The organism is Thermostichus sp. OS-CIW-32 (assembly GCF_054060415.1).
In genome coordinates, this window is sequence record NZ_JBSSDD010000005.1 from 1 (window position 1) to 112,662 (window position 112,662).

General features: G+C 59.0%; 104 protein-coding genes, 1 tRNA gene and 1 riboswitch. Of the genes, 39 read left to right on the forward strand and 66 right to left on the reverse strand.

What is annotated here, in order from left to right:
* The first annotated feature begins 219 nt into the window (after positions 1 to 219).
* On the forward strand, positions 220 to 1,953 hold the full coding sequence (purH, locus tag ACVWY8_RS07420) for a bifunctional phosphoribosylaminoimidazolecarboxamide formyltransferase/IMP cyclohydrolase (protein WP_414383371.1): 1,734 nt from the start codon (positions 220 to 222) through the stop codon (positions 1,951 to 1,953).
* A 66-nt stretch (positions 1,954 to 2,019) separates the two neighbouring features.
* On the opposite strand, the gene ACVWY8_RS07425 is transcribed toward purH, so the two are convergent.
* The 4 genes from ACVWY8_RS07425 to ACVWY8_RS07440 all read right to left on the reverse strand — a co-directional run bounded on the left by ACVWY8_RS07425 (position 2,020) and on the right by ACVWY8_RS07440 (position 4,882).
* A complete protein-coding gene (locus ACVWY8_RS07425; protein WP_414399948.1) occupies positions 2,020 to 2,751 on the reverse strand; it encodes a transporter substrate-binding domain-containing protein in 732 nt (243 codons plus the stop codon).
* Positions 2,752 to 2,830: 79 nt separating this feature from the next.
* Complete coding sequence (rplT, locus tag ACVWY8_RS07430; RefSeq protein ID WP_011434388.1) at positions 2,831 to 3,187, reverse strand: 50S ribosomal protein L20; 357 nt, start codon at positions 3,185 to 3,187, stop codon at positions 2,831 to 2,833.
* A gap of 133 nt (positions 3,188 to 3,320) precedes the next feature.
* Positions 3,321 to 3,521, reverse strand: coding sequence for a 50S ribosomal protein L35 (rpmI, locus tag ACVWY8_RS07435; RefSeq protein WP_011434387.1), 201 nt, complete (start codon positions 3,519 to 3,521; stop codon positions 3,321 to 3,323).
* Positions 3,522 to 3,649: 128 nt separating this feature from the next.
* Positions 3,650 to 4,882: a class I SAM-dependent methyltransferase gene (locus tag ACVWY8_RS07440; protein ID WP_457394884.1), complete on the reverse strand. Its 1,233-nt coding sequence runs from the start codon at positions 4,880 to 4,882 to the stop codon at positions 3,650 to 3,652.
* A gap of 81 nt (positions 4,883 to 4,963) precedes the next feature.
* On the opposite strand from ACVWY8_RS07440, the gene glcD reads away from it, so the two are divergent.
* Positions 4,964 to 6,475, forward strand: a complete 1,512-nt coding sequence (gene glcD / locus ACVWY8_RS07445; RefSeq protein ID WP_457394887.1) for a glycolate oxidase subunit GlcD — start codon at positions 4,964 to 4,966, stop codon at positions 6,473 to 6,475.
* A 61-nt stretch (positions 6,476 to 6,536) separates the two neighbouring features.
* On the opposite strand, the gene ACVWY8_RS07450 is transcribed toward glcD, so the two are convergent.
* From ACVWY8_RS07450 to ACVWY8_RS07465, 4 genes are all read right to left on the reverse strand, one after another.
* Positions 6,537 to 8,423, reverse strand: a complete 1,887-nt coding sequence (locus tag ACVWY8_RS07450) for an AAA family ATPase (RefSeq protein ID WP_414391104.1) — start codon at positions 8,421 to 8,423, stop codon at positions 6,537 to 6,539.
* Between the two features lie 426 nt (positions 8,424 to 8,849).
* Positions 8,850 to 9,539, reverse strand: coding sequence for a hydrogenase nickel incorporation protein HypB (hypB, locus tag ACVWY8_RS07455; protein ID WP_457396961.1), 690 nt, complete (start codon positions 9,537 to 9,539; stop codon positions 8,850 to 8,852).
* A 35-nt stretch (positions 9,540 to 9,574) separates the two neighbouring features.
* On the reverse strand, positions 9,575 to 10,144 hold the full coding sequence (locus ACVWY8_RS07460) for a phycobiliprotein lyase (RefSeq protein ID WP_011434381.1): 570 nt from the start codon (positions 10,142 to 10,144) through the stop codon (positions 9,575 to 9,577).
* 1,054 nt (positions 10,145 to 11,198) lie between these two features.
* Positions 11,199 to 11,495 (reverse strand): hypothetical protein, encoded by a 297-nt coding sequence (locus ACVWY8_RS07465; RefSeq protein WP_011434379.1) that lies wholly within the window; start codon positions 11,493 to 11,495, stop codon positions 11,199 to 11,201.
* 214 nt (positions 11,496 to 11,709) lie between these two features.
* On the opposite strand from ACVWY8_RS07465, the gene ACVWY8_RS07470 reads away from it, so the two are divergent.
* The 3 genes from ACVWY8_RS07470 (at position 11,710) to ACVWY8_RS07480 (ending at position 13,847) form a co-directional block, all read left to right on the forward strand.
* Positions 11,710 to 11,952 (forward strand): Ycf34 family protein, encoded by a 243-nt coding sequence (locus ACVWY8_RS07470; protein ID WP_011434378.1) that lies wholly within the window; start codon positions 11,710 to 11,712, stop codon positions 11,950 to 11,952.
* Between the two features lie 146 nt (positions 11,953 to 12,098).
* On the forward strand, positions 12,099 to 13,112 hold the full coding sequence (gene hemF, locus ACVWY8_RS07475) for an oxygen-dependent coproporphyrinogen oxidase (protein ID WP_457394963.1): 1,014 nt from the start codon (positions 12,099 to 12,101) through the stop codon (positions 13,110 to 13,112).
* A gap of 39 nt (positions 13,113 to 13,151) precedes the next feature.
* Positions 13,152 to 13,847 (forward strand): alpha/beta hydrolase, encoded by a 696-nt coding sequence (locus tag ACVWY8_RS07480; protein ID WP_457394890.1) that lies wholly within the window; start codon positions 13,152 to 13,154, stop codon positions 13,845 to 13,847.
* 226 nt (positions 13,848 to 14,073) lie between these two features.
* Here ACVWY8_RS07480 and ACVWY8_RS07485 read toward each other — a convergent pair whose 3' ends face one another.
* The 7 genes from ACVWY8_RS07485 to ACVWY8_RS07515 all read right to left on the reverse strand — a co-directional run bounded on the left by ACVWY8_RS07485 (position 14,074) and on the right by ACVWY8_RS07515 (position 18,640).
* On the reverse strand, positions 14,074 to 14,640 hold the full coding sequence (locus ACVWY8_RS07485; RefSeq protein ID WP_457394892.1) for a GDYXXLXY domain-containing protein: 567 nt from the start codon (positions 14,638 to 14,640) through the stop codon (positions 14,074 to 14,076).
* Between the two features lie 26 nt (positions 14,641 to 14,666).
* On the reverse strand, positions 14,667 to 15,533 hold the full coding sequence (gene thiD, locus ACVWY8_RS07490) for a bifunctional hydroxymethylpyrimidine kinase/phosphomethylpyrimidine kinase (protein ID WP_457394894.1): 867 nt from the start codon (positions 15,531 to 15,533) through the stop codon (positions 14,667 to 14,669).
* A gap of 173 nt (positions 15,534 to 15,706) precedes the next feature.
* Positions 15,707 to 15,901 carry a hypothetical protein gene (locus ACVWY8_RS07495; protein WP_414342212.1) on the reverse strand — a complete coding sequence of 65 codons (195 nt, stop codon included), beginning with the start codon at positions 15,899 to 15,901 and terminating at the stop codon, positions 15,707 to 15,709.
* 540 nt (positions 15,902 to 16,441) lie between these two features.
* Positions 16,442 to 16,759 (reverse strand): 2Fe-2S iron-sulfur cluster-binding protein, encoded by a 318-nt coding sequence (locus tag ACVWY8_RS07500; protein ID WP_457394896.1) that lies wholly within the window; start codon positions 16,757 to 16,759, stop codon positions 16,442 to 16,444.
* Positions 16,759 to 17,016, reverse strand: a complete 258-nt coding sequence (locus ACVWY8_RS07505; RefSeq protein ID WP_457394899.1) for a DUF1816 domain-containing protein — start codon at positions 17,014 to 17,016, stop codon at positions 16,759 to 16,761. The genes ACVWY8_RS07500 and ACVWY8_RS07505 overlap by 1 nt, the downstream gene beginning before the upstream one ends.
* 22 nt (positions 17,017 to 17,038) lie before the next feature.
* Positions 17,039 to 18,175, reverse strand: a complete 1,137-nt coding sequence (gene rlmB / locus ACVWY8_RS07510; RefSeq protein WP_457394902.1) for a 23S rRNA (guanosine(2251)-2'-O)-methyltransferase RlmB — start codon at positions 18,173 to 18,175, stop codon at positions 17,039 to 17,041.
* 33 nt (positions 18,176 to 18,208) lie between these two features.
* Positions 18,209 to 18,640, reverse strand: a complete 432-nt coding sequence (locus ACVWY8_RS07515; protein WP_011434368.1) for a ribonuclease III domain-containing protein — start codon at positions 18,638 to 18,640, stop codon at positions 18,209 to 18,211.
* Between the two features lie 208 nt (positions 18,641 to 18,848).
* Between ACVWY8_RS07515 and ACVWY8_RS07520 the strand changes: the two genes are divergently transcribed.
* Entirely contained in the window at positions 18,849 to 19,049 is a 201-nt protein-coding gene (locus tag ACVWY8_RS07520; protein ID WP_041436874.1) for a CsbD family protein, read from the forward strand.
* Positions 19,050 to 19,055: 6 nt separating this feature from the next.
* Here the strand turns inward: ACVWY8_RS07520 and ACVWY8_RS07525 are convergent, their stop codons facing one another.
* From ACVWY8_RS07525 to ACVWY8_RS07535, 3 genes are all read right to left on the reverse strand, one after another.
* A complete protein-coding gene (locus tag ACVWY8_RS07525) occupies positions 19,056 to 19,544 on the reverse strand; it encodes a photosystem I reaction center protein subunit XI (RefSeq protein WP_414332284.1) in 489 nt (162 codons plus the stop codon).
* Between the two features lie 100 nt (positions 19,545 to 19,644).
* Positions 19,645 to 19,764, reverse strand: a complete 120-nt coding sequence (locus tag ACVWY8_RS07530) for a photosystem I reaction center subunit IX (RefSeq protein WP_011434365.1) — start codon at positions 19,762 to 19,764, stop codon at positions 19,645 to 19,647.
* A gap of 52 nt (positions 19,765 to 19,816) precedes the next feature.
* Entirely contained in the window at positions 19,817 to 20,362 is a 546-nt protein-coding gene (locus ACVWY8_RS07535) for a Photosystem I reaction center subunit III (RefSeq protein ID WP_414342216.1), read from the reverse strand.
* Between the two features lie 195 nt (positions 20,363 to 20,557).
* Here ACVWY8_RS07535 and tsaD point away from each other — a divergent pair, with 195 nt between their 5' ends.
* Positions 20,558 to 21,652, forward strand: a complete 1,095-nt coding sequence (gene tsaD / locus ACVWY8_RS07540) for a tRNA (adenosine(37)-N6)-threonylcarbamoyltransferase complex transferase subunit TsaD (protein ID WP_457394905.1) — start codon at positions 20,558 to 20,560, stop codon at positions 21,650 to 21,652.
* Here the strand turns inward: tsaD and mnmG are convergent.
* Positions 21,616 to 23,547 (reverse strand): tRNA uridine-5-carboxymethylaminomethyl(34) synthesis enzyme MnmG, encoded by a 1,932-nt coding sequence (mnmG, locus tag ACVWY8_RS07545; protein WP_457394908.1) that lies wholly within the window; start codon positions 23,545 to 23,547, stop codon positions 21,616 to 21,618. The two genes, tsaD and mnmG, sit on opposite strands and share 37 nt — an antisense overlap.
* Before the next feature lie 497 nt (positions 23,548 to 24,044).
* On the opposite strand from mnmG, the gene thrC reads away from it, so the two are divergent.
* The 6 genes from thrC to ACVWY8_RS07575 all read left to right on the forward strand — a co-directional run bounded on the left by thrC (position 24,045) and on the right by ACVWY8_RS07575 (position 30,548).
* A complete protein-coding gene (gene thrC, locus ACVWY8_RS07550) occupies positions 24,045 to 25,385 on the forward strand; it encodes a threonine synthase (protein WP_457394911.1) in 1,341 nt (446 codons plus the stop codon).
* A gap of 104 nt (positions 25,386 to 25,489) precedes the next feature.
* Positions 25,490 to 26,011 (forward strand): fasciclin domain-containing protein, encoded by a 522-nt coding sequence (locus tag ACVWY8_RS07555; RefSeq protein ID WP_414424157.1) that lies wholly within the window; start codon positions 25,490 to 25,492, stop codon positions 26,009 to 26,011.
* Between the two features lie 36 nt (positions 26,012 to 26,047).
* Positions 26,048 to 26,323 (forward strand): ubiquitin-like small modifier protein 1, encoded by a 276-nt coding sequence (locus ACVWY8_RS07560; protein WP_011434358.1) that lies wholly within the window; start codon positions 26,048 to 26,050, stop codon positions 26,321 to 26,323.
* Between the two features lie 26 nt (positions 26,324 to 26,349).
* Positions 26,350 to 26,928, forward strand: a complete 579-nt coding sequence (locus ACVWY8_RS07565) for a DNA-3-methyladenine glycosylase (protein WP_011434357.1) — start codon at positions 26,350 to 26,352, stop codon at positions 26,926 to 26,928.
* Positions 26,929 to 27,091: 163 nt separating this feature from the next.
* The gene (locus ACVWY8_RS07570; protein WP_457394913.1) at positions 27,092 to 28,276 is read left to right on the forward strand and encodes a peptidase C39 family protein; all 1,185 of its coding nucleotides are present in this window, start codon (positions 27,092 to 27,094) and stop codon (positions 28,274 to 28,276) included.
* A 322-nt stretch (positions 28,277 to 28,598) separates the two neighbouring features.
* The gene (locus ACVWY8_RS07575; RefSeq protein ID WP_457394915.1) at positions 28,599 to 30,548 is read left to right on the forward strand and encodes an NHL repeat-containing protein; all 1,950 of its coding nucleotides are present in this window, start codon (positions 28,599 to 28,601) and stop codon (positions 30,546 to 30,548) included.
* A gap of 45 nt (positions 30,549 to 30,593) precedes the next feature.
* Here the strand turns inward: ACVWY8_RS07575 and ACVWY8_RS07580 are convergent, their stop codons facing one another.
* Positions 30,594 to 31,031, reverse strand: coding sequence for a hypothetical protein (locus tag ACVWY8_RS07580; protein WP_414521882.1), 438 nt, complete (start codon positions 31,029 to 31,031; stop codon positions 30,594 to 30,596).
* A gap of 210 nt (positions 31,032 to 31,241) precedes the next feature.
* Between ACVWY8_RS07580 and ACVWY8_RS07585 the strand changes: the two genes are divergently transcribed.
* Positions 31,242 to 31,769: an adenine phosphoribosyltransferase gene (locus ACVWY8_RS07585; protein ID WP_011434353.1), complete on the forward strand. Its 528-nt coding sequence runs from the start codon at positions 31,242 to 31,244 to the stop codon at positions 31,767 to 31,769.
* A 5-nt stretch (positions 31,770 to 31,774) separates the two neighbouring features.
* On the opposite strand, the gene ACVWY8_RS07590 is transcribed toward ACVWY8_RS07585, so the two are convergent.
* The 3 genes from ACVWY8_RS07590 to glyA all read right to left on the reverse strand — a co-directional run bounded on the left by ACVWY8_RS07590 (position 31,775) and on the right by glyA (position 34,899).
* Complete coding sequence (locus ACVWY8_RS07590) at positions 31,775 to 32,341, reverse strand: hypothetical protein (RefSeq protein WP_148202776.1); 567 nt, start codon at positions 32,339 to 32,341, stop codon at positions 31,775 to 31,777.
* A gap of 98 nt (positions 32,342 to 32,439) precedes the next feature.
* A complete protein-coding gene (locus ACVWY8_RS07595; RefSeq protein ID WP_414406452.1) occupies positions 32,440 to 33,549 on the reverse strand; it encodes a glycosyltransferase family 4 protein in 1,110 nt (369 codons plus the stop codon).
* A 24-nt stretch (positions 33,550 to 33,573) separates the two neighbouring features.
* Complete coding sequence (gene glyA / locus ACVWY8_RS07600) at positions 33,574 to 34,899, reverse strand: serine hydroxymethyltransferase (protein WP_457394966.1); 1,326 nt, start codon at positions 34,897 to 34,899, stop codon at positions 33,574 to 33,576.
* A gap of 371 nt (positions 34,900 to 35,270) precedes the next feature.
* On the opposite strand from glyA, the gene psaM reads away from it, so the two are divergent.
* From psaM to purL, 3 genes are all read left to right on the forward strand, one after another.
* On the forward strand, positions 35,271 to 35,363 hold the full coding sequence (gene psaM, locus ACVWY8_RS07605; RefSeq protein WP_011434349.1) for a photosystem I reaction center subunit XII: 93 nt from the start codon (positions 35,271 to 35,273) through the stop codon (positions 35,361 to 35,363).
* 206 nt (positions 35,364 to 35,569) lie between these two features.
* Positions 35,570 to 38,083 carry an ATP-dependent DNA helicase RecG gene (gene recG / locus ACVWY8_RS07610; protein WP_457394968.1) on the forward strand — a complete coding sequence of 838 codons (2,514 nt, stop codon included), beginning with the start codon at positions 35,570 to 35,572 and terminating at the stop codon, positions 38,081 to 38,083.
* A 21-nt stretch (positions 38,084 to 38,104) separates the two neighbouring features.
* Entirely contained in the window at positions 38,105 to 40,411 is a 2,307-nt protein-coding gene (gene purL / locus ACVWY8_RS07615) for a phosphoribosylformylglycinamidine synthase subunit PurL (protein ID WP_457394919.1), read from the forward strand.
* Positions 40,412 to 40,497: 86 nt separating this feature from the next.
* Here purL and trxB read toward each other — a convergent pair whose 3' ends face one another.
* Complete coding sequence (trxB, locus tag ACVWY8_RS07620) at positions 40,498 to 41,928, reverse strand: thioredoxin-disulfide reductase (protein ID WP_457394923.1); 1,431 nt, start codon at positions 41,926 to 41,928, stop codon at positions 40,498 to 40,500.
* A gap of 467 nt (positions 41,929 to 42,395) precedes the next feature.
* On the opposite strand from trxB, the gene glnA reads away from it, so the two are divergent.
* Positions 42,396 to 43,820 (forward strand): type I glutamate--ammonia ligase, encoded by a 1,425-nt coding sequence (gene glnA, locus ACVWY8_RS07625; protein WP_414342228.1) that lies wholly within the window; start codon positions 42,396 to 42,398, stop codon positions 43,818 to 43,820.
* 248 nt (positions 43,821 to 44,068) lie between these two features.
* Here glnA and ACVWY8_RS07630 read toward each other — a convergent pair whose 3' ends face one another.
* Complete coding sequence (locus ACVWY8_RS07630) at positions 44,069 to 44,521, reverse strand: DUF4278 domain-containing protein (RefSeq protein WP_457394925.1); 453 nt, start codon at positions 44,519 to 44,521, stop codon at positions 44,069 to 44,071.
* Positions 44,522 to 44,601: 80 nt separating this feature from the next.
* A riboswitch (Glutamine riboswitch) is annotated at positions 44,602 to 44,697 on the reverse strand.
* 246 nt (positions 44,698 to 44,943) lie between these two features.
* Here ACVWY8_RS07630 and ACVWY8_RS07635 point away from each other — a divergent pair.
* Positions 44,944 to 46,851, forward strand: a complete 1,908-nt coding sequence (locus ACVWY8_RS07635; RefSeq protein WP_457394927.1) for a cation:proton antiporter — start codon at positions 44,944 to 44,946, stop codon at positions 46,849 to 46,851.
* Positions 46,852 to 47,048: 197 nt separating this feature from the next.
* Positions 47,049 to 48,026, forward strand: coding sequence for a GTP 3',8-cyclase MoaA (moaA, locus tag ACVWY8_RS07640; RefSeq protein WP_414522731.1), 978 nt, complete (start codon positions 47,049 to 47,051; stop codon positions 48,024 to 48,026).
* Here moaA and ACVWY8_RS07645 read toward each other — a convergent pair.
* Complete coding sequence (locus ACVWY8_RS07645; protein WP_457394930.1) at positions 48,023 to 49,387, reverse strand: CRTAC1 family protein; 1,365 nt, start codon at positions 49,385 to 49,387, stop codon at positions 48,023 to 48,025. The genes moaA and ACVWY8_RS07645 overlap by 4 nt on opposite strands.
* Positions 49,388 to 49,474: 87 nt before the next feature.
* On the opposite strand from ACVWY8_RS07645, the gene rpsT reads away from it, so the two are divergent.
* Positions 49,475 to 49,804 carry a 30S ribosomal protein S20 gene (rpsT, locus tag ACVWY8_RS07650; RefSeq protein WP_414331315.1) on the forward strand — a complete coding sequence of 110 codons (330 nt, stop codon included), beginning with the start codon at positions 49,475 to 49,477 and terminating at the stop codon, positions 49,802 to 49,804.
* Positions 49,805 to 49,906: 102 nt separating this feature from the next.
* On the opposite strand, the gene ACVWY8_RS07655 is transcribed toward rpsT, so the two are convergent.
* Positions 49,907 to 50,344, reverse strand: a complete 438-nt coding sequence (locus tag ACVWY8_RS07655) for a hypothetical protein (RefSeq protein ID WP_414329770.1) — start codon at positions 50,342 to 50,344, stop codon at positions 49,907 to 49,909.
* A 210-nt stretch (positions 50,345 to 50,554) separates the two neighbouring features.
* Here ACVWY8_RS07655 and ACVWY8_RS07660 point away from each other — a divergent pair.
* Positions 50,555 to 50,627 (forward strand) — tRNA-Arg (locus tag ACVWY8_RS07660).
* A gap of 13 nt (positions 50,628 to 50,640) precedes the next feature.
* Here the strand turns inward: ACVWY8_RS07660 and ACVWY8_RS07665 are convergent.
* Positions 50,641 to 53,301: a sensor histidine kinase gene (locus ACVWY8_RS07665; RefSeq protein WP_457394933.1), complete on the reverse strand. Its 2,661-nt coding sequence runs from the start codon at positions 53,299 to 53,301 to the stop codon at positions 50,641 to 50,643.
* A gap of 1,233 nt (positions 53,302 to 54,534) precedes the next feature.
* On the opposite strand from ACVWY8_RS07665, the gene ACVWY8_RS07670 reads away from it, so the two are divergent.
* The gene (locus ACVWY8_RS07670) at positions 54,535 to 56,460 is read left to right on the forward strand and encodes a primary-amine oxidase (RefSeq protein ID WP_457396966.1); all 1,926 of its coding nucleotides are present in this window, start codon (positions 54,535 to 54,537) and stop codon (positions 56,458 to 56,460) included.
* Positions 56,461 to 56,641: 181 nt separating this feature from the next.
* Here ACVWY8_RS07670 and ACVWY8_RS07675 read toward each other — a convergent pair whose 3' ends face one another.
* On the reverse strand, positions 56,642 to 56,899 hold the full coding sequence (locus tag ACVWY8_RS07675; RefSeq protein ID WP_414329773.1) for a DUF3146 family protein: 258 nt from the start codon (positions 56,897 to 56,899) through the stop codon (positions 56,642 to 56,644).
* Positions 56,900 to 57,120: 221 nt separating this feature from the next.
* Complete coding sequence (locus tag ACVWY8_RS07680) at positions 57,121 to 57,462, reverse strand: DUF3155 domain-containing protein (protein ID WP_049749658.1); 342 nt, start codon at positions 57,460 to 57,462, stop codon at positions 57,121 to 57,123.
* Positions 57,463 to 58,281: 819 nt separating this feature from the next.
* Here ACVWY8_RS07680 and ACVWY8_RS07685 point away from each other — a divergent pair.
* Positions 58,282 to 58,773 (forward strand): DUF4168 domain-containing protein, encoded by a 492-nt coding sequence (locus ACVWY8_RS07685; protein ID WP_414374908.1) that lies wholly within the window; start codon positions 58,282 to 58,284, stop codon positions 58,771 to 58,773.
* Here ACVWY8_RS07685 and ACVWY8_RS07690 read toward each other — a convergent pair.
* From ACVWY8_RS07690 to ACVWY8_RS07715, 6 genes are all read right to left on the reverse strand, one after another.
* Positions 58,763 to 59,305, reverse strand: coding sequence for a sensor histidine kinase (locus tag ACVWY8_RS07690; protein ID WP_457396967.1), 543 nt, complete (start codon positions 59,303 to 59,305; stop codon positions 58,763 to 58,765). The genes ACVWY8_RS07685 and ACVWY8_RS07690 overlap by 11 nt on opposite strands.
* Positions 59,306 to 59,408: 103 nt before the next feature.
* Positions 59,409 to 60,617: a lipid-A-disaccharide synthase gene (lpxB, locus tag ACVWY8_RS07695; protein ID WP_457394940.1), complete on the reverse strand. Its 1,209-nt coding sequence runs from the start codon at positions 60,615 to 60,617 to the stop codon at positions 59,409 to 59,411.
* A 26-nt stretch (positions 60,618 to 60,643) separates the two neighbouring features.
* Complete coding sequence (gene lpxA / locus ACVWY8_RS07700; RefSeq protein WP_414382304.1) at positions 60,644 to 61,621, reverse strand: acyl-ACP--UDP-N-acetylglucosamine O-acyltransferase; 978 nt, start codon at positions 61,619 to 61,621, stop codon at positions 60,644 to 60,646.
* Between the two features lie 232 nt (positions 61,622 to 61,853).
* Entirely contained in the window at positions 61,854 to 62,354 is a 501-nt protein-coding gene (gene fabZ, locus ACVWY8_RS07705; RefSeq protein WP_011434327.1) for a 3-hydroxyacyl-ACP dehydratase FabZ, read from the reverse strand.
* A 213-nt stretch (positions 62,355 to 62,567) separates the two neighbouring features.
* The gene (gene lpxC, locus ACVWY8_RS07710; RefSeq protein WP_011434326.1) at positions 62,568 to 63,422 is read right to left on the reverse strand and encodes a UDP-3-O-acyl-N-acetylglucosamine deacetylase; all 855 of its coding nucleotides are present in this window, start codon (positions 63,420 to 63,422) and stop codon (positions 62,568 to 62,570) included.
* 14 nt (positions 63,423 to 63,436) lie between these two features.
* Complete coding sequence (locus ACVWY8_RS07715) at positions 63,437 to 64,024, reverse strand: hypothetical protein (protein ID WP_414329482.1); 588 nt, start codon at positions 64,022 to 64,024, stop codon at positions 63,437 to 63,439.
* 67 nt (positions 64,025 to 64,091) lie between these two features.
* Here ACVWY8_RS07715 and ACVWY8_RS07720 point away from each other — a divergent pair, with 67 nt between their 5' ends.
* A complete protein-coding gene (locus ACVWY8_RS07720; RefSeq protein ID WP_414349957.1) occupies positions 64,092 to 64,922 on the forward strand; it encodes an RNA methyltransferase in 831 nt (276 codons plus the stop codon).
* Between the two features lie 140 nt (positions 64,923 to 65,062).
* Here ACVWY8_RS07720 and ACVWY8_RS07725 read toward each other — a convergent pair whose 3' ends face one another.
* From ACVWY8_RS07725 to pstS, 3 genes are all read right to left on the reverse strand, one after another.
* Positions 65,063 to 66,022, reverse strand: coding sequence for a DnaJ C-terminal domain-containing protein (locus ACVWY8_RS07725; protein WP_457394943.1), 960 nt, complete (start codon positions 66,020 to 66,022; stop codon positions 65,063 to 65,065).
* A gap of 208 nt (positions 66,023 to 66,230) precedes the next feature.
* The gene (dnaK, locus tag ACVWY8_RS07730) at positions 66,231 to 68,123 is read right to left on the reverse strand and encodes a molecular chaperone DnaK (protein ID WP_457394946.1); all 1,893 of its coding nucleotides are present in this window, start codon (positions 68,121 to 68,123) and stop codon (positions 66,231 to 66,233) included.
* Positions 68,124 to 68,413: 290 nt separating this feature from the next.
* Entirely contained in the window at positions 68,414 to 69,514 is a 1,101-nt protein-coding gene (gene pstS / locus ACVWY8_RS07735; protein ID WP_457394949.1) for a phosphate ABC transporter substrate-binding protein PstS, read from the reverse strand.
* A gap of 438 nt (positions 69,515 to 69,952) precedes the next feature.
* On the opposite strand from pstS, the gene speA reads away from it, so the two are divergent.
* Positions 69,953 to 71,875, forward strand: a complete 1,923-nt coding sequence (gene speA / locus ACVWY8_RS07740; RefSeq protein ID WP_414349960.1) for a biosynthetic arginine decarboxylase — start codon at positions 69,953 to 69,955, stop codon at positions 71,873 to 71,875.
* 113 nt (positions 71,876 to 71,988) lie between these two features.
* Here speA and ACVWY8_RS07745 read toward each other — a convergent pair whose 3' ends face one another.
* The 5 genes from ACVWY8_RS07745 to ACVWY8_RS07765 all read right to left on the reverse strand — a co-directional run bounded on the left by ACVWY8_RS07745 (position 71,989) and on the right by ACVWY8_RS07765 (position 75,131).
* On the reverse strand, positions 71,989 to 72,228 hold the full coding sequence (locus ACVWY8_RS07745; RefSeq protein ID WP_457394951.1) for a hypothetical protein: 240 nt from the start codon (positions 72,226 to 72,228) through the stop codon (positions 71,989 to 71,991).
* Position 72,229: 1 nt separating this feature from the next.
* Positions 72,230 to 72,604: a hypothetical protein gene (locus tag ACVWY8_RS07750; RefSeq protein WP_414341673.1), complete on the reverse strand. Its 375-nt coding sequence runs from the start codon at positions 72,602 to 72,604 to the stop codon at positions 72,230 to 72,232.
* Between the two features lie 82 nt (positions 72,605 to 72,686).
* On the reverse strand, positions 72,687 to 72,932 hold the full coding sequence (locus ACVWY8_RS07755; protein ID WP_011434318.1) for a GlsB/YeaQ/YmgE family stress response membrane protein: 246 nt from the start codon (positions 72,930 to 72,932) through the stop codon (positions 72,687 to 72,689).
* Positions 72,933 to 73,451: 519 nt separating this feature from the next.
* Positions 73,452 to 74,756 carry a metallophosphoesterase family protein gene (locus ACVWY8_RS07760; protein WP_457394954.1) on the reverse strand — a complete coding sequence of 435 codons (1,305 nt, stop codon included), beginning with the start codon at positions 74,754 to 74,756 and terminating at the stop codon, positions 73,452 to 73,454.
* A gap of 123 nt (positions 74,757 to 74,879) precedes the next feature.
* Positions 74,880 to 75,131, reverse strand: a complete 252-nt coding sequence (locus ACVWY8_RS07765) for an RNA recognition motif domain-containing protein (protein WP_011434316.1) — start codon at positions 75,129 to 75,131, stop codon at positions 74,880 to 74,882.
* Positions 75,132 to 75,508: 377 nt separating this feature from the next.
* On the opposite strand from ACVWY8_RS07765, the gene ACVWY8_RS07770 reads away from it, so the two are divergent.
* From ACVWY8_RS07770 to def, 4 genes are all read left to right on the forward strand, one after another.
* Positions 75,509 to 75,685 (forward strand): NblA/ycf18 family protein, encoded by a 177-nt coding sequence (locus tag ACVWY8_RS07770; protein WP_041437678.1) that lies wholly within the window; start codon positions 75,509 to 75,511, stop codon positions 75,683 to 75,685.
* Positions 75,685 to 76,011 (forward strand): DUF2499 domain-containing protein, encoded by a 327-nt coding sequence (locus ACVWY8_RS07775; RefSeq protein WP_457394957.1) that lies wholly within the window; start codon positions 75,685 to 75,687, stop codon positions 76,009 to 76,011. The genes ACVWY8_RS07770 and ACVWY8_RS07775 overlap by 1 nt, the downstream gene beginning before the upstream one ends.
* A gap of 3 nt (positions 76,012 to 76,014) precedes the next feature.
* The gene (locus ACVWY8_RS07780) at positions 76,015 to 76,329 is read left to right on the forward strand and encodes a DUF3593 domain-containing protein (protein WP_011434312.1); all 315 of its coding nucleotides are present in this window, start codon (positions 76,015 to 76,017) and stop codon (positions 76,327 to 76,329) included.
* 144 nt (positions 76,330 to 76,473) lie between these two features.
* The gene (gene def, locus ACVWY8_RS07785) at positions 76,474 to 77,064 is read left to right on the forward strand and encodes a peptide deformylase (RefSeq protein WP_414416451.1); all 591 of its coding nucleotides are present in this window, start codon (positions 76,474 to 76,476) and stop codon (positions 77,062 to 77,064) included.
* Positions 77,065 to 77,100: 36 nt separating this feature from the next.
* On the opposite strand, the gene ACVWY8_RS07790 is transcribed toward def, so the two are convergent.
* Positions 77,101 to 77,454 carry a hypothetical protein gene (locus tag ACVWY8_RS07790; protein ID WP_414350209.1) on the reverse strand — a complete coding sequence of 118 codons (354 nt, stop codon included), beginning with the start codon at positions 77,452 to 77,454 and terminating at the stop codon, positions 77,101 to 77,103.
* A 199-nt stretch (positions 77,455 to 77,653) separates the two neighbouring features.
* Here ACVWY8_RS07790 and cbiD point away from each other — a divergent pair, with 199 nt between their 5' ends.
* The gene (gene cbiD, locus ACVWY8_RS07795) at positions 77,654 to 78,760 is read left to right on the forward strand and encodes a cobalt-precorrin-5B (C(1))-methyltransferase CbiD (RefSeq protein ID WP_457394960.1); all 1,107 of its coding nucleotides are present in this window, start codon (positions 77,654 to 77,656) and stop codon (positions 78,758 to 78,760) included.
* A 277-nt stretch (positions 78,761 to 79,037) separates the two neighbouring features.
* On the opposite strand, the gene ACVWY8_RS07800 is transcribed toward cbiD, so the two are convergent.
* From ACVWY8_RS07800 to ACVWY8_RS07810, 3 genes are all read right to left on the reverse strand, one after another.
* Complete coding sequence (locus ACVWY8_RS07800) at positions 79,038 to 81,746, reverse strand: ExeM/NucH family extracellular endonuclease (protein ID WP_457396970.1); 2,709 nt, start codon at positions 81,744 to 81,746, stop codon at positions 79,038 to 79,040.
* Between the two features lie 166 nt (positions 81,747 to 81,912).
* Complete coding sequence (locus ACVWY8_RS07805) at positions 81,913 to 83,379, reverse strand: hypothetical protein (protein WP_011434306.1); 1,467 nt, start codon at positions 83,377 to 83,379, stop codon at positions 81,913 to 81,915.
* A 235-nt stretch (positions 83,380 to 83,614) separates the two neighbouring features.
* A complete protein-coding gene (locus tag ACVWY8_RS07810; RefSeq protein ID WP_457394111.1) occupies positions 83,615 to 84,949 on the reverse strand; it encodes a hypothetical protein in 1,335 nt (444 codons plus the stop codon).
* A 169-nt stretch (positions 84,950 to 85,118) separates the two neighbouring features.
* On the opposite strand from ACVWY8_RS07810, the gene ACVWY8_RS07815 reads away from it, so the two are divergent.
* Complete coding sequence (locus tag ACVWY8_RS07815; RefSeq protein ID WP_457394114.1) at positions 85,119 to 86,570, forward strand: BCD family MFS transporter; 1,452 nt, start codon at positions 85,119 to 85,121, stop codon at positions 86,568 to 86,570.
* Here ACVWY8_RS07815 and ACVWY8_RS07820 read toward each other — a convergent pair.
* The 4 genes from ACVWY8_RS07820 to ACVWY8_RS07835 all read right to left on the reverse strand — a co-directional run bounded on the left by ACVWY8_RS07820 (position 86,567) and on the right by ACVWY8_RS07835 (position 89,451).
* A complete protein-coding gene (locus ACVWY8_RS07820; protein ID WP_414349734.1) occupies positions 86,567 to 86,920 on the reverse strand; it encodes a DUF6464 family protein in 354 nt (117 codons plus the stop codon). The genes ACVWY8_RS07815 and ACVWY8_RS07820 overlap by 4 nt on opposite strands.
* A gap of 267 nt (positions 86,921 to 87,187) precedes the next feature.
* A complete protein-coding gene (locus ACVWY8_RS07825) occupies positions 87,188 to 88,690 on the reverse strand; it encodes a DUF697 domain-containing protein (protein WP_457394117.1) in 1,503 nt (500 codons plus the stop codon).
* A 190-nt stretch (positions 88,691 to 88,880) separates the two neighbouring features.
* Entirely contained in the window at positions 88,881 to 89,060 is a 180-nt protein-coding gene (locus ACVWY8_RS07830; protein ID WP_414349732.1) for a hypothetical protein, read from the reverse strand.
* A 121-nt stretch (positions 89,061 to 89,181) separates the two neighbouring features.
* Positions 89,182 to 89,451 carry a fasciclin domain-containing protein gene (locus tag ACVWY8_RS07835; protein ID WP_457394119.1) on the reverse strand — a complete coding sequence of 90 codons (270 nt, stop codon included), beginning with the start codon at positions 89,449 to 89,451 and terminating at the stop codon, positions 89,182 to 89,184.
* Here ACVWY8_RS07835 and ACVWY8_RS07840 point away from each other — a divergent pair.
* Positions 89,422 to 91,197 carry a phospholipase D-like domain-containing protein gene (locus tag ACVWY8_RS07840; protein WP_457394122.1) on the forward strand — a complete coding sequence of 592 codons (1,776 nt, stop codon included), beginning with the start codon at positions 89,422 to 89,424 and terminating at the stop codon, positions 91,195 to 91,197. The genes ACVWY8_RS07835 and ACVWY8_RS07840 overlap by 30 nt on opposite strands.
* Positions 91,198 to 91,492: 295 nt before the next feature.
* Here ACVWY8_RS07840 and ACVWY8_RS07845 read toward each other — a convergent pair whose 3' ends face one another.
* Positions 91,493 to 92,470 (reverse strand): acetyl-CoA carboxylase carboxyltransferase subunit alpha, encoded by a 978-nt coding sequence (locus ACVWY8_RS07845; protein WP_414341981.1) that lies wholly within the window; start codon positions 92,468 to 92,470, stop codon positions 91,493 to 91,495.
* 136 nt (positions 92,471 to 92,606) lie between these two features.
* On the opposite strand from ACVWY8_RS07845, the gene ACVWY8_RS07850 reads away from it, so the two are divergent.
* The gene (locus tag ACVWY8_RS07850) at positions 92,607 to 93,158 is read left to right on the forward strand and encodes a hypothetical protein (RefSeq protein WP_457394124.1); all 552 of its coding nucleotides are present in this window, start codon (positions 92,607 to 92,609) and stop codon (positions 93,156 to 93,158) included.
* Here the strand turns inward: ACVWY8_RS07850 and ACVWY8_RS07855 are convergent.
* From ACVWY8_RS07855 to ACVWY8_RS07915, 13 genes are all read right to left on the reverse strand, one after another.
* Positions 93,134 to 93,616, reverse strand: coding sequence for a hypothetical protein (locus ACVWY8_RS07855; RefSeq protein ID WP_011434295.1), 483 nt, complete (start codon positions 93,614 to 93,616; stop codon positions 93,134 to 93,136). The genes ACVWY8_RS07850 and ACVWY8_RS07855 overlap by 25 nt on opposite strands.
* Before the next feature lie 3 nt (positions 93,617 to 93,619).
* Positions 93,620 to 96,391, reverse strand: coding sequence for a hybrid sensor histidine kinase/response regulator (locus ACVWY8_RS07860; RefSeq protein WP_457394127.1), 2,772 nt, complete (start codon positions 96,389 to 96,391; stop codon positions 93,620 to 93,622).
* Position 96,392: 1 nt separating this feature from the next.
* Positions 96,393 to 98,630, reverse strand: coding sequence for a methyl-accepting chemotaxis protein (locus tag ACVWY8_RS07865; protein WP_414402785.1), 2,238 nt, complete (start codon positions 98,628 to 98,630; stop codon positions 96,393 to 96,395).
* Between the two features lie 48 nt (positions 98,631 to 98,678).
* The gene (locus ACVWY8_RS07870) at positions 98,679 to 99,227 is read right to left on the reverse strand and encodes a chemotaxis protein CheW (protein WP_457396973.1); all 549 of its coding nucleotides are present in this window, start codon (positions 99,225 to 99,227) and stop codon (positions 98,679 to 98,681) included.
* Positions 99,228 to 99,334: 107 nt separating this feature from the next.
* Positions 99,335 to 99,709 (reverse strand): response regulator, encoded by a 375-nt coding sequence (locus ACVWY8_RS07875; protein WP_011434291.1) that lies wholly within the window; start codon positions 99,707 to 99,709, stop codon positions 99,335 to 99,337.
* A gap of 47 nt (positions 99,710 to 99,756) precedes the next feature.
* Complete coding sequence (locus tag ACVWY8_RS07880) at positions 99,757 to 101,001, reverse strand: response regulator (protein ID WP_011434290.1); 1,245 nt, start codon at positions 100,999 to 101,001, stop codon at positions 99,757 to 99,759.
* A 386-nt stretch (positions 101,002 to 101,387) separates the two neighbouring features.
* Entirely contained in the window at positions 101,388 to 101,885 is a 498-nt protein-coding gene (locus ACVWY8_RS07885; RefSeq protein WP_011434289.1) for a bis(5'-nucleosyl)-tetraphosphatase, read from the reverse strand.
* Between the two features lie 7 nt (positions 101,886 to 101,892).
* A complete protein-coding gene (locus ACVWY8_RS07890) occupies positions 101,893 to 103,128 on the reverse strand; it encodes a hypothetical protein (RefSeq protein ID WP_457394130.1) in 1,236 nt (411 codons plus the stop codon).
* Positions 103,129 to 103,257: 129 nt separating this feature from the next.
* Positions 103,258 to 103,446 carry a hypothetical protein gene (locus ACVWY8_RS07895; protein WP_414374286.1) on the reverse strand — a complete coding sequence of 63 codons (189 nt, stop codon included), beginning with the start codon at positions 103,444 to 103,446 and terminating at the stop codon, positions 103,258 to 103,260.
* A gap of 70 nt (positions 103,447 to 103,516) precedes the next feature.
* Positions 103,517 to 105,697 carry an argonaute PAZ domain-containing protein gene (locus ACVWY8_RS07900; RefSeq protein ID WP_457394133.1) on the reverse strand — a complete coding sequence of 727 codons (2,181 nt, stop codon included), beginning with the start codon at positions 105,695 to 105,697 and terminating at the stop codon, positions 103,517 to 103,519.
* 64 nt (positions 105,698 to 105,761) lie between these two features.
* Positions 105,762 to 106,238: a hypothetical protein gene (locus tag ACVWY8_RS07905; RefSeq protein WP_457394135.1), complete on the reverse strand. Its 477-nt coding sequence runs from the start codon at positions 106,236 to 106,238 to the stop codon at positions 105,762 to 105,764.
* A 64-nt stretch (positions 106,239 to 106,302) separates the two neighbouring features.
* Positions 106,303 to 107,352, reverse strand: a complete 1,050-nt coding sequence (locus ACVWY8_RS07910) for a hypothetical protein (protein WP_457394138.1) — start codon at positions 107,350 to 107,352, stop codon at positions 106,303 to 106,305.
* Between the two features lie 238 nt (positions 107,353 to 107,590).
* Entirely contained in the window at positions 107,591 to 108,202 is a 612-nt protein-coding gene (locus ACVWY8_RS07915; RefSeq protein ID WP_457394141.1) for a chromophore lyase CpcT/CpeT, read from the reverse strand.
* Between the two features lie 692 nt (positions 108,203 to 108,894).
* Here ACVWY8_RS07915 and ACVWY8_RS07920 point away from each other — a divergent pair.
* The 5 genes from ACVWY8_RS07920 to ACVWY8_RS07940 all read left to right on the forward strand — a co-directional run bounded on the left by ACVWY8_RS07920 (position 108,895) and on the right by ACVWY8_RS07940 (position 112,639).
* Positions 108,895 to 109,413, forward strand: a complete 519-nt coding sequence (locus ACVWY8_RS07920) for a globin family protein (RefSeq protein ID WP_011434282.1) — start codon at positions 108,895 to 108,897, stop codon at positions 109,411 to 109,413.
* 193 nt (positions 109,414 to 109,606) lie between these two features.
* The gene (locus ACVWY8_RS07925; protein WP_011434281.1) at positions 109,607 to 110,089 is read left to right on the forward strand and encodes a globin family protein; all 483 of its coding nucleotides are present in this window, start codon (positions 109,607 to 109,609) and stop codon (positions 110,087 to 110,089) included.
* 469 nt (positions 110,090 to 110,558) lie between these two features.
* Positions 110,559 to 111,416 (forward strand): phycobilisome rod-core linker polypeptide, encoded by an 858-nt coding sequence (locus ACVWY8_RS07930; protein ID WP_011434279.1) that lies wholly within the window; start codon positions 110,559 to 110,561, stop codon positions 111,414 to 111,416.
* A 33-nt stretch (positions 111,417 to 111,449) separates the two neighbouring features.
* Positions 111,450 to 112,280 carry a HEAT repeat domain-containing protein gene (locus tag ACVWY8_RS07935; protein ID WP_457394144.1) on the forward strand — a complete coding sequence of 277 codons (831 nt, stop codon included), beginning with the start codon at positions 111,450 to 111,452 and terminating at the stop codon, positions 112,278 to 112,280.
* 50 nt (positions 112,281 to 112,330) lie between these two features.
* Complete coding sequence (locus ACVWY8_RS07940) at positions 112,331 to 112,639, forward strand: DUF4278 domain-containing protein (protein WP_457396976.1); 309 nt, start codon at positions 112,331 to 112,333, stop codon at positions 112,637 to 112,639.
* Positions 112,640 to 112,662: the final 23 nt, after the last annotated feature.

Genomic DNA, 112,662 nt, shown 5'->3' on the forward strand with positions numbered 1-112,662 from the left:
TCAGGACTTGGGTCATGGTTCTATCATAACTTCCGCATTCCTCCCGACACTGACCCTACGGGTACAGTGCGGGGCTCCTGCGATTTCTAGCTGAAGATTTGTCTGAACCAGGTGGCTGGACAAGAGGGTCCAGCTTTCGGGGTATGCTGTGAGAGCGCTGGGCTGGGTATCCCGGCCAGCTTTTTCCTCTGGGCCCTTCTCTACTGGATAACGCCTCCAATGCCCCTTGCTACTGCGCAACGCTGTCGCGAACAGGATTCTGTACCGTTGGCTTTGTTGAGTGTATCCGACAAAACCGGACTGATCCCGCTGGCCCAGTCCCTCGTGCAAGAGCATGGCTTTCAACTGCTCAGCAGTGGGGGAACCGCCAAGGCGCTCTCAGAAGCTGGGATCCCGGTCACCCCTGTCTCTGCCCACACTGGCGCGCCGGAAATCTTGGGGGGAAGGGTGAAGACGCTGCACCCCCGCATCCACGGCGGCATTTTGGCCCGCCTGGAATGCAGCGAAGACCGGGCAGACCTAGAGGCGCTGGGGATCCCTCCCATCCAACTGGTGGTGGTCAACTTCTACCCTTTTGAACAGACAGTGGCCCAGGCAGGAGTGTCTCTGGAGGAAGCTTTTGAGCAAATTGATATCGGCGGGCCCACTTTGGCGCGGGCGGCAGCCAAAAATTATCCCTACGTTACGGTGCTGACGGATCCCAGCCAGTACCCCCAGTATTTGCAACTGCTCTCCGGGGCCTATGGGGAAACAGAGCGGCTGGCGTTTCGCTTCCAGTGTGCTCGTCGGGCCTTTGAGCAGGTGCTGGCCTACGACCGCGCCATCGTCACCTACCTGGCTCGCCTGGAGCTAGCAGGTCCCTCCCAGTCCTCCGCAGCTGCCGCTGAAGACAGGTTTCAACTGCAAGGGATCCTGTGGCAACGCCTGCGCTACGGGGAAAATCCCCATCAAGCTGCCACTTGGTATGTGACGGATCCGGCTGCCCCCGGCTGGCACCGGGCTAAGCAGTTGCAGGGGAAGGAGCTGAGCTACAACAACCTGCTGGATCTGGAGGCGGCCCGTGCCCTGGCGGCAGAGTTAACCTTGTTACTCCGCAATGCTGATGCGACGCGGCCCACTGACGGGAAGGGCTCTGTGTCTTCTGGCTCTGCTCGGAGGGAGTTCTTGCAACCTGAACAAGCGGTGGCGGTGGTGGTTAAGCACAACAACCCCTGCGGGGTGGCCATTCGCCCATCGCCGGCTGCCGCCCTCGAGGCTGCCCTGGCTGCTGATCCAGTTTCGGCCTTTGGGGGCATCGTCGCCCTCAACCAACCCTTGGACGCAGAGACCGCCCGACGGCTGGTGGAGCCTTTTTTGGAGTGTGTGGTGGCTCCCGATTGCACTCCAGAAGCGGCTGAGCTACTGTCAGTCAAAAAGAACTTGCGGGTCTTGATCTTGCCGGACTTGTGTGTGGGGCCTGCCCAAACAATCCGCACCCTGGCCGGGGGCTTTCTGGTGCAAGACGCCGATTCACCTGTTGCTCTGCAACGCTGTCGCGACCAGGAACCGACGCAAACCGACAGCCCCCCTTCTTGGCAAGTGGTCACCCAGCGCCAGCCCACACCGGAGGAGTGGGCGGATCTGGAATTTGCCTGGATAGTCTGCAAACATGTGAAATCCAACGCCATTGTCGTCGCCAAGCAGAGGCAGACGCTCGGCGTCGGAGCCGGACAAATGAATCGGGTGGGAGCAGCGGAGATCGCTCTCCAGCAGGCGGGATCCCAAGCAGCAGGAGCTGTTTTGGCCAGCGATGGCTTCTTCCCCTTTGCCGACAGCGTGGAGATGGCTGCCCAAGCAGGGATCCGCGCCATCATCCAGCCGGGGGGGAGCATCCGCGATGCCGATTCCATTGCTGCTGCCAACGCTGCCGGTATTGCCATGGTTTGCACCGGCATACGTCACTTTCTGCACTGAGCCCGCCTTTCTGCTCAAGAGAGAAATCTTCCCAAGAGAGACAAAGAGTAGGGAGTATCCTCAACTTTAGGGCAACCCCCAGGCTCTGGCCCGCTCTGCCAGCCAGCCCTCAGCCCGCAAATTCTCCAGTTCTCGGCGCACCCGCAGCCGCAATTCGGCGTGCTGCAGCCCCTTGGGCATGGCAATGCCCAGCCCCACCGTTGCCAAGGGGGATCCCAGAAATTGAAACTGTGGCTCCGCAGCGCTTTCGCGACGGGGATGCTCTGCTAGCCACCCTGCCAGCACCGAGCGATCTGCTGCCCACCCCTGCACCGCCCCTTTCAGGAGCAGTTCCGCCCCTTCTCGGTAGGAATCGACAGGCACCAACTCCACCCCTGGCAGGTATCGATTCAGCAGGGGAATGGCGCTGGAACCGCGCAAGACTGCAACGCGACCGCCCCGCAAGTCCGACCAGCTTTCCCAGTTGTGGGAACGAGCCACAACCAAGCTGGGGCCATCCTGATAGTAAGCAGAAGTGAACTCCACCTGGCGCGCCCGATCCGGGGTAATGCCGATCTGAGCAATGGCCAAATCCACCTGGCCGTCAGCCAGCACCTGCAGCCGCTCTACATTCGAGACCGGCACCAACTCCACGGCCTCTGCCGAGCCCAACAGCCGGGATCCCAGCTCACAAGCCAGCTCGATCTCAAACCCCTGCAGATCCCCTTGGGGAGTGCGAAACCCCAGCGGCCTCAAGTTGTCTTTTACGGCAACGCGCAGCCGTCCAGAATCCACAATCTCCGGCCAAGGACGAGCCACAGTAGGGATCCCTCTCCCCAGGCAGGCGAGGGCCAGAATGGCTGCCAGGAAGGACTTCTGGATAGCCGTCGGAACCTCCTCAGGAGGCGCGAGACTGGCGCGCTGCCTCCACCACCTGGGTAAAGGCCTCTGGATCCAGGAAAGCCAAGCGGGCCAACATTTTGCGGTTGAGCTGGATATTGGCTTTTTTGAGACCATCGATGAACTCGTGGTAACGCAGGCCCTGGGCACGGGTGGCCGCGTTGATGCGGGTAATCCATAGGCGACGAAAATCCCGCTTCTTGCGGCGGCGATCCCGGTAGGCGCTGCGCAAAGCCTTCATCACCTGCTGGTTGGCGGTGCGGAACAGCTTTGAACCAGCTCCCCGAAAGCCTTTGGCCAGCTTGAGGATCTTTTTGCGGCGCTTGCGGGCGACATTGCCCCGTTTGACTCTCATGGCAGTAACTCAATAGGAACTTGAACAAACTCAAACTGAAGGGTAGAAGCACTCCGTCCTGCTAACGGGATCGGAACTGCTGTCGCCAATGCCAGCCCCTGAAATCTTCTTGCCGGCGCGAGCGGGATCCCGGCTAGTGGGTGTTGGGCAACATCAGGCGCACATTGACCACATCCCGCTTGTCCACCAGGGCCACACCGGCCAATTTGCGTTTGCGCTTGCTGGTTTTGTGCTCCAGCAAGTGGTTGTGCCCGGCCCTGCGACGCATAAACTTGCCGCTGCCGGTCAGGCGGAAGCGCTTGGCTGCTGCCTTGCGGGTTTTGATTTTGGGCATGATGACAACCCCAGAATATGCGGGGCCAGAGCTAAAGGTCACAGCTTTCTAGGATAAGCCATAGAAGAACAAGAGGGCAAATGCCAAGGTTCGTCCCGCTGAGGCAAGGGAAAGGGGTCGAGAAACTCTCAGGAGACTGAGTTTTGAGGCTCCAGCAGCAGCACTTGCCAGCGCAGCAAGCGTTGCAGTTGCTCAAAGCTCAGGGGGCACTCTAGGCCAGCCTGGATCTCTTGGACGGTGCGGATCCCGTCCACCTGTTGGAGAAAGGCGAAGGCTTCTTCGCTCAGGGAGATGGCTTCGTAGGCGTAGTTGAAAATGCTCCGCCCCGGCCACAGGCCCAGACAGGGGCTAAGGTGGGCAATGGCCGATGCTACACTTTCCGGGCTTGTCCATTCCCAGCGGCGGATGGGGGGCTTGCCGAGAAACAGCTCGTAGTGGGCTACCACCGGATCCAGCAGCTCGATCAGGCGATAGCGTTCCGGTTCCGGCAGCTGAGCCGCCCGAGCCAGCAGGGCCTCGTCCTGGCCCAACACCCGTTCCAGCCGCCAAAACTCCGGGTTGGAAAAGCGCAGAAACTGCAGTCCGGAAGCCCGGATTAATTCAAACAGAGTCTCGATGGTGTAGTCCACTTCCTGGGGGTGCAGGTACATATCGGCGAAGCATTCGTCGTCCACGTTCTCGATGGCCCAGCGGGCCCGTTCTTGCTGCTGGATGCGGTTGGTTTCCGGCAAGATCTCGAAAAGGCGGCGGCCCACCTGGAGACCCCTCTGCAATTGCTCCGCCGAGGCAAGGGTCTGGTGTTCAGAACCCGTTACCAGCAGGCGGATGGCCTTTTGCATGAGGCGGATTTCGTGGCGGCCCAGCTCGCCGTATACAAACAGGTGCAGGATCCCGCCGGGAGCCAATTTGCCGGCCAAAGCCTGCAGCCCCGCTAGCGGATCGGGCAGGTGGTGGAGCACGCCCACGCAGTTGATGAAGTCAAACTGCCCCGGCAGCTGGTCGATGTCGTAGACGTTGAGCTGGCGAAACTGCACCGGCGGTGCCTGGGAAGCCCGACAACGGGCCTCGGCAATCTCCAGGGCGCGGCTGCTCAGATCAAAGGCCCAAATTTCTGCGTTGGGGTTTTGGTGGGCAATGTATTCTGTTCCCACTCCCGAGCCACAGCCCGCATCCAGAATGCGCACCTTGCGCCGACCCGGATGGGATCCCGTACAAAAGGCATGGGCCTGGGGCCAACTCCAGCGCCAATTCCACCCTGGCGGGGGAACAGTGCCGATGGGCTGCGGGGGGAAGGGGTAGAGCTCGTAGAGCTGCCGCACTTGGTTGAGGATTTGTTCGGCGCTGGGGGAGTTGGGCTGCATGGACTATCTGTTGGCTGGCTCGGTTACCAGCAAGACTATAGTGACAATATCCCTCCTAAAGCTCCTGCTGGGCCCACTGTCATGAAAGTGCTCCGCACCGCTAGCGCGAACGCTTCTGCTCATCCTCTACAGACCGGCCTCACCTTCGACTGGATCAGGCTGACGGCTGAGCTCAAAAAGATTCTGGATCCCCAGCGGGTGATCAGCAAGCCGGAGGAGCTGCTGGTTTACGAATGCGATGGGCTGGTCAGCTACCGGCAAAGGCCGGCGCTGGTGGTGCTGCCCCGCACAACAGAAGAGGTAGCGCAGGTGGTGAAGCTGTGCAGCCGCTACCAGGTGCCCTTCGTGGCGCGGGGATCCGGTACGGGCCTCTCAGGGGGAGCCCTGCCGGTGGAAAATAGCGTCGTCATTGCCACCACCCTGATGAAGCAGATCCTGGAAATCGACCTGGACAACCGCTGCATGGTGGTGCAGCCGGGGGTTATTAACACTTGGATTACCCAGGCCGTGGCCGCCCAAGGCTACTTTTATGCGCCGGATCCCTCTAGCCAGTCGGTTTGCTCCATCGGCGGCAATGTGGCGGAGAACTCCGGCGGTGTCCACTGCCTCAAATACGGGGTGACGGCCAACCACATTCTCGGCCTGACGGTGGTGCTGCCGGATGGGGAGGTGGTGCGCTGGGGGGGTAAGCTCCCGGAGATGCCCGGCTACGATTGGGTGGGCCTGTTTGTGGGATCCGAGGGCACCCTGGGCATTGCCACCGAGATTACCCTGCGCTTGGTCAAGGCCCCGGCTCAGGTTCAGGTTTTGCTGGCGGATTTTGACAGCGTAGAAGCGGCGGGAGCCACCGTCTCCGACATCATTGCTGCCGGGATCATCCCCGCCGGCCTGGAGATTATGGACAACTTCAGCATCAATGCCGTGGAGGATGTGGTGCAGTTGGGCTACTATCCGCGGGATGCGGCGGCCATTTTGTTGGTGGAGGTGGATGGGCTGGAACTGGAGGTGGAAGAAGCCAGCCAACAGGTGAGGGCGCTGTGCTTCAAAAATGGGGCGCGACAGGTGCAAGTCGCATCCGACCCAGAAGAGCGGGCGCGGGTGTGGAAAGGGCGTAAGGCAGCGTTTGCGGCCATGGGCAAGCTCAGCCCCAACTACTATGTCCAGGATGGGGTGATCCCCCGCAGCCGACTAGCCTTTGTCTTGAAGGAAATCGAGCGCCTCAGCCGCGAGTACGGCTATCCGGTGGCCAATGTGTTTCACGCCGGCGATGGCAATCTGCATCCCCTGATCCTCTACGACGAGTCAGTGCCGGGATCCCTGGAACAGGTGGAGAAACTGGGGGGCGAAATCCTCAAGCTCTGCGTGCGCCTGGGGGGCAGCATCTCCGGCGAACATGGCATCGGGGCAGACAAACGCTGCTACATGCCGGAAATGTTTACGCCTGCGGATCTGGAGAGCATGCAATGGGTGCGGCAGGTGTTCGACCCCCAGCACATCGCCAACCCCGGCAAGATCTTTCCCACCCCCCGCACCTGCGGTGAGTCAGCCCACGCCCACAGCCAACCAGAATGGCAAGGGATCCCAGTCTTTTGATTTTGAAAGTTTGAAGGTGCTCCGAACCGCTGGCGTGATGGGAATAGCCCTCAGGCTGGGATCAGCCGGCTTGGCGTTGCTGCTGCAGCTCGGCAAAGGCTCGACAGAAGTCTTCCTGTCGGATGACCAGGGTTTTGGCATCCACCGTCTCGGAAGTGGCGCGGTGGCGGCGGATGGCGGCAATGGCGGCGCGGTTGCTGAGCAGGGCCAGGTCGGCACCACTCCAACCTTCGGTCTGCTCGGCCCACCCCTGTAAGTCCACATCAGGCCCCAGGGGACGCTTGCGGTTGTGAACGGCCAAAATTTCCCGTCGCCCGCTGCGATCCGGCAGCTCCACGCTCAGGTGCAGCTCCAACCTGCCGGCCCGGGTGAGGGCGGGATCCAAACTGGCTTTGCGGTTGGTGGCGGCCACCACCAACACCCCCTGGCTGGGGCGGATCCCGTCCAGCTCTGCCAGCAGCTGCCCCAGAACGCGGTCACTGACCCCACTATCCCCGGAGTAGCTTCCCCGCGCCGGGGCGAGGGTGTCGATCTCGTCGATGAAGATGACACAGGGGGCGCATTGGCGGGCGCGGGCAAAAAGTTCCCGTACCGCCTGCTCGGAGGATCCCACCCATTTGCTCAAGAGCTCCGGGCCGGAGACGGCAATGAAGTTAGCCTTGGCCTGGGAAGCGATGGCTTTGGCCAACAGGGTTTTGCCAGTGCCAGGGGGGCCGCTGAGGAGGATGCCCTTGGGCGCTTGGGCCTGAGCCTGCTCGTACAACTCAGGGTGCAGCAGGGATCCCTCGATGGCCTCTTGCAAAATCTGCTTGGCGTGCTCCAGGCCGCCAATTTGATCCCAGCTCACCTGCGGGGATTCAATCTCCACCGAGCGCAGCACCGCCGGCTTCACCTGTTGCAGAGCCTGTTGAAAATCCGCTGCGGTTACCGTCAGGGACTCGGGGATGGGGGATCCCAAATCGGGCACCTGCCGCCGCAAAGCCGCATAGGCTGCTGCCTGGCACAGGCCCCGCAGATCTGCCCCCACAAAGCCCAGCGTCTGATCCGCCAGGCTGTCCAGATCCACATCCTCCGCCAAGGGCATGCCGCGGGTGTGGATGGCCAGGATCTCCCGCCGCCCCTCCCGGTCCGGCACCTTGAAGATCACCTCCCGATCAAAGCGCCCCGGTCGCCGCAGAGCCGGATCCAGAGCCTCGGGCCGGTTGGTGGCTGCCAGCACCACGATCCCCTTTTGGGCCACAAACCCGTCCATCAGACCCAGCATCTGGGCCACCAGGCGTTTTTCCACCTCCCCCTCGACAGTGGCGCGGTTGGGCACTAGGGCATCGATTTCGTCAATAAACACCAGACAGGGAGCCGATTTGGCTGCCTTTTCAAACAGTTGCCGCAGGCGCGCCTCCGCCTCGCCGTAGTACTTGCCGATCAGCTCCGGGCCGACAATGGCGATGTAGTTCACCCCCAGGCTCTCGGCCAGGGCGCGGGCCGTCAGGGTTTTGCCGGTGCCGGGGGGGCCTACCAACAACACGCCGCGGGGCGGATCCAACCCCAGCTTGGCCAGCAGATCGGGCCGCTTGAGGGGGATCTCCACCATCTCCCGCAGCGCTTGGAGCTGTTCCCTCAGTCCCCCCACATCCTTGAGGCGTGGCCCAGCCCAAGACTCTGGGCGGTCGGCAGAAGTTGCTGGCGGGTCGGGCACAGCGGCCTTGGACGGTTCCTGGAAGCGAACCGCAGACATCACTTGGGGCTCGCTGCTCCAGGGGGGATCCCCCGTTTGGGCAGGGCTGCGGCGGCGGGGGATGGAGCCGGAAGGGGGAATAGAACTGCCCAGAGGACGGGCCTGGATGCGGACTTCGGTTCGCAGCTCTCCACTTTGCTTTTTCTCGTCCAGCTTCTGAGCCAGCTCGATCAACTGCTCAATGCCCTGTACAAAGTCACTTAAATTGGCCATAGCCGGGATTTTCCATCCACACAAGTTATCTGCAAATTGACCCGCCAGAGGTGCTAACTCATCCCCTGCCTGGCCAGCTCAGGTGAGGAGAGCATGACTCTAGTCAATAATAAGCTCAACTATACTGAAAATAATGTATAATATGTTCGGTACGGATTACTACCAGTTGATCTTTCTGTTTACTTTCGAGTCTGCCAACATGGTAGCCAAAGCAAAGCAGAAAATTGGTAGTAAGACGACACGGAAACTGCGCTTTGGGTATTCTACTCAAAGCTTTGCGGGATACCGCCATTCTGTTTGGACTCCGTCCCGCTAACGCGAATGGAAACAAACAGAATGCTATCGCTGCATAGTTGAACAGTGATGTTCAGCAGTGTTCAGTGTAAATGTATCAGTTCCACGGCTAGATGCTCAGTATGATACCCTTCACTGCGGCTGCCGTCGGTGTTGGGCAAGGAGAATCTGCTCTCGGATCCAGCCCAGCCAGGGCTCCAGCCCGTCACCCGTCTTGGCAGAAAGACAAAAAATCGGCACAGAAGGGTTGATCTCGCGGATATTGGCCTGGATCCGATCCAAATCCACCTCCAACACAGGAACCAGATCCACTTTGGTGATCACCAGACAATCCGCCTCTCGAAACATGATTGGGTACTTGAGAGGCTTGTCTTCCCCTTCTGTGACGCTGAGCAGTGCTACCTTGGCGTGTTCCCCCACCTCAAACTCCGCCGGGCAGACCAAGTTGCCGACATTTTCCACCAGCAGCAAATCCAGTTGTTGGGGATCCAGCAGTGCTTCCAATTGCTGCAAGCCCCCGGCCACCATGGCCGCATCCAAATGACAGGCCCGCCCCGTGTTGATGGCAATCACCGGGATCCCGTAGCGACGCAACCGCTCCGCGTCCAGTTGGGTCGTCATGTCTCCCTCGATCACCGCCAGGCGCAGCGAGCCGGCAAGAGCGACCACGGTTTTCTCCAGCAAAGACGTCTTACCCGCCCCCGGCGCGCTCATGAGGTTCAGACAGGTTACTCCCCAGGCATCAAAATGCTCCCGGTTGTGGTCGGCCTGGTGTTGATTGGCGTGGAGCAGGTTAATCCCCAGATCCAAGACTTGGTGCATGGCACAACCCGTGTTGCGGTTGAGGAGAAAACGCTCTAGCTGCGGAAAGAGCTGGATTCGGCCACCGTAGGGGTGGGAGAAGGGCCGACGGAGAGTTTACGCACCTCGGAGCAGAAAGAAGCCATGCTGAAGCCACCGAACCGCTTGACAGTGCTGGCCCGCAGGCGCAAGTTGGGGCTGGCAAACCAAATGCGCTCTTCCGACTCAGTCATCTCATACTGGGTGTAAAGGGTAAGGGCGCCATCGGATCCCATGACATAGGTACCGGCCACCGGTACTTTCTCAGCGTAGCCCTGATCCCGCAGCAACTGCCCGCGCATGGGATCGGTCTCATCGGGGATAGGTACCAGCACCACGTCTCCCTTGTACTCTTCGTTGTCCCACTCCTGCTCGCCATCCCACCGCACCCGCGCTGCTCCCACAGCTCGTCGGGGATCCACCCTGAACAACTCGCAAACCCGGATGACTGCTGGATCGGTTGCCGCAAGGGTGGCAATTTGTAGCCGCGACCTCCCACCCTCAGAGCGGCGAAAAGCCAAGTGATGGCTGGTGCGTTGGCACATCCACTCCCCAGCACTGAGGGCAAAAAACTCCATTACGGTCATCATGGCCGACGCGGATCCTCATCGATGGAACAGGGTTTGCCGATCTTAGCTTGCAGAGCAACTCAACGATTTAGCTAACGGTGGTGCGGGGGCAATCAGTCCTGCGCTCTACCCGCAGGGTGAGCACCGGGATACAGGGATCCCCGCCATACCCCTGAGCGAAATCTGTAGCAAAACCTACTTATGCTGGTGTAACCTACAAGCACCGGATTGATCCAGATGACTCCCAACAAGCCGCTCGCGTCAGCGGGACGGAGGCCTTGCTGTTGGCGTGGCTGGAGATTGGCCGGGACGTATACAACTACACTTTGCCGGAAATCAACGAGTGGATAGCATCTTGCTCTTGGCCGGTGGACAGGGGTTCCTGGGTGCAGGAGTCCATCCTGTCTGCCGATGCACCGTTCCCTGGGATTAGACTTGTTTTGCGAGCTGGCAGTAGCCAGGGAGGCTGGGGAAGGGAAACTGCCTGTTCAGTCGGTCTGTCGGGGGTTGTAGACCCAGACAAGTGGCGTGGGGCAGGAATGCCCGACCGCGAGGTAAGGACTCCGTCCTGCTGACGGGAAGGGTGGCCCGCGCTCTGTCCACAGGACGAGCGCCGGGAGGATGTCACCATACTCCCCTGCCCAAAGGCAGAGGATTCTGGCTCTTGGTTCCAAGACAGCACTTGCCGTATCGGGTTGCCCCTTTACGACAGCGGTGCCCATCTCCCCAAGCGGGGCAGTTCCCTTCTGCCCTAAGTACCGTTGAAGAGAAAGGGCAAAACCTATTTAGGTTGCTTGCGTAGTCGCCGGACTACCGGGTTTTTTAAGTGGTTGACTACTCTACTACTGGTCTAGAGTACAGCACAAAAGCTGCCGTGAACGGCAGGGCTTTAGACCCAATTCTTTGGTAAAACAATTGCCAATAAAATGCCAATAAAAGGCTACCCGCTTGCTCGCCTTGCAGGGGCCAACTCAAGCGCTAGACCAAGAGAGCCAAGGTTTTTTTAACTCAGCACAGGTGTCTTTGGGGCAAGGGATCCATCCGACAAGCGCCAACCGACTGCCAGTTGTTTCTAGCTGACGGCCACGGGCGACTTAGCGGCAGCAGCAGCGCGATTTTCCTCTTCCTCAGGAGGGACAACGGCAAACTCGATGTGATTGAGCAGGGTGGTCACGAAGGCGAAGAGCAGGAAAGGCAGGGAGATCACCAAAATCAGAGCAATGGTGAGAAAAGCGTAGAGGGGGCTATTCATCAGGGAGAGGGCAGCGGCCAAGCTGGCAAAGATGACAATCAGCCAAACGATGATCTGGCCGTAGATATCTCCAAAGGAGAGGGTGCAGGTGAAGCGGTAGCGGGTGTGGGTGTTCATGGCAGTTCCTCTGGATAGCCTGGATGGTTCGATCCTAAGGACAGATCAAGCCCCATCCTGAGAAATATGTCGAGATTTTAGACGAGAGACGAGGAGATGCCTCTCTTTGCTAAGAAATATCTCAAGAATCGGCTGAGAAAGAGGGGATCCGCCGTCTGGAAGGAGGCAGGATGCTACCCTCAAGATTGGGAACCGTTTCTTGCAGGCAGCAGCCATGTGTATTTGTATTCACTGCTACTACGTGGATCGCTGTACCACCTACCATGCCGTGGAAGCGCAGCATCAGCAACCTCATCTCACACTGACGCCGGATTTTGAGCCGCAGGGCCCCCAGATCAATGTCAATATCCGCAATGGGGGCACCGAGATGGAATGGGATGTGGTGGGCTGCCAGAGCTTTCGCGAGGAACGGAACAAATGGGCGCGACTTCGTCCCTATGAGGCGGTTCCCACGTAAGATCCAAGAGCGGCCTGGATTTCCAGGGAGTTTCTTGCCCGGCCAGGTTAGAACTCTTCAGTTTGGCAGTTCGGCTCTCCCAGTCTGAGAGGTTTGATGGGGGCTGGAGAGGTTTTTATCGAGTTTCGAGAGATTGGAAGACTATGATGCTGACCTCAAGCCCTACAGCGCTGCCAGTGGATGCCCGTCAACAGGTGAGCCAATTCATGCAGCGCCTACAAGATGACATCTGTGCCCGTCTGGAGGCCCTAGACGGAAAAGCCAAGTTTCGGGAAGACCGTTGGGAACGCCCTGGAGGAGGGGGCGGGCGCTCGCGGGTCATTCAGCAGGGAGACGTGTTTGAGCAGGGGGGAGTCAATTTTTCCGAGGTGTTCGGATCCCATCTGCCCCCTTCGATTCTGAAACAGCGTCCAGAAGCGGCAGGGCATCCTTTCTACGCCACAGGCACCTCTATGGTGTTGCATCCTCGCAACCCCTATGTGCCGACGGTACACCTGAACTATCGCTATTTCGAGGCGGGGCCGGTTTGGTGGTTTGGGGGCGGGATGGATCTCACCCCCTATTACCTGTTTGAGGAGGATGCGGCCCATTTTCACCGCACCCTCAAGGCAGCCTGTGACCGCTTGGATCCCGTCTACTACCCAGTTTTCAAGATCTGGTGCGATCGCTACTTTTTCCTACCTCATCGCGGCGAGGCGCGCGGCGTTGGCGGCATTTTCTTCGACTATCAGGATGAACGCCCTGGGCTGCTCTATCGGCCTGAAGGCCAGGCGGAAGGGGATCCCGAACAACTGGCTTCTGAGCCACCATCGTTACAGGTGCGGGTGGGATCCCGCAGTTGGGAACATCTTTTCCAGTTGGTGCAAACCTGTGGCGACGCCTTCTTGCCGGCCTATGTGCCGATTGTGGAGCGGCGGCAGGGGATGGAATGGGGGGAGAGAGAACGGCAATTCCAGCTCTATCGTCGCGGGCGCTACGTGGAGTTCAACTTGGTCTATGACCGCGGCACGATCTTTGGACTCCAGACCCAGGGCCGCACCGAATCGATCTTGATGTCTTTGCCGCCATTGGTGCGCTGGGAATATGGCTACGAGCCCCAGCCGGACACGTGGGAAGCTAAGCTCTACCAGGTGCTCCGCCAGCCCCAGGATTGGGCGTAGGCCGGCCATACCTTGTCTCCGCCTTTGAGGATCCGCTGCGTGCCTTCTTCTTTGCCCCTCACCTACCGCGTTCAGCCCCCCCGACAGGGCGGCTTAGGACCCGCGCCTGCGTTGGTAATGCTGCACGGGATCGGCAGCCACGAGGGGGATTTGTTCCAGTTGGCCCCCTATCTGGATCCTCGGTTGGCGGTGATTAGCTTGAGAGCCCCTATTCCTTGGAGTGGAGGCGGGTTTGCCTGGTTTGAAATGGCCTGGACGCCGGAAGGGCTGGTGGGGGATCCCCAGCAAGCGCGCAATAGCCTCCAGCTCCTGAGCCGCTTTCTGGAACAGGCGCTGCCCAATGGGATCCCGGATATTGCCTTGGATCCCAGCCAGGTGTATTTGCTGGGGTTCAGCCAGGGGGCGATCATGAGCCTGTATTTGGCTCTGACCCAGCCGGAGAAGCTGGCAGGGGTGGTGGCGATGAGTGGGCGCCTATCTCCAGAGATCCTGGCCGAGGCGGTGGAGCCGGAGCGGATGAAACACCTGGCCATCTTGGCAGTTCATGGCACTGCCGATGCTGTTTTGCCGATTGCTTTTGGCCGCCAGATCCGGGATTATTTTGCCCCGCTGCCACTGAACTTCACCTATCGCGAGTACGAGATGGGCCATGAAGTTTCCCCGGAGAGCCTGCGGGATATTCAGGTGTGGTTGCAAAACCTGTTGGATAGGAGAGATTCGGAAGTGAAAACCTGAAGAAGTTTGACCCAATTGGGATGACCCTAATTCAGGTGTTGAGCAAGGCTGTGCAGCACTTAGCAAGCTCCTCAATGGCACAGCTCCGGTTCTCGCCATCTTCAGGGTTTCGAGGGGCAAGTGATAGGGATCCCTGCCCCATTCAGTTTTCCGGCTCTCCTTCGGGTTCGGATGTCAGAATATGCTGATTAATTGTTAAAGCGTTAAAGCCGGGCAGAATGAGCACTTAGTACCGATGCTCCCCTACCCAGAGGCCGACCAATGCTGCCTTGCCCCAGGGATCCACTTTCACTTCTGCCCGCGTGGCTTCAGGGTAACGCCGAATATCTTCTTCCAAGGCATCTCCAGCTGCTTCGGGAATAAAAAATTCTTCGGTTCCCAACTTGAGCTGCTGCCCGTCAAACCAGCCTCGCAGCACTTTCTCTTCAGGCTGCAAATCTTTGGGCATCTCCCGGCTGACACCGATTGCTCGCCAAGGTTGAGTGGGATCCCCTGCGGGGGGAGCCAAGCGCAGATAAAGGATCCCTGGCGTCTCCAAATCAGGTAACCAACCCGGCAGTTGCTCTAGGGTGGAGCGCCGACCGACGACGTAGCCCAAGGCCACATACCGGCCCCGCAAAAGGTCATAGGGATCCACAGGGGCCGTTTGCAGGTAGATCGTGGTTCCGACAGCAAGAGTCAGCGCTTGCCGAGCCGGTATCAGCAGAACGATACCCAGCTGCAGCAGGAGGGGTAGCCAAAACCGCCATTTGGGCAGGGATCCCTTCTGAGAAAGATTCAATGGGCCAGCCATAGTAGCCAGAGAGAGGGACTTCTCTCTTATGGCACAGGTTCGCCGATCCCGGACAGAAGCGGGTAGAAGTGCCCCACTGGCCCCTGACCTGACCCGATGGCCAAAGGATGTCGCAGCGCTTCTGTTACATAGGCTTTGGCCGCCACTGTGGCCGCCAAGGGATCCCTGCCCCAGGCCATCTGTGCTGCAATGGCCGCCGAGAGGGTACAGCCGGTGCCGTGGGTGTGGCGGGTGGGGATCCGCTCTGTTTTCAGCACTTCCAGTCGCTCGCCATCGAACCACACATCCACCCCCTGCAGTTCCCCCGGCATGCCTCCGCCTTTAACCAACACCGCTCCACAGCCCAGGGTGCGAATCTGCTGGGCCGCCGTTTGCATATCCGCCAGGGACTGCAGCTCCAGCCCCGTTAAAATTTGCGCCTCATAGCGATTGGGGGTCAGCACCTGGGCCAAGGGGATCAGCCGCTCGCGGATGGCCTGAATGGCCTCATCTGCCAGCAACTTTGCTCCCGTGCGGGACACCATCACCGGATCCACCACCAGAGGCCGCAACGCCCAGCGCTCCACCTGACGGGCTACCTCCAGCACGATCTCGGCATTCAGCAACATGCCCGTCTTGATCCCTTGCACCCCGATGTCCTGCACCACAGCCTCGATTTGGGCGGCTACGGCTTCGGGGGGCAGCGCATCCACCCGGCTCACCCCAAGGGTATTCTGGGCGGTCACGCAGGTCAGGGCAGAGGTACCGTGTACCCGTTGGAAAGCAAAGGTGCGCAGATCCGCTTGGATCCCTGCTCCCCCACCACTGTCGGATCCAGCGATGGTGAGGGCGACAGGGGGGTGCTGCTCGGCCAGCAGTGGAGCCGGAGTTGGTTCAGATGCAGAGACAGACATTGGCCAAACGACAAAAATGGGCAAGGGTACCGATAGCCATTTCCATCAATCAATATGAACCATCTCTTTAACATAGCAATGAAACTGTTGGTTCTCGATTGGTCTGAGACCACTGGGGTATTGGGAAAACTCTTGCAGACGTCTGTCAAGAAGCTGACTAAGAGTGAGTTGTCCTAGTCTAAATCCGAGTAGCCCTCATCAGTGGTGGCGACCACCTCAACCCAGGCTCTATCCCCCTCCACCGCCGTCAAGCTCCAGCGCAGAAGCCGAGCCGGCTGGCCCAGCTCCCGGTCAACTTGCTGACAGAGGGATTGCTCCAGTTGCGGGGCAGAGAGAGGCGAGCTCAACGGCAGAGATAGGTGCAACAAATGCAACTTCACAGGAGTCGAGAACTGATCTCGCCAAGGAAACAGACTTACTTTCGATAACTTCTAACACTAAGAATCCAACAATATAAACTAATGTAGTATTTTCAGATTAGGCTGAGACAGCCGGGCTACTGAGAAAAACCTTTTGGGCCCCTGCATTATTGCTCCGCAACGCTATTGCTCCGCAACGCTGACGCGAAGACGCGACCAAGGTTTTAGTTGTGGGTATAGTGTCCTAGTTTGAATCGAAATGACTACAACACCTAGTGACATACTCCCGACCCCGACTGCTGGCAGTACGGAGCGGGCTTCTCGCTTCATCGGGGAGCCTACGCAAGAACCCTCCACGAGCAGACACGGAATGTCCTACCGCGTAGTTGCACCAGATTCCGGCAAAAGCCGTTTTGTGCAACCACTCCTATCATACACCATGTGGGGGTATCTGTATCCCGGCACTGACCCTACGGGTACAGTGCGGGGCTTAGCTACCCCCACACCCCCATAAGCTAACAAGTAGACCTGAACAGAAATCCGGCACGGTTAGGAGCCAAACTGCAAACGGTAAACCTCTTCCTCTTGATCGGTCTCCACCTCCAAATCGGAGGTAGCATAGGCTACACACAGCAGCACAAACCCTTGGGCCTGCAGTTCTGGCCCAATCCCCATTGCCTCTGTCTGAGTCACAGATCCCGACTTCAGCCGCCCCGCACAGGTGGTGCAAACCCCCGCCTGACAAGAGGAAGGTAGCTCTACCCCGTGTTCAAGAGCAGCTTGTAAAACCGTCTGATCCGCAGAGGCGGGGAAGCGGTAGGTTTGGCCGCGGTGATGAAGGGTTACTTGATAAGCCGTAGCAGACATCAGGAACGGGCTCCCGACGGAGTACGGGTCACCGTCAGAGACTGTGGCTGGCGCATTTTCTTCACCAGAGCCTGAATCTTTTTGGCTCCTTCCTTTTGCAGGTCGGCGATGTAGTGGCCTTTGAGCTGCTCTGCCTCGGCTTCATCGGAGAAGGGGCCGTAGTAGTAGGTGCAGTCCTCGGTGGTGATCTCGATCCAGACCGACAGGCCGCGCAGCTTATCCAACAGACTGACCAAAGGGTTGCTCACGGGATCCATCCCCCATTATCAAGTCTAGCAATCATTGGATGTCCTTTTGCAATCCCCTAGATTCTACTACTTTTATTGACGATTTGTTGAGGAATGTATCAACCTCAGGGCGTTTGAGGTGGTGGGGAGAGCGCTGCCGGTGGATTTCGTAGAGGGCAATGCCGGTGGCCACAGAAGCATTCAAGCTTTCAGTGCGGCCTGCCAAGGGAATGGACAGCAGTTGGTCACAATGGCGCTGTGTGAGCAGGCTAATCCCTTCCCCCTCGGATCCCACCACCAAGGCAATGGGCCGTTGAAAATCGGCTCTATAGATGAGGTCAGTCCCTCGGCTGGTGGTGCCATAAACCCAAAACCCCTGCTCTTTGAGGTATTCCAAAGCCCGATTCAAATTCACCACCCGCGCCACCGGCAAGGTAGAGAGGGCTCCTGCCGCCACCTTCATCACCGTCGAGGTGACTCCTGCTGCCCGCCGCTGGGGGATCACCATCCCTTGCATGCCAAAAGCTTCTACGCTACGGGCAATGGCTCCCAAGTTATGGGGATCCTGGATCCCGTCTAGGACTACCAGCACTGGATTGGGGCTGGCCTGCCGGCTTCTTTCCACCAAATCCTCCAGGGCCACGTACTGATAAGGCGTGGCTTGGGCAGCGATACCCTGGTGGTTGGCGCCAGCCGTGAGGGCGTTCAGCCGCTTTGGAGACACTTCGTCGATAACGGTGCCCCGCGCTTTGGCTTCTTCCAACAGAGACAAAAATTGGGGGCTGTAGCGCAACTTCGGCAAGATCCAAACCCGATTGAGGGTGGCTTGACTTTTCAAAGCAGCCAGTACTGTCTGGCGACCGTAGATAATCTCTTGCTCCAGCTCGGTCTGCGGATCCCGGTCGGCCTGAAGCTGCACTTCTTCCGGCAGAACCCCTGTCCCACCCATGGGAAGGCCGGGATCTCGTTGGCCTGCCGGTTGAGGAGCCATCTTGCCCTGGGGCCACTGCCGTTGCGCGTCGCGACGGATGGGCTTCACTGGAGCCTCTCGGAGGGCAAGCTTGGGATCCCCGTCTCGGCGTTTGGGCCGCTGTACCCGCTTGCTAACGGATTGCCCTGCCCTTCGTGGCTGCAGTTTGCCCGAGCGAGACAGCCGTGAAGCAGGTTTGCGCTGAGAAGTCTTGGGCATGGGCGTGGAAGATGGAAAGACGGAAAGACTATCCTAACCTTCCCACTCGCCTAGGGTCTCAGCCAAAACATCAGTGAGGGCGAGGATATGGCGCAGCCGTTCGGGATTGGCCAGGTAGAGATAGCCCAGAACTGTTTCCAGGCCGCTGGCGTTTTGGTAATCGGCCAGAGGCAGATGCCGGGGTGGGCGACCGCAGCCATTGCGACCCCAGCGGACAATTTCCTGCTCTTCGGGGTTGAGATGGGGCAACAGGGCCAACAGCAGCTTAGCCTGAGCCGAGCCGCGCACCCGCCTCACCACCTGCTGATGATAGCGCTCCAGTCGATCCGGAGGAAATAGCCGTTGCCGCCGCACATGCAGTTCGTAAATGGCGTCTCCCAAGTAGGCCAAGGCTGCGGGCGATAGGCGGCGAATCTCGGCCAAGGAGGGCCTTTCGGAAGTGGGCTCGAACAGCAGATCGTTCACAGCAGCTCACGAAAGATAGGCAGAAAAAATGTCTAGAACCGCTGTCATCGGCTCATTGCAGGATTCAGTCCATGCTAAGACAAGCTTCCTCTGGTCTGCTAGCCTGACTCGCGCTCTTTCCCCCCTTGCAGGTGATTTGGATCACGAGGCCCAGAGAGAAAAGGTGCTATCGAGTAGACAGGGCAAAGCCGGTTAAGGGGCTGATGTTATGAGCCTTGAAAAGCCAGTTGGAGTTACTGCCAAGAATCTGGAGAGCAAAATCCAAGAAATTGTGGGTGAGCTGGCCAGCGATCAGCGTGAAAGGCTGGAAGGTAAGGCCGAGCAAACAAAGGCAGCCACCCACCCTGGAGTCGAGGATGCTCGAGAAGCGATTAAAGACGTTGTGGATGATCCAACGGATGGCCAATAGCTCCAGTTAAGATGCGGGGACAAGGAGATCTGCATTCAGCAAAAGCAGGTAGGCGACGACCGCCCCCCCCATACCCCCTACCAAAAAGCCAGCGGCCAATTCGCTCCAAGATTGGGATCCCCCTACCGGCCCTATGTTGCGCTGCGAAGTGACAGTGCCGTAGAGAGAAAGGGCCGCCGTCAGAATCAAGATCAGGCCACAGGCTCCCAAAAAGCCGCTCAGCAGACCGATGGGCTCGTTGCGCAGCGGCCCCAGCTTGGCAAAGGGGCCTACCAGCCAATAGCCGTGGGCCATACCGATTTCCAAGCCCCGCCAAATGGAACTCAATCCCGGTCGGTTGATGGGCAGCCAGTCGATCAACAGCCGGACAACAGGCGCGTGGTTGATCGGTGTCCAGAGATCCCCAATTTGCGGATCTCCCTCAGGGACGGTGACGTATCCCTTATTCATGTTCAACCTATTCAACGGAGCAGGATCGGCATTGGGTTCGACCATTTCAGCAACTCTGTGTCCAGTTCAAAGGAGGATGGAAAAAAGCCTAAAAAAGCAGGGATCCCACCGGGCGTAGGTTGCGCTGGGGATCCCTGGCCTACACTCAGAACGTCAAAATGTCGGGGAAGAAGCGATTGATCTCGATGAACAGGGCAAAAACAAAGCTGGAAAACAGGATAAATGCCACCGGAGCAGTGGTGAGAAACTTGGTGAAATCAGCCATAGACGCCTCTCAAAAGTTAAATAAATCGAGTTAGAAAGCCGGGCTCAGCTCCTCAGCGGGGGGAGATGGGCACAGCCGCTTCCGGCTCTCGAATTTCGCCGCTGGCAATTTCCTTAAAAGCAGCAGCGGGCCAAGCCAAAGCCGTGAGGAAGCACCGCAGCGCCAGCGGTACATCGATCAGGCTTTCTTTCATTTCGGGGCTATCCTCATCCCGAACCGCGATCAGGTAAGAACGCCCCGCCCAGCCCAGCCAACCGGCAATATACAGGAAGAGCAGACCGGGGATGAGAAACTCGCCCGCATGGTTCAACCGACCATCCGTAACCAGGTGGGGCAGGCCCTCTTCGCCGCAGAGCAGCTTGCTGTAGCGCTCAAAGCGCTTGCTGGTTTGGGCCAGCTTTTGCTGGTAAACAGGGGCCATAGCAGGGCTGGCGTTGAGGATCTTCTCCTCTAGGCTGCTCAGGCGTTCGTTCATCAGGGCCTGAAAGGCGGGAACTTCGCTGCAAGGTTTCAGACCAATCAAGGGCTCTGCCTGCACAGATTGGGCGAGGCCAAGCGCAATGCAAAGGGCCAAAAGAAGGCTTAAAAAGGTTCGCATAGCAGGATGTGTCCTTGAGGTAGGGGTCTAAGATCTGTCCAAATGCTAAGGGATGCTAAGTGCAGCAACAGGCACTAAACGGTTAGTATCATACTCCTGAGCGCCTCGCCCCGACGGATCCTGAGTTTTAGCTCACACAATTCTTAATTTGAGGATCCCAAGGCTTTCCTATTCCTTTCCCCAGCCTGCTCTCCCATGCCCTGCGCCCTTGCCATCGAAACCAGTTGTGACGAAACGGCTGTGGCTGTGGTGACGGCGGATGTGGCCTGGCCGGGGTTTGCCCCGCGGCAGCTCAGCTCGGTGGTGGCCAGCCAAATCGACCTCCATGCGGCCTACGGGGGCGTGGTGCCGGAGGTGGCCTCACGGCAGCATGTGGAAACTCTGCCCTTTGTGCTAGAGGCTGCTCTGCAGCAGGCCGGATTGGAGGTGGCCGAGGTAGATGCCATTGCCGTAACTTGTGCGCCGGGCCTGGTGGGATCCCTGCTGGTGGGGCTGATGGGGGCCAAGACCTTGGCTTTGCTCCACGACAAGCCCCTGATCGGGGTGCACCATCTGGAGGGCCATCTCTTTAGCGGCTTTTTGGCCGAGCCCGATTTGCGCCCCCCCTGCCTATGCCTTTTGGTATCGGGAGGCCATACCAGCCTGATTTGGATGAAGGACTACGGGGACTACCAGACGGTGGGCCGCACCCGCGACGATGCTGCCGGCGAGGCATTTGATAAGGTGGCGCGGCTGTTGGGGCTGGGCTACCCGGGGGGGCCGCAGATCGACCGTTGGGCCCAGCAGGGGGATCCAGAGCGGTTCCCGCTGCCAGAGGGCAAAGTGGATCATCCCTACGACACAAGCTTCAGCGGCCTGAAAACGGCGGTGTTGCGCCTAGTCCAGCAGTTGCAGCAGCAAGGCCAGGAGTTGCCCATTGCCGACATTGCCGCCAGCTTCCAGGCCTGTCTGACCCATGTGCTCACCGAAAAGGCAGTGGCCTGCGCCGAGGCGCTGGGCCTCTCGACGCTGCTGCTGACGGGAGGGGTAGCTGCCAATCGGGAGCTGAGGGCCCGCCTCACAGAAGCAGCCCGGCAAAGGGGGTTGCGGGTGGTGATCCCGCCTCTAGCCCTCTGCACCGACAATGCCGCCATGATTGGAGCAGCTGGGCTCTGCCACTGGCTGCGGGGGGAGGTCTCGCCGCTGGAGCTGGGGGTGGCCTCGCGCATGCCCCTAGAAGGGATCCCTTCCCTCTACATGGATGGGGGCGGAGCTCACAGAGAAGAACAGACGGGATCCGCCGCCCTCTGACGTTGCCTCACCTCAAGGTAGATGAGCAGCGCGTTGATGTCGGCGGGGTTGACACCGCCGATGCGGGCCGCCTGGCCCACGGTTAGCGGGCGCACCGCCGAGAGCTTATCCCGCGACTCTTTGGAGAGGGTGGGGATGGAGTGGTAGTCCAGATCGGGGGGCAGAGGGCGGTGGTACTGCTTGCTCACCTGCTCAATTTGGCTCTGCTGCCGCTGGATGTAGCCGCTGTATTTGACGGCAATTTCCGCTGCTTCCTGCTCAAAGGGATCCAGCTCCGCATCCCCCAGCCCCAGTTCCAGGAGATCGGAGTAGTGAATCTGGTTGCGGCGCAAGATCTCGGCCAGGGTGGCGGATCCCTTGATCCCCTGCCCCGTCAGTTGGCTTAGTTGGATGCCGGCCAGGTCGTGGGCCTTCACCCGCTGCGTTTCCAGGCGCTCGATTTCTGCGGCAATGCGCGCTTGCTTGGCTTGGAACAGGGCCCAGCGCCGGTCATCGATCAAGCCCCATTCTCGCCCCAGGGGGGTGAGCCGTTGGTCGGCATTGTCGGAGCGCAGGATGAGGCGGTATTCGGAGCGGCTGGTGAGCATGCGGTAGGGCTCCCGCAGTTCTTTGGTGCAGAGATCGTCGATGAGGGTGCCGATGTAGCTGGACTCCCGCGGCAGGGTGACCAGGGGTTTGCCTTGAACCAGGCGGGCGGCGTTGATCCCGGCTATGAGCCCCTGAGCTGCCGCCTCTTCGTAGCCGGTGGTGCCGTTGATCTGGCCGGCGCAAAACAACCCCTGCACCTTTTTGGTCATCAGAGTGGGGTAGAGCTGGGTGGCCGGCAGATAGTCGTATTCCACCGCATAGGCAGGCCGCAGCATGACGCACCGCTCCAGGCCAGGCAAGGAGCGCAACATCTGGATCTGGATTTTCTCAGGCATCCCCGTGGAGAACCCCTGGATGTAGAGCTCCGGCAGATCCCGCCCTTCCGGCTCAATAAAAATCTGATGGCTTTCCTTGTCGGCAAAGCGGACAATCTTGTCTTCGATGCTGGGGCAGTAGCGGGGCCCTTTGGCCTCCACCCAGCCGCCATAGACAGGGGTTTCGTGGAGATTTTCCCGGATGATGCGGTGGGTCTCTGGGGTGGTGCGGGTCAAGTAGCAATCCATCTGCTCCCTTGGCACCCACACCTCGGGGTCGAAGCTAAACCAGCGCACATCGGGATCCCCCGGTTGCCGCTCCATGACCGAAAAATCCACGCTGCGCCGATCCACGCGGGCAGGGGTGCCGGTTTTCAGCCGGCCCGTTTCAAAGCCCAGTTGGCGCAGGGTGTCGGTCAGCCCTTCCACGGCAAATTCCCCTGCCCGTCCGGCAGCTTGCCAGTGGCGACCAATCCAGATGCGCCCCCCCAAAAACGTACCGGTGGTCAGGATCACCGCCCGACAGCCGAAGATGGTGCCGAAATGGGTGACCACGCCCACCACCTCGTCGTTGCGCCCCAACACCAAATCGGTGACAGTGCCCTCGCGAATCGTCAGGTTAGGCTGGTTTTCCACCACCGAGCGCATCACCCGCGCATATTCCCTTTTGTCGGTTTGCGCCCGCAGCGCCCACACCGCCGGCCCCCGCGAGCGGTTGAGCACCCGCTTCTGTAAATAGGTGCGGTCGGTGATTTTGCCCATCTCGCCGCCGAGGGCATCGATTTCGTGTACCAGTTGCGATTTGGCCGGGCCGCCGACGGCGGGGTTACAGGGTTGCCAGGCGATCTTGTCCAGATTCAATGTCAGCATGAGGGTGTTGCAGCCCAGCCGCGCTGCCGCCAATGCTGCCTCGCAGCCGGAGTGCCCCCCGCCAACCACCACCACATCGTAGTGATCGAGAAAATCAAGGCTATCCTGTCCAACTTTGAGCATAGGGTGGCAATTCCAAAATGAATAGCCGGGATCCCCGGTCTTTTAATTTTCAGGTTATTTCAGCTCGCTTATCCAGCTTAGCGATGGCGGCAACGGATAGGGTTATTTGCGACCGGCCTGAGGCAGGCAGAGCAGTAGGGAAAGTTTTCTGTTGCCCTGGGAAATAAAGTTGGGTAGAGGCTCAGTTCCCAGCCTAAGTCACCTGATTGAAGAGTTGAAGAGACCTCAGGGCGCTGGGATCAGCTCCCCCAAGGCTGCCGATAGCAGGGGATCCCAGAGGAAAGGGCAGAGTCGCCCAAGGGATGTTGCGGCTCATACAAACACCAGACAGCCCGCCTGAGAGAGCCAAGCACCGATTCCATTATCCTCAACCGGATCTAATCCAGACTATTTTAGTCGGGTTTAGTTGACGCGGCAGATTGCGGGTGATAAGATTCCCCCCAACGATAGGTAAGTTCAATCCAGCGCCCACCCTTTCCTTCACCTTGAGGCTGCCCATGTCCCAAACTCTTTCCGAACGCCCGCTCAGCCCTGCCGATTCCCCGTTGGCCTCTGCCTTGCACAGCTCCAAGGTGGGCTTCAGCCGTTTGCGCTGTCGGGAGTGTGGCGCCGAGTATGAGCCGGTCGCCAAGCATGTTTGTGAGCTGTGTTTCGGCCCCCTCGAAGTGGCTTATGACTACGACTGGCTGAAGCGCACGGTTAGCCGTCAGAGCATCCAGGCCGGGCCGCATTCCATCTGGCGCTATCGGCCTTTTCTGCCAGTAACTTCTGAAAAGCCCATCGATGTGGGCACCGGCATGACCCCGCTGGTTAAGGCGGAGCGGCTGGGTCGGCGGCTGGGATTGAAAAATCTTTACATCAAGAACGATGCCGTCAACATGCCCACCCTCAGCTTCAAGGATCGGGTGGTGTCGGTGGCGCTGACCCGTGCCAAGGAGCTGGGTTTTACCACCGTTTCCTGCGCCAGCACGGGCAACTTGGCCAACTCCACGGCTGCCATTGCCGCCCATGCCGGCCTGGACTGCACCATCTTCATCCCGGCGGACTTAGAAGCGGGCAAGGTGCTGGGATCCCTGATTTACAACCCCACCGTCATGGCGGTGGAGGGCAACTACGACCAGGTGAATCGCCTCTGCGCCGAGGTGGCGGATCGCTACGGCTGGGGCTTCGTCAATATCAACCTGCGCCCCTACTACTCAGAAGGCTCCAAAACCCTGGCCTATGAGGTGGCGGAGCAATTGGGTTGGCAACTGCCGGATCAGGTGGTGATCCCATTGGCCTCGGGATCCCTGTACACCAAGGTTTACAAAGGCTTCCAGGAGTTTGTGAAGGTGGGGCTGGTGGCGGATAAGCCGGTCACCTTCCACGGCGCCCAGGCGCAGGGATGTTCGCCCATTGCCCAAGCCTTCCGCGAGGGACGGGATTTTGTCAGCCCTGTTAAGCCCAATACCATCGCCAAATCCATCGCCATCGGCAACCCTGCTGACGGGATCTACGCCCTGGACATTGCCCGCAGAACCGGTGGGCAGATCGCAACGGCCACGGATCCCGAGATCATCGCCGGCATTAAGCTCCTGGCCGAGACCGAAGGCATCTTCACCGAGACTGCCGGCGGCACCACCATTGCCGTGCTCAAACACCTGGCAGAATCCGGTCAAATCGATCCGGAGGCGGTTACAGTAGCCTACATTACTGGCAACGGTCTGAAGACCCAGGAGGCGGTTCAAGCCCACGTAGGCCATCCGCTGGTGATCTCGCCCAGGCTGGAGAGCTTTGAACAGGCTTTGGAGCGGGCCCGCACCCTGGAGCGGCTGGACTGGCAGGAGGCATCAGTATGAACTCAGTTTGCAGGGAAGACCCTCTCCATTGCCTCTTAACAGAATCTTAATGAAGAACTGTTAAGATCCCTGGCGTAGACCTATTGGCTCAGGAGCTTTGCACAGTGCCTATCTTTCCTTCTGTTCAACGCCTTGTTCGCCGTTGGATCCCGGTGGCGGCTGTAGTGGCCCCGCTTGTCTTTGCTCCTGCGGCCCAGCCTCAAGGGCTAAACACCATTGCCGTTGAGCTGGAAACTTTGCCCAGCAGCTACTCGACGCTGGCGGCAGCTTTGCGGGCGACGGGCCTGAATACGGCGTTGGCAGGGCCGGGGCCGTTCACGGTCTTTGCCCCTTCCGATGTGGCCTTTGGGCAACTGCCGCCGGGTACGGTGGAGACGCTGTTGCAGCCGGCCAGCCGGGCTCAGCTCACCCGCATTCTCACGTATCATGTGGTGCCGGGGCGGATTACCTCGTTTGACCTGCGGCCCGGCCAATCGACCACTCTGACCACCTTGGCAGGGCTGCCGCTGCAGGTGCAGGTGGGATCCGATGGCAGCATCCGGGTCAACGGGGCTAACGTGAACCTGGCGGATATTCCAGTTTCCAACGGCGTGATTCACGGCATCGATGGGGTGCTGCTACCCTAGTTTTTTGATGTTGGTTAATGGACGAGGCATTGGGCTATGGCAGTCAAGGTGCTGATTCCCAACACGCTGCGGGCGCTCACCCAGGATCAGGGGGTGGTGAATTGCGAGGGATCCACCATCCGCGAATTGTTGGATGCTTTGGAACAACGCTGTCCGGGGATTAAGGCGCGGCTGTGCGATGAGAAGGGGGAATTGCGCCGCTTCGTCAACTTTTATGTGAACAGCGAAGACATTCGCTTCCTCAAGGGATGTGACACCCCTCTGCAAGATGGGGATGAGGTGAGCATCGTCCCTGCCGTTGCTGGGGGCTGAGGGCTGCCAAGCCTGCCGTGGACGCTGTGGAGTGGTTGAGCCAGCCGGCCCCGCTGGTGGCACCTGCCTTGCTGGGCATGGTTCTGGTGCGGCAATTTGCCGATGGGCTGCAGGTGCGGGCCCAGATCGTAGAGACGGAGGCCTACACGGCTGGGGATCCGGCCTGCCATGCCTACCGCCGCAAGACCCAACGCAACCAGGTCATGTTTGGCCCGCCAGGGCATCTCTACATCTATCGCATCTACGGCCTCTACCACTGTCTAAATATCGTTACCGAGCCAGAAGGGATCCCGGCGGCGGTTCTGATCCGGGCAGCTCAGTTGGATCGCCTGCCAGACTGGATCCCGGCCAACAAACAGAATCAGCCAGCACGGGCGGCGGCGGGGCCGGGCCTGCTCTGTCAAGCACTGCGCATCGACGGATCCCACAACGGCTGGCGGCTAGAGCGGGCGGAAGCCGGCCAGGAAGGCATTTGGCTGGAGGGATCCCCCTCTTGGCAAACGCAGTTGTCCATCGTCCAAACCACCCGCATCGGCATCACCCAAGGAGCCGAGATCCCCTGGCGCTGGTACATTGGTGGACATCCGGCGGTGTCGCGCTATTAGTGGGGGCAGGCGGACAATGCTCGCAGAAGGCAGTGGCTAAAGGACTCCGTCCCGCTTACGCGAACGGCAGGGGCTGCCTGGGCTGGTCAGCGGGGTTGTGCTGCTCTTGCTGGGGTTGCCCGCGTTGGCCCAGCCTGTTCCAACTTTTCCAGGACTCTTGACGATGCAAGCCCAGACCCACTTCACCTATCGCACCGGGTTTCAGCGCTGGCGGGCGGGAGAAGCTCAGGGGTTTCAGGACTGGTCAACCCAAGGGATCCGCCTGAACGCCCGAGGGCAATTGGTCTTGGATCCAGAGGGTTTGCGGCAAGAAGTCAGCCTTGAAGAGCCTGAGGTGGCGCTAAGGACTCCGTCCCGCTTACGCGATCGGGGGCGCCCTTTCTATCCCCTTGGCCCCTACTGGGTGGGAGAAGCCACTAGCCCAGCAGTCCCCACGGGCTTCCCCCTGATCGGGGCCATCGTTTCCTGGAATGCCACCACGCCCCCCGGCACCTGGCTGGAACTGTGGATCCGGGCGAAGCTTCCAGATCGCTGGACAAAGTGGTATCACGGCGGGGTATGGGCTGCAGATCCCATGACTCTGGCCAGCCACTCGGTGCGGGGACAAGGGGATGAGGATGGCAACCTGTACACGGATCTGCTGGTGCTCAACGATACGCTCAACGGGGCTGAAGCCTTCCAGGTCAGGGTGCGCCTGTTCACCCAAGACCCTGGCCATTCTGCCTTTGTGGATCAGGTGGCAGTTGCCATTTCCAACGAGCCGGTCAAGCCCAGCCGCCTATCCCCTGGGGATCCCAGCCGCTGGGGCAAAGTCTTGGATCTGCCTTTGTGCTCCCAGATGGTGTACCCCGATGGGGGAGAAGTCTGGTGTAGCCCCACCTCCCTGGCCATGGTGCTGGCCTACTGGCAGCAGGATCCCCGTCCCTGTGAGCTGCTGGTGCGCGCAGCGGTGGCCGGTGTGTACGACCGGGTCTACGACGGCCATGGCAACTGGGTTTTCAACGTCGCCCATGCTGCCGAGCAGGGTTTGTCCGGCGTGGTGGCGCGGCTGGAGAGCTTGGCCCAAGCAGAAGCCTGGATCGCGGCAGGGGTTCCGGTGGTCCTCAGCTATGCCTGGGGCGAGGGAGAACTGGAAGGGGCGCCGATCCCCAAAAGCAAGGGTCATTTGGCGGTGCTGGTGGGATTTGATAGCCACGGGGATCCCATCGTCCACGATCCGGCGGCCAAAACCAACGAAGAGGTTCGCCGTACCTACCGCCGCGAACAGCTAGAGTCGTTGTGGCTGGAGCACTCCGGGGGTACCGTCTACTTGATTCATCCGCGAGAGTGGCCTGTCCCCACTCTATAGCCGAACCGGGCGAACGCGGGCAGCATCGACTTACAGCGCTACCGCTATGGCCTGGATGATTTCCTGGCCGCTGAAACTGCTATCTGGTCTTTCGGTGGGGATTTGAGTAAGGATAGATGGAGTGAGGAGTGCGACTCACCTGCGGGTGAGGATGGTTGGTCATGAATAGGAATGCGGTTCAGGGGCCAAGGCATTGGTCGAGGTGGCTCCTGCGGCAGAGAGGGTGCTGGGCAATTCTCGCCGGTTTGTACGCTGATGAAGGTAAGCGTGGGGGTTTGGGTTTCCGCCATTTCCCAGTTTGTGGGAGGGGATGAGCTGCATCATGCCACGACGGGCTTCCCTGACACCGCTACCTTGGCCTGCGCTGAGTGCCTTGGTGCTGGCTCTCTCGGGCTGTGGCGAGCTTTCTTCTTCTAGTCTGTCTCCCAGCGTTGTTCCCCCTGCGGCCCTACAGCCGGTTTTAACTCCAACTCCTCTCCCTCCCTCCCCGCTTTCTCTGACTTTCGAGCAAGCCCGCCAGTCCGGCTTGTCGGTGCCCAGCAACCGCATCGTTCTGCTGCTCCAGGAACAGGGATCCGATCTGGTGGCCCAGCTACCGGCCTCAGAGGTGGATCGCTGGCTGGCTCGCACTCCCACCTGGCCGGGGGTGGAAGGGATCGACCTGAGCATTACCCTGGGCACTTATCGCCAAACCGCCACTGCCCCTCTGCGCCCAGGGCAACCGGCCACCTTCACCTTTACCAACCCCCCCGCCGGAGAAGCGGAGCTCAGCGCCATCGCCTATCGGGGATCCACCACTCTGGCGCAGGGGAAGGGATCCCTGACCCTTTCTGCCCGCTCTGGGAGTTCTGGCAGTGTCAATCGTCCTCCCCAAGACACAGAGCGCCAGCGCCGCCTTTCTATGTTGGTGCTCTCTGAGGTGGGGGTACCGCTGCTGCACACCAGCTCGGCAGCGCCCACCCTTGGCCAGCCGTTGCTGCTCTCAGGGGAAAATCTGGAGCGGGTGGAAACGGTTCTCTTTGCTGCAGCAGCCCATCCCGAGCGCATCCTGAAGGGGGAAATTCGCTCCCGCAGCGGTGACCGCCTGGTGGTGATGCCGCCTTCTTCTCTTTCCGGCTCGGTTTGGGTTGCCGTTGCGGATGCTTCCGGGCAAGGGCTGGGTACACTGGTCTACGATTGGCCTGCCGCTACTCCTTCCCCCAGCCCCTCTCCCACCCCCACTGCTCCGGCAGCATCGGCCTGGGTGGTGGAAACTTTGCTGGATGGCCGCACCTCGCCCGCGGCAGATCCTGTCGGCAACGCCCCTGATAACACCGGCACCGAGTCCAGGATCTACCTGCAGCAAATCAGCGGCATTGCTGTGGATCCTGAAGGAGCCTTCTATTTAGCCGATAGAGCCCAGCACCGTATCTTTCGGCTTTCTCCAGAGGGGGAATTGGAAGTTTGGGCCGGCACAGGCAGAGCAGGCTACCAAGACGGAGCAGCCGAGCAAGCGCGGTTCAACTCCCCACAGGGGCTGCTCTGGGATCCCAAGGGGGGATTGTGGGTGGCCGACAGCGGCAACCATTGCCTGCGCTATATCAACCTGCAACGACAGGTGAGCACCTTTGCCGGCACTTGTATAGCCGGATACCGAGATGGGGGGCTTGACCGAGCTCAGTTCCGTGAGCCATCGGGGCTGGCTTTGGGTTCAGATGGCAGCCTCTACGTTGCCGACCGCGCCAATCGCCGCATCCGCCGCATCACCCCTGCCGGTGAGGTGACCACCGTTGCCGGCACGGGCCAGCCGGGATCCGTCGATGGCCCAGCAGAACAGGCCCAGCTCCTGCAGCCCACGGCTCTGGCGGTGGATAAGGAGGGGAACCTCTGGATTGCCGATGGACATCGCCTGCGCCGGCTCTCTGCTGGCGGACGAGTGACCACCCTCTCCGGGGCAGAGCCAGGCTATCGGGATGGCCCCCTGGCAGAGGCCCGTTTTCAAACCCTGGGGGGGCTGGCCTTCGATGCGGCAGGCAACCTCTGGGTGGCAGACCGAGACAACCATCGCATTCGTCGTCTTCAGCCTGGGGGACAAGTTTCCACCTTGGCCGGACAGAATCAGCCCGGCTGGCAGGATGGCCCCACCTCGGTGGCCCGGTTCGATCAACCTGCCGGCTTGGCAGTCTTACCGGATGGCAGTGTGGTGGTGGTGGATGCCGGCTTGCCGGGCTTGCGTCGCATAAGCCGCGTTGCCTCTGGGCCCGCCACCCCAACTCCTGTGGGATCCCTGTAGGCTCTTGCCAGGCCGCCGTCTTTTGGGTTTCGCAGGGATCCCCATCTACTCAATCACCACACTCTTCGGGCCGGCGTTCACCTCTGGGCGACCCTGATTGAAGTTGGCCAGGAAGGTGTCTGGATCTTTGAGGCTGAAGACCAGCTTTTTGCAGGGCACTTGCAGCCCCACCGGCCCCAGCAACGGAATAAAAAGAGGCTTTTCCTGCACCAGTGGAATGGCAATTACCCCTTGGGTGCTGGTGACCGGGCCAACGATCCCCTGAAAATCGGTGCGCACGCCCACCCCGTAGTACCAGGGCCAGGGAAAGCGCTCCCCTCGCCCCAACTCGCTCAAGGAGAACGTCTCGTTGAACAGGCTGCCCGCCCGCACAATGAGCTTGTCTTGCAGCAGATCGACATAGGCCGACTCGCTGCTCACCCCAAACAGAGCCAGCGGCAAACTGGCTAGGGGATTGGAGTCGATGGCCATGTAGTAGCGCATGAGAGATCTCCGATTTTACAGATGGGTGACCAGGTGAGCCGCGGCCCCTAGCCTTGCCAATTATAAAAAATCTTCCCCGTTGCTCGACTGACCAAAAGGGATCCCATCTGCCCATTAGCTAACCGAGTATGATGGGTTGCTTGGAGCGTCCTTTGAGGACTCCGTCCCGCTAACGCGAACAGCAAGCCACTGGCCAGCGAGGAAAACAGGATGGATCTGCGAGCCCTCATTCGCTTGGTGCCCGATTTTCCCAGACCCGGCATCCTCTTTCGGGATATGACCCCCCTGCTGCAGGATCCGGCAGGCTTCCGGGCGGCTATTGAACAGTTGGCCGCCGGCACCACCGGCATGGGATCCCTAGATTATGTGGTCGGCATCGAGTCGCGGGGGTTCATTTTAGGGGCTGCTTTGGCACAACACCTGGGCTTGGGCTTTGTCCCGGTTCGCAAGCCAGGCAAACTGCCGCCGCCGGTGCTCAGCCAGACTTACAGCCTGGAATACGGCCAAGACCAGCTCCAACTGCACGCCCACGCCCTGCGGCCTGGAGAGCGGGTGTTGATCGTGGATGATGTCATTGCCACCGGGGGTACAGCCGCTGCCACCGCCCAATTGGTGGCCCAGAGCGGCGCTGAGGTGGGGGGATTTGCCTTCTTAATCGAGCTGGCCTTTTTGTCCGGCTGCAAGGCTCTTCCCCCTGGGATCCCTGCCCATGTGGTGATGGTAGAGGAAGGCAACTGAGTTCCTCAAGTAAGGTGCACCGACTGTTGGACGAGGATCCCTGGTGTTTTGGGCAAAGGTTGGCTCAAGCGGCTGATCTGAGCCTGCGCCTGCAGTTGTTCGTCAATCCAGTCCGCCAGTTCCCGCATGTAAAGCGCCACATGGATCGCCTGGTCGCGCTGTGCTGGCTCCACACCTTTTTCCGCCAGGCGGGCCAGAATTACGGGATCGCTCAGCTCCTCCAGGGCGGCAAAGTCTTCCGGTTGGTCGAACCCCAGCTCTGCCATTTTCTCGAACACATACCCCAGCCGCAGGCCGGTGGCCTCGCACTGCCCCTCCAGTTGCCAGGGATCCCTCAAGGCCAGGGCAACAGTTCGGTAGGCGGTTTGGGCGATGGAGCGCCAGGTGCCGCGGTGGATGCGCAGGCTGAGTTGCTGCCGATCCCAGCCCAGGGCTTCTCGCACCAACAGGCCGCAATTGCAGCGGGTGCTGTCCCGCCAGCAGTACTCCCAGTCCCAGAAGCCCCAGTGTTGGGATTGGATACGATCCGCGGTGCGGCGCAGGAGAGCTGCCAACTCAGGTGTGGGGCGCATGAGGCAACACAGAGCTAAACAAAAAACAACAAAACAAAAAACAACAAATATAGAGCGCCTCCAGTCTAGGCAGGCGAGCGATGGAGAACAAGCCCAGCTCAATCTTCTTTACATTCCTGGTCGCAACAGCATTGCGGAGCAACATATTCCTGTTCGGGCCTGTCCTCCGAGGGCAAAGCTCGTTGCCGTTGCCAAGCCCCCCAAGCCACCCCTGCCAACACCAGCGAGGCCCCGCCCAGGTAGGTGCCCCCTGCTGGCAAGCCCGCCAAGGCCAAGGCCAGGGATCCCCCCCAGAGGGTCATGGCGTAGATGAGCAGCACTGAATGCCGCTGGGATAGGCCGGCTTTGAGCAAGCGGTGGTGCAGGTGGCCTTTGTCGGGATGGAAAGGCGACTTCCCCCTGGCCAGCCGCTTGAGGATTACGGTGGACATATCCAGGATCGGCACCGCCAAGATAAAGAAAGGCAGAGCCACTGCCAGCGTGGTCACCCCCTTGGCCACCCCGATCACCCCGATCCCAGCCAGGGTAAAGCCCAAAAAATAGGCCCCCCCATCCCCCATGAAGATCTGCGCCGGGTTGAAGTTGTAGCGCAAAAAGCCTAGGCAAGCTCCCGCCAAAGCCGCCGCCAGCATGGCCGCCGCCGGTCGATCCAGCAGCAGGGTTACGATCAGCATCACCACTGCCGCAATTCCCGACACCCCTGCCGCCAGCCCATCTAGCCCGTCCATGAAGTTGATGGCGTTGGCCATCCCCACCAGCCAGAACAGGGTAATCAGCAGGCTCAACCACACCGGAAAGGGCCAGATCCCTCTCCCGGGCAGACTGATGAACTCAATGCGCACCCCTACTCCCCAAGCGGCAGCAGCCACGCCGAATTGCATCAACAAGCGGGAAAAAGGCGACAGGTGAAACAGGTCGTCCGCCAGGCCAATCAAAAAAAACAAAACCCCACCGATCGTCACCCCCCAAATCTCGTACTCCTGCTCGGTGCGCAAGCCCCCAAAAGCTCCGGCTCCCCAGAGCAACAGCAGGGCCACCAAGTTGCCAAAAAAGATGGAAACCCCCCCCAGGCGCACCATCGGTTGCTGGTGGATCTTGCGCTCGTCGGGAAAGTCCAACTGGCCACTGCGGATCCCGACCGCCTTCACCACCGGGGTTGCCCACAGAACCACACAGGCAGCAGCCAGAAAGGCAACCAAGTAGGGCATAGCAAGCCGTGGCGAGGATTGCGGTTATCCCAAGTGGGGGTAGAGGGGGAAACGACGACAGAGCTGAGCCACCCGCTGGCGACACTCTTCCAATACAGCAGGCTCCTCAGGCTGAAACAGACAATCGGCGATGATCTCCCCAATTTCCTCAAATTCTACTGGCCCCAAGCCGCGGGTGGTCAAGGCTGGGGATCCCAGACGCAGGCCGCTAGCTACAAAGGGCGGCTGTGGGTCGAAGGGAATGGTGTTCTTATTGGCGGTGATATGGATCTCCCCCATCAGCCGATCCGCCCTTTTGCCCGTCATTACCGGATCCGCCGCCCCAGTTTTTTCCAGCACCGCCGAAACCGAGCGCAGATCCAGCAACATCAGGTGATTGTCGGTGCCCCCGGAAACCAGTCGAATGCCTCGCCGTTGCAGGGATCCCGCCAGGGCCTGAGCATTGGCGATCACCTGCGCCGAGTACTGGGCAAAGCTGGGCTGCAGGGCTTCTCCAAAGGCCACCGCCTTGCCAGCAATAACATGCTCCAGCGGCCCCCCCTGGCTGCCGGGGAACACTGCCTTATCCAGCTTTTTGCCCAATTCTGGGTCGCGGGTGAGAATGAGTCCCCCGCGCGGCCCTCGCAGCGTCTTGTGGGTAGTGGTGGTCACCACATCGCAGAGGGGCACGGGGTTGGGGTGATGTCCAGTGGCCACCAAGCCGGCAATGTGGGCAATGTCGGCCAGAAGATAGGCCCCCACCTCGTCGGCAATGGCGCGGAAAGCGGCAAAGTCAATTGTCCGCGGATAGGCAGAGTAGCCGCAGATGATCAGCTTGGGCCGGTGCTGCAGGGCCAGATCCCGCACTTGGTCAAAATCAATCCGCTCCGTCTGCGGATGCACCCCGTAGTGCACCACGCGGAACCACTTGCCGGAGACGTTTACGGGGGAGCCGTGGGTAAGGTGGCCGCCGTGGGCCAGATCCATGCCCATAATTGTGTCTCCTGGCTGCAGCAGGGCCAGGAAAACAGCGAAATTGGCCTGCGCCCCCGAGTGGGGCTGCACATTGGCGTGGGCTGCCCCGAACAATTGCTTAGCCCGGTCAATGGCCAGTTGTTCAATCTCGTCAATAAACTCGCAGCCGCCGTAGTAGCGCTTGCCCGGCAGCCCTTCTGCATACTTGTTGGTGAGCACCGAGCCCTGGGCTGCCAAGACGGCAGGAGAGGTGAAGTTCTCGCTGGCAATCATCTCCAGGTGATCCCGCTGCCGGTTGAGCTCTTCCTGGATCAGGCGGTAAACAACGGGATCCGTTTCCGCCAGGATGGCCAAGCTATCCCGTGAGGTGGTCAGACTTTGTGGAGCAGCTACCATGATGACGCCAAGACCGAACTTCGCAGGAGGAATGGGCAAGAACTGCTTCGCCGTCGCGACGGCGTTGCGGAGCAACATCGTAGCATGACCCGCAAACCAGCAGCGCAGGCCCCGGCCTTTCTGCCTGGGGTAAAACCCCAAAACTGAGAAAGAATCCCTTGCTTTAGGGGTGGGGAGAATGTCAGTCGCGACAGCGTTGCGGAGCAACATCGATCCAAGCAGAGGATCTGGGAGCCACGGTCAAGCGGGATGGGCAAGGGCTGCTTTGTAAAGAATGTTGAGCTTTTCTTCTCGGTGTCAAGGCTACCCCTCAAGCTACGGTAGAGTGAGGGGGCTGACTTTTGTGCAATTCCACTGTTAGGGAGTTGGTTATGACGGACGCACAAGTTTTCACCATCCTGGCGATTGCCTTGGTGCCGGCAGTGATGGCTCTGCTTTTGGGATCCGCCCTGGCCCGCAGCTAAAGCTCCTGCATCTCCCAAAAAGTGCCTCTGGATCCCTTCGGCCTGCCCCGTCACGACAGTGTTGCGGAGTAATAAGGCAGGCTTTTTTCTTTATCAAGGAATGGAAAGTGTGGCTTGCGCTGCTGCACTCCTTCGGTTGTCCTGCCGTTGTTGGCTAAAGTTGGATTGATAAGGAGCACTCCCGGCAGCCAAGCAACTTGAGCCAGGTGGATCTACAGCGGCTTCAGCGCGCCCTTTCCCTAGAAGCAGAGGTGGGGTTTACCGACCTGCGGGGGCGAGAGCAGACCTTCTCCCAATTTTTGGGGAGCGTGTTCGGACAGGATCCCCCCTCTGACTGGGTGCTGAATGGAGATGACCGGCGGCGATGGAAAGAACTGGGATCCCGCTATACCCTGTATTCCGAGCTGGAGCTGCCCGAACGCCAGCACCTGGTGGCCGAAACCCGCCGCTGGCTGGAGCGAGTCCGACGTCAGCAAGAGCTGTCCCGACCGAGTTCCCACCAACCTGGCTCGTTTGCAGCCTCGTTGCCACAGCGCTCTGGTTTCCCTGCCGTAGGCGTAGCAACAACCCCCCCAGAGGCAGGGCGGAGCACGATTTCCCCATCTCTCCCCGCCGGCCTCAGCCTGGAGCAGCCGCTGCAGTTTCTCAAAGGCATTGGCCCCAAGTCGGCGGAAAAGCTGGCACAACTGGGCCTACACAGCGTGCGGGATGCCCTCTACTACTTCCCCCGCGACTACCTGGACTATTCCCGGCGGGTGCTCATCCGCCAAGCCAAGGTGGGGGAGACCGTTACCCTTGTAGGGACGGTGAAAAGTTGCAGTTGCTTTACCAGCCCTAAGAATCCCTCGCTGACCATCTTCAACCTAAAGATTTCCGACAAAAGTGGTGTAATTACCCTCAGCCGCTTCTACAGCGGGCGGCAGTTTGCCCAGCGCAGTTGGCAAGCTTCCCTGGAGCGGCGATACCCCAAGGGGGCCCTGGTGGCTGCCAGCGGCCTGGTCAAAAAGGGCCGGTTGGGCCTAACGCTGGATAACCCGCAACTGGAGGTGCTGGGGGGAGAGGGCGAGGAGCTGGACAGGCTGGGCAAGATCTTGCCAGTTTACCCTCTCTCAGAAGGGATCCCCGCCGATCTGGTGCGCAAGGCGGTGCAACTGGCTTTGCCGGCGGCGGCCTTGGTGGAGGATCCCTTGCCGGCGGATCTCAAGCGGCAGTTGCAGCTTTTGGACTTGCCTGTTGCCCTGCAGCAGATCCACTTTCCTGAGACCCGAGAGCTGCTGGCCCAGGCCCGGCGGCGGCTGGTGTTCGATGAGTTTTTCTACCTACAACTAAGCCTATTGCAGCGGCGACACCGCTATCGTGCCCAAGCTCAGGCCATACCTCGTTACCAGCCGGCTAGAGGGGAGCTGTTGGATCGCTTCTACCAAATCCTGCCCTTTCAGCTTACCGCTGCCCAGCAGCGGGCCATCGACGAGATCCTAGCGGATCTGCGGGATCCCTTGCCCATGAACCGCCTCTTGCAGGGAGATGTGGGATCCGGCAAAACCGTGGTGGCGGTGGCAGCTGTGCTGGCAGCCATTCAATCCGGTTGGCAGGCGGCCCTCATGGCTCCCACCGAGGTCTTGGCCGAGCAACACTACCGCAAGTTGGTGGAATGGCTCAGCCAGCTGCAGGTGCCCGTTGAACTGTTGACTGGATCCACGCCCCCTGCTAAGCGCCGGGAGATCCTGCGGCAGTTGCAGACCGGGGAATTGCCCTTGGTGGTGGGCACCCATGCTCTCATCCAGCCGGCAGTGCAGTTTCGCAACCTGGGCTTGGTGGTCATCGACGAGCAGCACCGCTTTGGCGTGGAGCAGCGGGCCGCTCTGCAACAGAAAGGGGATCACCCCGATGTCCTCACCATGACCGCCACCCCCATCCCCCGCACCCTCACCCTGGCCCTGCATGGGGATCTGGATGTTACCCAAATTGACGAGCTGCCGCCGGGGCGCAAGCCCGTGCACACCCTGGTGGCCCGGCCAGGGGATCGCCTGCAGGTGATGCGGCTTATCGAGCGGGAAATTGCCCAAGGGCGGCAGGCCTACGTGGTGCTGCCGTTGATTGAAGAGTCGGAGAAGCTGGATCTCAAATCTGCCATCGAGGAACACCAGCGTCTGCAGGAAAAGGTCTTCCCCCAATTTCGGGTGGGCCTGCTGCACGGGCGCTTGACCAGTAGCGAGAAGGAAGCTGTCATTGCGGCCTTTCGCCGGCGGGAGCTGGATATTCTGGTCTCTACCACGGTGGTGGAGGTGGGGGTAGATGTGCCCAATGCCTCGGTGATGCTGGTGGAGCATGCGGAGCGCTTTGGGCTCTCCCAACTGCACCAACTGCGGGGGCGGGTAGGGCGGGGATCTGACCAGGCCTACTGCATCCTGATGACAGGATCCAAAAGCGAGGAGGCCCTGCGGCGGCTCAAGGTGCTGGAGCAGTCCCACGACGGGTTTTTCATTGCCGAGATGGATCTGCGCTTCCGCGGCCCAGGGGAGGTGATGGGCACCCGCCAGTCGGGGCTACCCGATTTTGCCCTGGCCAGTCTCATGGAGGATCAAGAGGTGCTGCAGCTGGCCCGCCAGGCGGCAGAGCAGCTTATTGTCCAAGACCCCGACCTGAAGCGCTGGCCCCCCTTAAGCCGCATACTGGAAGAGCGTCAGGCCCGTCTCTTGGGCCCTGGGTTGTTGACCTAAGCTAGGGGCAATTGGAGCACTATGCCCTATACTCTCGAAGACTTAAAAGCCCACGGCCTTTCCCCGGCGGAATATCAACAGATCCAGCAGCAGCTGGGCCGGGATCCTAACCCCAACGAGCTGGCCATGTTTGGGGTGATGTGGTCAGAGCACTGCTGCTACAAAAACTCCCGCCCTCTGCTGAAAAACTTTCCCACCACGGGCGAGCGGGTAGTGGTGGGGCCGGGGGAAAATGCCGGCGTAGTGGATCTGGGGGAGGGGGATTGGCTGGCGTTTAAGATCGAGTCCCACAACCATCCTTCGGCAGTGGAGCCCTTCCAGGGGGCAGCTACCGGCGTGGGAGGGATCCTGCGGGATATCTTTACCCTGGGCGCCCGTCCCATTGCCCTGCTTAACTCGCTGCGCTTTGGGCCGCTAACCGATCCCCGCAACCGCCGCCTCATGGCCAGGGTGGTGGAAGGGATCGCCCACTACGGCAACTGTGTCGGGGTACCCACAGTGGGGGGAGAAGTGGCGGTGGATCCCTGCTACAGCGGCAATCCCTTGGTCAACGTCATGGCCCTGGGGCTGCTGGAGACGCCGGCAGTGGTGAAATCGGCAGCGCGGGGGGTGGGGAACCCGGTCTTGTACGTGGGCGCCACCACCGGGCGGGATGGCATCCGCGGCGCCAGCTTTGCCAGCGCCGAGCTCAAGGAGGATGCGCAGCAGGATCGGCCGGCAGTGCAGGTGGGGGATCCCTTCCTGGGCAAGTGCCTCATCGAGGCCTGTCTAGAAGCTTTTGCCACGGGAGCCGTGGTGGCGGCCCAAGACATGGGGGCGGCTGGCCTCACCTGCTCCACTTCGGAAATGGCCGCCAAGGGAGGGGTAGGCATCCGGCTTGATCTGGATCGAGTGCCGGCGCGGGAAAGCGGCATGGCTGCCTGGGAATACCTGCTCTCGGAATCCCAGGAGCGGATGCTGCTGGTGGTGCAAAAAGGCCGCGAGGCGGAGGTGATGGAGATCTTCCACCGCTGGGGTTTGCAAGCTAGTGTGGCCGGGGAAGTCATTGCCGAGCCGCTGGTGGAGATCTGGCACCAGGGATCCTGCGTGGTGCAGGTGCCGGTGCGGGCTTTGGCCGAAGACACCCCCGTCTATGTCCGTCCGGTGTTGCCAGAGCCGCCAGCCTACGTGCAGGCAGCGTGGCAATGGGATCCCGCCACTCTACCCCCTTGTGATTGCCAGGGGATCCACCTCGCTCAGGCAACGCTGGCATGGAAAGAGGTGCTGCTGCAGCTTTTGGCCAGCCCCACCCTGGCCAGCAAAGCCTGGATCTATCGCCAATACGACCACCAGGTGCAAAACAACACCGTCCTTTGGCCGGGCCAGGGAGATGCGGCGGTTATCCGCATCCGTTCCCAAAAGTTTGGCGTGGGCGAGGTGCCGCCCCTGCGAGCTTCCCGCAAGGCCATCGCTGCCACCCTGGATGGCAATGGCCGCTGGGTGTATTTGGATCCCTACGAGGGGGCCAAGGCAGCCGTGGCGGAAGCTGCCCGCAACCTCACCTGTGTGGGGGCCGATCCCCTAGCTGTTACCGATAACCTTAACTTTGGCAATCCCGAAAACCCGGTGGTGTACTGGCAGCTGGCCCTGGCCTCTCGGGGGATTGGAGATGCCTGCCGTGCCCTCGGTACACCGGTAACGGGGGGAAACGTTTCTCTCTACAACGAGACCCTCACCCCCCAGGGATCGCAGGCTATCTACCCTACCCCTGTCATTGGCATGGTGGGTCTCATTCCCGACTTGAAATGCATCTGTGGCCAGGGGTGGCAGCAAGAAGGGGATCTCATTTACCTCCTGGGATCCCAGGCCCTCACCAGCTTGGGGGGCAGCGAGTATTTGGCGGCCATCCACCAGCAAGTTACGGGCCGGCCCGCGCCAGTGGATCTGGAATTGGAAAAGCGGGTGCAAGCTGCCTGTCGCCATGGAATCCGCCAGGGCTGGGTGCGCTCTGCCCACGACTGCAGCGAGGGGGGATTGGCTGTGGCTTTGTCAGAAGCCTGCTTGAGCGGAGGCCGCGGCGCAACCCTCTCCCTGGCTCCTGGATCCTTGCGCTGGGATCAGGCCCTGTTTGGCGAGGGATCCAGCCGCATCCTAGTCTCCGTAAGCCCGGCCCACCGTTCCCTCTGGGAAGCCTATTTGGAGTCCCAGCTCCCCGGCCAGTGGCAGCTTGTGGGAGAGGTGGGATCCCCTGCGGATCCCCTGCTCTTAAGGACGGCAGAAGAGGATCCCTTACTGGTGGTGTCTTTGGCAGCCATGCAGGCCGCCTACCACGGTGCCTTTTCGGACTAGCTGAGCCTCGGTTGGGAAACCGTTTTCTGCGCCCAGCTCCCTTCTCCCTTGGGGAGAGGGGCCAGAGGTTGGAGAGGAAAACATCCTTAGGGGGATTTTTCCTCACACAAATTGGCCTGGATCACCTCTCGATATTGGGACTTGGGCTTAACGCCCACCAACTGGGCCACCAGCGTCTTGTTTTTGAAAAATTGCACCGTCGGGGTGCCCGCCACCCCCCCTGCCTCTGCAATCTCCGGATCTTTCTCAATATCGATCTCCACCACGTGCAGCTTGTCCGAGAACTCATCGATGATCTTGTTCAAGATCGGCTTGAGGGCATGACAAGGGGCACAGGTGGGGGCGGTGTACTTGACCATGAGCAGGCGATCGCTTTCGTGGTAGAGTCGCCGCAGGGCATAGCTCCCCTCATGGCAAGTCTTGCTGAAGTCTAAGTCATCCTGTCCATTCTCCTCAAAGCTGGCCTCCTCAACAGCAGGATCCCCAGCAGACTCTGCCGCAGAAGTCGCAGCAGGGCTGGGTTCAGGATGGCTTTGGGGAAGGACGTGATACTCCTGGGCCAAGCCGTGTTCCGAGAGCCAGCGCTCTGCCAACATGGCCGCCATACAGCCAGTGCCGGCAGCGGTAATCGCCTGACGAAACTCGTGATCCTGCACGTCGCCGGCGGCAAACACCCCCTCCACACTGGTGGCCACGGATCCCGGGCGGGTGACGATGTAGCCGACTTCATCCAGTTCCAGTTGTCCTTTGAACAAGTCGGTGTTGGGCTTGTGGCCAATGGCATAAAATAGGCCACCCACTGACATCTCGCGTATTTCGCCGGTTTGGTTGTTCCGCACTTTCACCCCGGTCAGGCGCAGGCCGTCGCCCATCACTTCCACCGCCTCGGTGTTCCAGTGCACAGTGATCTTGGGGTTGTTGAGAACACGATCCTGCATGGCCTTGCTGGCTCGCATTTTGTCGCTGCGCACCAGCATGTGCACGTGGGATCCAAACTTGGTCAGGTAGGTGGCCTCCTCACAGGCAGTATCGCCGCCGCCGATCACCACCAATTCCACCCCTCTGAACATGGGCATAGCCCCATCGCAGACAGCACAAGCTGACATGCCCCGGTTCCAGTAGGTCTCCTCCCCCGGCAGGTGTAGGCGCTTGGCTGTGGCCCCGGTGGCGATGATCAGGCTGTGGGTGCGCAATTCCCGCTCGTCAGAACGGACGACAAAGGGCCGCTGGCTTAAATCCACAAAGGTGACATCTTCGGTGTAAAGTTCTGCCCCCCACCGCTGCGCTTGAGCCCGCATGTTCTTCATCAGTTGGGGTCCGGTGATGCTCTCGGGAAAGCCCGGAAAGTTCTCCACCTCGGTGGTGGTCATCAGTTGCCCGCCCGGGATCCCGCCCGCCTGAAACCCCTCGAACACGACCGGCTTCAGGTTGGCACGGCCAGCGTAAATGGCTGCTGTAAACCCAGCAGGGCCGGAGCCGATGATCACCACATTCTCAACCCGATTTTGCTCTGTCATCCGATGTCTCTCCTTCTGCAATGGGAATAAAAGCCAAACTCATAACGACTACGCTTTAGCTTAACACCCCTTGGCGAACCGGTCGAGCTGGGGGCCTGCTGATCCTAATTTTCGCTCGCCTCAGGCAACCGGGGCAGGGTTTTGCCCGCCCCATCCGGTTATTTCTGCCCAGAGGTTGGCAGGGTGGCGGCCATTGCCCAAGTTTTGGATCCCCAACACCCAATCCCAGTTGACCCAAGCCAGAAGGAAAAGAGGTGTCTGAGATGGCCAGCAATTTGGTCTTGGTCAGAAAGCGGAGCTCAAATGAATTTTGTATCAGAAACTACAAAATACCCGTGTTGGCCTTTCTAGGATGAGTGAGCGTTTTTGGCCTGTCTGGGTCGAAGCGTGGGGATCACCTGCTGGGATCCCATTTGTTTCAGCCACAGTTCCCCCAGTCTTAACCGCAACCCAATCAGGAGAGAGTAATGGCATCCACGCCCCAAGAAGTGCTTCAGATGATCCAGGACAACAACGTCCAGATAGTGGATCTCAAGTTTGTGGATATCTTTGGCACCTGGCAGCATGTTTCCTTCCACACCTCGATGATCAAGGAAGAAACCTTCACCGAGGGGCTTCCCTTTGACGGATCCAGTATCCGGGGCTGGAAAGCGATCAACGAGTCGGACATGTACATGGTGCCGGATCCCAAAACGGCTTGGATCGATCCCTTTCTGGAGGTGCCCACCCTCAGCATAACTTGCAGCATTGTTGAGCCGCGCACTGGCCAGCCCTATAGCCGCTGTCCCCGCAGCCTTGCCGCCCGTGCCGTTGCCTATCTGCAATCGACGGGCATTGCCGATACGGCTTACTTCGGGCCGGAGGCAGAGTTTTTCATCTTTGAGGATGTTCGCTTCGACCAAACCCAAAACTCGGCCTACTACTTCGTGGATTCCATCGAAGGTCGCTGGAACTCGGGCCGCGAGGAGAAAGGTGGCAACCTGGGCTACAAGCCTCGCTACAAAGAGGGCTATTTCCCGGCCCCGCCCACCGATGCCCATCAAAACATCCGCACCGAGATGCTGCTGACCATGGGCAAGTTGGGGGTGCCCATCGAGAAGCATCACCACGAGGTGGCTACCGGCGGGCAAGGGGAGTTGGGCTATCGCTTTGCCGATCTGATCACGGCTGCCGACTACATGATGGTTTACAAATACGTGATCCGGAACGTGGCCCGCAAGCACGGCAAAACCGTCACCTTCATGCCCAAGCCCCTATTTAACGACAACGGCACCGGCATGCACACCCACCAGTCCCTCTGGAAGGATGGCCAGCCTTTGTTCTATAGCGAAGGCACCTATGCCAACCTGAGCGAGACAGCTCTCTACTACATCGGTGGCCTGCTCAAGCATGCCCCGGCGATCCTGGCCTTCACCAACCCCACCACCAACTCCTACAAGCGCTTGGTGCCCGGCTTCGAGGCGCCGGTGAACCTGGCTTACTCCCAGGGCAACCGTTCCGCTGCCATTCGCATTCCGGTGACCGGCAACAATCCCAAAGCCAAGCGTCTGGAGTTCCGCTGCCCGGATGCCACCTGCAATCCCTACATCGCCTTCTCGGCCATGTTGATGGCAGGTCTGGACGGGATCAAGAATAAGATCCACCCCGGCGAGCCCTTGGACAAAGATATCTACGATCTGGAGCCGGAAGAGCTGGCCAAGATCCCTTCCACACCCGGATCCCTGCTGGATGCTCTGGAAAGCTTGCAGAAGGATCATGCCTTCTTGCTGGAGGGAGGCGTCTTCACCGAAGATCTGATCCAGACCTACATCGAGTACAAGATCGACAACGAGATCAACCCCATTAACCTGCGGCCTCACCCCTACGAGTTCGCCCTTTACTTCGACGCCTAAGCGGTGTGGCCGATTCTGCAGCGGGATCCCTGATGGGATCCCGTTTTTTTCCGAGGAAATAGCACCCCTCAATTGTGGATCCCTTGGGCAACTTAGCTACTTTTGGTCAACAGCACCTCGTGCCAGCGTTGAAGCGTCCTGTGCCGTCCATCGACCTGAGGAAGCTCAACCCAGAAACCAAAAGGGGATCCCCAGCCGGGATCCCTTCTCGCTGAGCTCATGCCAGAGCATCAACAGTTACGGGCAGATCAGCTCATGCTGACACGGCTACGGTCGTAGTTGAGCCGAAAGGTGGGATGCACTTTTCCTTGGATGCGGTTCCAGAAGTTGCGCACGTTGACATGCAGGCCAATCTGCTCTGTACCGCGGAGCAGCATGGATTGCTGACGAATCCGAATCAAACGTTGATGGCTCATCATCAAGCGGCGAGACAGCTCATCCAAGACATGAGAACGGCCATTGGCAGCCACCGGGGCAGATGCCTCTGCCGTCTGAACGGGTTGAGCCGATCCTTCGACCGCCTTGGGATGATAAGCCACACCTCGATAGAGCAGGTCAAGGTTGGTGGGCAAAACCACCGGCTTGGTCAGATGGCGGAACCGCCAGTCCAGCCCCCGGTAACGACCCCCCACTTTGCCGGGAGAAACCGCCGCTGTTGCAGAAGAGGGGGTGTAATCGACGCCACGGTAAAAGAGTTCCATGATCTTCGCCTCCAAATGAGTTGAGTTTTCATCCGTTCGCCTTCTCCCAAGAGAAGCCCCACGGTTACCAGAAGAGTTGAGGCGCGTTCCTTCGGGATATCTCCCTACTTCCGTCCTCTGGCTACGATGTCGCTCTACCCATGATGAGCCGCCCAGCACGCGAGAGGATGAACGATTTCTATCTATATTCTGTATTATAAGCTACGGTTTTGGGGTGTTGTCAGCAACTTTTAACAAAAATTTCCACTGAGTTTCTGGCCAGCTTCCTCTAATCGGGACTAGTCAGCCGGGATCCCTGGGGGAAGTAAGGTGCAGGGCTTGGGGCCAGGTTCTCCACTCTGTCCGAGATGCCAGAGGAAGCATTATCGTGGAAGAATCCTCAGGATTGGCTACAAAAGTTCACATTCCTTGGTGGGTGCCCTGTGCAGGAAGACTTTCGTCTGATTTTGGACATTGTGACGGTATTGGCGGCAGCGGCAGCAGGTGGATTCTTGGCTTCGCTGCTGAGGCAGCCGGTGTTGCTCGGCTACTTACTGGCCGGGATCTTGGTGGGGCCAACCGGGTTGGGGTGGATCAAAGAGTTGGTTCAGGTGGAAACCTTGGCCCAGTTTGGGGTGACCTTTTTGCTGTTCACCTTGGGGGTGGAGTTTTCCCTGAAAGAATTGCGCAAAGTGCGGGGGATCGCCGTTGGCGGAGGCATTTTGCAAATCAGCCTGACGATTTTGATCACGGCGGTGCTGGCGGTGGTCAGCGGCTGGTTGACGCCGGTGCAAGGGATCTTTTTGGGGGCCGTGCTCTCCTTGTCCTCGACTGCCGTGGTGCTGAAAAGTCTCACTGAGACCAACCAAATGGGCACTCCCCAAGCCCAGGCCATGCTGGGGATCCTGATTGTGCAAGATTTGGCGGTGGGGCTGATGTTGGCGGTGTTGCCGGCTTTGGATTGTCCCTTGCCGGAGCTGGCGGGATCCCTGGTCAAGTCGGTAGCGGAAATTGGCCTGGTGGGGCTGGGGGCAGTGGTGAGTGGCATTTGGCTCGTTCCGGCCTTCTTGCGGCTTTTGGCTCAGCAGGAGAGCAAAGAGGTGTTTTTGCTGGGGGTGATCAGCCTCTGCGTGGGGATTGCCCTGTTGACGGAGCGGCTGGGCATTTCCAGCGAGATTGGGGCTTTCATTGCCGGTCTGATGATCTCGGAGGTGGAGTACGCCGACCAAACCCTGGACTATGTAGAGCCTTTGCGAGATGTGTTTGCTGCTCTCTTTTTTGCGGCCATCGGCATGCTCATCGATCCCAGCTTTATCCTCGGCCATCTGTTGCTGATCCTGGGGCTGGTGGGTCTGGTGATGGTGGGCAAGTTTTGCATCGTGGCTCCCTTGGCGCGGCTGTTTGGTTACACTCTGCCGGCAGCGGTGGTGGTGGGGCTGGGCCTATCGCAAATCGGCGAATTCTCCTTTGTGCTGGCCAGCGAGGGGCAGGCTTTGGGATTGGTGTCGCGGCAGATCTATTTGTTGATTGTCAGCACCACAGCCGTTACCCTTCTGCTCACTCCCTTTCTGCTGAGGGGCGCTCCTCGACTGTTTTCCGGGCTACACGGGATCCCCTTCTTGGCCCGCTGGTTGGAATCGGGCGAGCGGCCTCGTGCTCTGGCCCCCGATGCTCCTCAACAGGGGCACGTGGTGGTGTGCGGTTATGGGCAGGTGGGGCAAGACATTGTGCGCATTCTCGAAGCCCGTCGTCACCCCCTCTTGGTCATTGATCAATCAGAACGGGTGATCCAACACCTGCGTTCCCGTGGGGTCCCTTACCTCTACGGAAATGCGGCCAGCCCGTTGGTGCTGGAGAAAGCTTGCCTGCCCCAGGCCCGCGCTCTGGTCATTGCCCTGCCGGATCGCATGAGCATCCGCCTCTGCCTGAAACGAGCTCTGGAGTTGGCGCCGCAATTGGATGTGGTGGTGCGAGCTACCGACAAGGAAGACATCGAACAGCTCTATCAGTTGGGGGCCAGAGAAGTCGTCCACCCCGAATTCGAGGCCAGCCTGGGGCTGTGCAGCCATGTGTTGCTGGAGTTGGGAGAACCCCCAGACATCATTCAGCAGGAGATCCTGGCCATTCGCAGCAGCCACTACCGCGATCTGCGCCCTCTCCACCCCAGTTGTCTGATCCCCGCGCCTGTCAGTTGGCTGACACCGCCGGCCCCACCTCCCTCTCCCCCCCTCCCCGCCAATGCCAACGGCAGCCACGACAGCCACCCACCTGAGTCTGTGCTGGCCTGGTGGGAACGCTGGCAGCGGCCTGTTCAACCCGAATGGGCAGGGATCCCTGGCTCTGCCGAGTAGAGATTTGCACCTCAATCTTCGTAGTATCCTGCAAACTGGAGGTGTGGCCACTGCAAGTTGCAAGCCTCGGGACAGTTCCCCCGCTGCCTTTGCGGATGGAGACGCTGGGAGGTTTTCCAGAGGCAACGGAAAGGGTCCCCGGCGTTGCTCGGCACCTTGGGGGAGGGGTGCCCCATCTGTTTCTGGCCTAGGTTGCCATGCCGACCGTTAACTATCTGCGCATCAGCTTGATCGATCGCTGCAATTTCCGCTGCCAGTACTGCATGCCTGACGAGGCGGAGTTGACGTGGCTGCAAGCCCCAGAGCGTTTAACGGATGAGGAAATCCTCACGTTGGTTCGAGAGGTGTTTTTGCCGTTGGGGATCGATTGCTTTCGCCTCACCGGCGGCGAACCCCTGCTCAGGCCGGGGCTGGAGCACCTCATCCGGGCTCTATGCAGCCTGCCTGGGGTGAGAGATGTGGCCCTTACCACCAACGGCTTCAACCTCAGCCAAAAAGCTCAACTCCTCTATGAAGCGGGGTTGCGCCGCATCAACATCAGCTTTGATTCCCTCAACCCCGAGACCTTTCGACTGATCACGGGGCGGGATCGCTGGCGGCAGGTCTGGGCCGGGATCCAAGTTGCCCACCAAGTGGGGTTTGATCCCCTCAAGTTGAATGTGGTGGTGATCCCTGGGCTCAACGAATCGGAAGTGGAAGATCTGGCTGCCCTTACTCTGGAGCGACAATGGCATGTGCGCTTCATCGAGTTTATGCCCATTGGCAATGCCGCCCTCTTTCAACAGGCCGGCTGGGTGGAGTCTGAGGTGCTGCGACAGCGAATTCGCGCTCGCTTTGGCCTGGAACCTGGGTTTGTGGCCGGCAATGGGCCGGCGGATGTGTTTCGAATCCCGGGGGCAAAAGGCACCTTGGGCTTTATCAGCCAGATGTCGGAGTGCTTTTGTAATCGATGCAACCGCATGCGGCTATCCAGCGACGGTTGGCTGCGCCCTTGCCTGCTCAACGAATCCGGCCAAATCAACCTGCGGGATCCGCTGCGAGCTGGGATCCCTGCCGAAAGGCTAAGACAGCAGGTGCGAGAACTGCTGGACATCAAGCCGGACATCAACTTCAAAGGACGGGACACCGGCAGCCAGGGATCCTACCGGCGCACCATGTCTCAGATTGGCGGCTAGCGGGGATAAGGGATCCGCAAAAGCTGGTTGACCGGTGGGTGGGCCACCTGCAACTGTTTCCCATCCGGCCACTGGATCTGGATTTCCTTGACCCCTGTTTCGGATCCCAGGCCAAAGTGGGCCACCGGCTCCATCTGACAGAGGTAGCCGCTGCCGGCGTCGATGGCCTGGATCTGGGTACGGGTGGAGGTGAGCAGCCTTACCAACGCGCCGCGGGCCGGGGCTCCCTGGCGGGTGAGGGGCAGAACCCTCAGCCAGTTGTTGGCATTGGCCTGAGGGCGATAGAAGCTGAGAGGCTGGGCGCCAGACTCCCCATGGGCAATCAACAATTCCAGACGACCGTCCCCATCCACATCGGCCACTGCTGCTCCTGTCCCCAATCCCTGCGGCTCGGCAGCATCTCCAATGTCGATGGCTTGCCAACGGCCTGAGCGCCATGCAAACAGACGGTTGGGCTCGCCGATGTTGTTGAAAAACAGCTCTGGGTAGCCGTCGTTGTCGAAGTCGGCAGCGATGACTGTGCGAATGCGGGAGGGCCTAGCCAACTCCGGGGGGGCTACATCCTTAAAAAAACCGTCGGGGGTCTGGATCCAGAGGCGATGGGGGCCTTCCCAGTTGCCATAGAGCAAATCCAGCCGTCCATCCCCATCCAGATCCACCGCTGCCACGCCGCGCCCATGCTCGTCGGGATCTGCTAGGCCCACCTCAGCGGCAATCTCTTCAAAGGTGCCATCTCCCCGGTTGCGAAACAGAAAGTTAGGTCCCTGCTCATTGACGGCAAAAATGTCCATCCGCTGCGAGACCAAGGGCACGGCCACCAACCCCCGCCCGCCCGTCACCCGATTCAATCCCGCTTCCGGCGCTACATCGGCGATCATCTGGTTGGAGGCCAGCTCATACAGGCGCATGGGGCCGCCGTAGTTGGCCACGAAAAATCCATAGCGCCCCTGGCCGAGACGATCCACACAGGCTACAGAGCGACCTGCGGTCAAGTTGAGGGCATCTTGGTTTTGCGGCAGGGAGAACAGATCCACCCAGGCGGATCCCTGCCAGTCGAACAGGCGATCCCCAAAGCGCTTGCGCCCCCCGAAGGTATCGGTATTCAAAACGTAGAGTTCCTCTTGCCCGTCCCCGTCAAAGTCGGCAGCAGCCACCCCAATTGCCATGCGCCCTGCATCGGCCAGGGTGTCGTCTGCTTGATCCACCAGGGCTTGCCCATCCCACTTCAAGACTCGATTCGAGCCGCGGAACCCGCACACAAACAGCTCAAAGGCCCCATCCCGATCCAAATCGCAAGCGGCAACCCCGTAGAAAAGGGCAGGTGGGTTAAAGCGGATCTGCGAGCTGCAATCTTGGAACATGGGGATCCCATCGGAGAACAATAGGAACTGGTGGAGCTTCCAGCTCTGATGGTATGCTGGATCTTCGCTGGAACTTCCCCTTCAACCATGCCACGCATCAAATCTGCCATCAAGCGCGTTCAGATCGCAGAGCGTAATCGGCTGCGCAATAAAGCCACCAAAGCCATGGTGCGCGCTCTGATGAAGAAAGTGATCTCCCTCTCAACTGCCTATGCCGCCAACCCACAGCAAGAAACTCTGCAGGAAATCCAGGCGGCGATGAGTGCTGCTTTCAGCCGCATTGATAAAGCTGCCAAAACCGGCGTCCTGCACAAAAACACAGCCGCTCGTCGTAAGGCTCGGCTGGCCCGGATTGTGAAGCTATCTGTGGCTTCCTCGGAAAAATCCCAGGCTGAGGCTTTGGGTGGGCGTGATTGACTTCTCCTGCTGCTTCGGAAGTGGTGCTTGTGCGGGATTTCAGCCGCACGCAAACGAGATTTTGCCTCGGTGCCGGCAGGGATCCCAAGTGGCAGCCAAAACCTAATCTTGAGTATCCAACCTGCGCACCAACCAGCGCCGCAGCGGATGCCACACCGGCAAGGATAGGATCCAGCGGGATTGCTGCTCCAGCATGAGACGCTCCACCGGATACAGGCCGAACAGCTCATAGCGGCTTTGGGCAATCAGGATCCCCATCGTGAAGCTGACACAGAGCAACAACCCCAAAGTCGGCCATCCTGGGCGGTGAAACAAGGCATATCGCAGGCCCGTCCAAGTAAAGTAATCCCACAGGCGGGCTATATCCGCTCGCAAAGCCCAGAGACTGGGGATCCCGACCACCAGCCACAACAGGCCCAGAAAGATGAAGCTACCGCCGTGGTAGAGGCGCAACAGGCGCTTGGCTGCCGGAGACAGGGATTGAGTGCCGGAAGAAGCTTTCTTTCGCCCAACTGAGCCAGGATCAGGGAGCAATGGCATGGGGATCCCGATGTTCAACACCTCAAAACCCATTTTGGCCGGGTCTGCGCCGGGAAAGCTCGGTCACATGGGATCCCGACCCGGCTCCCTAAGTCAAACCGCGCAATTTGCCCAAGCAACAATGCAGAACTCAAGGTCAGAGGCAGGTTGGTCGGGGTCAGAGAATGGGAACTGGGTCGGGGATATAATGGCTCTGCACCCTTTTCTTCGGCCTTGCTAGCTCAAAGGATAGAGCACCGACCTTCTAAGTCGATGGTTGCAGGTTCGAGTCCTGCGCAAGGCGCTGGCCTTGCCCTCTAAGCCTTGCTTGGGGTTTCCGACAAGCTGCCCTGATGGGGGCACCACATCTGAACCATCACCTGCCGAGAGTGGCTTTCTACCCGCAGGGATCCCTGCAACAGCTCCACTGCCTTTTGAACCAGCGATAGACCCAAGCCCGTTCCCCCGGCGTTGCGGCAATCCAACTGGGGGAGGCGATAGAACTTTTCAAAAAGGCGGGGCAACGCTTCTGCAGGAATTTCCACCCCTGTATTGCGCACCGTGATCAGCCAGCCGGGACGGCCATTGGAGTTAGCCTGGCTCACACTCAAATAGATGCTTTCCCCAGTGGGGGTGTACTTACACGCATTGTTTAAAAGCTCGCTGACCACCCGCGACAAGAGGCTCTCATCCGTGCAGAGGGGCCAAAGGTCGGGATCCCATTCCACCTGGAACTGTTGGCCTTGCTGCGCAGCCCGCAGCCGGAAGGGCTCGCAAAGATTGGGGATCCACTCCTGGGGAGATAAACAGGTAAGTCTGAGGACTTTGTTTCCGGATTCGAGGGCTTGCAATTCCAACAGGTCGTTGATTAACTCCAGCTCGCGGTTGGTCTCCATCTCCAAAATTTGAAAGTAGCGCCTTTCCCGCTCAGTTAGGTTGGCTTTAGATAGAAACCCAATAGCCAGCTTCATGTTGGTGAGAGGTGTGCGCATTTCGTGGGAGACCATGTGCAGAAACTCATCTTTGAGTTGGTTGAGCTCCTGCAACTGTTGCACCTGACGCTGGATCGTTTGATAAAGACGTGCTTGGCGAATGGCGATGGCACATTGGCCGGCTACCCGTTGGATAAGCCGTTGTTCCCGCTCGGTAAATATCTGCCCCGGTGGACGGGATCCACAAATATTCCCCAAAACAAGCAGTTCCTCGTCTTGCCCTGCCAGATCCCTTTTTTCACAGATGGGGGCGACGATCAGGGTACAGCGGTCATGGTTAGGCCAGCAGGGGTGATGGAGATTGCTGAAGTGGCAAAGCTGTCCGCGCTGGAGCTGACGAAGCACATCGGCAAAATCTGCAAACGGGATCTCCAGGGGAAAGCGCCGGATCCCTTCTCCGGCCAAATAGTCCACCGCCAAAACGCTGACCTGCCGCTCTGGGCCATGGAGGGCAATGGTGCAATTGGATAGGTTCAAGCTGAGGGCCAATTCTCGGGCCACCGTTTCCAAGATTTTTTGTTCGTCCAAGGTGGAGCGAATTTCTTCGGTGATGAGCTGGAGTAGCGCTTCGTCGTTGTAAGCTTGTTCGAGCTCTGCATTGCGCACCCGCACTTGGTAATCCAATTCGGCATTGGTCTGTTGCAGCTTTTGATAAAGCTCTGCCTGCTGAATGGCCACCGCCAGGTGATCCCCAATGGCCTTGGCCAACTCGATCTCATCGGTTTGCCAATCCGGATCTGAAGTCAGGCGCCGCAGCGATAGCCCGCCCCACATTTGTTCCTGACAAGCCACCGGGATCACCAGCCAAGGGCCCAGTTGGTATTCTCGCTTCTCATAAATGGCAAAGGGATCGGCAATCTGCTCCGGATCCTGGACATGAAAAATTTGCAGCCGTTTCAAATGATCGAAAACCATAAAATCCCTGCTATCCGGCAGTCGCAGGTTCAGATTGTTGGGCAAATTAGGAAATCGGCTATGGCTGGCAATGCCCAACCACACGGCCTCAGCGGGCAGGTACTGATAAAGGGTAACTCGTGCTGCCTGCAACACTGCCCCCACTTCCCGCACCGCCACATCAAATAGGGTGGGTAAGTCCAGAGAGGTGTTGATGGCCTGAATGAGCTGATTAAACAGTCTTTCTCGCTGCAATTGCCGCTGCAGCTTCAGCTCGGCTTGCTTACGAGGGGTGATGTTTCTAATGATCATCAGGACTTGATCTTCCCCATAGGGGACGATGCGAGCCTGGCGATATTGGGGCTGAGGGGATCCCTCTGGGCAGGGGTACTCGATCTCTTGAGCTTGCCGGGTTGCTAGGGCCAGCTCCAGATGCTCGCGAATGGCTTGGGCTATGGGTTCCGCCCCACCGGTGCAACCGGTATCAGGAAACAGCTCTTCAGGAGTTTTGCCCAAATAGTAGGCAGGGGGATGGGGGACAGAAAAATGGCTGGGCGGCTTGAACTCCAGACAGCGGCCCTGGCGATCCAGACAAAGCAGCATGTCGGGCAGAGCTTCCAGGAGCTGGCGATAGTGGCGCTCTCGCTCGGCCAAGGTGGCCTCTAGTTGCTTGCGCTCGCTGATATCCAGGGTCACCCCGACAACCTGGCCGGGATCCCCTTTCGGCCCCAAGAGCACAATCCCCTGGGAAAGCTGCCAGCGCATCTGGCCGTCGGCCTGGTAAACCCGATATTCCACCGAAAAGTTGGGATCCCCCTCTACTGCCTTGGGCCCAAGCGTCTGAAAAGCTTCTCTCACCCTTTGGCGATCTTCCGGGTGAACGTGCTGCAAAAACACTTCCAGGGTGAAATCTTGGCCGGGATCCAGCCCGTATTTGGCCTTGCATTGGGGAGAGGCAATCAACTCCCAGGTGCGCAAATCCAGTTGCCAATAGCCCAGTTGGGTGGCTTCTAAGGCCAAATAGAGATGCTCTGGATAAAAGCTGCCGTCTCCTGGCCGCACCGGCACCAGGCGGTATCGAGTTGAAGCCATCTCCCTCACCAGATTCTATGAGCCCTGCCTCATTGTGGACAATTTTCAGAGAACCTGGGAGATCCTATCTATTCGAACTGTTAGCTTATGGGGGTGTGGGGGTAGCTAAGCCCCGCACTATACCCGTAGGGTCAGTGCCGGGATACAGATACCCCCACATGGTGTATGATAGGAGTAGTTGCACAAAACGGCTTTTGCCGGAATCTGGTGCAACTACGCGGTAGGACATTCCGTGTCTGCTCGTGGAGGGTTCTTGCGTAGGCTCCCCGATGAAGCGAGAAGCCCGCTCCGTACTGCCAGCAGTCGGGGTCGGGAGTATGTCACAAATTCCTAACCTTAAGCATGGCTTCAGGGTAACTCTTAGATATTTAGATATGTGTTCTCCGACACCAAACCTTCAACTTGAGCTGGACTTCAACTTCACGGGTAGAAGGCCTAGGGTCACACCCTGCTGATGCGACCGGGAGGCTTTGGGCCGGGCTTGTGGGAAAGGGGGGTGCCTCTGCTATAGTACCGTCAGTTGCATTTCGGATCCCAAGTGGTGGGATCCCCCTGGCAGGTAGGGTCAGGGCAGGCCTCGAGATGTCTTTGCGCTCTTGCGAGAGTTGACGTTGCGTTGAGCTTTCTCGGTGTGATCCTGCCCTTAGCCTGCGTGAAGCGTTTTCTCTTTTTTATGCTTTCCTGTGCAACGTTAAGCCTGACGTTTAATCACAGAAAACTTCTCCTGCTCTCGAGTTTGGGTTTATCTGTAGTAAGACCTGTATTCAGATTTTCCCGATGGGTTGACGGTTTCCTGTTCGCCCTGGCGCGGCTTCTCAAGGTGCCGTTGCCCTCTTCATTTGGTTAGCGGACGGGGAAACAGAAGATTGCTAGATCTGGACAATTAGCAGGGCCGAGGTTGTCTTCACTTCCTTGGGCTTTGGCTTAAGTTTTCCTTTCCCCGGGTATCTCATGCAAAGTTGCCCGATGTTGGCGATGGCAACAGGATAGTCTGTTTAGCCTGCTGTTAGGTTTTCTGGATTCTCTGAGTTGGGTTGATGGGCTGGCCTGCAGCATGGCGAGCGAAGGGATCCCTTTGACCTTTCTCAGCAGACTTCTCCCTATTTTTTCCTAGCTCAGCTCAATCATTTTCCAACTGAAGAATTCAAGGTTATTGCTGTGGTTTGTAAAGTTTCTCCCAGTTTGGATCGACATAGCCAGTCGAGTGAATCTGCTTTGCTTGGCCAGGCTTCATTGTCCCAAGGCCACCCCTTGGATCCCCTCAGTGCTGAGGAGATGCGGCAAGTGGTGCAGATCCTGCGCCGGCAACGGCCCCTCAGTTCTCAGGGGCGCTTTGTAACCATCCAGCTACAAGAGCCGGAGCGGCCTTGGATGGAAGCGTGGCAGCCGGGGCAGCCGTGGGATCGGCAGGCTTTCGTGGTGCTGTTGGATCCGGCCAGTGGCAACACCTACGAAGCCGTGGTCTCTCTGTCAACACAGCAGGTGCGCTCTTGGCAGCTCGTTCCGGGCGTGCAGCCCCCTCTGCTCGACGATGAGGTGTACGCCTGCGACCGCCTGCTCAAGGAGGATCCCCAATTTTTGGCGGCTCTGCAGCGGCGGGGGATTGCCGATGTGGATTTGGTGATGGTGGACTACTGGACGGTGGGCTACTTCGGGATCCCGGAAGAAGAAGGGCGGCGGCTGGTGCGAGGCTTTTGTTTCCTACGTACTTCCCCTTGCGACAACGGCTATGCCCGCCCCATCGAGGGGCTCTACCCCTGGATTGACCTCAACCGCATGCAAGTTGTCAAGGTGGAGGATCGGGGTCTGTGGCCCTTGCCGCCGGAGTCCGGTAACTTCGACGAGCTGTTTTTCAAAGATTTTCGCCAAGACTTGAAGCCGCTAGAAATCACTCAGCCCCAAGGGGTGAGCTTCCAGGTGGACGGCCACCACATCCGCTGGCAGAAGTGGGATCTGCGCATCAGCTTTAACCCGCGAGAGGGGCTCGTCCTCCACCAGGTGAGCTACGAGGATCAAGGCCGCCTTCGCCCCATTCTCTACCGCGCCTCGGTAGCCGAGATGGTGGTGCCCTACGGGGATCCGCGGGATCCCCACTGTCGCAAAAATGCCTTTGATGTGGGGGAATACGGCATTGGCATGCAGGCCAATTCCCTGCAGCTGGGCTGCGACTGCTTGGGAGAGATCTACTACTTCGATGCCTGGTTGCCCACCAACAGCGGTGAGCCCATGCTTTTGAAAAATGCCGTCTGTATGCACGAGGAGGACTTTGGGGTGCTCTGGAAGCACACCGACTGGCGCACGGAACGGGCGCAGGTGCGGCGCTCGCGGCGGTTGGTGCTTTCCTTTTTCACCACCATTGGCAACTACGACTACGGCTTTTTCTGGTACTTCTACCAGGATGGCACGCTGGAGTTTGAAGCCAAGCTCACCGGCATCATCAACACTTGCGCCACGTTGCCGGGGGAAGAGCCGGAGTTTGGCGTCTTGGTGGCACCCCAATTGTCTGGCCTCAACCACCAGCACTTTTTCACTGTCCGCCTCGATATGGCGGTGGATGGGCCGTGCAACTCCCTCTATGAAGTGCATGCAGAACCTCTGCCTCTGGGGCCGGATAACCCTCACGGCAACGCCTTTCGCGCCCGCTCCACCCTGCTCAAAACCGAGCAGGAGGCCAAGCAAACGGTGGATCCCTTGCGAGGTCGCTACTGGAAGATTGTCAACCCCAATCGCCACAACCGCCTGGGACAGCCGGTGGCCTACAAACTGATGCCGGGGGAAAACGTCCAGCTTTTGGCCCACCCCGACTCTTGGCTGTACCGACGGGCAGGATACCTGGCCCACCACCTCTGGGCCACGCCCTACCATCCCGGCGAGAAGTTCCCAGCAGGGAACTACCCCAACCAACATCCCGGTGGCGAAGGGCTGGTGCAATGGACGCAAGCGAACCGCTCCCTGGAAAACACCCGCCTGGTGCTCTGGTATAGCTTTGGCTGCAATCACTTCCCCCGCACCGAGGACTGGCCAGTGATGCCGGCTAGCTACATCGGCTTTATGCTCAAGCCCCTGGGCTTCTTTGAGTGCAACCCAGCTCTGGATGTGCCTCCTCCCCCGCCGAAGACCAAAGGCTGCTGCAGCTTTATTGACTACCCCCCTGCCTAGAGGGCGAGGATTCTTTCAAGTGCGAACAGCTTGGGCGCGACAGGAGTGAGAGGGGAGGCACTCTTCGCTCACGGGGCTTGAGACCTGGTTTCTGGGTCACCGTAGCAGGTGCCTTCCATTGCTCAGCCCCGGTCTTTGGTGCTGGGCAAAAGCTCTGCTCAGATCTGCTCAGATTGAGAGTTCACAAGCTGCTGCGAATCACAAACGAGTAGTTGCTGCCCGGTTCCAGCAGATAGTCGGATTTTTCCAGAAAACGGCTCAAGGGCTCGCAAATCAAAGCCCGCCCCACAGAAGGCTCCACTCTGAGTTCCCCGGCCCGAAAGCGCCAGCAAAAGCGCCAAACCCAACCATTGGCATTGACTTCCCCCTCAATGGCACCCTCTTGCCAAGAGCGGCGGGTAATTTGGATGTGGGCAGTGGTCTGAGGCAGTCGGCTCATCCGGCATCTCCCGACGGGATCCCTTGTAGGGTAGCGCGTGGCTCCCTCGCTGCCGCCAGCAGGTCGAGTATGGCGAGTGAGGCAGCAGGAGCTCAACCCGTGGGGAGGGATCCCGTACACAGGGTCAGTTCTTTCGATCTTCTGAGAGCGGCTGCAACAAACCCCCCAGGGTAGGGGGGCTGTTTCCTGAGCTCCTGCTAATAGGAAAAGCTGGTCAGAGGCTAGCGAGCGGCAGTTGCAAGGGTCTTCGAGGATTTTTTCTCTGGCTTTTCAGCCGCAACCTCTGCTAACAAAGCTCGCAGGCTGGGAAAAAGGAAGTGGTTCTCCTCGACATATTGCGCGCCGAACAACCCCTTCTCCGCCCAGAAAAACCGATCAACTGTATGTTCATTTCGTCGCACCAAAATAAGTGCGGGGGGCTGAATAGACTTCTCCTGAATATATTTTCGAGCAGCGGTTACAGACTTCTCCTCACCACTGTCCAAATTAAATTGAGGAATGTGATCTAAAATCTTGCGCCCTTCCAGACGACGGCGGCTCTTACGCTTTCTTCTCCTAACCAATGTAAGCCTCCTGTAGAAGGATGACCGAACAACCGCAACCGCAAAGAATATATCAGCGCTGCTTAAGAAAAGCAATAACTTTTACCCATTTTTGTTATCATCTTTTACAAAGGCAATAAAGACAGCAGTCGCCCTCAAAGCCCTTGAAGGGTTACTTATGGACGCGCCCAAAAAAATCTAATCGGGAATCTTTCTCCGAACAAAAAATCCTCCAACAATCGCCTGCAAAGAGAGCTGGCGATTGGGCGTTTGCTAGGTTGACTGCTGATATTGATAGGGGATCCACGGGCTCTGACACCTGCGAAGAAAGTCAGATGCCGATGTGGGAGATCCGCATCAAATCTGGCCCCTAGCCTAACATTAACAAAAACGATACTCAACAGAACATATACCTAAGCTCAGCTTCAAGACAACCCCCTTTGGGCTGAAGTGCTAAGTCAATTGCCAATGCTGCAAGTCTGGAGCTGCTCAACCGAGGAGAGAAAGGGGCACTCCGGTGCCGGGCTACCGTTGAACAGCGCATGTAAGACTGTACAACCAACTTCTTGTTTCTACAAGAGATCCACTGCAGATCCCCAGCATGTCCACACAGCCCTTGCGCGAGTCTATCCTGGGGTCCCTGGAGTGAGGAGTTCTGGTACCGTAGGGATTGGATGGATCCCGCGCCAGGTGGCCGGCAAGCTGGAATGGGCTTGATGGGCTGCCAGGACTGCGTTGAACCGATTAGACGGAATTCAGGCATCTTGCTAGTCTGGCTTCAGGTTTGGCTGCACCTCAAGGGCTTAGGTCTATCTTGTCTGGGTTTGGGGAGTTTTGGGCATGATGAAATTCGCGTTGCTGATGGGTCTGGGACTCAGCTTGGGATCCCTGCCGGCTTGGGCACAGGGAGCAACCCCGTCGCCTGGCCCTGCTGCAACTGCTTCTCCGACTTCGGGGGGGGCTCCGGCCACAGCAACTCCCAGCCCTGTGGCATCTCCAGCCCTGACCCCAGAGCAAGTCACCGATGCCCAGGTGGAACAGTTGGTGCGGATTCTGTTGGAGTTGGATCCCCTGATTCGGGAAGCCAGCGCCCAACTGCGGGAAACCCAGAACGAGGAGGAGTACGAGCAAATTATGCGGCGCACAGAAACCCAAGCCAGCCGCATTGTTGAAGAGCAAGGGCTGACGGTGCTTCAATACCGCGAATTGATGACCTTGGCGAACGAAAATCCTGTTCTCAACCAGCGGGTTCGGGCCCGCTTGCAAGAAGTTTTGCAGGAAGGGGAAGCTTCCAACTCTCCAAAGCCGGCCACCCCGACGCCTACACCCTAGGCTGAGCTGGCTTGCCTTGGCCAAAGGCAGGGAGAACCCGAGGCAGCCGCAAGGTAAAGCAGGTGTGGCTGGCCTCGCTGTTGAGGTGAATGCTTCCTTGCAACAGGCTTACCCGCTGCTGCACAAGGGCCAACCCCAACCCTGTCCCCCCTTGCCGCCAGGGATCCACGCTGGGCACCCGATAGAACTTCTCGAATACCCGCTTTTGTTCTTCTGGAGGAATGGTTACGCCGGTGTTGAGGACTTGGATTTCCAGGTGGTCGGGATGGTACATGGCCTGAAGGCTGATCAGGTGCTCAGCAGGGGTGAATTTACATGCATTTTTCAGCAATTCCGCCAGCACCGACTTTAGCACTCCCGGCAGGGTAAAAATGGCAGGCAGTCCTGGAGGGATCCCAAGGCTGAAGCGCTGATGGCGGCTATGGGCCTCCTGAGCAAAGGGCTCTGCGATCTGGGGCAACCACTCTTGCAGCTCCAACCAGCAGGGCCGCTGTGAACCGTTCGCGTTAGCGGGACGGAGTCCCTTGAGCATCTCCAACTGCTGCAGTTCCAGATGCTGAGTATCTGGAAGAGGCGGATTCAACAGCAGCCTTGGCGGGAGGACGGGCGGTGCCCCGGGCCCTGGGTCACCGGAGCTAGCGGCGGAAGGGATCCTGCTTCGATCCAGCTTCGCCATCCAACACCTCTAGGATGGCCTTGGCAGCGCGAGCCAGAACGCCGGGTTCTCCCAGGGCTGCCCGCATCGCGGCGTAGTCGGCTTGCAGTTGGGCTTTGCGTTCCGGCCGAGTTAGCAACTCCAGCGCCAGTTGGGCAATCTTCTCTGGCTGGGCCTGCTCCTGCAGCAACTCCGGGACAATGGGGCGCATCTGCACCAGGTTGGGCGGAGACATGAAGGGCACCGACACCCTCAGCCAATGGCGGGCGATCCAGAAGGTGAGGGGGTTGAGGCGATAGATCACCACCTGGGGGATCCCTAAGATGGCCGTTTCCAAGTTCACCGTGCCCGACTTGGCCAACACCAAATCAGCCGCTGCCAAGGCGAGGTGATGAGCTTTGTGGGGGGAGAAGAAGGGCAGAGCTTGGGGATCCAAAAGGGTGAGGTTGAGCCCAAGGCGGCGGGCAGCCCGCGCAATCGGGGCAGCAAAACGGGGCGAGGCCAGGGGCACCCAAAACTGTGCCTGAGGCAGGTGAGCTTGCAACAACTGAGCCGCCTTGAGCAAGACAGGCAGAACCGAGCGCAGCTCTTGCCGACGCGAAGCCGGCACCACCACCACCACCGTGGCTTCGGCAGGGATCCCCAACTGGGATCTGGCGGCAGCACGGCTGGGCACAGCGGCCAAAATATCCAACAGGGGATGGCCCACATACTGGACATGGGCTCCTGCCGCCGCGTAGTAGCGGGCTTCCTCAGGGAAAATCGCCAACATCAGCCGCATCTGCTGGGCCAGTTGGTAGGTGAGGCGGGCATCCTGCGACCACACCCACTCTTGGGGAGCAATGTAATAGACGGCAGGGATCTGCCGCCGTTGCAGCAGACGGGCAATGCGGCTGTTGACGCCGATGTAGTCCACCAGCACGGCCACATCTGGCGGGTCTTGGGCTAAAAAGCGGCGAATCTTCCACTCCGTCCAGAGGGCGGGGCCGACAAAGGGAAGAGCCTCTAAAATGCCAACAGAGCTGATCTCGGTGGTGCAGTGCAACAGACGGGCCCCCGCAGCAGCCATGCGCTCCCCTCCCACGGCGGTGATGCGCAGCTGAGGGCGTTGGCGCAGCAATTCTTCGATCAGATGGCCGGCCTGCAGATCCCCTGAGACCTCGCCCGTGCAGATGAACAGGTGGCTCACTAGAGCTACGCTCCCGACCCCAATCTTTAGTCATCCAGCTCTGAAGTGCTCTGCACCGGCGGATCTTCCCCCCTCCCGCGCAGGGCCGGCAGAGGGCCACGTCGTTGGGGCTGGGAGAGGGAGTCTTCCAAAAATTGCAGCAGATGTTGCAGGGATCCCGTCTCGTCCACCCACTCTTTCCCCTGTAGGGAAAGGACATGGCGCTCTCCCTCCGCACCGCTGTTACAAACGACACACAGGCTGCTGCGCAGTGTTTGCAGCGCTTTTTCCAAAGGCAACCCTGAGCGGTACAAAAATCGGTAGACCTGCCGCAGCAAGGGCAGGGATCCCTCCATCCCTTGGGCTCGCCGCAGCCCCACCAAGTTCAGACCGCGGATGCGAGCCGGATGTCCTTCCACCAACATGTAGGGGGGAACGTCGCGGTCAACCCGGCTCATTGCCCCCACCATGGCCAAGCGCCCGATGCGGGTGAACTGGTGGATCCCGACCATGCCGCCAATGCGGGCTTGAGACTCGATGTGGATATGGCCGGCCAAGGAAACGGCATTGGTAATCACCACCTGATTTTCGATGACGCAGTTGTGGGCGACATGGGTGTAGGCCATCAGCAGGTTGTAATCTCCAATCAGGGTGGCTTCCCCTTCATTGGTAGCCCGGTTGATGGTGACGAACTCGCGGATGCGATTGCCTCTGCCGATTACCACTTGAGAGGGGGCGCCGCTGTACTTCAGATCCTGAGGCTCGGTGCCCACAACTGCTCCCGGAAAAATGTGGTTGCCCTCGCCGATTTCCGTCCAGCCATCGATCACCACATGGGCCCCCACCACCGTATGGGCAGCAATGCGAACATGCTCGCCGATCACCGCATAGGGGCCAACCTGCACCGTTTCGTGCAGCTCAGCTTTCGGATGGATCACCGCAGTGGGATGAATCCGCTCCCGTGAGCGGTGCGGCGCACTTGCAGAGATGTTGGGAGTGGATCCCGCTGAAGCGAACGAACTCATTTCCGACCTAGCCAGCAACTGTGGTTACGCTCCCAACCCTGCGAAGGATCACCAAGACTTGACTCCAGGGGAGATGAGCCTTAGAGCTACGCCCCACTGTCGCGACAACATGTTTACCGTATCCCGACAGAAAGGCGCAAGCAGCCCCTGAGCCATCTTTCTATCCCAACACTTTATCTCAATTGCGAGAAACCCACACCGGAGCGCCTCTCGGATGGCCGCTGTTGGCCCATCAATCCACCAAGGAGAACATCAGCTCCCCCTCGGTTACCAGTTGCCCTCCCACCTGAGCGCGGCAGAACATCTTGCCAATGCGCCTCTGGCGAATGGTGAGCAAATCGGCGGAGAGCAGCAGCTGATCCCCCGGCAGTACCGGGCGGCGAAAGCGAACGCCATCGATCCCGGCAAACAGGGCCAAACGCCCGGCCACGTCCGGCAACTTGGTCAACACGATCCCCCCTATCTGGGCCATGGCCTCGACGATTAGGACGCCGGGCATGATGGGTCGGTTGGGGAAATGCCCTTGAAAAAAAGGCTCGTTGAAGGTGACGTTTTTCAGGCCCACCGCCCGTTGCCCCGGTTGATACTCCACAACCCGATCCACCAGCAAGAAAGGATAGCGATGGGGCAAGATCTCCAAAATCTGCTCCGTTGTGAAGACGGGGGGAGCGGTTGCCAATTGAGCGGCTGCTTCAGCCGAGAGAAGAGGAGGAGGAGAGACATCAGAGGACATGGTGAACCCACAGAGGCAGAGGACAAAACCAAATCCCGGACGGGGAGGACGGCAGGCCAGAACTCAGCCAAAAGAGCACCCAGGGAGCTGCGGAAAGGAGGGGAATGAAGCGGATCCCACCCTGGGGATCCCCTTGAAGACAAGTGCTCCGCACCGCTCTCGCACCTGAGGATGGCAGGGTTGTTGCTGCGCAACCGGATCCCTTGCTCCCCCTCACTCTTCATGGATCAGCAGGGATCCACTCTTGAGCAACTGCTCGGCCAAACGGTGGTGCAGGGCATGGCCCGCCTTGTAGGCCACAATGTGCCCCTGCAGTCGGCAGCCCAGGAGGCTGAGATCTCCTAGTAAATCTATCAGCTTATGGCGCACCGGCTCATCTGGGTAGCGCAATGGCCCCAACCACTCGGTTTGGCTACAGACAATGGCATTTTCCAGGCTGCCCCCCTGGATTAGCCCCCGTTCCCGGGCCAGCTCCACATCCTGCTGGCGGGCGAAGGTGCGGGCCGGCGCAATGGACTGGACAAAATCCGGCCTGTTCTCCCTCCAGCTCAGCCACTGTTCTCCAATCGGGCAATCGGCAAAATCGATGCCATAGGTAAAGCGGGCTGTAGGATGGGGGAGGGCGCTGACAAAGGCTTCCCCCGCCCAGACAGTGACCGGTTCTTGGATCACCCCCAGCAGGGCTGGCTGATCTTGGGCCTGGATCCCGGCCTGGGCAATGGCCTCTACAAAGGGCAGGGCAGAGCCATCCAGAATCGGCAGCTCCGGCCCCTCCACCTCGATGCGGCAGTTGTCAATGCCCAGGATGTAAAGGGCGGCCAGCAGGTGTTCCACCGTCTGCACTTGAACAGAGGGGGATCCCTGCTGCAACAGGGTGCAGAGATGGGCAGGGGCCAGGGATCCCAACCGAGCCGGGATCTCAGGGGATCCCGGTTGATCCACCCGCACAAAAACCCGACCGCTGCCGGCAGGAGCTGGATGCAGACTGCAGCCAATTGGCAGGCCGGTGTGCAGGCCAACGCCTTCTAGGGCAATAGAGCTGGCTAAGGTGTGTTGCCGGCCTCTCATCGTGCTCCGCAGCGCTAGTGCAAACGCTCTTGGCCCTGGTCGAAAACGCGGTAATACAGCTCCCGATAGCCCACGCGCAGGTTGCTGCTGGCATCTGCCAACTTGGCTTTGTGGCTGCGGGTGCCGTAGGCGCTGAACACCTCGTAGGTATCTCCCTCAAAGAAAAAGGAAGAGACATCGGACACCTCTTCGCCCCCCAGCAACTGCCAGCGCCCCTGGCGAAACTGCAGCCGGTAGTGGGCTTTATCCAAGCTGCCGGAAGGACGGTCGATAATGGCGTCGATGCTGCCCTCGTAGAACGGCTCGGCACCACCATTGGGGATGGATATGTCCACAGGCCACACGTCCACAGCGATATCTCGGTAGCGGCAGTTGGGCCGGTTGCACAGGCGAATCGAGCGCATGACCTCGGCAATGGCTTCCAGCCGCTGCCGCGCCTCGGCCAGAGAAAACCGCTCTGAGTCGCTATCGCGAACGAGCTGGGGCGATACCTGAGCCGGCCCTGCCAGCGATGAAGGGGCAGCCAGCGCCGGGGATCCCCAGCAGCATCCCACCAACACCAGACAAATCAAGCTCAGCCAACAACGGTATGCGGATCCCATGGATGCAATCTATGACAAAATCAAGCTCCTCTTCTCTACTCTAGGCACTCTGGGGGATCCCAACCTGATGCCGATATTACCCCACTCTGGCCCTGAACAACTGGCGCAGGTACGGCTTGTGTTGGTGCAGCCGGCTGGGCCGCGCAACCTCGGCGCCATTGCCCGCGTGATGAAAAACATGGGCTTCAGGCAGTGGGTGCTGGTGGATCCCCAATGCGATCCCCTCGATATGGAAGCGATCACCACAGCCGTGCATGGGGCAGACCTGCTCCATCAAGCCCGGAAGGTGCAAACTTTGCCCGAAGCCCTGCAAGGGTGTGTGCAGGTTTTCGGGACAACGGGGCGCAGCCAAACCTACCCACCCGAATGGCAAATTCAGTCCCCCCGCCAAGCCTTTCCCGCTCTGCTGGCCGCCGGCCCTGCCGCCCTCGTGTTTGGCCCCGAAGATCGCGGCTTGAGCAACGAGGAGCTGGCCCTTTGCCATCGCCAGATCCAGATCCCCACCGATGCGACCTATCCCTCTTTAAACTTGGCCCAAGCCGTGGCCATTTGTTGCTATGAGCTGTACACCCTCGTCTGCCAGAGCCCTTCCCCTGCTCCTCCTATGCCCTCGCCTCAAAGGCTTGCCCCCTTCGAGCTGCTGGAGGGATTTTTCGACCACTTAGAAGCGCTGTTGCTGCAAATTGGCTACCTGCACCCCCACACAGCCCGCCGCAAAATGCTCAAGTTTCGCGCCCTGTTCCAGCGAGCCGGCCTGACCGTAGCCGAGGTGGCCTTGTTGCGCGGGATCCTGCGGCAACTGCAATGGAGCCAGGGATGCTCTCGTCAGGAACCTCTGGAAGCAAATGCAGCTCCCGTCCCGCCGACGCAACCAGATTCCAGCAGGACCCCATCTTGACCCCAAGGCTGGGCCTCCAGCCCCGCCCTACCGCTACCGGAAGCAAGCTAGAAGGGCGGCTTCCTGCTTTCAGGCGGCGCGGAGCGCTTGTCAAGAATCTTGAGGCTTTGGCCGTGGGAGAATATCGGAGAATATCAATGCTAGAGCTTAAGGGCGGCGCGGGGATCGTAGGATTGAACCCGCTGCAGCTTTTCGTAAAGTTCTCGCTCTTCTTCGGAGATCTGGGTGGGCAAATGGATCTGCACCACCACGTAAAAATCCCCCCGTTCTCCGTTGCCTTTGGGAAATCCCCTTTCCGCCAGCCGCAACTTTCGCCCCGGCTGCATGCCAGGTGGGATCCGCAGCTTCACCACCCCATCCAAGGTGGGCACCTCCACCTGGGCGCCCAAAACCGCTTCGCTGGGGCTGATGGGCAGATCGCAGTAAACGTCGAATCCCTCTAGGCGATAGAAGGGGTGGTCTTTCAGCTCAATTTTAAGGTACAGATCACCGGCACCGCCGTTGGGGTTGGGGTGGCCTTGGCCGCGCAGGCGAATCCGCTTCCCTGGCGTAATTCCCGGCGGGATGTTTACCTCGAGCACGCGATCCCCGCCCACCCGCAGGCGACGCTTGCCCCCCTCAAAAGCTTCTGGAATGCTGATCTGGATGGTGGCCTCAGCATCGTAACTGGTGTTGCCAGTGGATCCCGAAAATCCGCTGCTGCGGTCTGTGGTTTGGCTGCGCACCCGGCCCAGCAGTTGATCGATGAAGTCTTGAAAATCATCAAATTGGCTGAAATCGACGCCACTCCCCCCAAATCCGCTCCCCCCAAAGTCTTGGCTGAAGGGGCTGCTGCTGTAGGTGTAGGCATCGCGGCTGGAGCGAAACCCGCCCTGCTGATAGTATTGGCCAAATTGGTCGTATTGCCTGCGCTTGCCGGGATCCGAGAGAACTTCGTAGGCTTCGTTAATGTCTTTGAATTTCTCTTCAGCCGCTTTGTCGTTGGGGTTGACATCTGGGTGATACTTGCGGGCTAGGCGCCGATAGGCTTGTTTCACCTCATCGGCAGTGGCCGTTTTGCTGACCCCCAAAATCTTGTAGTAGTCCTTAAAGTTTTGCATGGAGGCGTCCGCAGGCAAATCGCTGAGAGTGGGCAGAAAACCACGAGGCTAGGCGTCCCCGGCAAGGGCTCCTTCCCTCCGACCTACTGAAGAAAATGAGGAGGCGGGCTAGACGCCATCGCCCATCCCGTCCCTCCTCATTATCGGCGCTACAAGTAAGGGCGGGATCCGCCCTGGGCCCGCGGCCCACGGAGGGATCCCTGAGCAGTCACTTGCTCTCGGTGAAGTCGGCATCGATCACATCATCGCTGCCGCCGGAGGTTTTCCCTGAGCCGGGAGTGGGGCCAGAGGAGGCCCCCGGCTGTTGATACAGCTCGCTGCTCATGGCGTAGAGAGCCTCTTGCAGCTCCCGCTCTTTGCTCTGGATGGCGCTGTCGTCCTCCCGCTGGATGGCCTCCCGCAGTTCTCGCACCAGGGTCTCGATTTGGGTGCGTTTGCTGGACGGGATCTTGTCGCCCAACTCCTTCAACTGCCGCTCGGCCTGGTAGGCCAGAGAATCAGCCTTGTTGCGGCGCTCAATTTTCTCCCGGCGGGCCCGGTCTTCGGCAGCGTATTTTTCTGCCTCAGCAATCATGCGCTCCACCTCTTTGCTATCCAAAGTAGAGGCGCCGGTGATAGAGATGCTCTGCTCTTTGCCGCTGCCTTTGTCTTTGGCCGTCACCTTCAGGATGCCATTGGCGTCGATGTCAAAGGTGACCTCGATCTGGGGCACACCGCGGGGGGCCGGCGGGATCCCATCCAGCTTGAAGCGGCCCAGAGATTTGTTGTCGCGGGCCAGCTCTCGTTCCCCTTGCACCACGTGGATTTCCACCGAGGTCTGCCCATCTTCGGCAGTGGAGAAGATCTCCGACTTGCGGGTGGGGATGGTGGTGTTGCGCGGGATCAGCTTGGTGGCCACGCCGCCCAGGGTTTCCACCCCCAAGGACAAGGGGGTGACATCCAGGAGCAGCACGTCTTTGACTTCGCCCGCCAGCACACCCGCTTGGATGGCCGCCCCAACCGCCACCACCTCATCGGGGTTGACACTTTGGTTGGGTTCTTTGCCCAGCAGCTCCCTCACCAGCCGCTGCACCGCCGGAATGCGGGTGGATCCCCCCACCAGCACCACTTCGTTGATGTCGGCTTTGGTGAGCTTGGCATCCCGCAGGGCTTGTTCCACCGGCCCCTTGCAGCGCTCCAGCAGGTCGGCACAGAGGTGTTCAAATTGAGCGCGGGAGAGCTTCAGCTCCAGGTGTTTGGGCCCATCGGCAGTGGCAGTGATGAAGGGCAGGTTGATGGTGGTTTCGGAAACGCTGGACAGCTCGATCTTGGCTTTTTCCGCAGCTTCCGTTAGCCGTTGCAGCGCCTGCCGGTCTTGCCGCAGGTCGATCCCTTCCATTTGCTTAAACTGCTCGGCCATCCAATCGACGATCTTCTTGTCGAAGTCATCGCCGCCCAACTGCGTATCGCCGCTGGTGGATTTCACCTCGAAAACACCATCCCCCACTTCCAGGATGGACACGTCGAAGGTGCCGCCGCCCAGGTCGAAGACGAGGATGGTCTCGTTGTTGCGCTTGTCCAAGCCGTAGGCCAAAGAGGCTGCTGTCGGCTCGTTGATGATGCGCAGCACTTCCAAACCGGCAATGCGGCCCGCATCTTTGGTGGCCTGCCGCTGCGAGTCATTAAAGTAAGCAGGAACCGTGATCACCGCTTGGGTGACCGGTTGGCCCAGGTAGCGGCTGGCATCATCCGCTAGCTTGCGCAGCACCATGGCCGAAATCTCTTCCGGCGCAAATTCCTTGTTCAGGCGGGGGGCGTATAACTTGACATTGCCCCGCTCGTCCCGCCGCACCTGGTAGGAGACCCGCTTGGAATCGGCATTCAGCTCATCGTACTTGCGACCGATGAACCGCTTAACGGAGTAGAACGTGTTTTCGGGGTTGAGCACCGCTTGGCGGCGGGCCATTTGGCCCACCAGGCGCTCTCCATCTTTGGTGAAGGCGACCACCGAGGGTGTGGTGCGAGTACCCTCAGCATTGGCGATGACGGTGGGGACACCCCCCTCCATTACGGCGACAACCGAGTTGGTTGTGCCCAGGTCAATTCCTACAACTTTTCCCATCGGCTCCTTATTCTCCTCTTCTTGAGTACATTGCTTCGGTTACCGCCGCCAGCCTGTGTGAAGTAGCTTGGGCAGCCAATCTGTGAAAATCCGGCAGATGCTTGGTCACTTCCTGGGTCGATCCTAACCAGCTGGTTGGCGAGGCCAGGGCGAGAATGCCGCCCATTTCTCGGGGCTGAAGGGCAGACCGGTTACGGATCTCCGTACCTGCAGCAGCCTTGCTTTCGGTGCCGCTTGGGGTATGGCCTGGGTTGGCAGCTATTGGCAACTCTTGGGGGACTGCTGCCAGGCTAGCTCTGGATAAGCTGCAGCGCCTCCAGGCCGCGGTTCACAACGGTTGCGGCCAGGGGCAGGTAGCCCATCTCCTCGGCCAGGGCTTGTCCTTCGGTAAGGGCCCAGCGGAGCACAGCTTGCAGGGCGGCGGCCATGGCGGGATCCGAGTACCGGCGGTAGGTCAGGATCCAGGTGTAGGTGACGATGGGATACGCTCCAGGGCCAGCGGGATCCGGCACAAAAGCCCGCAGGTTTTCCGGCAGCTCAATTTCGCTCAAGGCCAGGGCCGAGGCTTCCGGGGAGGGGAGAATGAACTCGCCGCGGCGGTTCTCCAGAGCTGCCACCGACAGATCCAGCTCGCGGGCATAGACCGACTCCACGTAGCCGATCACCCCTTCGCTGAGGAGCATTTGGGCGCTCATGCCCTCGTTGCCCTTTACCCCAATGCCCACCGGCCACTCTAGCGACATGCCAACACCGACTTCCGAGGCCCAAGCCGGATCGATGGCCGCCAGGTGGCGGGTAAAGGTATCGGTGGTGCCGCTGCCATCGGAGCGGTAGCAGACGGTGATGGGCAGATCGGGAATGGTTAGCTCCGGGTTCAGGGCCAGGATCTCCGGATCCCGCCACTGGTCGATTTGGCCGCGAAAGATCTTCACCAAAACGGGTCGAGACAGCTTGAGTCCAGAAGGGATCCCCGGCAGGTTGTAGCCTACGGCAATGCTGCCTGCGGTCATCGGGATCATCACCACACCCCGCTTCACCTCGGCGATCTCGGCATCGGTCATGGCCACATCACTGGCGGCAAAGTCCACTGTCTGGTCAATAAATTGCCGGATCCCAGCGGCGCTGCCCACCGGTTGGAAATTGATCTCCACCTTGGGATCCACCTGGCGGTAATCGGAAAACCAGCGCAAATAAAGAGGAGCCGGAAAGGTGGCCCCGGCTCCGTTGATCAGCAAAACTTTGTCGGAGGACTGGCTGCGGGAGGCAGGAACAGGATCCCTGCCGCTGGGTTGGTCAGAACGGGATCCCCTTTGGCAGGCGCTCAAGGTAGCGCCGGTGGCCAATAAAGAAAGCAACACTTCTCGGCGACGGAAGCGGGGCAGTTGAGCCATGGTTCAGGTTCTCCGAGGTCACCGCCCCGATCCTTGTCTTGCCCACGGGGCCCTGTCAAGGGTTGCCAGTGGGATCCCGTGCGTGGCCCACTTTCCCCAGGTGGCTGTCTTTTCCCTCTGCGCCATCCCCGTATTCCTCGCTACGCTTCCCAGCAAAACTCAGGATCCAACCCAAGTCCAGAAAGGAAAGACAGAAAATGGAGAATTCAAGAGAAAAACAAAGAAAAACAGCGCAAACAAGAGATTGAGCGAGCTGAGTTTTGCGGCAGTTGCACAGAGATCCTCAAGCCAAAGCCTTGTCTGGCAAGGCTTAGCGGTTTTTGGGCCTGAGTCCCCCCGCACCAGAAAAATCTTGACATATTCTGGAATAAGGCAATATATTCTGAATTCTGTGCAGAAATCCTGCGCTGTTCACATCTCGGTATCGGGGGGACTACTATGCCGACTTTGACTCGTTCTCCCTGGACACTGCGAGACAGCGAAAAGCTCTATCGCATCTCAGGTTGGGGGGATCCCTACTTCCGTATCAACGCCGCCGGTCATGTGGAGGTGACCCCACAGGGCTTACAGCAGCAGGAACCGGGCATTGACCTGTACCACTTGGTGATGGATCTGGTGGCGCGGGGCCTGCAGTTGCCCCTCTTGATTCGCTTTCCCGAGATCGTGGCCGACCGCATGCGGCAAATTTGCGAGAGCTTTCAGCAGGCCATCCAGCGCTTTGGCTACCCCAACGTGTATCGAGGGGTCTATCCCGTCAAGGTGAACCAGCAGCGCCACCTGGTGGAGGAAGTGGTGAAACACGGTCGCGCCTACCACTTTGGCCTGGAGGCGGGATCCAAGCCGGAGCTGTTGATTGCCCTGGCTCTGCTGGATACTCCTGGGGCTTTGTTGATCTGCAACGGCTACAAAGACCGCGACTTTATGGAGACGGCCCTCTTGGCCCAGCGGCTGGGGCGCACCCCGATCATCGTTTTGGAGCGGCTGCAAGAGCTGGAGCTGGCGCTGCAGGCTGCCGACCAACTGGGCATCGACCCCATCTTGGGGGTGCGGGCCAAGCTCTCCGCCCAGGGCAGTGGACGCTGGGGCACCTCGGCTGGGGATCGGGCTAAGTTCGGCCTCACGGCCACCGAGATTTTGCAAGTGGTGGAACGGCTGCGGGAAGCGGGCAAGCTGCATTGTCTGCGCCTGCTGCACTACCACATCGGCTCCCAGATCTCGATGGTGAGCGTGCATGGACGGGCCGTGCGGGAGGCCAGCCAAATCTACATCGAACTCACCAAGCTGGGGGCACCCATGGGCTACCTGGATATCGGCGGTGGCTTGGGGGTCGATTACGACGGATCCCAGTCCCCCAATCCTTTTTCCCAGAGCTACAGCATGGAGGACTACGCCGCCACCGTGGTGCAGACCGTGCTCACCGCCCTGGAACCCCACGGGATCCAGCCGCCGGTACTGGTGACCGAAAGCGGACGCGCCCTGATGTCCCACCAGTCGGTGCTGGTGTTTGACGTGCAAGATGTCAACGCTGCCAGCCCCTACCCGATGCCCACCCAGCTCACTTCCGATGCGGAGGTGATCCAGAAGCTAAACCAGCTTTACTACCAAATCCAGCCCGATACTCTGGTGGTCAACTATCGCCGTTGTCAGGAGCTGAAGGAGGCTGCTCTGCGTCAGTTCACCGAGGGATCCCTCAGCTTGCAGGAGCGGGCCGAGGTGGAACGCCTGTTTTGGAACTGCTCCGACAAGATCTGCACCTTGGCCTACGAGCAGCACCAAGCGGGGCATCCGGTGGCGGTGGATCTCTTGGATCTGGACGAAATGTTGGCCAGCATCTACTACGGCAATTTCTCTCTATTCCAATCCCTGCCGGATAGCTGGGCCATCGACCAGGTCTTCCCCATCATGCCGATTCATCGTCTGGATGAGGAGCCACGCCAATGGGCCACCCTGGCCGATCTCACCTGCGACAGCGACGGCAAGATCAACCGCTTCTTCGGCGAAGATGGGCAGATCACCTCGGTCTTGCCGCTGCACGACCCCAACGGACATCCCTACCTGCTGGGGGTGTTTCTGGGGGGTGCCTACCAGGAGATCCTAGGGGATCTGCACAACCTGTTTGGCGATACCAACGCGGTGCATATTCGCTCCCGCCCCGGCGGCTACCACGTTTCCCAAGTCATCAAGGGGGACACCATCGGCGAGGTGCTGAGCTGGGTGCAGTACAACAGCGAAGATCTGGTGGAGACCCTCCACCACGCCACCGAGACCGCCCTGCAGCGAGGGCAGATCACGCTGGATCAAGCCCGCGCCTTGCAGCAGCACTTTGAAGACAATCTGCGGGCCTACACCTACTTGCACTGAAGGTGGTGTTCCTCGAAAAAATCCCTAAAACCAAACAGGGATCCCGGCCTAAAACCGGGATCCTTTTTGCTTCCAGATCAAACCAAATCAAAACCAGATCAAAAATTTGTCGATCACAGACGCACCGGACTGTCCAAAGCCAAGTTAATCGTTTGGTTAGGGCGCAACACCACGACTTGAGGTGCCGTGATATTGCCCACCGCCACTCCGGCTCCAGCTCCGCCAATAACCCCTAAAGCAGAAACGCCTCCTGTGAGCAAGCCCAGCACCGTACCCCCCACAGCACCAACGGCTGCATCTTGAGCAATCGCTTCGGCAGAATAGTGGCGCGGGTCTTTCTCAGTGTGGATCAAATCAGTGGATCAAATCAGAAGACATCTGCACCGAGTAAAGTCGCCCATTGGCAATCAAAGCTGTGCCGAAGAACCTGGCCCCTCCCTGAGTCGGTCGCAAGCTGCCTCGCACCTCACTGCCTGCTGGAATCGCCAATTGGCCGCTGCCGTTGTAGATGTCCTGAGCCACCCGCAGGGTAAGTGGGTGGGTGCTGTTGGGACTGAAGTACTGGGGCTCTTCTCCCTTGAAGCTCTGGACGGGAATGATGGTGCCCGGCTGCAGTTGGCGCACTCCCAAATCAAACAAGTGCTGGGCAGAAGCAGATGGCATTGTCAACAGACCCAAGCTGGGGATGGCTAAGCCAATCATCGCTGCCGAAAGAACACGAATGCTCATAAAAATTCTCCGGTAAATGTTCGATTAAATGTTCGATCAAGATCCCAACGGAAACACAAGCCCTTGCGGGCCATCTTAAAGATCAAGCCTGACGAACGAAGCCAATTAACGCCAACAAAACCAAAGCCCCAACGGTAGCCATCAACAAACTTCCCAAAAGACCTGTAGCCGACAGGCCAAGCAAATCGAAGAGGAACCCGCCAAAAAATGCCCCGCAAACACCAACGATTATGTTGCCTATCAATCCAAATCCGTAACCGCGTCGAATATTCCCTGCCAGCCAACCCGCCAGGGCTCCGATCAAGAGAAACCAAAGGATACTGTCCATAGAACCTACTTCTCCATAGTATGCTGTTTCTACAGCATACCTATTGTTGTGAGAAAATAAATTCCCTGAGAACCAACCTTCTGTACACTTGGCACACTTGACGCCCACTTGACAAATTGGTAGCCTCTGCCGAGAACAGATCGTTATTTGTCTTTTAATATACAGACTCTATAGATTTAATAGACTGACTCTATAGAAAAGAAGATGGGAATTTCATGAATGCTAGAAAGGGATCCCCCGCTCGCTGCGACTTCACAGCCCCCAGGCCCTAAACAAAAAAAGACTGGCAGTGTGAGGTCTACCAGTCTGAGTCAGTTCCCTGTGAGTGAGCTGATGCCGTCGTTGCCAACGTCTTCAACCCGATTCCCAGTTTGTGTTGCTTTTTGCCATTTCGAAGTGATTCAGATCACTTGAAACTTGAGGAGCCCGCAGCTTTGGCGAGCACTCCTGTCCTGATTTCTTCGTACAGGGATCCCCCATCCCCACCCCTGTGAACCCTGAGGCGACAAAGGGAGCATCTCAAAACAAAGGCAACTGCTCCTCTTCTGCTGAGGCAGGGCTTGAAGCTCCCGGCTCCTCCCAGTTGGGATCCCAGTCCTGCAAGGGATCCGCATATTCCTCCAACAACTGACGGGCCGCGGCCAGCAAATCGTTGTGCAAGGGGGCCAGATCGCTGCGGTCGGCCAGATACTGCTCCAGAGCCGTCAGGGGCTCAAGTCGGCTGGGATCCCATCCCGGCAGACGGATGCGGCTGGGGCTGACCACTTCTGGGGCGATGGTGTAGCTAAAAGCAGGGGCAAGAGCGTTGTGCAGAGCCCGCTCGTCAATGCACTCTAGCTGGTCGGGCCGTATGCGGTAGATCAACCGCAGGATGGAGCCGGCCACGGGGGCCTTGGCGATGGCGGCCAGCAGCTTGGACTGCACCTGCTGGGGTGGATCCGCACTCAGATCCAGGCGAATGGTGTGAAAGGTACGGGTTGGCAAGGGCAAAAATTCGTAGCTGGCCCCCGTAGGGGTGACTTCCACCAGCACACAGCCTTTTTCCTCTTTTTCTTCGCCAAAATCCACCCGCTCAATGCTGCCGGGATAGAGCATCAAGGGATCCCGACACAGCACCTGGTGACGGTGTACATGCCCCAAGGCAACATATTGATAGGCAGGCCGAGCCAGCAGCGAAAGGGGCACCGTAAATCCTCTGCCCACCGAAAGATGGCGTTCTGCTCCGTAGCGGGCTGTCTCCACCATGACGTGAGCCAACAAAATCGCCGGGATCCCTTGCTGTAGAGTGCGGATCTCCCCTTCTAGAGCCAGGTGCAGACGCTGCAAGAGCTGGTGGGCGAGGATTTCTGCATCAAGTCCCAAGCTCTCTTGTTGGGCCAGCAGAGCGGAGCGATTCAGCCAGGGTAAAGTGGTCACCTGCACCGGGCCACCGCGAGTTTCGATCCGATGAGTTTCCAGTCTGTCCCCCACAATAAAGCCTGAGACCCCCAAAGCGCGGTAGATAGCCAGGCTGTTGCCTCCCTGTCCCTGCCCGTACTGATCGTGGTTGCCCACCAACAGGACGGTTGGGATCCCTGCATCGGCCAGGCGGCGAAACTGTTGGGCAAAAAGCTCTTGATGGAGAGGGGGGGGTGTCGCATCGGGGAAAGCATCGCCCCCAAACAACACCAGATCCACCGCTTGGTTGAGAGCATGGTCAATGCACAAGCGCAAAGAAGCTACAAAATCTTCCAAACGGGTATTCAGGCCGGTAGCTGGGTTAATGTGGCCGTAGGCAAGACCACTGCCCAGATGAATGTCGGAAAGATGTAGCAACCTTACCATCTTGGGCGCTCTTGGAGACTTTGCAGCTCTCCCATCTGTTGGGATAAACCTTGCCGTTCGCGTTAGCGGGACGGAGTCCTTTGGTTGTCCAGAATGGCAAACCCAGGGTTGAACAATCTTTGCTTAGGCTTGGCGGCGGGGCCTGGCTCGATCCAAACGCAGAGGCCGGCCCATGAATTCCTGCCCGTTCGCGCTCTCGATGGCTTCGTCCTCCTCAGCTTCGGTTGCCAGATCCACAAACGCGAAGCCTCGTGTCTGACCTGTCTCTCGGTCTATCGGGATTGTAACCGACTTAACGTTCCACCTCTGCTGGAAGAAAGCTTTCAGTTCTTCTGTTGAGGCTTTATAGTTTAGGTTCCCCACAAAAATGGTCATGGCAATTCAAGCAAAGTAAGTCACCAATCAGCAAGGGTGGCAACAAAGCTCCAGAGTACTTCACTTCTATCATGGAGCCTTGCTAAGTCGCACAACGTGAAAGGATGTAAAGGGATCCCTGCCGGAAAATCTTCCCCCTTCCCCATCCAAAATGCACCTTTGTCCAACTTGACGGGCCTGTACTTTCTCTGCCACTGGGTTGAGGTTCTCTGCCCTCGCCTCGGCCAAGCTCCCTTCCGGCACGTCGAGATCCGGCATCTTGTCACGTTGTTGCGATTTGTTAAGATATGTATTATCCTGCTTGCACTACCTGGCCAGATCTGCGCTGTTGGAACTCTTTGCAGACCTCTCTACCTGAGCACCCTGAGGTGATAATGATGGATGAAACGCTAGAGCTCTCTTTGGAGCAGCAATTTCGCCAGCGGGCTTTCGAGACCTTGGTTTCTCGCATGAGCCCCGAGCAGGCCAAAGACATTTTGGTCAAACTGCACAAGCAAATGCTGTTGCAGGAGGCCACTTACCGCCAACTGCTGCGTCATTCCCTCAGCGCCTGATGCACGCCCTTTCGCTTCCCACCTGGTGGATTCACATTGCCAGCGTCTTGGAGTGGATCGCTGCTATTGTGCTCGTGTGGCAATTTGGGGAGCGAGTGGGCCGGCCCGAATGGCGAAGTTTGAGCTGGGCGATGCTGCCCGCTTTGTCGGGGGCAATGTGCGCAATCACCTGGCACTGGTTTGACAACGACCCCAAGTTGGACTGGGTGGTCACTGCACAGGCCAGCTTCACCTTGCTGGGCAACTGCACCTTGGCTTGGGCTGCTTACCGCATTTGGCGGGCTGAAAGGGTGGATGAGCCTGCACAGAAGGGGGATCCCGACTAGGCGATGAACAGTTTATTTGCCCTCTCTCTGTTCCCTTACTTGGTCTTTTTATTCTTTCTGTCGCGGCTGCGCCGGATCCCACGTTTGGCTTTGGTTGGATTTTGGCTGTTGTTGCTTTTTGTGGCCGTCAGCATCCCGGCAGGGCTGTACGCTCAGATGCACTACGGCACTTCCCTGGCCAATGTGGATCCCTTGCATGGAGGGGCAGAGGCTTTTCTCACCCTCTCCAATATTTTGGTGGCCTTGGGCTTTAAGCAGGGAATTGACCAACAGGCCCAACGACTTCCAGAGGCTGGCGACGGCAACCCTGAGCCATGATCATCCCAAACAAGCCTCTACCCCCTCTTCAAAATCAAAAAGGAGAAGAGAGTTAGGCAACAGTGGTTTCGGCGCAACTGGGACTGAATGTAGAATGGGGATCCAGACCCGATACCTGCTGTTTATTCTGAAGAGATCTGCCGGATGGTGGCTACCCTTTCTGTTGCCGTTCCCAAAGTGAAGCTGAAGCATCCGCCCCTGCACATTTATCGCATGGGGGACAAGGTGCTGCGGCAGCCGGCCAAGCGCATCAGCCAGGTCAACGACGAGATCCGCCAGCTTGCCCGGGACATGCTGCAGACCATGTACAGCTTTGATGGGATTGGTCTGGCGGCTCCGCAGGTTGGCATTCCCAAGCGCATGATTGTGGTGGATCTTTATCCCGATAAGCCGGAGGTGCCACCGCTGGTGCTGATCAACCCGGAGATTCGCGAGTACATTGGCGAGGCCGTTGCCGGGCAGGAGGGTTGCCTGAGCATTCCGGGGGTGTTTTGCGAGGTCGTGCGCCCAGAAGGGATTGTGGTTTCGTTTAAGGATGAAACGGGGCGGCCCCGCACCCTTCGAGCGGACGATTTGCTGGCGCGGGTGATCCAGCACGAAATCGACCACCTCAACGGCGTGTTGTTTGTGGATCACGTGGAAAACGAGCTGGTGCTGGATCAAGAGCTGCGCAAACACGGCTTCCAGATGCAGGATGTGCAACGCAAAGGCAAGCCCTCTGCTGCCCCCCGCTGAAGCCTTGCTAGATGAGTGTCAGTTTAGTGGTTTAGTCTAGTGTTGCAAGCGCTGGGCCAAGAGCTGCTCCTCAAGGGCGGCAATGCGGTTGTAGGCAGCGGTTAACTGGGCACTCAGGCGCTGTATTTGGGCTTCGGGGGCCAGCTCATGCCCCATGCTGCGGTTGCTCACCACGGTGGGTTCATCATCCAGCAGGAAGTTGTGGCTGCCATCTTCCACCAAGTCTGAGATTAGAACGCTGTAACGGGAGGGGGCGGGGGTGTTTTTTTTGGCTTCCTGGGTAGCCAGGAGAACAGCCACCACCTGCTCGGGCATCCGCTCGATGGCAGCTTTTAGCTCCTGTATTTGCGACTCCAGACGCTCAAGGTAGTGCTGCACTGCTTCGCTCATAGCTGCCCCAGTTTTCGACTACCTTCATTGAAAAAGGCAAATTTCTGATCCCCCCTTCTTCCCCCAGATCATTTAACGATTGCTTCCGGGGGGTGTTCTCTGAAACTCAGGGGTTCCCTCGCAAGCCAGAATTGAGGTGCGCCTTTTCCAGAGATTTTGGTTTTCCGGTCATCCATTTCCGAAGCAAAAAGCTGTGCAGATGCAGGATGCTGTTCAGGGATCCCGACCGCGGGGCTATACCTTGCCGGTTTTCGCCGTTGCTTCGGCCAGAGCTGCTCTTCACCACCTTCTGGGGATCCCTTTGGAGAAGGAAGGGGGGCGCTTGGCGATTGCGGTGCAGGCTGAGCCCCGGTCCCTTGAGGCTTGGATCCACATCCCGGTGGAGCAGGTAGCTGCCTTGGAGAAGACAACAGCTCTGGCCATTACCCGCTCGGATCCCGGCCCCCACCTGGATCTCACCCGCGACACACCGGTCTGGGCTTGGGTGAGGTTGGAGGAGAGGGATCCCGAGGATCCCCCCTTGATCTTGGAAGCCGGGGAAGGGCTGGGGCGACGCACCGATGGCAGCCCGGCCATTTATGCCTATGCCCGCCGTTTGTTTGAGATCAATCTTTTGCCCGGGATCCCAGAGGGCTGCCGCCTGCGGGTGCGCATCATTTTGCCGGAAGGAAAGCTGCTGGCGGAGCGCACCTCCAATGCCGCTTTTGGGGTGCTGGAAGGGCTGGCCCTGTTGGGAACGCGGGCGGAGGTGGAGCCTTCCTCAAGTGTTGAGAGCTTAGAGCGAGCCCGCCAAGAGCTGCAACAGAAGCTGGAGCAGCACAAGCATTTGATCTTTTGCGTGGGCAGCCATGGGCAGCAGGTGGCGCTGGGGCAAGGGATCCCGGAAGACCAGATCCTGCGAGTAGCCAATTGGATAGGGCCGTTGCTGGTGGAAGCGGCGCTGCGGGGGGCGGAGTCCATTCATTTGATCGGCTACCACGGCAAGCTGATCAAGCTGGCAGGGGGGATCTTCACCACTTCCAGCCACGTGGCCGATGCCCGCTTGGAAATTCTGGCGGCAGCCCTGATCCGGCGTGGGGGAACGGCAGAACAGGCGCGGCAGGTGTTGGAGTTGCGGACAGTAGAGGCAGCGGTGCACTATCTGGATGGCCTTGGCTGGGCAGCACCCGTGATGGAGGAGTTGGCCCGTCAAATCCTGGAGCGAGCCGCAGGCTATGTGCAAAAGTATGCCGGTCGATCCCTGCTGTTGGCGGTGACGTTGTTCGACCGACAGGGGCACATCTGCGCCCAGGCTGGGATCCCATAATGAGGTCATTTCGATTGAGACGAGGACATTGCAATCCCCCCGGATCCTCAACCATTTTTCTCCCGAAGTGTCTTAAGCGCTCCGTGCCGCCAAAGGCAACCACCCCCGGCTCCTCTCCCTTTAGTCCGTGCTCCAAAAGTCAATCCCTCTGCTCGAAACCCGCTGAGCAACGGTGGATCCCGGCCAAGACCACATAGGAGAGCGTTACGGCTGAGGAAGCAGATCCACTTTCCCAGCCACTGCCAATCAGACTCAGGTTGGCACTAGGATCCCACACCTAGTTCCCGGAGATGTTGACACTATCCACCCGCCAGCGAGTGGCCGAGCCGGAAGCTGTACCAGAAGAGCGATAGCGGAAGGCAATGTAAACACGGTTGGAAGGCTGGATCCCAGCCAGAGAAATCGGGCCGGAGTCGACGAAGCTGCCCGTAGAGAGAGTGGGAATCGTCAGAGCAGTCCAAGTGGCTGCATTCACTGCCGCTGGAGTGCCTGCACCGCTGTAGTTGGTGGAGTAAAGAACGCTTAGTTGTTGCGAAGGAGGAAGGCCGTTATCGCTAAAAGAACTCTGATTGCGGAAGGTCAGAACTGGGTTGCTGACGGAAGCCAGGTTCAGAGGAGGAGTGATCAGCCAGTCATTACCCGGTTGCTGACCGTTGAAAGCGTTGGCCTCGGCAAGGGAGTTGACACAACGCCAGGAACGACTGGTGTCGCCGTCCACATCCACAATCTGCCAGCCGGCTGGAGCAGGGTTGCAGTTATCAAAGCCTTCAGTCAAAGGCAGGTTAACGGAAGGAGGAGTTGGTGTCGGTGTGGGCGTCGGCGTCGGTGTGGGCGTCGGTGTCGGTGTGGGCGTCGGCGTCGGTGTGGGCGTCGGTGTCGGTGTGGGCGTCGGTGTCGGTGTGGGCGTCGGCGTCGGTGTTGGGGCCGGAGTCAGGTTCAAGCCAACGAGCACCGGATCGTGGTCGGAAGAGCGGAAGGGATCGCTGGCGTAGAAGAGGCTCTGCTGAGAGGGACTCTTGAAGCTCAGGGTGTAGTCCAAGCTCACGGGCTCATCAGCGTTGATGTGCCACTTAGCTGAGCCTGTAACTTGGGGTCTCAGACTGCTGTTGGCCAGGGCATGATCCAGAGATCCCCACTGTCCTTGGAAGCTAAAGGAGTAGCTGTTGGAGCCATTGAGGTTGATGAACCCGCCCGCCTCCAGAGTTTTGATCGGATCCTCCATAGCGTAGGAGTTGAGATCCCCCATAATCAACACATCCGGATCGGTGGAGCCAGTTGGATTGGTGGCGAGCCAGCTCAAGAGTTGCTGAGCGGCCCGGGTGCGGTTGCCGTTGCAATTGCCTTGGAAGGGATCGTTGTCAATAGGATCGCAGGGAGAAACCTTGGACTTGAAGTGGTTGACCACAACAGTGAAGGTGGCGTTGTTGCTCCGCTGCCGGAAGGTTACAGCCAGAGGAGGACGATGGAAGCGTCCGGGGCCTTGGGTGAATTCCCCTGTGTCCAGGAAGGCCGGGTTAGTGCCGGGGGCAATTTCAACCGTAGCTGGCTTGTAGATAAAGCCGTTGGTGATGGCATCGCCGCCCAGGTTGGGCACTCCAACATTCACAAAGGCGTAGGTTCCTGCCCCCATGACCTGGTTGAGCCCGTTCACCAAATCCTGAATGGAACTATTCGAACCGTATCCATCGTTTTCTAACTCGTTGAGGCCTACGATATCGGCATCCATGCGGCGAATAGCCTCGATGAGCTTATCCCGCTGGCGGGTGAACTCGGTGGCGTTGCTGGCTCCCCGACAGGAGGAGTTATTGGGGAAGCAGGCGTTGCCGAAGGTGTTGAAGTAGTTGAACAGGTTAAAGCTAGCTACCCTCAGGGAGCCCCCTACTGAGGGTGGGTTTTGCGGGTGAGGGTTGGTGGGTGTAAACCTGGGCAAGTTGTTGGGATCATTGGGGTGGATACGGTAGTCGATGGTCGCATCCACATCGCCACTGACATTCCGGCCTCGCAACTGGGTCATGATCCCGGTGATGTTGCTGACGCGATCGCCGCCGCGCACAGTGTTAGCCGCGCTCAGGCCACCCGGAGTGGGGTAGATAACCGGATCTGGGTTTTGGGTGAGCAGCCGGTCATCAATGCGAATCCGCTTTCGGTCGTTTTCCGCTTGAATGGCAGCTGCCTGGCTGGGAGCCGCAATTTGCGTAGGAGTGAACAACCGCTCTGTGGCCACACTCAGCTCCCCGTGGCGTCCCAGCAAGAAGGAGTCGGTTACAAACAGGGGCTGATTTCCAAATGTGACCAGCATTCCTTCCAGAGCTTCCCTTTGCTCCGCAGTCAGCGGTAGAGAGATCTGCACTGGGGCCGGCAACGGATTGTCAGAGCTACAGACAGTAAAGCTGGTGACGTTGGAGAGCTGGGTTTGCTGGCGGAACTCAGCAACCGTTCCGGTCACCTGAACCCTATCCCCAAGCCTGACGTTATTAGCTGTGCCACTGAAAACGAAGATGCCATCTGATGTGGCGGGATTCCCGTCACCATCATCTTGTAGGTAGTAGCCCTGGAGATAGGTTTGGCCAGCCACCCCCTCATTTTCAAAGTCTCCTACTACGATTCCAGAAACCGTGACTGTTTGGTTCACCAGGGGGGAAGTGAAGCCAGTGCCCTGGACAGTGCCAACTGGGATCAGGTTGGCGTTGGGATCACAGCCTCCCGGCGTGGGCGTCGGTGTTGGCGTGGCTGTGGGTGTTGAAGTCGGGGTCGGTGTGGGCGTCGGTGTTGGCGTGGCTGTGGGTGTTGAAGTCGGGGTCGGTGTGGGCGTCGGTGTTGGCGTGGCTGTGGGTGTTGAAGTCGGGGTCGGTGTGGGCACAGGTGTAAGTATTGGCAAAAGAGTTCTTCTGGAGCCGTACCCTTGCAGAGAAACCAAAAGCACCAAACCAAAAACTAGCACCGCAATTGATTGGGCAACACGACGCGAAGTAACCCTAGACCACATCTGCTTCACTCCTCCCGAAACTTCAAAGGATCCCGTATTTTTACCGTCTATATGGATACCATCTTCAGGAAGGAATTAAAGGGGCAGTTAAGGTACGCTTAAGAAGACAAGAAGTTACCCCCGCCTGAGTCAAAACTCAGGGGAGAACATGGGCAGGCTTTTTCCCCTAATCCCCCAATTCGGGATCCGGTCGTACCCGCACCCCCATCTGGCGCAGCAGGCGTAAAGAGTTTTCTGGCCCATCGATCATCTGCTGCTCGTTGATCCAGTAGGTGGCAATGCCCAGGTCTTCTAGAAATCGCACATAGGGATCCGGCGGTGGCCCATCGAAAACGGCGGCCTTCTGAACGGAAAAGCCCTGCTCGATCCAAGGGCCAAGGGCAAAGCGCTCGTAGTAGAGCAACTGTCCCACCACTTCCTGCAAAGCCTCTGCCGCATCCTTGTGGTGCAGGAGCTTCACTTCGGCCAAAAGCAGATGCCCGTCCGCCACGGCCAAAAAGTCAAAGGTATGCTGATCCTCCCGGACTTCCAATCCTGCCAGGCGGAACCAGCGGCGAAACTGGTGCAAGATCTCGTTGTGGCGCTCGCTGCGCTCCAACTGACGTCGACGGCGGCGTTCTGCCATCAGCGGGTCTGTCCCGGCGCTGTGAGGGATCCCACTGCTGCGGAACTGGGGCGGCTCATCGGGATCCAAAACCACCTTGCCCCCAGCAGGTTGATGCAGGAGGGGCGGCATCTGGGGCAAGAGTTCTGTGGATCCCCACTCCACCTCTGGCTGCTGAGCCCAGGTAAGCAGGTGTCGATTCAAGGGGTGCTCAGGGTGGGTGTCGAACAACAGGCGCAGTTGAGACTGGCTAAACTGAAAATCCAGACGAAATTGCTCGATGGAGAGGCTGCTCCGCCCCTTTTGCAAAGTTTCTTGGCCAAAGTAAAGCATCACCAAGAGCGGGTAAATCGGCAGCGGACGATGGGAGGGAATGAGCATCGCCCACATGTCATCCGTCCAGTGGGGGAGCAGGATCTCGGCCTGTTTGCCTTTGCCCACCACCTGCAACATTTTGGGGTGTCCCGGCTGCCAGCCACAGGGGTGATCGTCAAAGCCGCAAGTCTGTCGCCCTTGATCCACGCTCAAGGGGTAGCGCCCGTCATAAAGGCGGAAAGGACAGAGATCCCGGTCTTCGGCCAAAAAGCGCTCGTCCTGCCACAGGTGGGCCGCCAAGGCATGACAGCCGATCCCTTCCTGGCTGTTGCAGGCTTTGAGCCAGCGCCGTTCCGCCAGTTTCCCGCCCACTTTGCTCGGGGCCAGGGGCCGGATCAAACCGTTTTCCCCCTGGTTGAACAGAGGCCACACCAAAGGCTCGCCGGTTTCGGGTAGGGTCGGCAAAAGAGGATGGGTTTTGCTGTAAAACGGGTCGCAAATGCGCTGGGCCACTTGCTGCAAGGGCAGTCCGCGAGGGGATCCCACCCAAGGCAGCAGGGATCCCGATCCGGCCTGAGCACGGTGATATTGGATGGCCAGAGCCACCTCTAGCCCTATGGGACGGAGTTCCGGCGTGAGCTGCCGGTAGCGCTGCAGCAGCCGGGAAGCCTGCACAAACAGGTCGTAGCGCCGAACGGGAACTGCGTCAGCCATAGTGTTGCAGGAAAAGCTCCCCACTGCCTTGGGCAAGAGCTGGCACAGACAAGCACCATGGCCTCAAGAAATGAGACCTTGGCAACTGTCTCTGCAGACCCTGACCTTGCCGAGGATATCGGGCCGACACCCCCTCCTCTTGGCACCAGGTCAGTAGTCAGTGTAGTGGAGAAACCCAGGCGCGAGAAGATGCTGCCCCTCGCTTGCAGGTTGTGGGAAGAATGCGCAGCAGGCCCTAACGCCACGGCCACCCAGGAAAGGGAAAGGGGCGCTCTGTCTCTGCATCGCGGTCGTACTCCGTAGGTCGGCCTGTATCCCCCTGAATCACCAAGCTGCCTACGTAATCGGCCTCTCGGTAGACGCGGGCAATTTGATGGTGGATTTGGGCCATGTCCTCGGCGGAGACCACACCATTGTCGGTGGCTTTGTAGAACTGGACCGTGACCCGAATGGGAAAGCGGGGATCCCGCTCGATGTCCAGGTTGTTGATCTCGGTGAAGGGGCCCTCTACCTCTCCATGTCCGATGACAGCGGCTTCTACATTGCTGAGGCCGGCCAGGTCGGCTGCGGGTCCGAAATTGACAGAGATATCCTCAACTTCCCTTCGCGGCGGCTGCCGCTGCTGGAGAGGTACTTGGATCACCATCACCAGGTTCAGGGCTTCTTCTGCTACTTCCGCCGAATGGGGATCTCTGGGGGTTGGGTTGGCGGCTTGCTCGGCCCGAAAATCGCTGAGGCGCTGCCCGGTGAGGCTGGCCCGTTCACCGTTTTGGTTGAAGAAAAGGCGCTGGCCCCAAATAGCCCCGCCCACCCTATCTACCTTATCTTCAGTGCGGTTCTCGATCACCGTAATGCTGGTGCCCTCGCGGGTGGCCAAGATTGCCAGCACGGCTGGGTTACCGGGATAGGATTGGTAGTTGAACAACACCGGGTTGAATTGGGCAGAGCCCCCGGCAGGGATAGGCAAAAAGGCAGCTTGGGCGCTCACCAACACATGGCTATCCCGTGGAGCCAGCAGGGAGTTCCGGTTGCCGGCCCAAGAGCCGGGATCATGTAAGTAGCGGCGCAGATTCCCCAGCAGCTCTCGCAGCGACACGGGTTGCAGGGGTTTTCCTTTTTCGTTGCCCACCAGCACCTGTAGGCTATCGAGGGGCAGGTCGGCAGACAGATCGGCAAAGTTGGGGTAGCGGATCACCGGCATCAAGCTCAGCTCGTAGTGACCCGTTCTGGGGTTGAGCTGTTGTACCTGGATGGTCATGTCGCTGATGTTGGGGCCAAGGGCAGATCCCTTGTGGCGTCCGGTATCTTCCCAGGTGATGTTGACGATATCCAGCCCATACTGCTTTGCCAAGGCTCGCGCTTGCGGATCCCAGGTCATGGAGATCGTCCGGTCGATGACCTGCCTGTAGGCCAAGTATTCCGCCCACTCTGAAGGCGAGGGGGAAGAAAGGGACTGGTGGAGGGGAAAATCCATAGGGGTTGCCTGAGAAGTAGACACCATCGGCGGAGCGGCCAGGGAAATGCCCACCCAGCTCAGTGAACTCAGCAGCCAGGGGATGGGGGCGCGCATAGCAATATTCCTGAGGATTGGAAATTGGGGGACTATACCCTGACAATAGCTCCCAAAAGGGGAGAGGACGTGGCGGTTTCGCTTTTGGCAACCCCATGCTTTTGCCGGGATCCCAAGCCACCTGGGCTACGATAAAAAGCTGTAGCACCCTTTCGAAATATTCCAGATCATGGCCAGTATTCGCCGGGATCCCGAGGTCAACGCTTCTGTAACTTCAACTTCTCCAGAGCCTCAGGCGCAGGTTCAGCCCTTGCCGCTGCATGTTATGTTCCGCCTGGGCCTGTTTCAAATGGGCTTGGGAATGATGTCGCTGCTCACTCTGGGAGTGCTGAACCGCGTCATGATCGACACGGATCTGCTGGCCATCCCGGCAACGGTGGTGGGGGGATCCCTGGCCATGCACCAGTTGGTCTCCCCGGCTCGGGTTTGGTTTGGGCAGCTCTCGGATGCCAAGCCCCTGTTTGGCCTGCATCGCACCGGCTATGTGCGTCTGGGATCGGTGCTGTTTGCGGTCTGCATCTTCCTGGGGGTGCAGGTGGTGTGGGGTTTGGGGGATAGCTTTGCGGCTACGGGCTGGTCTGGAGCCACCTATGGCTGGATAGGCTTGGCCTGTTTGATGTTTGCCCTTTATGGTCTCTGCCTCAGCGCCTGCTCCACACCTTTTGCGGCTCTGCTGGTGGATGTGTCAGAGGAGGACAACCGCTCTAAGTTGGTGGGGATCGTCTGGTCTATGTTGATGGTGGGGATTGCCGGCGGGGCCATTGGCTCGGCAGTTCTGCTGCGGGGCTTGGATCCGGACAACCTGCAGAGCACCATTAATCGCCTCTTCATCATCATTCCAGCCGTGGTGATCCTGCTGGGGGTGATCGCCACCTGGGGAGTGGAAAAGCGCTATTCCCGCTACGGATCCCGTTCCACCTTGGCCGGACGAGAAGACCAAATCACCCTGGGTACGGCCATCAAGGTGCTGACCGCCAGCCGCCAAACTCTGATCTTTTTCGGCTTCTTGGTGTTGATGACCATGGGCCTGTTTATCCAACAGCCGATCCTAGAACCCTATGGCGGCGAGGTGTTTGGCATGACGGTGGCCCAGAGCACCCAACTCAATGCCTTTTGGAGTTTGGGCATTTTGGTGGGGATTGTGCTGACCGGATTTTTCATTGTGCCCAAGCTGGGCAAACAGACAACGGCTCGTCTGGGCTGCCTGCTGGTGGCCATCTCTTTTGGGCTGACCATTGCCTCAGGGTTTACAGGCAATCCACGGCTGTTGCAACTGTGCATGATCCTGTTTGGTTTGGCTTCTGGGATCACCACCAATGGCGCCATTAGCCTCATGTTGGACTTGACGGCAGCGGAGACGGCAGGCACCTTTATCGGGGCTTGGGGTCTGGCCCAGGCCATGTCCCAGGCGGTTTCCACCTTGCTCGGCGGGGCTTTGCTCGATCTGGGGCGCATTCTCTTCCCCACTTCTTCAGTGCTTGCCTATGCCACCGTCTTTGGGGTGGAGGCAGCGGTGATGTTGCTGGCCGTGTATTTGCTGGGACGGGTGAGCGTGGCCGAGTTTCGCGAAAAGACCAACCGTGCGCTGACCCAGGTGTTGGCTCTGGAGCTGGAGGGCTAGCAACGCGGGGCCGACTCGTAGTGGGGGCAGCCCTGACAGGGCCCGCTGGGGTTGACGGCACAACGCAGCAAGGGCGAGTGAGCATTAAACCGACACGAGGGATCCCCCAGGAACCTTCCCACTTCCTGAGGTGGGGTGACCGAACGCACCAGGGCGCGGATCCCACACAGGTGGTATTTGCCTTGCCGGAGCCGGTAGGAATGACGCTTTTCCAGAACCAGGTAGTGCTGCTCTGCCAGTTGGACGTAGGTGCCCGGATGGGGACTGCTCTCCCAAGGGCATTCTTCCACCACCTCTCCCGAATCCGCGTCGATCCACTGAATGGGCAAGGTCGGGTTGATGGAAGACATAAGGCGCAAACGGAGCCAGTTTAGGGCAGCAGACTACAAAATGATGGACTGGGCTTGACTTGTGATTAACAAATTGTGCAACTTTTTCCGGCAACACTGAGTATGGCTGGTACAAATGTTCTCTCTTGTGTGACCTGGAGCCTGCTAATCTACAGAACTTCTACAAAGTTAAGTTAGAAAAAGCTGTACTCAGTGTAATGGATTTTCCGCAGCGGGCGGAGAACGGGATAGGTTGGGCCTGTGGCGGCGAAAAGACGGATGCTTGGACTAGCTGTTGGAATGGGCTTGGCGGGCCAGTTGGGTGAGAAAGGCCAGAGGATGACGGTTTTGGAGCTGCTGCCTAATCCGCTCTTGCAGGATTTCCTCTTGCCAGGGATCCCCAGAGGACAGCCACTCTAGGTAACTGAGCCCCGCCACCCGTGTCAGATAGGCCCCCGTCACTGCCTGCAGGGGGATCCCCATCACCATCAAGGGGCTGGCCTTGAGCAGAGAGCCCAAAGCCTGAGTAGCCAGCTCCAGCCCCCCCAGTTGCACCACCATTTGCGCCAAACTCTGGGCAATTTGCTGGGCCCGGCGCAAGGTAATGCGTCGGTCAAACACCTGGTGCAGTTCCCCAATCATGCGCGCCTGAATGGCTACTCCTGCCAGCACATCCAAAGCAGGAAGAGGGTTTGCCGCCAGGGCAGCAGCGGTGGCCCACTGCATCCGTTCCACGATCTGGCGACCCTGTTGGCGACGTTCTTCTTGGAGGGCCTGCTGGACGGCTTCGCTGAGAGTTCGGGTTTGCAACAAGGCATTGGCCAAGCGCAGGTGGGATCCCTTCTGCTGCAGCAGGTGAGCCATTTGTTGAATGAGGGCCTCTGTCTCGGGGGGCTGCGGCTCCCAAGTTTCCCGCACAGAGCCATCTTCGGAGTAGTAGCGAACCTTCAGGGGTTCTGGATCGGCGGCGATGGCCACCACCTGTTCGGCGGGGATCACACCGGCAGTGCGTCGGCGCAAATGGGCCAAGATGGTCTCCACATCCTCCGGCAGCATCTGATCGGTTTTGTTGAGGGCCAGGATGGTGGATTTGCCCAGCCGGGCCAGCTCCAGCATTTCGGCATATTCCGAAGCCAGCAGATCCCCGGCCACCACCAAGATCAGCAGATCGGCTTTCTGGGCTAAGGCGCGGGCTTCCGCTTCCCCTGCCCCTCCAATCGTCAGCAGCCCAGGTGTGTCGGTGAGGGAAATGGGGCTGTTCAAGCCCTCCAATTGGTAGGTGTGGATGGATCCCTGCTGGGTGGTGCCCAGGGTGGGGGCTGTTTCGCCCACTGGTCGGCCCATCAAGGCATTGATCAACGAGGTCTTGCCGGCGGAACTGGTGCCGAACACCACCAGATGCAATTCCTCCTGGTTAAGCCGCTGATCGATCTCTTGTAGCTTGGCACGCAGGGCACGGCGACTGATGTCATTCTGCAGCTTCTGGATCAGGCGATCGGCATCTTCCAGATCGGCTTGCACCTGATTCCGAGTTAACTTAACCCGCCGCAGCGGTTGTGTCCGCTGGTTTGGAGTACTTTGCCGTCGGCCAGCCTGCTGCCACCAATGGCGCGCTGCCAGACCTGCTGCTGCTGTCCCTCCCAGGATCCCGGCCACTGCCAGATCCGCCAGCGGCAACGAATGGGGGGCGATAAAGCTATAGATCCCGCTAACCCATTGCAGATATTGGCTCAGGGCCGCCAAACCCAGCCCTGCCCACAACCACACCCAAGTGGAGCGCGACAGCACCATCCCAACCCACAGCCTGCCCAAATCTTCAAATCAAGCAACCCAAAATTGCTGAGCCATCCGAGTCGCTTCTCCAGCATAGGGCTTGCTGTAGCTGAGCATACAGTTTTGTCGAGAGCTTTTTTGTCGAGAGCTTTGCTGAGAAGTAGCTGAGCAAGAGACCAGAGAAGGGAGCAGGAAGTCAAAAGCGCCCTCAGCTCAACCGGCCCAATGAGCCAGGGATCCCCTCTCCCAAAATCGCCGGCGGCTCCAGCGGTGCCGGCAAAAACTCGCCCCCGCGATAATCCAACAGCTGTGCCAGCAGCAAGTAGCCCACCCCCAGAGCAATGGCCAGGATCCCTGTAACGATTGCTACCCACTTAGGCCGCTCCACGCTGAATCTCCCCAATAAAGTGCTGGATCTCGATGCTTCTATGATGCCCGAAGTGGTGGCCCAATTCCTAACGCGGCGGGATCAAGACTGCATCGATGACGTGGATGATGCCGTTAGAGGCTTAAATGTCTGCCACAACTACCTTGGCGTTGTTGATGCGGATCTGTCCTCCCTCGAGGGTGACCGTCACCGGGGATCCCTGTAAGGTCGCCACCTGCTGGCCGGCTCTGAGGGCGTCGGAAGGGGCCAAACCGGGAACCACGTGATAGGTGAGAATACCCCCCAGAGACACCTTGCCCCAGAAGTGGCTGCCGTAAAGTTCGGTATCCTGGGGGTGTGATTGCTGGAGAGGAGAAAGGCCATGAACGGGATCCCGTCGTGGCTGCGGCAACTCCGCCGCTGGCTGCCCTGGGCTGCTCTGCTTCTCATTCTGGTCTTGATCGGCTACTGGGTGGGTCCTCGGGCCAGACCCTACCCCCAAGAGCCGGAGCTGCCCACCCTGGCCCCTCTGCCGCAGCACCCCCGCATCCGGGTGGTGTTCAACCAAAGCCGCGAGAGCACCTATCGGGATCCCTATCGCCAGATCCGCCGCTATGGCTACAACCTGGAAGAGTTCATCATTTCCCAGATTCGCTCCGCTCGGCAGTCGGTGGATATTGCCGTGCAGGAGCTGAACCTACCCCTGATTGCCCAGGCTCTGGTGGAGCGGCGGCAGGCGGGGATCCCTGTGCGTTTTATTACTGAAAACACCTACGTGCGAGCCTGGCACCAGCTCACCCCTGCCGAAGTGCGGGCGCTGGACGAGCGCAGCCGTCGCAAGTTCGAGGAGTACCGCAACCTGGTGGATGTGAACCGCGATGGACGGTTTTCTCCCGAGGAGATTGCCAGCCGAGATGTGTACGCCTTGCTGGATGGGGGGCGGGTGCCCTGGCTGGATGATACCGCCGATGGCTCCAAGGGCAGCGGCCTGATGCACCACAAATTTGTGGTGATCGACGGGCAGAAAGTCTTGACCGGCTCGGCCAATTTCACGCTCTCTGATATTCACGGGGACTTTGATGCGCCTGGCAGTGTCGGCAATGCCAATCACCTGCTGCTGCTGGATAGCCCCGAGCTGGCCCGCCTCTACACCGAGGAATTTGATCTCATGTGGGGCGATGGTCCTGGCGGCCTGCCCGATAGCCGCTTCGGCGTGCAGAAGCTCAAGCGTCCCCTGGAAACGGTGTACCTTGACGATGCTATTGTGGGGGTTCACTTTTCTCCTGCCAGCCGCTCCCTGCCCTACGAGGCCACTTCCAACGGCATCATCGCGGCCACCCTGGCCCAAGCGCAGCAGCAGGTGGATCTGGCCCTGTTCGTCTTTACGGATCCGGGCATTGCCAACCAACTCAGGCAACTGCGCCAGGAGCGCAACGTGCTGATCCGCGGCGTGTTCGATCCCGGCTTTGCCTTTCGCGACTACAGCCGCACCCTGGAGATGTGGGGGCTGCTGCTCCCGGACGAAAAGTGCCAGGTGGAGGCGGCGCGCCTGCCCTGGACGCTGCCGGCCCAGTCTGTAGGCATACCCAACCTCGCCCCCGGCGATAAGCTGCACCATAAGTTTGCCATCATCGATCCCGGCACTCCTCAGGCCACGGTGATCACCGGATCCAACAACTGGTCGGTCTCGGCCAACCACCTCAACGACGAAAACTTCCTGATCATCCGCAATGGCCGAGTGGTGGATCACTTTGTGCGGGAGTTCGACCGGCTGATGGCCGAGGCCCGTTTTGGCCCCAGCCGCCGCCTGCAACAGCAGGCAGAAGAGGCGTCCCGTCGCTGCCCCAACCCCGTCCCCGTTGCCGCTTCCTTGCCTGAACCGGAGCCGGAGCTGCTGGAAGTCGAGGTCGTTCTTCCTCCTGAGGCGGGATCCCCTTCCCCGTCGGTTGCTTTTCCGGTGGCGTCTCCTGGGGGATCCCCTCGCGTTAACCTGAATACGGCCACGGCGGCGGAGCTGGAACAGTTGCCCGGCATTGGCCCCGCCCTGGCGCAGCGCATTATCGAGGCCCGCCCCTTCTCCTCTTTGGAGGATCTGCAACGGGTCAATGGCATTGGCCCAGCCCGGATTGAGCAACTGCGGGATCGGGTAACCTGGTAGGAGTTAGCCCCCTCTTGGTCAGGTTGAGGGCGCGGAGTGCTTTCGGAAGTTCATCCCAGAGCAGCTCCTAAAGGGCCTCTCCCCTCGAATAAACCCCAAATTAAACCCCAAATATAGTCATTTCAGTTCAAACCAGGACACTGCACCCACGCCTAAAATGTTGGTCGCATCGGCGTTGCAGAGCAATAATGCAGGGGGCCAAAAGGCTTTTCAAGGACTCCGTCCCGCTGGCGCGATCAATGGCCCAGGTGTCTCACCCTAATCTGAAACGACTATAAATCAGGGATGCATAAGTCTATTCAGAAAGCTCCAGAAACGCTCCCATGCGGCGAAACTTTTGGTAGCGCTCCTCGCGCAATTCTCGCCCGCTCAGGCTAGAAAGTTCCTTGAGATGCCTGAGAAGAGCCTCTTTGAGGGTTTGAGCAGCTTCCAAGGGCGCGCGGTGGGCGCCGCCAACCGGCTCTGGCAGGATCTCGTCGATCACCTCCAGTTGCAGCAGGTCTTGGGCGGTAATGCGCAGGGCTGCCGCCGCTTGGGGAGCCTTCTTGGCATCCTTCCAGAGAATAGCCGCGCAGCCTTCCGGCGAGATCACGGAGTAGACGGCGTGCTCGAACATCAGGATGCGGTTGCCCACCCCAATGGCCAAGGCTCCGCCCGATCCCCCTTCGCCGATGACAGTGCAGATGATGGGGATCTCCAGCCGGAAAAGGGTCTGCAGGTTGGTGGCAATGGCCTCTCCTTGGCCCTCGGCTTCCGCCTTAACGCCTGGGTAAGCCCCCGGCGTATCGATGAAGGTGAGCAGGGGCAGGCCGAAGCGGTGGGCATGTTCCATCAGCCGCAGGGCTTTGCGGTAGCCGGCGGGATTGGGCATCCCAAAGTTGCGGTGGATGTTGTCTTTGGTGTCGCGACCCTTTTGGTGGCCCAGGATCATCACCGGCTGCTCCCCTAGCTTGGCCAACCCGCCCACAATGGCTGGATCGTCCTGGCCGTGGCGATCCCCGTGTAGCTCAAACCAGTCGTCACAGATGGTCTGTACGTAATCCAGGGTGGTGGGGCGGCGGGGGTGACGGGCCACTTGGAGCCGTTCTACCGGCGTGAGCTGGCTGAAGATCTCACGGCGCAGCTCTTCGGCTTTGGCTTCCAATTGGCGAATCTGCTCAGAGGCATCGATGTCGTTTTCTTCTGCCAAGGCCCGAATTTCCTGAATCCGTTGTTCTAGGGCGGCAACAGGCTGCTCAAACTCCAGCAGTAGGCGGTCGGTGGACTTGGTCATGACCGGTTGGCTAAATTTCGGGAGCGTGCTGTGACCGGCAGAGGCTGCACAGATTTCGGGGTCAGGCTTTGATCTTCTCACATGTAGATCCCGTAGGCTAGAGGGAGCAATCCCCCTACTGCCCAAGAGGGATCCCTTGTCTGCTTCTGTCTCTTCTCCCCCTTCATCCCTTCCCCCCTGGCTGCGCTGGGGGGTGGTGGGATCCGTCGTCTTGGCTATCGGGGTGGGAGCCTTTTGGCAATACGGGCGGCCTGAGCGACAAATCCGCGTCCACACGGAGAGATTGCTGCGGGCGGTGGAGCAGCGCAACTGGGATCAGGTGGAGATGTTGGTATCTGAGGCCTATAGCGATGGTTGGGGCCTGAACAAGCAGCGGGCGCTGGCCTACAGCCGCGAGATCTTCGGCCAATTTTTTCGCTTGCGCCTCCAACCCCAAGCGCTGCAGGTGCAGCTCGACCTAGGGGATCCCAGTCGCCAAGGACGGGCCACCCTCTGGTTTGTTATCGAGGGCTCCGGCGGCCCCTTGGCCAACCTGACGCGAGATCAGGTGAATGCGCTGGAGCAACCCTTCCAATTGAATTGGCAGCGACGGGGTGGGGAGCCCTTTCGCTGGGAGCTAACCCGCGTGGAGAATCCAGAGCTGCAACTGCCCCTTCTCCCTTCTCAAGAACAGGCAGGCCAGAGATGAGGGTCGAACACCAACAGGGGGAGCTGACCTTCAACTGGCGGGATCCACTGCACAATACCCCTTTGGCGGGCCTGAGCTGCATAGCGGCTGGGGAGAGGCTGCAACTGGGAAGAGGGCAGACGGCGCAGGAGGGGCTGAGTGGGAATGGGCAGAGCCCCTGTTTCTGGGTTGTCGATCTGGTCGGACAATCCGTCCTCAGAACTGCCTGGCTGCAACAGAATAACCCCTTCCGGTTGAAAAGGGATCCCTCGGCCCAGCAACAAACGACCGGTATCCAAAAGCTGGGGGCCGCCCTCCTGAGCAAGCTGAAACTCTGCCCAGCTAAAAACTCGCCGCGCCCGATCAACAGGGAGGCCGAAGCAGTAGGAGCCCAGTTGGAAAGTAATCAAGGTCTGCCGGTTTCTCAGTTGTTCTTGCCGAGCCAGACGACGCAGGCGCAGAGGGGAAAGCAGGGGCATGGACTACCTCGCCATCAAAACGCCGGTGGAAGGTGCCGAAGAGGCTGGTTGCAGCAGTTGCCGCAGCTTTTGGATCAGCTCCTGTTCCTGGAAGGGCTTGGAGAGGTAGGCGCTGGCTCCCAGCCGCTGGGCCAGTTGGCGGTGTTTCTCGCCACTGCGGGAGGTGAGCATGACCACGGGAAGCTGGTTATACAGGGGGTGGGCACGAATCTGGGCCAGCAAGCCAAAGCCATCCAGCCGCGGCATTTCAATGTCGGTAATCACCGCTCGGATGGGAATTCCTCTCTGCAAGTGCTCGAGGGCCTCTTGTCCGTCGCGAGCCTGTTCAACCCGGAACCCTGCTCTTTCTAGGGTCATGGCCAAGAAGCGGCGCACGTTGACCGAATCTTCCACCACCAGCAGGGTGGGCTGGGCGGCAAACCTGGGCTGGGGAAGGGGATCCCTTGCCGACTGACAGGGCTGATCCCGCTGGGCGAGCAGCCAGCTCAAGAGGGCAGGCGGATCCACGAAAAGAGCGATTCGCCCATCGGCCAAAACCGTACAGCCGGAGAATCCCGACGGCAGAGGCAGACCTCCCTCCACCGGGCGCAGAGTTACCTCTTGCTCCCGCCAAAAGCGATCCACCAACAGGCCATAGGGCCGGTTGTCTTCTACCACCAGCAGCACCACAGGTCGGTCGAGAAGGGGGGTCTCGTCAATTTCCCGGCGAGGCTGCCAGCGCGCGAAGCGAAACCAGTGGCCCACAGGAATTAAAGGGATCTGCTCCCCTTCCCAGAGAAAGGAATCGGCAGGCAACTGCGGGGGGATAAGCAATTCTTCCACTGCGTTGGCCGGAAAAGCCAACATCAACCCCTGGCATTCTGTCAGCAGCACGCGGGTGACGCTCAAAGAAACGGGCAGAGTGAGGGTAAACAGCGTGCCCCGTCCCGGCCAAGATTCCACCTGCACCTGGCCGCCAATTCGTTGCAGGTTGGTGCGTACCACGTCTAGACCCACTCCCCGTCCAGATAGCTCGCTGACTCGCTCGGCGGTGCTGAAGCCCGGCTGGAAGATCAACTCCAGCAGCTCCTGGGAGCTGGCCTCAGCCAGGTCGGCAGCGGAAAACCCTATCTGCAAGGCGCGGGCCCGGATTTTATCCAGACAGATCCCTGCCCCATCGTCTCGCACCGTGATCAGAGTGCGGTTGCCCCGTTGGCTGGCGGCAATTTCGATGAGGCCCTTGGCCGGCTTGCCCTGGGCCAGGCGGGTGTCTGGAGCCTCGATGCCGTGGTCAAAGGCGTTGCGCACCAAGTGCAACAAGGGATCCGCCAAGGCCTCCAAAATCGAGCGCTCGATTAGGGTGGATCCCCCCAAGACCCGCAGCTCCACGGGCTTGCCATGGGCTAAGCTCAGCTCCCGCAGCGCTCTGGGGAAGCGATCCGTCAAATCCGATAGAGGCTGCATGCGCACCTGGTCGAGACGGGTTTGCATTTGCCTGGAGAGGCGGCTGAGCTGGCGGGCGCTGCCTTCGGTCTCCTGCAGGGTGGTGTCGATATCGTGGGTTACCTCATCAATTTGCACAACGGTTTCCATCACCTCTTGGGTCAGCAGGTGCATCTCTCCATAGCGATCCATCTCCAAGAGGTCAAAGGTATCGGCCAAGGTCAGGCCGGGATCCCCTTCTTTTTTCAAGAGCACAGAAGCAGGCACGGTGGCAGCGACGCGGTCGTAGCTGCTGCGCAGGCGGCTGTTGGTTTCTTCTAGAGTGCGAACCCGCCGTTTGAACAAGCTGACCAGCTCCCGCAGCCGTTGCAGGCGACTGTTTAAGCGGTTGCGCTCCCCTATGAGCTCTCCCAACAGCTCCCCCAACTGTTCCAGAGGGCGAGCCGGCACCCGTAGCATCTCGGCAGCGCTTTTGGCCCCGGCTGGAATCGAATCCGGCAGCTCGGTGGCTCCTGCCATTGCAGGGGGAGGGGCTTCTGGCGGGGGGGAAACTGGAGGCTCTGCCGGATCCCAGGAGCTGGGGAGAAGAGCGACCTGACCGACCAGCACCAGGGCCTGCGAGCGTCGCCAAGCTTGTAAAGCCGCCTGAGCAACGGGCAACACCTGCTCCTTGGCATTTGGCGGCAGCGTCTCCAGAGCTTGGACTACTGAGCCGCACAGGGTGGCAAAGGCAGGCAGATCCAACATTTCCCCCAGCGCCCCCAGCTCTTGGGCAGCAATGAGAAACTCCTCCCGCAAACAGGGCTGCTCGGGGTGGGCCAGCACACCTTCCAACCGCTGCAGACAGGCCTCCACCTCGGTTGCAAACAGCAGCACCCGCATATCGCCCCCGGCCTCTGCTGCCAGGACTTGGACGTTGTCCTCAGGCTGCAACTCTCCCAACTGCTCTCGCAATTGATCGAAAAGAGGCTGCACCCGCTCTGCCAGCCAAGATTCGTCCAAAAGCCGTTGCTGGCGGTGCTGCTGGGCTATTTGGCGCATGCAATCCAACGCCGCCAAGAGGTTGCGCTCCACTGCGGGGTCGGCTTTTTGGGGATCCACCTGCAAGATCTTGAAACCATCTTCCAGGCGATGGGCCAAGTCGCTAAGCACCGGAAAGCCCATCATGGCCGCCCCGCCCTTGATGGAATGAGCAGCCCGCAGCAAGCGATCCAAACGGGGGCGATCCAAACTCTGGGATCCCAGGCCCAACACCCCTGCCTCCAGGGTGTCGAGGTAAGCCTGGGCTTCGTCCAAAAACTGCAGCCTAACCTGCCACTCGCGTGGGTCGAGGGAAGTGGGATTCGGCCCCATGCTAAACCGCCTCCCCCACCTTGAAGGTGGACACAGAAGTCTGCAACTGACGGGCAACCGCCACCGTAGCCTGGAGAGAGTTGGCCACCTGCTGCGAGGCTGCCGCCGTCTGGGCGGCAATGTTGGCGATTTGCTGCATCAACTGGCGCACCGTTTGAGATGCATCTGCCTGGGCATCGGTGGAGCGGGCAATGGCCTGAAAGAGCTGGTTCACCTGCCGCGAGACTTCCACAATTTGTCCCAGGCTCTGCTTGGCTGCTTCCACCAAGCGGGTTCCCTCCACCACCTGGCCGGTGCTGGTTTCCATCGCCTGTACCACCTCGCCGGTTTCCCGTTGGATCCCTTCCACAATGCGCTCGATCTCGCGGGTGGCTTCTGCTGACTGGGCCGCCAGTGCCCCGACTTCCTCGGCGACCACCGCAAAACCTCGCCCTTCTTCGCCGGCACGGGCTGCCTCGATACTGGCGTTCACCGCCAAGAGGTTGGTTTTCAGCGCAATCTGGTTGATCAAGGACACCACCTTGGAAATCTGCTGGGAAGATTCCCCCAGCCGCTTCACCTTCTTGGCCGTTTCGGCCACCGTTTCCCGCAGTTGCAGGATGTTTTGCACTGTGCGATCCATAGTCAAGCTGCTGTTGATGGCCGTGGCGGCGGCAGATTCGGCAACGGTGGCGGCCTGTTGGGCTTTATCGGCTACCTCCTCGATTGAGAGCGTCATTTGCTCGACAGAGCGCAAGGTCTCTTCGATTTGGGTGGCCTGTCGGAGAGCGGCTTCGGCCAACTCGCGAATGGCTGCCTCGTCACGACCAATGGATTGGTTGACTTGACCGGCGGCCTGCTGCACTTGAATCACGATGTCGCGCAAGCTCTCGATAATGACGTTGAAAAAGTCCGCCATGATGCCAACTTGTCCGGCTGTTAGCTGCGCCCGCACCGTGAGATCCCCCCGCGAGGCTTCTGTGACCTCGCTGATAAGCTGCAGCAGCTCTCTTTGCAGCGCTTCCGACCGCTCCCGTTCCTGGGCGGCCACGGCTTTTTGCTCCAGCGCCCCCAGGTTACCCAAAGCTTGACCCAGGCGGTTGGCCAGCTCTGCCAAGGTTTTCTGTTCTTCGTCAGACCAGCTCTGGCTTTGGGCGCGGCCTATTGCCAAAAAACCGTAAAGCTCATCGCCACGCACCACCGGCGCTATCATCTCGGCTTTCAGTTGGGCTGTGGCCAGCCTCTGCAGGTAGTCGGCGCCCAGATCTGGCCTAGGCACCGGGCCAAAAGCGTAAACTTGCCCGCCGTGGAGAGCCTGCTGGATCGGAGCCGGGATCCTGCGGAGGAGGGTGCCCAAGGTGTCGGGCAGGCGGCTGTCGTGAGATTCAGCGATAACCTGCGCCTCTTCGGGAGCGGTCAAGCGATAGAAGGCCACTCGTTCGGCACCGAAGCGCTGGCGCATCTCGCCCAACAAGTCAGTTAGGGGATCGATCAGCTCTTGCTCTTGGCGAATCCGGGCAATATCGGCAAACCGCTGGGCCAGTCGGGTGTCGGAAACTTGTCGCTCGTAGGTGGCGTTGCGTTCCCGCACAAAGTTGCGCACCAGGATCAAAATGATCCCCCAGCTCAGCAGCAGAATCGGGAAGCTGATGCCGGAAAAGATCAAAGCCTGCAGCAGATTTTGCTCGTAAAGCTGGACGCTGGCCTGAATGTTGCTGCGAATGGCCTCCAGGGTTTGGTTGATCCCTTCGGCGTAGATGCGCTTTTGCTCTTCGTACTCAGGGCTGTGCAGCAAGTTGAAAGCCCGTTCCTGCTCGCCGGCCCGAATCAGATCAAAAGCCTGCACTTCCCACTCCACCAGCTTGATGTTGGCTGCTGTGGTTTTGGCTGCATAGGCTTCGTAAGAGGCGGGATCCAATTGCTGAATCTCCGCCAGCACCTCATCCAACTGAGGGACATGGATGTTGTAGCGCTCTTCCCAGGACAGATCCCCGCTGGCAGCGGCCATGCGGGCAGACATGGTCAAGACTTCATCCAAATAGATCACCTGATCGCTCAGGTTTTGCAGGGTGAACTGCCGCGAGATCGCCGGCTCGAACTCGAAATAGGTGCGGGCTACGCTGCCGGCAGAGACGGCAAACAGCAGGGAGCTGATGCCCAGAGGAAAACTGATTGCCAGGGCCAGGCGGGATCCCGCGACTTTGCGTTGGGGCCGGGAAGATGGAGCAGGCCTGAGAAAGAGGGGACGGAAGGAAACCATAGAATTTTGCCTTTAAGTGAGGGTAAGTCGGGGAAAAGGTCGCCAAGATCAAGGGTTTGCCGAGGAATCAACTGAGTTGAGCTTTTGGACAATGGCAAGAGGGTCGAGCACCCAGAGAGGCTCATCCCCTTCCAACACCAGCCCTTTGCAAGAGTCGTAGAAGTTCTCCAGTCGAAAGTTGTTTTGTGCTGCCTGGGCTTTTGTTAAGGGTTGGATCTCCTCGGCGGGCACTCGAGCTACTCCTTTCACGTGTTGGGTTGCCAGGCCCAAGCCTGTTCGCACTGGCGATGCAGAGCCCCCAAATTCTGGGCGCATCACCACCAAGTGGTGTTCGGGCTGCCCAAAGTCCAAGGGCTCTAGGCCGAGAAATTGCGGCAGATCCAGTCCCCAGAGAATGCGATTGCGATAGTTGAACAAGCCCAGCACCCATGCGGGCTGGTTGGGGAGAAGGGTAAAGTGGTGCGGGCCAACAATTAGAGCTTCCTGGGCAAATGCCATGGGCAAAAGGGCCCGACAGTCTACCCCCAACTGTAGATGTAAGTACAGCTCGCCGGTACGGGTAGAAGTAGGGTTGTGTGGGGAGAAAGCTACCGCCATTGCCGTTCTCGCTCTGCCAATTCTAAGACATCTCCTAAGAACAATTCGTGATAATCACAGGGATCCTAACTGGAGGCGCAGCTCAGCAAGGACAGGAGTGGCAAAAATCATGAGCTCGGGCTGAGCACTACTGATTTCACGGCCCGCAAAATGTCTTCGCGGGTAAAAGGCTTGGTCAGATAAAGATCGATCCCTTGCTTCATGCCCCAGAGTTTGTCCAGCTCTTGATTTTTAGAAGTGCAGGCCACAACGGGCAACTTTTGGGTTTCCGGGTTTTTCTTGATTTGGCGGCACAATTCCAGCCCGCTCATGCCTTCCATGACCAAGTCCGTCAGCACCACATCGGGTTTGTCGTTGCGGATCTGCTGCAATGCCTCTTGGGCGTTGGCCACCGCTACCACCTGATAGCCTTCTGAGCGGAGGTAATCGCTGATGAGCTGTCGCTCCGAGGCCACATCTTCCACCACAAGAACTTTCACCATGATCGACATCTCCTTACCTCTTTTTCGACGAACCTTTAGAGGGATCCCTAGCTGAGATAGCGAAACACCATCTGCAGCAATTCTTCCTGCCGAAAGGGCTTGGTCAGGTAATCGGTGGCACCGGCCAGGCGCGCCTTCACCCGATCGATCAGACCTTTGTGGCCTGTGACCATCACCACCGGCACATCCTTTAACACGGAGGATTTGCGGATGAGGCTGCACAATTGGTAGCCATCCACGTTGGGCATACCCACGTCCAGCAGGATCAAATCTGGCTTGAGGGTGGTCAGCTTCATCAGGGCTTTCAAAGAGTCGCTGATGGTGTGAATGACCAGGTTGTGCCCTTCCAACAACCGCTGCAACTCGCTGAGCATGGCTTCGCTGTCGTCAATACAGGCCACAATCCAGGTTTTCGAGGCTTGGGGAGATGGGCCTAGATCTGCAAGCCCGTTGGCCAGGTGAAGAGGGACGGTGGGAGTTTCTGAGGGCTGTGATTCTGTCTCAAGCTTGGCCGAGTAGGTTTTGGGCAGCCGATCAAAGGGGGGCTGGGGATCCCGCAGGACAAGGATACCGGCTTTGACCAGAGGATGTAGGCGGCGAGCGATCTGGAGGTCGTCTTGATCGAGAAGGGCGCTCAACTGGCGGAAGCTAAACCCCTTCAGTAACCGGCCTAGCCGTTCCTGTTGCTCGGCGGGAAGGCGTTCTGCCTGGGCCCGGCTGGCAAAGTAGGGCCGTTGGTAGGGGGAGGTGATCTCAGGCCCCAAAGATTGCCATGCCCGTAGCCGCTTTTGGATCAGGTCGAGCAGGGATCCCCCATCCCACTGGCCCAGGGTGGGCACGTTGTCCAGTGGGATGATCTCCTGCTGAAAGCCCCCTGGAACCAGCAACAGATTTTGCAGCACCTCCTCGCCGATCCAAGCATTCAACCTGCGCGCAGCTTCCCAAGGCAGCAGTTGCTCCGTTACCATCCAACTCAGCCCCAGAAGGTCTGCAGGTAGAGGCCCAGTCTCCTGAGCCAATAGCGCCTCCACCTGCCGATGGATGCGTAGGCAATTTTGGCGAGTCAGAGAAAAGACTTGATGGCTGAGCCGACGCAGGTGGCGATCCAAGCGCTCCAAGGGCTCCAAGCTGTGGTGAGCAAACCCCAGGCGACCTTGGTGAAACACCAATGACCAAGTGCCCAGCCCCTCCCCTTTGTCCAAGGCACTGAAATACCGAACAACTCCTGTGAAGCTGACCTCTGCGTTCAGCAGATGGGCCGAGACTTCTGTACAGACGGGGGGACGGTTCATGGGTCGAGAGGACGTGCTCGGAACAATTTCCTGCGCTGAGGTTGATGACACGACTGAAGTCTTAGCTACCCCACAAGCCGGTGAAAAAATGCTTTCCAGAATACAGTTCAAGCCCAGCCCTGACCCAGACGAGATCTTTAGATGAGCCAAGCCCAACAAGACGGCCAAGGCTGCACGAACTCAAAGGCAGTTTCAGCGTTCAATCCGTATTCAGAAAAACTCTCCTCCTGGGGAGATCGATGACTATTGCTCATCAGCCAATCTCTAAAGGTGAAGGCTAGCTCTCAGATTGTCTGCTGGCTTTCTTACTCGGGAACTTCCCACGGAAAGCCTGCAAGACAAGATAAAGGTAACCCCGATAAACCTCTTCCGTAAAAATACGGAACTTAGGTCTTCTCCAATTTCCAAAGCTGCTCCAGGTGGGCTTGGCAGCGGCGCAGCAGTTGCCGACTTTCTTCAAAGCTGATCTGCTCCAAGGCTTCGGGGTAGGAGCACCAGCGGTAGGCGGCCACCTCCTCCGGTTGCACCTGCAGGGCCGGAGGAGGAAATTGGGGCGGCAACAAGGCCACGTAGTAGGTAACGGTTTTGGCCACTCGGTTCCCCTCGGGATCCGTAAAGGTGTAGGCTTCCTGCAGCGTCAAAGGGTCAGACTGGCCGGGCAGGGTCAGAAGCTGGTAGTCGGTCAAGCCGGTTTCCTCTCGCAATTCTCGCTGCGCCGCCTCCAGGTCGCTTTCGGAGCTATCCTTGTGCCCTTTTGGGAAAGCCCAATGCCCCTTCTGGTGCTGGATGAGCAGATACAAATGCGAAGAGCCGGGTCCGGGAGCTTCCTGGGCGGGTGGGTGGGGCAGGATGGGGATCACCCCATAGGCAGCATCTATCAGCATTGGGGAACTAATCTCCGAAGAGTCTGATGGCTGGCGGCCTGGGAGCGAAGACCTCGTTGGGATCCACCTGCGGGCGCTCTACCCCCTGCAGGGGCGAGAGGGGGCGACCGGTGTCGAATTGGAAGAGATAGATGGGCAACTGGCCATTCCCCAGAGGCAAAAGAGCTAAAGTATCGATTTGGGTCAGGGCGTTGCGGCTGGTGGGTCGGGTTAGGTTGAAAGCAACGATTCGGTCTTCCAAGGAATTGTCCGGGCTGGAGCGCCGGCCCAGGCCAATGCTGAACTGCTGGTTGCCCTGCTCATCCACTCCCAAGGCCCGCACATCTCCCAACTCCGCTTGAGGAGCGCTCCCCGGCAGGCCGGCTACCACCGGCGGCGCATCCACCGGCGGCTGCGAAGGCAAAAAGCGCAACTGCGTCCCTTCTGGCAAAATGCGGTAGTCCTGGTAGTCATGCTGGATGGACAGGGATCCCCTGAACACGCGGCGGTTCAGGCCCTCCAGGGTCCAAAAGCCATAGCCCAAATTGATGCGGGTGCTCTCCGGCAGCCAGTAGCGCTCCCCTCCCTCGGGAGCTGGCACCGCCGTAAACCCCATCAGGACATAGGCCTGCCCCCACACCCCCGACAAAAACAGCAACACCTGCCGCGGCAGCCCCGACTCCGGATCCAGCCACAGCTCCCGCACCTGGCCCTCTTGGAGAGGCTCTAAACGCAGATGCTGGACAGGGGATCCCGCCAAATCCACCCGTTCTGAGGAGAGGACGCGGTAGCGGCTGGGATCCGCCTTCAAGTAAAAGCTCACCGAGGGCAAGAGGGCTTCCGGTCGGCTCACATACACCGAGTACAGCTGCAGCAGATCCGACTGGTTCACCACTTCCAATTGGCGCGAATCCAAGAGGCGGATGCGATCCCCTTCGGCTACCCAAGCCTGCCAACTGCCGTCGCGGCGGTAGAGCACATCCAACGTGGCTGTGAAGGTTTGGGATCCCTCCACCCGCACCTGCTGGCGATATTGCAAGTTGGGCAAAGGGGGCAATTGCTCTAGAGCGGCGTTGTAGCGCTCCAGCCAAGCTTGGGGATCCTGCTTAGGGCTGGCAAGAGAAGAGGGAGCCGATTGGGCCACGGCTGGATCCCCTGACGGCAGACCGACCAGTCCCGTTGCCAGGAACACCACCCCGCCGAGATAGCCCCAGCCTCGAAGGGATCCCTGCCGCTTCCTAAATTGGGAGGGTTCAGGGAACATCAGCTCACCTCGCAACACCGCTCTTGCTGCCCTTCTTGTCGCTGCTTGTGCCCGGATCAGAGCGCTTCCCACACCTGAGAGAAAGCGTTCGGAAGGGATCCCTACTCTCTGCCCGCCGATTGAGTACGCCTATTCAATGGAAATGGATTGGGGGCCGTCGGAGCGACCGGAAGGCGGGGGCTCCTCCACCCTCAGCCCCTGGGACTCCAGCCAACTGCGCAAGGGATCCTGCTTCACATCCAAACGCAGCAGGCCGCTGAGAAAACCGCCACAGAACGGAACAGGATTGCTCAGAAAGGTCTTCCAGACCTCATTCATCTCCATAGCCGCAACACCAACCACCCCCCCAATCCTAGCAAGGCCGGCAGGTGGGGATCCCCTCCCTTGGCTAGACGGCAATCAACTTCTCTCGGTTTATGTTCTGCAGCACACTAAAAATGCTGTTGCCAATGCGCTGGAACTCTTTACTGCTTTTGTCGGCAAAGTGCAACACCCAAGGAAGCCTACAGGCTTGAAAACCACTGGCGGGATGAAGCTGGGAGAGATGGTAAGTTTGTATAGCCAGAACTTCCAAAGGAGTGTTGCCGTGTTCATGGACAACTCGCAGCGGTCTTGCGCTGCCAATTGGCACCGAGGACTTCTTAATGGGCTGGCTTGTTACGAGCATAAATGACCTTCGTTCATGGTCAAAAATGACAGTGCCCATTGCAGCGTCTCTGTAGCTTCCTTTTTCCTCTCTTCCCATTCTGACTGTGCCACTTTTGCGCACTCCGACAATATCTACAGCAATTCCTTTTTTCTCCAGTTCCTCGATCGTCTTGTCAAACTCACCTCTTTGAACTAGGCCATCTCTCATCAGGAGAACCTTTTTAGGATAGCGCTTCAATTTTTTGTAGAACCCGTTGACAAGCTTGGACACAGTTTGATAAATTGCCTCGCCAGAAAAGGTTTCTCCCGTTTGTACATCAGGCAGCTCCCATCCTAAGCTCTGACCATTAGCTAGCACAGCAAAAGCGGCAGCTCCATAATAAAGTTGTCGGTTAGTTCCCACATCAAAGCCAATAGTTAGCTCAGAGCATTCAGGATGGTCGAGAGGTTCAAGCAATACGGGTTGCCACGCTGCTTTGCATAAAAGACCTAGGACAACATTGATGGCTTTGTATTTGCAGGAGTCAGCTTCAGGAGTCATAAACTGGGTTGCTATCCCTGTACGTAGGGCCTGGGTGCGAATCTCTCTCTTGAGTTTATCCGGTGACCAGGGCATAACAACCAAGACTGTTTTAATTCCTTTTTCAGCCCAGCTCTCCCAAAATCTCTGCCGGTCAAGGTCGCTTTCGGGCAAGTCTTGCTGAGTGGCATAGAAATCTATTTCAACCCTGACTCCGCTCTTCTCAGCCACCTCAAGCAGACACTTATGTACTTCGCTAGGATATTCTCGTCTATTATCACCAAGGTTTAGACATCCAAACCTGGTCTCACCTACTTTTGCGCATCCTTTGTACCTAACTCTGGCTGGGTTCTCGATTGCTTGATTGTTGCGACCCAGTAGTCTTGGCCTTGGCAGGATATAGCCCTCTATTTTCAGAGGCTGAATTCTCTCTTGGGCAATGGGAGATTTGTAGATTCTTCTTATGATAGTCTCTGCAACTTTTTTAGACCCTTGAAGTCTATATTCTAAACTTTTTCTAAAATGCTCGATGACCGAAGCACTGACTTTTTTACCAGGATTTCTAGCATCTTCTATGCTGGCCAGCATCTCCAAAGTTAAGACAGGCGATAGCCTTCGAGACAGATGGGGAAAACACCCTCGACCTGAAGATACTTCGACTACCCAGGAGCTTTCCACTTCCTCTCTAGGTGCACTGTGCTTCTGCAAATGATACTCCGCTAGACTCATGTTCAGCTCTGGCAATTGAATCTCCCACGGCGACTGTTTGGAAAGGATACCCAGATATTCCCAAGTCTGGCGTTTATCGTATGTATTCTGGACCCACTGGATCGGGACATCTGGATAGTTCTCAAGCCACTCATGCAAGGTCCATGGCGTGTAGAAATGGTACTGAACATCTATCTCTATGTACAGCTCACTGTCCTGGTTGACAACAACATCTATTCTTCTTCCTTCGTGGATTTTCCAACCCTCTCCACAATCAACTTCTTCCTTCTTCCACCAAAGTAAGCTGCCTCCTGATGTTTCAACTTCGGTTTTCCCAGAGTACAAAGATTTGAGACACAGCCGTAGCCTCCTACGCTCAAAGCTTTCGAGGGCATCTTTTTCTTGGACATTGGTGCAGTTTAGAACTCTCTGTCCAATTTCCTCTAGTTCCCCGTCCTTTGTCTTAAGTTTATCGGGGTCAACCTTTTCCCGGGCTATAATGCAGCCCTCTAGAGGAACAGCCACTACACCTAGCTGATTACAAACCCTTGCGAGGGCTTTGTGCTCTTCCCCCGGAGCGGGGAGAGGGTTTGGCTTGCAATGGTATCCGTAGAAGGTGAGATCCTCCTGAGTTAGCCTCTTAACGAAGAAGCGATTAAGAGTAACCTCAACTTTCTTCTGGAGTAAATTCATTGGCAGACTCTAGTTTCAAGTTTCTCTCTAGGATCTCTAGGATAAGCTCTAATTCTCCTGCTCTTCACGAGGGATCTCCAAACAACCCTGGCGGAGCCAAATCTCTGCTGATCGCCTCCGCCCGAAACCGACCGCTCATGCCCACCACCTGCCACTCGGCGCTGCGATTTCCCTGGCGGAAGCGCAGCCGTCGGGCTCGCAACGGCACCACTTCTACAGCTTCTACCAGAAATTGTTGGTATTCGCCCAAATAGTCTCGGTAATCCGGGGGCAAGTCAGCGCTGCTGTTGATTTGAATCCAAAACACCCGTCCTGCTTCGTTGCCATAGGCGCGGATTTGTTCCTGGCCGCGGTATTGCTCCACCCCGCGCAGCCGCTGTCGTCCCACCTGCACAGACTCAGCCCACTCCGGCAAGGGATCCCCTAAGCTGATCGACCAAGCCGGCCCGCTCAGCCCTAGCCAACAGAGCAGCAGTAGCCCCCAAACCCAAGGCCATCTGTGCAGCGTGCTGTTCCCGGTTTTCAAGGCTCGACCGAACATGGCAAGTTTTTCTCCGCAATTGAACCCAACGTTAACGTTTGGGATGGTTCAAAACAACTTTGTCTCAACGCACGCGAAAGCCGATCCGCCCGCCCTCAACATCGAAGGCAACGTCGATATTGAAAAACAGCGGCATGCCCAACAGTTGCACCCCCTGGTTGCCGTTAACAAAAATCCGATCCCGGCTGGGCGTAATGGGAAAGCCAACCCGAATGCGGTAGTCAAAAGCCCCCTCCAGCACAGCTCGCCACTCTGCCCCAGGGGGTAAGGTCGAGGTGGAGAAGGGAGCTGCCCCCAACAGCCTGACATTGAGAAAAATGTCGGAAGAACCACTGTCAAAAACGGTGGGGCTGAGAGCATTTTGAATAGAAGTGTTGCTGATGCTGTAGGCCACTTGCAAAGCCTCATCCCGCCAGATGGGTGTGCCGTCGGGAAAGCTTCCCACCTGGGGAAACTGCCGGAAATTGAAGCCGACGGTGTTGGCAGCCGTTAGGCCAACCGTGAACAGGCCCTGGGTAGAGTTGAAGCCCCCCGTTTGAATAATGTACCCAGAGCGAAAATTGCCCGGAAGACGGGTGAGCGGGCTAAACAGCTCCCGGTTGGGGCTGCGCTCATCCAAGGATGTGCCTAGGATCCCAGCGAAGGGCCGCCCTTCTCCAAACAAGTTCTCTGAACAACTGGCCACCAGGGCGTCCACACAGGTGATCCGGTCGATCAACTGAATCGTTACCGGCTCCCGACTGGGGATCCCGCCTATGCTGAAGGGGGCACGGGCCAACACGCCGATAAATTGCGTGCCATCTCCAAACGTCACGGTGGAAGGGATCCCCGTCCGCTCCAGGCCAAAGCGACCTGCTGCTGTCGCTATGATGCGCAAACCTGCCGAGCCGGTATCCAGTAACACCTCAGCTCCGCTCCCGGCCACCCCCACTGTCAGGCCCAGGAGCTTGAAGCGGCTGTTGCCCAGGGTACGCACCGGCATGGGAATCGACTCGGTTCCCGGTTGAGGTGGGAGAGGGATCAACGCAGGGGGGGAAGCTGCAGATTCCCCCTGGCCAGAACAGCCGGCACCGAGCAGCAGCAAGGTCAAGATCCCAACCAGGGCGATCACCATTCCCCAAGGGCTGTGCCAAGCCCACCCAGACCGTGGCTCATCCTTTGGGCCCGACCTCGCCTGCATTGAATACCCACACTGAATTAAAAGGAGCCTAGCCCGGTTGCAACCGGTAAACAGCACGCTCAAACCTGGGGGATTTGGATCCCGGCCAAGGACAGTGTACACAAAGCTGGCTGAGGGAGAGTGCGCAATAGCGCTGTCAACTGTGGAGTTGTGGGGCTGGATGGGCTGCAGCCTACAGCATTAGCTCCGCCTGCCAATCGACCACTTTTTGGAAGCGAAAAGCGCCTGCCAGGGCTCCCCAAACCTGTCGGTGGGTGATGGGATCCATCCCTCGGTCATGGCTGCAAAACTCGCTCTCGCTCAGGTGCAAGGTGGTCTGCAGATAAGTGGCTTGGCCGTTGCGCACCACGCAACACCGGCACCCCGGCTCCGTCGCGCCGATGAAGAGGGATCCCTGCCTCTTCACATGCACATCACACCCCTCTAGATAGGCTAGGTCGGCAGCCTGCAGTTGACTCAGTTGGTCTGCCCTTTCCCGAGCACAGCCCCGCCACCGCTGCGGCTCCAGAGGGCGGTAGTTGCGAATCACGATCCCAGCGCTTGCCTGAGTCAATTCCACCACCGCCTGCCGATAGGGATCTTCCAAATGGCCACTGTAGGCTTGCTCCACATAAAAGCCGATCCCGCCCAAAACTTGGGCCGGCAAGGGGCGGTAGGCCACTCGGATTTGGGCAAAAAACGGTGGATTCTCCCAGGCTTGCTCTTGGTTGCTGAAGTCTCCTGCCAACCAGCGCGCCATCTGCAGCAGCTCCGGGGAAGGAGTGCGATCCGACTCAATAGACATAAGCGGGCATCGAGAATTCTGTAAAGGTATGTACCGAAAATCTCCGGAGAGCAAGGGGAACCTTCTCAGATTTTGCCCCAACCTCAGGCCCGACCGAGGATTGCAGCAAGTGTTAAATTATGTATCCTTTATGAGAATGTTCGCTCCGATACTGAAAATGGATCCCTTGCAAGCTGCAAAGCCGCGATCGGGGCTGACATCTTTGTTCATGTTGTAAAGCTAGGCAAAGAAACATTCTCTTTTGTAAAAAACTACTCCCGCGAAGGACAGGGAGAACAGCCTGGGATCCGAGATGGGAAGCAGGTTGGAAACCGATCTAAGACCTTTTGCGCGAGGTAAAGCCGATTTACATTTTTTGATTTCATCGCTTCTTGCCTTCGCGGTAGAAAAAGACTGGAAACAAGGCGAGCCAGCTTCTCCTCGTCTGCCCAGTTGAGGTTGCCAGCAGCGGCTGAGGCTCCTTAGCCCAAGTCCGATCCCTTGGATGAAGGCCTGGATCTGGGAGCGAGCTTCGCTTGCTCATCTTGGTTCTATCGGCTTCGATCCCGTCGGCGGTTCTGTGAGTTAAACAGCACCTCTCGGCACTGGGGATCCAAGCGGTGTTGCATTCCTGGCCGGCAGGTGCTCTCTTGTCCGCTGCAGGGAATGTGGATTCATAACCTCTTTTACTTTCGCTAGGGAGATTCAAAACCATGAACGATGTATTTGGCAAAGTGGTTGCACAAGCTGACTCCAAAGGCGCTTTTTTGGGAGAGAACGAGTTTGCCGCTCTCCAGCAGGTAATTGCCGAGGGGAACAAGCGTTTGGACGCTGTGAACCGCCTCACCAGCAATGCCTCCAAGATCGTGACCGATGCCATCCGTCAGTTGTTCGCCGAGGAGCCCAATTTGAACGCTCCCGGTGGCCCTGCCTACCCCAGTCGTAACGTAGCCGCCTGTATGCGGGACATGGACATTATTCTCCGCTACATCACCTACGCAGTGGCAGCCGGAGATGCCAGTGTGCTGAACGAGCGCTGCCTAAACGGCCTGCGGGAAACCTATCAAGCCTTGGGCACCCCCGGCAGCTCAGTGGCCAACGGTATCCAAAAGATGAAAAAGGCTGCAGTGGCTGTGGTAAACGACCCCAACGGCATCACCCGGGGTGACTGCAGCGCTCTGATTGCCGAAATCGAATCCTACTTCGATCGCGCTGCTGCCGCTGTGGTTTGATCCCTTGTGGACTGAAGTTTCTGTTGTGTCCGGATCCAGTTGTGAAGACCTCTCTGGGATCTAAGACAACTCGGGTTGGCAGGGGATCCCTGGAAAAGTAACCTGTTTTGCAGCGATTTTGCAGTTGAGACTTTGAATCTTTTGCTTTGTTTTTTGCATTGAGCTTGAGTTAAGTAAAGGAGCGTTTTGAATCATGCAAACCCCAATTGTTGACGCCATCGCCACTGCCGACAGCCAAGGGCGCTACCTGAGCAACAGCGAATTGCAGGCCATCAATGGCCGTTTTCAGCGGGCTGCCGCCAGCATGGAAGCCGCTCGAGTTCTGAGCAGCCGTGCCGACGAGCTGGTGCGCGGTGCCACCGAAGCCGTTTACGCCAAGTTCCCCTACACCACCCAACCCGGTGGGCAGTGCCACACCCAAGCCGGCAAAGACAAGTGCGCCCGCGACGTGCGCCACTACCTGCGCTACATCACCTACTGCTTGGTAGCCGGTGGCACCGGTCCTCTGGACGAGTATCAGTTGGCCGGGATCCGCGAAATCAACGCCGCTTTTGAGCTCTCCCCCAGTTGGTTCATCGAAGCCCTGCGCTACATCAAAGCCAACCACGGCCTGACCGGGCAAGCGGCCACCGAAGCCAACACCTACATCGACTACGCCATCAACGCGCTCAGCTAAACCCTTGGCTTGGGATCCCTCTAAAAGGGCGACGCCGGCTAGCCAGTTGGCTCATCCCATAAACCAGGGGGGATGGCGAGGAAAGGTTGTTGAGGGCAACGGTGGTGAGCCTGCTACGTTGCGGAGAGATACGTTTGACCACGTGGGTTTGCGGATCAGTCTCCCCAATAGGAAGGCGCCACTGTTGCTCTTCTGCAGCTTGGGGCTGCCGATTTTTGATTTCTAATTTTAGTTTTCGATTTCTACAGTCGTTTCAGGCTAGGGTGAGACGCCTGGGCTATTGATCGCGCCAGCGGGACGGAGTCCTTGAAAAGCCTTTTGGCCCCCTGCATTATTGCTCCGCAACGCCGACGCGACGACGCAACCAACACTTTAGGTGTGGGTGCAATGTCCTAGCTTGAATCGAAATGACCCTAAACGCAAGCTTGTTCTCAATCTGTGTCCATTCAGTTCAATCGGGGGAATTAGCATGAGTGCAATTACAGCGGCAAGCCGGATGGGGATCCGGGGCATTACGGAGACCACCCCACTGGAGTTGCGCCCCAACGCCAGCCAGGATCAGCTCAATGCGGTGCTGCGGGCCATCTACCGTCAGGTGCTGGGCAACGACCATTTGTTTGGGGCCGATAGGAAGGAGCTAGCCAGTGCGGAATCGCTGCTGCGCCAGGGCAGCCTGACGGTGCGGGAGTTTGTGCGATTGATCGCCAAGTCCGAAGCCTACAAAAAGCGGTTTTTCTACCCCAACTCGCAAACCCGGGCCATCGAGCTCAATTTCAAGCATCTGCTGGGACGCGCTCCCACCAGCCCCAAAGACATCGCCCGCCATTTGGACATCTACCAATCTGGCGGCCACAGCGCGGAGATCGATTCCTACATCGACAGCCCAGAATACCTAGAAGCTTTTGGAGACAACATCGTCCCCTACCCGCGTGGGTTTGAATACCGCAAGGCCCATTCCACCCGCGACTTTACCAATCTCTTCGCTCTCTACGGGGGCTACGCCAACAACGATCGCTCCCAAGGGCCCAGACCCCGTCTGATGATGCCTTTGGCCACCGGGTTTACCCCGGCCATTCGCCGCATTGGGGTGCGGGGCCTGCTGCCGCCCAGCCCCATTTCCAAACACCTGGGGCCGCCAACGGGCCAGTCGGATCGCATGTTCTGTGTGGAAGTGACCCGACTGCTGAATCCGCCTTCGGCGCTGGCCACTTCCAGCCGAGTGCGCAAATCCAACCAGCAGATTTTCGTCTCTGCCGATCAACTGTCGGCAACAATGCAGCGGTTGCTCAAATCGGGCGCCAAGATCGTCAGTGTCCGCAGCGCTTAATCCCTTCTCGGTGTCCTCTCCGTTGTTGATTCCATGACCACTGCTGTTCCTCTGGATCCCAATCCGTCGGTGGATCTCACCCCGGCTGGACAAATCGCCAAGCTGCGCCACGGGGATCCGGGGGAACGCTACTATGCGGCTTGGTGGCTGGGGCGCATGCGCATTGCCGAAGGGATCCCGGCCCTGATCGAGGCCCTGGCCGATGAAACGGATCGCACCGCTCAAGGGGGATATCCGCTGCGGCGCAACGCTGCTCGTGCTTTGGGTAAACTGGGATCCCTCGCCGGGATCCCTCCCCTGAAGGCGGCTTTGTCTTGCTCTGATGGCCAAGTGGTGGCAGCGGCTGCCCAGGCGCTGGTTGAGATTGCCCTTGCCAACAACCTCAACAGGGATCCCGACGAAGTGGAAAAGCTGGGATCCGCTTTGCTAGAAGGGCTGCGCTTTGTGGAGCGAGGACTGCAAACAGAAGCCCAAGCCGCCCTAGAGGCCATTATCGAGGCTCTTGGACAACTGCAGGTGGCTGCTGCCCTGGAGCCAATTCGTCCTTACCTAGAGCACACTTCCATTCGCTTGCAATGTGCGGCGGCGCGGGCCTGCTATCGTCTCACCGGGGATCCGGCCTTTGCCCAGCCTCTGCTGTCGGTGTTGGATCACCACAACATCCATCTGCGGCGGGCTGCCCTTTTGGATTTGGGGGCCAGTGGCTATTTGCCGGCAGCACAAGCCATTGCGGTGGCGGCGGTGGAGGTCAACCTGAAGCTCCTCGCCCTCAAACAGTTGGTGGAGATCAACCTGGAACAACATCAAAGGATCCCCGGTGCTGAGCTGCAGCAGGTGCTCCGACTGATCGACGAGCTGCTGTGAGCGGTGGTGCTTCTGGGCCCTTGCTGTTCACATTAGCGGGACGGAGTCCTTTGCAACTGACCTATCAAGGCATTGCCCATGAGTTTGTGCATCCCTCTGCAGCGATTCAAAGCCGTCAGAATCTGTCCGCTCGGCACCGGGGTTTGAGGTGGAGCTGGCCAGCTCAATCCCTAGCCGTGGCGCTGCCTCAGTCTTTCCCCCTCACCTATCGAGGTATTGCCCTCGATCCTGGAGCAAGGGTGACGGCAGGGATCCCTGAGGTGCAAGGGATCCCCTCAAGTTTCCTCTCGGAAGCACTTCATGACCTTGGTCGAGGAAACCCAAAGGACGCCGTCCCGCTGACGCGACCGGGGGGATGAGCATTTGTTGCAGCACCTGGCAC

Coding starts and splice junctions, on each gene's coding strand:
- purH (WP_414383371.1), top strand. CDS start 220: ATGCCCCTTGCTACTGCGCAACGCTGTCGCGAACAGGATTCTGTACCG.
- rplT (WP_011434388.1), bottom strand. CDS start 3,187: ATGAGAGTCAAACGGGGCAATGTCGCCCGCAAGCGCCGCAAAAAGATC.
- rpmI (WP_011434387.1), bottom strand. CDS start 3,521: ATGCCCAAAATCAAAACCCGCAAGGCAGCAGCCAAGCGCTTCCGCCTG.
- ACVWY8_RS07440 (WP_457394884.1), bottom strand. CDS start 4,882: ATGCAGCCCAACTCCCCCAGCGCCGAACAAATCCTCAACCAAGTGCGG.
- glcD (WP_457394887.1), top strand. CDS start 4,964: ATGAAAGTGCTCCGCACCGCTAGCGCGAACGCTTCTGCTCATCCTCTA.
- ACVWY8_RS07450 (WP_414391104.1), bottom strand. CDS start 8,423: ATGGCCAATTTAAGTGACTTTGTACAGGGCATTGAGCAGTTGATCGAG.
- hypB (WP_457396961.1), bottom strand. CDS start 9,539: ATGCACCAAGTCTTGGATCTGGGGATTAACCTGCTCCACGCCAATCAA.
- ACVWY8_RS07460 (WP_011434381.1), bottom strand. CDS start 10,144: ATGACCGTAATGGAGTTTTTTGCCCTCAGTGCTGGGGAGTGGATGTGC.
- ACVWY8_RS07465 (WP_011434379.1), bottom strand. CDS start 11,495: ATGAACACCCACACCCGCTACCGCTTCACCTGCACCCTCTCCTTTGGA.
- ACVWY8_RS07470 (WP_011434378.1), top strand. CDS start 11,710: ATGTGTATTTGTATTCACTGCTACTACGTGGATCGCTGTACCACCTAC.
- hemF (WP_457394963.1), top strand. CDS start 12,099: ATGCTGACCTCAAGCCCTACAGCGCTGCCAGTGGATGCCCGTCAACAG.
- ACVWY8_RS07485 (WP_457394892.1), bottom strand. CDS start 14,640: ATGGCTGGCCCATTGAATCTTTCTCAGAAGGGATCCCTGCCCAAATGG.
- thiD (WP_457394894.1), bottom strand. CDS start 15,533: ATGTCTGTCTCTGCATCTGAACCAACTCCGGCTCCACTGCTGGCCGAG.
- ACVWY8_RS07500 (WP_457394896.1), bottom strand. CDS start 16,759: ATGTCTGCTACGGCTTATCAAGTAACCCTTCATCACCGCGGCCAAACC.
- ACVWY8_RS07505 (WP_457394899.1), bottom strand. CDS start 17,016: ATGGATCCCGTGAGCAACCCTTTGGTCAGTCTGTTGGATAAGCTGCGC.
- rlmB (WP_457394902.1), bottom strand. CDS start 18,175: ATGCCCAAGACTTCTCAGCGCAAACCTGCTTCACGGCTGTCTCGCTCG.
- ACVWY8_RS07520 (WP_041436874.1), top strand. CDS start 18,849: ATGAGCCTTGAAAAGCCAGTTGGAGTTACTGCCAAGAATCTGGAGAGC.
- ACVWY8_RS07525 (WP_414332284.1), bottom strand. CDS start 19,544: ATGGTCGAACCCAATGCCGATCCTGCTCCGTTGAATAGGTTGAACATG.
- ACVWY8_RS07530 (WP_011434365.1), bottom strand. CDS start 19,764: ATGGCTGATTTCACCAAGTTTCTCACCACTGCTCCGGTGGCATTTATC.
- ACVWY8_RS07535 (WP_414342216.1), bottom strand. CDS start 20,362: ATGCGAACCTTTTTAAGCCTTCTTTTGGCCCTTTGCATTGCGCTTGGC.
- tsaD (WP_457394905.1), top strand. CDS start 20,558: ATGCCCTGCGCCCTTGCCATCGAAACCAGTTGTGACGAAACGGCTGTG.
- mnmG (WP_457394908.1), bottom strand. CDS start 23,547: ATGCTCAAAGTTGGACAGGATAGCCTTGATTTTCTCGATCACTACGAT.
- thrC (WP_457394911.1), top strand. CDS start 24,045: ATGTCCCAAACTCTTTCCGAACGCCCGCTCAGCCCTGCCGATTCCCCG.
- ACVWY8_RS07560 (WP_011434358.1), top strand. CDS start 26,048: ATGGCAGTCAAGGTGCTGATTCCCAACACGCTGCGGGCGCTCACCCAG.
- ACVWY8_RS07570 (WP_457394913.1), top strand. CDS start 27,092: ATGCAAGCCCAGACCCACTTCACCTATCGCACCGGGTTTCAGCGCTGG.
- ACVWY8_RS07575 (WP_457394915.1), top strand. CDS start 28,599: ATGCCACGACGGGCTTCCCTGACACCGCTACCTTGGCCTGCGCTGAGT.
- ACVWY8_RS07580 (WP_414521882.1), bottom strand. CDS start 31,031: ATGCGCTACTACATGGCCATCGACTCCAATCCCCTAGCCAGTTTGCCG.
- ACVWY8_RS07585 (WP_011434353.1), top strand. CDS start 31,242: ATGGATCTGCGAGCCCTCATTCGCTTGGTGCCCGATTTTCCCAGACCC.
- ACVWY8_RS07590 (WP_148202776.1), bottom strand. CDS start 32,341: ATGCGCCCCACACCTGAGTTGGCAGCTCTCCTGCGCCGCACCGCGGAT.
- ACVWY8_RS07595 (WP_414406452.1), bottom strand. CDS start 33,549: ATGCCCTACTTGGTTGCCTTTCTGGCTGCTGCCTGTGTGGTTCTGTGG.
- glyA (WP_457394966.1), bottom strand. CDS start 34,899: ATGGTAGCTGCTCCACAAAGTCTGACCACCTCACGGGATAGCTTGGCC.
- psaM (WP_011434349.1), top strand. CDS start 35,271: ATGACGGACGCACAAGTTTTCACCATCCTGGCGATTGCCTTGGTGCCG.
- purL (WP_457394919.1), top strand. CDS start 38,105: ATGCCCTATACTCTCGAAGACTTAAAAGCCCACGGCCTTTCCCCGGCG.
- trxB (WP_457394923.1), bottom strand. CDS start 41,928: ATGACAGAGCAAAATCGGGTTGAGAATGTGGTGATCATCGGCTCCGGC.
- glnA (WP_414342228.1), top strand. CDS start 42,396: ATGGCATCCACGCCCCAAGAAGTGCTTCAGATGATCCAGGACAACAAC.
- ACVWY8_RS07630 (WP_457394925.1), bottom strand. CDS start 44,521: ATGGAACTCTTTTACCGTGGCGTCGATTACACCCCCTCTTCTGCAACA.
- moaA (WP_414522731.1), top strand. CDS start 47,049: ATGCCGACCGTTAACTATCTGCGCATCAGCTTGATCGATCGCTGCAAT.
- ACVWY8_RS07645 (WP_457394930.1), bottom strand. CDS start 49,387: ATGTTCCAAGATTGCAGCTCGCAGATCCGCTTTAACCCACCTGCCCTT.
- rpsT (WP_414331315.1), top strand. CDS start 49,475: ATGCCACGCATCAAATCTGCCATCAAGCGCGTTCAGATCGCAGAGCGT.
- ACVWY8_RS07655 (WP_414329770.1), bottom strand. CDS start 50,344: ATGCCATTGCTCCCTGATCCTGGCTCAGTTGGGCGAAAGAAAGCTTCT.
- ACVWY8_RS07665 (WP_457394933.1), bottom strand. CDS start 53,301: ATGGCTTCAACTCGATACCGCCTGGTGCCGGTGCGGCCAGGAGACGGC.
- ACVWY8_RS07675 (WP_414329773.1), bottom strand. CDS start 56,899: ATGAGCCGACTGCCTCAGACCACTGCCCACATCCAAATTACCCGCCGC.
- ACVWY8_RS07685 (WP_414374908.1), top strand. CDS start 58,282: ATGATGAAATTCGCGTTGCTGATGGGTCTGGGACTCAGCTTGGGATCC.
- ACVWY8_RS07690 (WP_457396967.1), bottom strand. CDS start 59,305: ATGCTCAAGGGACTCCGTCCCGCTAACGCGAACGGTTCACAGCGGCCC.
- lpxA (WP_414382304.1), bottom strand. CDS start 61,621: ATGAGTTCGTTCGCTTCAGCGGGATCCACTCCCAACATCTCTGCAAGT.
- fabZ (WP_011434327.1), bottom strand. CDS start 62,354: ATGTCCTCTGATGTCTCTCCTCCTCCTCTTCTCTCGGCTGAAGCAGCC.
- lpxC (WP_011434326.1), bottom strand. CDS start 63,422: ATGAGAGGCCGGCAACACACCTTAGCCAGCTCTATTGCCCTAGAAGGC.
- ACVWY8_RS07715 (WP_414329482.1), bottom strand. CDS start 64,024: ATGGGATCCGCATACCGTTGTTGGCTGAGCTTGATTTGTCTGGTGTTG.
- ACVWY8_RS07720 (WP_414349957.1), top strand. CDS start 64,092: ATGCCGATATTACCCCACTCTGGCCCTGAACAACTGGCGCAGGTACGG.
- ACVWY8_RS07725 (WP_457394943.1), bottom strand. CDS start 66,022: ATGCAAAACTTTAAGGACTACTACAAGATTTTGGGGGTCAGCAAAACG.
- dnaK (WP_457394946.1), bottom strand. CDS start 68,123: ATGGGAAAAGTTGTAGGAATTGACCTGGGCACAACCAACTCGGTTGTC.
- pstS (WP_457394949.1), bottom strand. CDS start 69,514: ATGGCTCAACTGCCCCGCTTCCGTCGCCGAGAAGTGTTGCTTTCTTTA.
- speA (WP_414349960.1), top strand. CDS start 69,953: ATGCCGACTTTGACTCGTTCTCCCTGGACACTGCGAGACAGCGAAAAG.
- ACVWY8_RS07750 (WP_414341673.1), bottom strand. CDS start 72,604: ATGAGCATTCGTGTTCTTTCGGCAGCGATGATTGGCTTAGCCATCCCC.
- ACVWY8_RS07755 (WP_011434318.1), bottom strand. CDS start 72,932: ATGGACAGTATCCTTTGGTTTCTCTTGATCGGAGCCCTGGCGGGTTGG.
- ACVWY8_RS07760 (WP_457394954.1), bottom strand. CDS start 74,756: ATGGTAAGGTTGCTACATCTTTCCGACATTCATCTGGGCAGTGGTCTT.
- ACVWY8_RS07765 (WP_011434316.1), bottom strand. CDS start 75,131: ATGACCATTTTTGTGGGGAACCTAAACTATAAAGCCTCAACAGAAGAA.
- ACVWY8_RS07770 (WP_041437678.1), top strand. CDS start 75,509: ATGGATGAAACGCTAGAGCTCTCTTTGGAGCAGCAATTTCGCCAGCGG.
- ACVWY8_RS07775 (WP_457394957.1), top strand. CDS start 75,685: ATGCACGCCCTTTCGCTTCCCACCTGGTGGATTCACATTGCCAGCGTC.
- ACVWY8_RS07780 (WP_011434312.1), top strand. CDS start 76,015: ATGAACAGTTTATTTGCCCTCTCTCTGTTCCCTTACTTGGTCTTTTTA.
- def (WP_414416451.1), top strand. CDS start 76,474: ATGGTGGCTACCCTTTCTGTTGCCGTTCCCAAAGTGAAGCTGAAGCAT.
- ACVWY8_RS07790 (WP_414350209.1), bottom strand. CDS start 77,454: ATGAGCGAAGCAGTGCAGCACTACCTTGAGCGTCTGGAGTCGCAAATA.
- cbiD (WP_457394960.1), top strand. CDS start 77,654: ATGCAGGATGCTGTTCAGGGATCCCGACCGCGGGGCTATACCTTGCCG.
- ACVWY8_RS07800 (WP_457396970.1), bottom strand. CDS start 81,746: ATGTGGTCTAGGGTTACTTCGCGTCGTGTTGCCCAATCAATTGCGGTG.
- ACVWY8_RS07805 (WP_011434306.1), bottom strand. CDS start 83,379: ATGGCTGACGCAGTTCCCGTTCGGCGCTACGACCTGTTTGTGCAGGCT.
- ACVWY8_RS07810 (WP_457394111.1), bottom strand. CDS start 84,949: ATGCGCGCCCCCATCCCCTGGCTGCTGAGTTCACTGAGCTGGGTGGGC.
- ACVWY8_RS07815 (WP_457394114.1), top strand. CDS start 85,119: ATGGCCAGTATTCGCCGGGATCCCGAGGTCAACGCTTCTGTAACTTCA.
- ACVWY8_RS07820 (WP_414349734.1), bottom strand. CDS start 86,920: ATGTCTTCCATCAACCCGACCTTGCCCATTCAGTGGATCGACGCGGAT.
- ACVWY8_RS07825 (WP_457394117.1), bottom strand. CDS start 88,690: ATGGTGCTGTCGCGCTCCACTTGGGTGTGGTTGTGGGCAGGGCTGGGT.
- ACVWY8_RS07840 (WP_457394122.1), top strand. CDS start 89,422: ATGAACGGGATCCCGTCGTGGCTGCGGCAACTCCGCCGCTGGCTGCCC.
- ACVWY8_RS07845 (WP_414341981.1), bottom strand. CDS start 92,470: ATGACCAAGTCCACCGACCGCCTACTGCTGGAGTTTGAGCAGCCTGTT.
- ACVWY8_RS07855 (WP_011434295.1), bottom strand. CDS start 93,616: ATGCCCCTGCTTTCCCCTCTGCGCCTGCGTCGTCTGGCTCGGCAAGAA.
- ACVWY8_RS07860 (WP_457394127.1), bottom strand. CDS start 96,391: ATGGGGCCGAATCCCACTTCCCTCGACCCACGCGAGTGGCAGGTTAGG.
- ACVWY8_RS07865 (WP_414402785.1), bottom strand. CDS start 98,630: ATGGTTTCCTTCCGTCCCCTCTTTCTCAGGCCTGCTCCATCTTCCCGG.
- ACVWY8_RS07870 (WP_457396973.1), bottom strand. CDS start 99,227: ATGGCGGTAGCTTTCTCCCCACACAACCCTACTTCTACCCGTACCGGC.
- ACVWY8_RS07875 (WP_011434291.1), bottom strand. CDS start 99,709: ATGGTGAAAGTTCTTGTGGTGGAAGATGTGGCCTCGGAGCGACAGCTC.
- ACVWY8_RS07880 (WP_011434290.1), bottom strand. CDS start 101,001: ATGAACCGTCCCCCCGTCTGTACAGAAGTCTCGGCCCATCTGCTGAAC.
- ACVWY8_RS07885 (WP_011434289.1), bottom strand. CDS start 101,885: ATGCTGATAGATGCTGCCTATGGGGTGATCCCCATCCTGCCCCACCCA.
- ACVWY8_RS07890 (WP_457394130.1), bottom strand. CDS start 103,128: ATGTTCCCTGAACCCTCCCAATTTAGGAAGCGGCAGGGATCCCTTCGA.
- ACVWY8_RS07895 (WP_414374286.1), bottom strand. CDS start 103,446: ATGAATGAGGTCTGGAAGACCTTTCTGAGCAATCCTGTTCCGTTCTGT.
- ACVWY8_RS07900 (WP_457394133.1), bottom strand. CDS start 105,697: ATGAATTTACTCCAGAAGAAAGTTGAGGTTACTCTTAATCGCTTCTTC.
- ACVWY8_RS07905 (WP_457394135.1), bottom strand. CDS start 106,238: ATGTTCGGTCGAGCCTTGAAAACCGGGAACAGCACGCTGCACAGATGG.
- ACVWY8_RS07910 (WP_457394138.1), bottom strand. CDS start 107,352: ATGGTGATCGCCCTGGTTGGGATCTTGACCTTGCTGCTGCTCGGTGCC.
- ACVWY8_RS07915 (WP_457394141.1), bottom strand. CDS start 108,202: ATGTCTATTGAGTCGGATCGCACTCCTTCCCCGGAGCTGCTGCAGATG.
- ACVWY8_RS07920 (WP_011434282.1), top strand. CDS start 108,895: ATGAACGATGTATTTGGCAAAGTGGTTGCACAAGCTGACTCCAAAGGC.
- ACVWY8_RS07925 (WP_011434281.1), top strand. CDS start 109,607: ATGCAAACCCCAATTGTTGACGCCATCGCCACTGCCGACAGCCAAGGG.
- ACVWY8_RS07930 (WP_011434279.1), top strand. CDS start 110,559: ATGAGTGCAATTACAGCGGCAAGCCGGATGGGGATCCGGGGCATTACG.
- ACVWY8_RS07935 (WP_457394144.1), top strand. CDS start 111,450: ATGACCACTGCTGTTCCTCTGGATCCCAATCCGTCGGTGGATCTCACC.